The sequence below is a fragment of the Herbaspirillum sp. GW821-FHT09A12 genome, assembly GCF_059418325.1.
Window position 1 is genome coordinate 56,786 of record NZ_JBWKPR010000001.1, and the last position, 115,343, is coordinate 172,128.

Annotated in this window: 99 protein-coding genes, 2 tRNA genes and 2 pseudogenes (1 of these 103 cut by a window edge); 61 read left to right on the forward strand and 42 right to left on the reverse strand. The window is 62.0% G+C overall.

Features of this window, described 5'->3' with window-relative positions; genetic code table 11:
- The 4 genes from AC07N6_RS00250 to AC07N6_RS00265 all read right to left on the reverse strand — a co-directional run.
- Window positions 1-595: the 5' end (the start) of an MFS transporter gene (locus tag AC07N6_RS00250; protein WP_494780329.1), read on the reverse strand. Its footprint begins 713 nt before the window's first position; only the first 595 of its 1,308 coding nucleotides appear in the window; its start codon is at window positions 593-595; the stop codon falls past the left edge of the window.
- A gap of 69 nt (window positions 596-664) precedes the next feature.
- Window positions 665-1,507, reverse strand: coding sequence for an NAD(P)-dependent oxidoreductase (locus tag AC07N6_RS00255; protein WP_494780330.1), 843 nt, complete (start codon window positions 1,505-1,507; stop codon window positions 665-667).
- Window positions 1,508-1,525: 18 nt separating this feature from the next.
- Window positions 1,526-2,527 (reverse strand): transketolase family protein, encoded by a 1,002-nt coding sequence (locus tag AC07N6_RS00260; RefSeq protein ID WP_494780331.1) that lies wholly within the window; start codon window positions 2,525-2,527, stop codon window positions 1,526-1,528.
- On the reverse strand, window positions 2,527-3,399 hold the full coding sequence (locus tag AC07N6_RS00265; protein ID WP_494780332.1) for a transketolase: 873 nt from the start codon (window positions 3,397-3,399) through the stop codon (window positions 2,527-2,529). The genes AC07N6_RS00260 and AC07N6_RS00265 overlap by 1 nt, the downstream gene beginning before the upstream one ends.
- 89 nt (window positions 3,400-3,488) lie before the next feature.
- On the opposite strand from AC07N6_RS00265, the gene AC07N6_RS00270 reads away from it, so the two are divergent.
- Window positions 3,489-4,457: a LysR substrate-binding domain-containing protein gene (locus tag AC07N6_RS00270; RefSeq protein ID WP_494781253.1), complete on the forward strand. Its 969-nt coding sequence runs from the start codon at window positions 3,489-3,491 to the stop codon at window positions 4,455-4,457.
- Here the strand turns inward: AC07N6_RS00270 and AC07N6_RS00275 are convergent.
- Entirely contained in the window at window positions 4,451-6,529 is a 2,079-nt protein-coding gene (locus AC07N6_RS00275) for a TonB-dependent siderophore receptor (RefSeq protein ID WP_494780333.1), read from the reverse strand. The genes AC07N6_RS00270 and AC07N6_RS00275 overlap by 7 nt on opposite strands.
- A gap of 361 nt (window positions 6,530-6,890) precedes the next feature.
- Here AC07N6_RS00275 and AC07N6_RS00280 point away from each other — a divergent pair, with 361 nt between their 5' ends.
- From AC07N6_RS00280 to AC07N6_RS00335, 12 genes are all read left to right on the forward strand, one after another.
- Entirely contained in the window at window positions 6,891-7,952 is a 1,062-nt protein-coding gene (locus AC07N6_RS00280; protein WP_494780334.1) for a LacI family DNA-binding transcriptional regulator, read from the forward strand.
- Between the two features lie 155 nt (window positions 7,953-8,107).
- Window positions 8,108-8,911 carry a transporter substrate-binding domain-containing protein gene (locus AC07N6_RS00285; RefSeq protein WP_494780335.1) on the forward strand — a complete coding sequence of 268 codons (804 nt, stop codon included), beginning with the start codon at window positions 8,108-8,110 and terminating at the stop codon, window positions 8,909-8,911.
- 109 nt (window positions 8,912-9,020) lie between these two features.
- The gene (locus AC07N6_RS00290; RefSeq protein WP_494780336.1) at window positions 9,021-9,833 is read left to right on the forward strand and encodes a transporter substrate-binding domain-containing protein; all 813 of its coding nucleotides are present in this window, start codon (window positions 9,021-9,023) and stop codon (window positions 9,831-9,833) included.
- A 149-nt stretch (window positions 9,834-9,982) separates the two neighbouring features.
- On the forward strand, window positions 9,983-10,678 hold the full coding sequence (locus AC07N6_RS00295) for an amino acid ABC transporter permease (protein WP_494780337.1): 696 nt from the start codon (window positions 9,983-9,985) through the stop codon (window positions 10,676-10,678).
- Window positions 10,678-11,328 carry an amino acid ABC transporter permease gene (locus AC07N6_RS00300; RefSeq protein ID WP_141912555.1) on the forward strand — a complete coding sequence of 217 codons (651 nt, stop codon included), beginning with the start codon at window positions 10,678-10,680 and terminating at the stop codon, window positions 11,326-11,328. The genes AC07N6_RS00295 and AC07N6_RS00300 overlap by 1 nt, the downstream gene beginning before the upstream one ends.
- Window positions 11,315-12,049 (forward strand): amino acid ABC transporter ATP-binding protein, encoded by a 735-nt coding sequence (locus tag AC07N6_RS00305; RefSeq protein ID WP_494780338.1) that lies wholly within the window; start codon window positions 11,315-11,317, stop codon window positions 12,047-12,049. Before AC07N6_RS00300 ends, AC07N6_RS00305 begins: the two co-directional genes overlap by 14 nt.
- Complete coding sequence (locus tag AC07N6_RS00310) at window positions 12,046-12,789, forward strand: sugar phosphate isomerase/epimerase family protein (protein ID WP_494780339.1); 744 nt, start codon at window positions 12,046-12,048, stop codon at window positions 12,787-12,789. The genes AC07N6_RS00305 and AC07N6_RS00310 overlap by 4 nt, the downstream gene beginning before the upstream one ends.
- Before the next feature lie 13 nt (window positions 12,790-12,802).
- On the forward strand, window positions 12,803-13,753 hold the full coding sequence (locus AC07N6_RS00315; protein ID WP_494780340.1) for a sugar kinase: 951 nt from the start codon (window positions 12,803-12,805) through the stop codon (window positions 13,751-13,753).
- Between the two features lie 43 nt (window positions 13,754-13,796).
- Window positions 13,797-14,756, forward strand: a complete 960-nt coding sequence (locus tag AC07N6_RS00320; RefSeq protein WP_494780341.1) for a 2-hydroxyacid dehydrogenase — start codon at window positions 13,797-13,799, stop codon at window positions 14,754-14,756.
- Between the two features lie 361 nt (window positions 14,757-15,117).
- Window positions 15,118-15,873 carry an electron transfer flavoprotein subunit beta/FixA family protein gene (locus AC07N6_RS00325; protein ID WP_494780342.1) on the forward strand — a complete coding sequence of 252 codons (756 nt, stop codon included), beginning with the start codon at window positions 15,118-15,120 and terminating at the stop codon, window positions 15,871-15,873.
- A gap of 2 nt (window positions 15,874-15,875) precedes the next feature.
- A complete protein-coding gene (locus AC07N6_RS00330; RefSeq protein ID WP_494780343.1) occupies window positions 15,876-16,805 on the forward strand; it encodes an electron transfer flavoprotein subunit alpha/FixB family protein in 930 nt (309 codons plus the stop codon).
- 145 nt (window positions 16,806-16,950) lie between these two features.
- Window positions 16,951-18,735, forward strand: a complete 1,785-nt coding sequence (locus AC07N6_RS00335) for an acyl-CoA dehydrogenase (protein WP_494780344.1) — start codon at window positions 16,951-16,953, stop codon at window positions 18,733-18,735.
- A gap of 92 nt (window positions 18,736-18,827) precedes the next feature.
- On the opposite strand, the gene AC07N6_RS00340 is transcribed toward AC07N6_RS00335, so the two are convergent.
- A complete protein-coding gene (locus tag AC07N6_RS00340) occupies window positions 18,828-19,250 on the reverse strand; it encodes an NINE protein (RefSeq protein WP_494780345.1) in 423 nt (140 codons plus the stop codon).
- A 313-nt stretch (window positions 19,251-19,563) separates the two neighbouring features.
- Here AC07N6_RS00340 and rpsP point away from each other — a divergent pair, with 313 nt between their 5' ends.
- From rpsP to AC07N6_RS00390, 10 genes are all read left to right on the forward strand, one after another.
- Window positions 19,564-19,818, forward strand: coding sequence for a 30S ribosomal protein S16 (gene rpsP / locus AC07N6_RS00345; RefSeq protein WP_008116712.1), 255 nt, complete (start codon window positions 19,564-19,566; stop codon window positions 19,816-19,818).
- Window positions 19,819-19,885: 67 nt separating this feature from the next.
- A complete protein-coding gene (rimM, locus tag AC07N6_RS00350; protein ID WP_494780346.1) occupies window positions 19,886-20,464 on the forward strand; it encodes a ribosome maturation factor RimM in 579 nt (192 codons plus the stop codon).
- Between the two features lie 71 nt (window positions 20,465-20,535).
- Complete coding sequence (trmD, locus tag AC07N6_RS00355) at window positions 20,536-21,285, forward strand: tRNA (guanosine(37)-N1)-methyltransferase TrmD (protein ID WP_494780347.1); 750 nt, start codon at window positions 20,536-20,538, stop codon at window positions 21,283-21,285.
- Window positions 21,286-21,528: 243 nt separating this feature from the next.
- On the forward strand, window positions 21,529-21,909 hold the full coding sequence (rplS, locus tag AC07N6_RS00360) for a 50S ribosomal protein L19 (protein WP_494780348.1): 381 nt from the start codon (window positions 21,529-21,531) through the stop codon (window positions 21,907-21,909).
- 97 nt (window positions 21,910-22,006) lie between these two features.
- Window positions 22,007-22,678 (forward strand): CoA pyrophosphatase, encoded by a 672-nt coding sequence (locus tag AC07N6_RS00365; protein ID WP_494780349.1) that lies wholly within the window; start codon window positions 22,007-22,009, stop codon window positions 22,676-22,678.
- 115 nt (window positions 22,679-22,793) lie between these two features.
- Entirely contained in the window at window positions 22,794-23,753 is a 960-nt protein-coding gene (locus AC07N6_RS00370; protein WP_494780350.1) for a CobD/CbiB family protein, read from the forward strand.
- A gap of 355 nt (window positions 23,754-24,108) precedes the next feature.
- Window positions 24,109-24,462 carry a DUF3579 domain-containing protein gene (locus AC07N6_RS00375; protein WP_494780351.1) on the forward strand — a complete coding sequence of 118 codons (354 nt, stop codon included), beginning with the start codon at window positions 24,109-24,111 and terminating at the stop codon, window positions 24,460-24,462.
- Window positions 24,463-24,773: 311 nt separating this feature from the next.
- Window positions 24,774-26,162 (forward strand): class II fumarate hydratase, encoded by a 1,389-nt coding sequence (gene fumC, locus AC07N6_RS00380; protein WP_494780352.1) that lies wholly within the window; start codon window positions 24,774-24,776, stop codon window positions 26,160-26,162.
- A 377-nt stretch (window positions 26,163-26,539) separates the two neighbouring features.
- Complete coding sequence (locus AC07N6_RS00385) at window positions 26,540-26,863, forward strand: hypothetical protein (protein WP_494780353.1); 324 nt, start codon at window positions 26,540-26,542, stop codon at window positions 26,861-26,863.
- Window positions 26,864-26,946: 83 nt separating this feature from the next.
- A complete protein-coding gene (locus AC07N6_RS00390) occupies window positions 26,947-27,507 on the forward strand; it encodes a glycine zipper family protein (RefSeq protein ID WP_494780354.1) in 561 nt (186 codons plus the stop codon).
- 71 nt (window positions 27,508-27,578) lie between these two features.
- Here the strand turns inward: AC07N6_RS00390 and AC07N6_RS00395 are convergent, their stop codons facing one another.
- On the reverse strand, window positions 27,579-28,481 hold the full coding sequence (locus tag AC07N6_RS00395) for a LysR family transcriptional regulator (RefSeq protein ID WP_494780355.1): 903 nt from the start codon (window positions 28,479-28,481) through the stop codon (window positions 27,579-27,581).
- Window positions 28,482-28,602: 121 nt separating this feature from the next.
- Between AC07N6_RS00395 and AC07N6_RS00400 the strand changes: the two genes are divergently transcribed.
- From AC07N6_RS00400 to trpS, 3 genes are all read left to right on the forward strand, one after another.
- Window positions 28,603-29,508, forward strand: coding sequence for a pirin family protein (locus AC07N6_RS00400; protein WP_494780356.1), 906 nt, complete (start codon window positions 28,603-28,605; stop codon window positions 29,506-29,508).
- Window positions 29,509-29,584: 76 nt separating this feature from the next.
- On the forward strand, window positions 29,585-30,274 hold the full coding sequence (locus AC07N6_RS00405; RefSeq protein ID WP_494780358.1) for an isochorismatase family protein: 690 nt from the start codon (window positions 29,585-29,587) through the stop codon (window positions 30,272-30,274).
- Between the two features lie 301 nt (window positions 30,275-30,575).
- Window positions 30,576-31,613, forward strand: coding sequence for a tryptophan--tRNA ligase (trpS, locus tag AC07N6_RS00410; protein ID WP_494780359.1), 1,038 nt, complete (start codon window positions 30,576-30,578; stop codon window positions 31,611-31,613).
- Window positions 31,614-31,707: 94 nt separating this feature from the next.
- On the opposite strand, the gene AC07N6_RS00415 is transcribed toward trpS, so the two are convergent.
- Together AC07N6_RS00415 and AC07N6_RS00420 are read right to left on the reverse strand one after the other, a co-directional pair.
- Window positions 31,708-33,096 carry an ATP-binding protein gene (locus AC07N6_RS00415; RefSeq protein WP_494781254.1) on the reverse strand — a complete coding sequence of 463 codons (1,389 nt, stop codon included), beginning with the start codon at window positions 33,094-33,096 and terminating at the stop codon, window positions 31,708-31,710.
- Window positions 33,097-33,101: 5 nt separating this feature from the next.
- Entirely contained in the window at window positions 33,102-33,839 is a 738-nt protein-coding gene (locus AC07N6_RS00420) for a response regulator (RefSeq protein WP_494780360.1), read from the reverse strand.
- A 209-nt stretch (window positions 33,840-34,048) separates the two neighbouring features.
- Between AC07N6_RS00420 and AC07N6_RS00425 the strand changes: the two genes are divergently transcribed.
- From AC07N6_RS00425 to AC07N6_RS00445, 5 genes are all read left to right on the forward strand, one after another.
- On the forward strand, window positions 34,049-34,597 hold the full coding sequence (locus AC07N6_RS00425; RefSeq protein ID WP_494780361.1) for a Spy/CpxP family protein refolding chaperone: 549 nt from the start codon (window positions 34,049-34,051) through the stop codon (window positions 34,595-34,597).
- A gap of 462 nt (window positions 34,598-35,059) precedes the next feature.
- Complete coding sequence (locus AC07N6_RS00430; protein ID WP_494780362.1) at window positions 35,060-36,685, forward strand: MdtA/MuxA family multidrug efflux RND transporter periplasmic adaptor subunit; 1,626 nt, start codon at window positions 35,060-35,062, stop codon at window positions 36,683-36,685.
- 9 nt (window positions 36,686-36,694) lie between these two features.
- Window positions 36,695-39,838 carry an MdtB/MuxB family multidrug efflux RND transporter permease subunit gene (locus AC07N6_RS00435; protein WP_494780363.1) on the forward strand — a complete coding sequence of 1,048 codons (3,144 nt, stop codon included), beginning with the start codon at window positions 36,695-36,697 and terminating at the stop codon, window positions 39,836-39,838.
- 12 nt (window positions 39,839-39,850) lie between these two features.
- The gene (locus AC07N6_RS00440) at window positions 39,851-43,090 is read left to right on the forward strand and encodes an efflux RND transporter permease subunit (RefSeq protein WP_494780364.1); all 3,240 of its coding nucleotides are present in this window, start codon (window positions 39,851-39,853) and stop codon (window positions 43,088-43,090) included.
- Window positions 43,091-43,113: 23 nt separating this feature from the next.
- Complete coding sequence (locus AC07N6_RS00445; protein ID WP_494780366.1) at window positions 43,114-44,646, forward strand: efflux transporter outer membrane subunit; 1,533 nt, start codon at window positions 43,114-43,116, stop codon at window positions 44,644-44,646.
- Between the two features lie 2 nt (window positions 44,647-44,648).
- On the opposite strand, the gene pabB is transcribed toward AC07N6_RS00445, so the two are convergent.
- On the reverse strand, window positions 44,649-46,490 hold the full coding sequence (pabB, locus tag AC07N6_RS00450; RefSeq protein ID WP_494780368.1) for an aminodeoxychorismate synthase component I: 1,842 nt from the start codon (window positions 46,488-46,490) through the stop codon (window positions 44,649-44,651).
- A 139-nt stretch (window positions 46,491-46,629) separates the two neighbouring features.
- Between pabB and AC07N6_RS00455 the strand changes: the two genes are divergently transcribed.
- The 5 genes from AC07N6_RS00455 to AC07N6_RS00475 all read left to right on the forward strand — a co-directional run bounded on the left by AC07N6_RS00455 (window position 46,630) and on the right by AC07N6_RS00475 (window position 50,639).
- A complete protein-coding gene (locus AC07N6_RS00455) occupies window positions 46,630-48,033 on the forward strand; it encodes a DHA2 family efflux MFS transporter permease subunit (protein ID WP_494780370.1) in 1,404 nt (467 codons plus the stop codon).
- A gap of 23 nt (window positions 48,034-48,056) precedes the next feature.
- Window positions 48,057-48,953 (forward strand): DMT family transporter, encoded by an 897-nt coding sequence (locus tag AC07N6_RS00460; RefSeq protein WP_494780371.1) that lies wholly within the window; start codon window positions 48,057-48,059, stop codon window positions 48,951-48,953.
- A 74-nt stretch (window positions 48,954-49,027) separates the two neighbouring features.
- Window positions 49,028-50,014: a magnesium and cobalt transport protein CorA gene (locus AC07N6_RS00465; protein WP_494780372.1), complete on the forward strand. Its 987-nt coding sequence runs from the start codon at window positions 49,028-49,030 to the stop codon at window positions 50,012-50,014.
- A gap of 78 nt (window positions 50,015-50,092) precedes the next feature.
- Window positions 50,093-50,362, forward strand: a complete 270-nt coding sequence (locus AC07N6_RS00470) for a BrnT family toxin (protein ID WP_494780374.1) — start codon at window positions 50,093-50,095, stop codon at window positions 50,360-50,362.
- On the forward strand, window positions 50,349-50,639 hold the full coding sequence (locus tag AC07N6_RS00475; protein ID WP_494780375.1) for a BrnA antitoxin family protein: 291 nt from the start codon (window positions 50,349-50,351) through the stop codon (window positions 50,637-50,639). Before AC07N6_RS00470 ends, AC07N6_RS00475 begins: the two co-directional genes overlap by 14 nt.
- A gap of 9 nt (window positions 50,640-50,648) precedes the next feature.
- Here AC07N6_RS00475 and AC07N6_RS00480 read toward each other — a convergent pair whose 3' ends face one another.
- Together AC07N6_RS00480 and AC07N6_RS00485 are read right to left on the reverse strand one after the other, a co-directional pair.
- Window positions 50,649-54,671 carry a translocation/assembly module TamB domain-containing protein gene (locus AC07N6_RS00480; RefSeq protein ID WP_494780376.1) on the reverse strand — a complete coding sequence of 1,341 codons (4,023 nt, stop codon included), beginning with the start codon at window positions 54,669-54,671 and terminating at the stop codon, window positions 50,649-50,651.
- A gap of 49 nt (window positions 54,672-54,720) precedes the next feature.
- On the reverse strand, window positions 54,721-56,496 hold the full coding sequence (locus AC07N6_RS00485; protein ID WP_494780377.1) for an autotransporter assembly complex protein TamA: 1,776 nt from the start codon (window positions 56,494-56,496) through the stop codon (window positions 54,721-54,723).
- Between the two features lie 292 nt (window positions 56,497-56,788).
- On the opposite strand from AC07N6_RS00485, the gene AC07N6_RS00490 reads away from it, so the two are divergent.
- Complete coding sequence (locus AC07N6_RS00490) at window positions 56,789-57,571, forward strand: ferredoxin--NADP reductase (protein WP_494780378.1); 783 nt, start codon at window positions 56,789-56,791, stop codon at window positions 57,569-57,571.
- Between the two features lie 114 nt (window positions 57,572-57,685).
- Here the strand turns inward: AC07N6_RS00490 and AC07N6_RS00495 are convergent, their stop codons facing one another.
- Entirely contained in the window at window positions 57,686-58,198 is a 513-nt protein-coding gene (locus AC07N6_RS00495) for a fimbrial protein (protein ID WP_494780379.1), read from the reverse strand.
- Window positions 58,199-58,582: 384 nt separating this feature from the next.
- On the opposite strand from AC07N6_RS00495, the gene AC07N6_RS00500 reads away from it, so the two are divergent.
- The 4 genes from AC07N6_RS00500 (at window position 58,583) to AC07N6_RS00515 (ending at window position 63,702) form a co-directional block, all read left to right on the forward strand.
- A complete protein-coding gene (locus AC07N6_RS00500) occupies window positions 58,583-59,245 on the forward strand; it encodes a response regulator (RefSeq protein ID WP_494780380.1) in 663 nt (220 codons plus the stop codon).
- Window positions 59,246-59,534: 289 nt separating this feature from the next.
- The gene (locus tag AC07N6_RS00505; RefSeq protein WP_494780381.1) at window positions 59,535-60,071 is read left to right on the forward strand and encodes a fimbrial protein; all 537 of its coding nucleotides are present in this window, start codon (window positions 59,535-59,537) and stop codon (window positions 60,069-60,071) included.
- 117 nt (window positions 60,072-60,188) lie between these two features.
- Window positions 60,189-60,941 carry a fimbrial biogenesis chaperone gene (locus tag AC07N6_RS00510; RefSeq protein WP_494780382.1) on the forward strand — a complete coding sequence of 251 codons (753 nt, stop codon included), beginning with the start codon at window positions 60,189-60,191 and terminating at the stop codon, window positions 60,939-60,941.
- Window positions 60,942-61,056: 115 nt separating this feature from the next.
- Entirely contained in the window at window positions 61,057-63,702 is a 2,646-nt protein-coding gene (locus AC07N6_RS00515) for a fimbria/pilus outer membrane usher protein (protein ID WP_494780383.1), read from the forward strand.
- Between the two features lie 120 nt (window positions 63,703-63,822).
- On the opposite strand, the gene AC07N6_RS00520 is transcribed toward AC07N6_RS00515, so the two are convergent.
- The 4 genes from AC07N6_RS00520 to AC07N6_RS00535 form a co-directional block, all read right to left on the reverse strand.
- Window positions 63,823-63,898: transfer RNA gene (locus tag AC07N6_RS00520), tRNA-His, on the reverse strand.
- 166 nt (window positions 63,899-64,064) lie between these two features.
- A complete protein-coding gene (gene murI, locus AC07N6_RS00525) occupies window positions 64,065-64,889 on the reverse strand; it encodes a glutamate racemase (RefSeq protein WP_494780384.1) in 825 nt (274 codons plus the stop codon).
- Window positions 64,890-65,006: 117 nt separating this feature from the next.
- A complete protein-coding gene (locus AC07N6_RS00530) occupies window positions 65,007-66,548 on the reverse strand; it encodes a fumarate hydratase (protein ID WP_494780385.1) in 1,542 nt (513 codons plus the stop codon).
- Between the two features lie 35 nt (window positions 66,549-66,583).
- Entirely contained in the window at window positions 66,584-67,207 is a 624-nt protein-coding gene (locus tag AC07N6_RS00535; RefSeq protein ID WP_494780386.1) for a YqhA family protein, read from the reverse strand.
- A gap of 404 nt (window positions 67,208-67,611) precedes the next feature.
- Between AC07N6_RS00535 and acs the strand changes: the two genes are divergently transcribed.
- Both acs and AC07N6_RS00545 read left to right on the forward strand, forming a co-directional pair.
- Entirely contained in the window at window positions 67,612-69,594 is a 1,983-nt protein-coding gene (gene acs, locus AC07N6_RS00540; protein ID WP_494780387.1) for an acetate--CoA ligase, read from the forward strand.
- Between the two features lie 165 nt (window positions 69,595-69,759).
- Window positions 69,760-69,850 (forward strand) — tRNA-Ser (locus AC07N6_RS00545).
- An 80-nt stretch (window positions 69,851-69,930) separates the two neighbouring features.
- On the opposite strand, the gene AC07N6_RS00550 is transcribed toward AC07N6_RS00545, so the two are convergent.
- Entirely contained in the window at window positions 69,931-70,845 is a 915-nt protein-coding gene (locus tag AC07N6_RS00550) for a LysR family transcriptional regulator (protein WP_494780388.1), read from the reverse strand.
- Between the two features lie 117 nt (window positions 70,846-70,962).
- On the opposite strand from AC07N6_RS00550, the gene AC07N6_RS00555 reads away from it, so the two are divergent.
- The 5 genes from AC07N6_RS00555 to AC07N6_RS00575 all read left to right on the forward strand — a co-directional run bounded on the left by AC07N6_RS00555 (window position 70,963) and on the right by AC07N6_RS00575 (window position 76,284).
- Window positions 70,963-72,252: a serine hydrolase domain-containing protein gene (locus tag AC07N6_RS00555; RefSeq protein ID WP_494780389.1), complete on the forward strand. Its 1,290-nt coding sequence runs from the start codon at window positions 70,963-70,965 to the stop codon at window positions 72,250-72,252.
- 14 nt (window positions 72,253-72,266) lie between these two features.
- Window positions 72,267-73,286 carry a zinc-dependent alcohol dehydrogenase family protein gene (locus AC07N6_RS00560; protein WP_494780390.1) on the forward strand — a complete coding sequence of 340 codons (1,020 nt, stop codon included), beginning with the start codon at window positions 72,267-72,269 and terminating at the stop codon, window positions 73,284-73,286.
- 30 nt (window positions 73,287-73,316) lie between these two features.
- Complete coding sequence (locus tag AC07N6_RS00565; protein ID WP_494780391.1) at window positions 73,317-74,456, forward strand: ABC transporter substrate-binding protein; 1,140 nt, start codon at window positions 73,317-73,319, stop codon at window positions 74,454-74,456.
- 302 nt (window positions 74,457-74,758) lie between these two features.
- On the forward strand, window positions 74,759-75,394 hold the full coding sequence (locus AC07N6_RS00570; protein ID WP_494780392.1) for a YbhB/YbcL family Raf kinase inhibitor-like protein: 636 nt from the start codon (window positions 74,759-74,761) through the stop codon (window positions 75,392-75,394).
- Window positions 75,395-75,414: 20 nt separating this feature from the next.
- Window positions 75,415-76,284, forward strand: a complete 870-nt coding sequence (locus AC07N6_RS00575) for a helix-turn-helix transcriptional regulator (protein WP_494780393.1) — start codon at window positions 75,415-75,417, stop codon at window positions 76,282-76,284.
- Between the two features lie 240 nt (window positions 76,285-76,524).
- Here AC07N6_RS00575 and AC07N6_RS00580 read toward each other — a convergent pair whose 3' ends face one another.
- From AC07N6_RS00580 to AC07N6_RS00595, 4 genes are all read right to left on the reverse strand, one after another.
- Window positions 76,525-76,962, reverse strand: a complete 438-nt coding sequence (locus AC07N6_RS00580) for a cyclic nucleotide-binding domain-containing protein (RefSeq protein WP_494780394.1) — start codon at window positions 76,960-76,962, stop codon at window positions 76,525-76,527.
- Window positions 76,963-77,055: 93 nt separating this feature from the next.
- A complete protein-coding gene (locus AC07N6_RS00585; RefSeq protein ID WP_494780395.1) occupies window positions 77,056-77,961 on the reverse strand; it encodes an SDR family oxidoreductase in 906 nt (301 codons plus the stop codon).
- Window positions 77,962-78,042: 81 nt separating this feature from the next.
- Window positions 78,043-78,534 carry a DUF1097 domain-containing protein gene (locus AC07N6_RS00590; RefSeq protein WP_494780396.1) on the reverse strand — a complete coding sequence of 164 codons (492 nt, stop codon included), beginning with the start codon at window positions 78,532-78,534 and terminating at the stop codon, window positions 78,043-78,045.
- 17 nt (window positions 78,535-78,551) lie between these two features.
- Entirely contained in the window at window positions 78,552-79,292 is a 741-nt protein-coding gene (locus tag AC07N6_RS00595; RefSeq protein ID WP_494780397.1) for an SDR family oxidoreductase, read from the reverse strand.
- Between the two features lie 130 nt (window positions 79,293-79,422).
- Here AC07N6_RS00595 and AC07N6_RS00600 point away from each other — a divergent pair, with 130 nt between their 5' ends.
- The 10 genes and pseudogenes from AC07N6_RS00600 to AC07N6_RS00645 all read left to right on the forward strand — a co-directional run.
- Window positions 79,423-80,364, forward strand: coding sequence for a LysR family transcriptional regulator (locus AC07N6_RS00600; protein ID WP_494780398.1), 942 nt, complete (start codon window positions 79,423-79,425; stop codon window positions 80,362-80,364).
- A gap of 645 nt (window positions 80,365-81,009) precedes the next feature.
- The gene (gene dapA / locus AC07N6_RS00605; RefSeq protein WP_494780399.1) at window positions 81,010-81,897 is read left to right on the forward strand and encodes a 4-hydroxy-tetrahydrodipicolinate synthase; all 888 of its coding nucleotides are present in this window, start codon (window positions 81,010-81,012) and stop codon (window positions 81,895-81,897) included.
- 50 nt (window positions 81,898-81,947) lie between these two features.
- Window positions 81,948-83,117 (forward strand): iron-containing alcohol dehydrogenase, encoded by a 1,170-nt coding sequence (locus tag AC07N6_RS00610; RefSeq protein ID WP_494780400.1) that lies wholly within the window; start codon window positions 81,948-81,950, stop codon window positions 83,115-83,117.
- Complete coding sequence (gene pdxA, locus AC07N6_RS00615; protein ID WP_494780401.1) at window positions 83,114-85,441, forward strand: 4-hydroxythreonine-4-phosphate dehydrogenase PdxA; 2,328 nt, start codon at window positions 83,114-83,116, stop codon at window positions 85,439-85,441. The genes AC07N6_RS00610 and pdxA overlap by 4 nt, the downstream gene beginning before the upstream one ends.
- A 103-nt stretch (window positions 85,442-85,544) precedes the next feature.
- Window positions 85,545-86,987 carry a sodium:solute symporter family protein gene (locus AC07N6_RS00620; protein WP_494780402.1) on the forward strand — a complete coding sequence of 481 codons (1,443 nt, stop codon included), beginning with the start codon at window positions 85,545-85,547 and terminating at the stop codon, window positions 86,985-86,987.
- Between the two features lie 28 nt (window positions 86,988-87,015).
- Window positions 87,016-88,233 carry a sialidase family protein gene (locus AC07N6_RS00625; RefSeq protein WP_494780403.1) on the forward strand — a complete coding sequence of 406 codons (1,218 nt, stop codon included), beginning with the start codon at window positions 87,016-87,018 and terminating at the stop codon, window positions 88,231-88,233.
- A 26-nt stretch (window positions 88,234-88,259) separates the two neighbouring features.
- Complete coding sequence (locus AC07N6_RS00630) at window positions 88,260-88,712, forward strand: nuclear transport factor 2 family protein (protein ID WP_494780404.1); 453 nt, start codon at window positions 88,260-88,262, stop codon at window positions 88,710-88,712.
- 136 nt (window positions 88,713-88,848) lie between these two features.
- The gene (locus AC07N6_RS00635; protein WP_494780405.1) at window positions 88,849-89,631 is read left to right on the forward strand and encodes a DeoR/GlpR family DNA-binding transcription regulator; all 783 of its coding nucleotides are present in this window, start codon (window positions 88,849-88,851) and stop codon (window positions 89,629-89,631) included.
- 242 nt (window positions 89,632-89,873) lie between these two features.
- The gene (locus tag AC07N6_RS00640; RefSeq protein WP_494780406.1) at window positions 89,874-91,493 is read left to right on the forward strand and encodes an eCIS core domain-containing protein; all 1,620 of its coding nucleotides are present in this window, start codon (window positions 89,874-89,876) and stop codon (window positions 91,491-91,493) included.
- Between the two features lie 202 nt (window positions 91,494-91,695).
- Window positions 91,696-91,953 (forward strand): annotated as a pseudogene (locus tag AC07N6_RS00645) (DeoR/GlpR transcriptional regulator); the annotation flags it as partial.
- Window positions 91,954-92,429: 476 nt separating this feature from the next.
- Here the strand turns inward: AC07N6_RS00645 and AC07N6_RS00650 are convergent.
- The 8 genes and pseudogenes from AC07N6_RS00650 to AC07N6_RS00685 all read right to left on the reverse strand — a co-directional run bounded on the left by AC07N6_RS00650 (window position 92,430) and on the right by AC07N6_RS00685 (window position 98,321).
- Complete coding sequence (locus AC07N6_RS00650; RefSeq protein ID WP_494780407.1) at window positions 92,430-92,801, reverse strand: helix-turn-helix domain-containing protein; 372 nt, start codon at window positions 92,799-92,801, stop codon at window positions 92,430-92,432.
- Window positions 92,802-92,812: 11 nt separating this feature from the next.
- A pseudogene (locus AC07N6_RS00655) lies at window positions 92,813-93,025 on the reverse strand (type II toxin-antitoxin system HigB family toxin); the annotation flags it as partial.
- Between the two features lie 280 nt (window positions 93,026-93,305).
- Window positions 93,306-93,941, reverse strand: coding sequence for an ABC-type transport auxiliary lipoprotein family protein (locus tag AC07N6_RS00660; protein WP_494780408.1), 636 nt, complete (start codon window positions 93,939-93,941; stop codon window positions 93,306-93,308).
- Complete coding sequence (locus tag AC07N6_RS00665) at window positions 93,938-94,855, reverse strand: MlaD family protein (RefSeq protein WP_494780409.1); 918 nt, start codon at window positions 94,853-94,855, stop codon at window positions 93,938-93,940. The genes AC07N6_RS00660 and AC07N6_RS00665 overlap by 4 nt, the downstream gene beginning before the upstream one ends.
- 2 nt (window positions 94,856-94,857) lie before the next feature.
- On the reverse strand, window positions 94,858-95,685 hold the full coding sequence (locus AC07N6_RS00670) for an ABC transporter ATP-binding protein (protein WP_494780410.1): 828 nt from the start codon (window positions 95,683-95,685) through the stop codon (window positions 94,858-94,860).
- Entirely contained in the window at window positions 95,679-96,815 is a 1,137-nt protein-coding gene (locus AC07N6_RS00675) for an MlaE family ABC transporter permease (protein WP_494780411.1), read from the reverse strand. The genes AC07N6_RS00670 and AC07N6_RS00675 overlap by 7 nt, the downstream gene beginning before the upstream one ends.
- Window positions 96,816-97,129: 314 nt before the next feature.
- Window positions 97,130-97,780 (reverse strand): diguanylate cyclase domain-containing protein, encoded by a 651-nt coding sequence (locus tag AC07N6_RS00680; protein WP_494780412.1) that lies wholly within the window; start codon window positions 97,778-97,780, stop codon window positions 97,130-97,132.
- Window positions 97,773-98,321, reverse strand: a complete 549-nt coding sequence (locus tag AC07N6_RS00685; protein WP_494780413.1) for a response regulator transcription factor — start codon at window positions 98,319-98,321, stop codon at window positions 97,773-97,775. Before AC07N6_RS00685 ends, AC07N6_RS00680 begins: the two co-directional genes overlap by 8 nt.
- 531 nt (window positions 98,322-98,852) lie before the next feature.
- Between AC07N6_RS00685 and AC07N6_RS00690 the strand changes: the two genes are divergently transcribed.
- Complete coding sequence (locus AC07N6_RS00690; RefSeq protein WP_494780414.1) at window positions 98,853-99,815, forward strand: Dyp-type peroxidase; 963 nt, start codon at window positions 98,853-98,855, stop codon at window positions 99,813-99,815.
- Window positions 99,816-99,902: 87 nt separating this feature from the next.
- On the forward strand, window positions 99,903-102,182 hold the full coding sequence (locus tag AC07N6_RS00695; protein WP_494780415.1) for an FdhF/YdeP family oxidoreductase: 2,280 nt from the start codon (window positions 99,903-99,905) through the stop codon (window positions 102,180-102,182).
- A gap of 2 nt (window positions 102,183-102,184) precedes the next feature.
- Here the strand turns inward: AC07N6_RS00695 and AC07N6_RS00700 are convergent, their stop codons facing one another.
- Together AC07N6_RS00700 and AC07N6_RS00705 are read right to left on the reverse strand one after the other, a co-directional pair.
- The gene (locus AC07N6_RS00700) at window positions 102,185-103,087 is read right to left on the reverse strand and encodes an alpha/beta fold hydrolase (RefSeq protein ID WP_494780416.1); all 903 of its coding nucleotides are present in this window, start codon (window positions 103,085-103,087) and stop codon (window positions 102,185-102,187) included.
- A 180-nt stretch (window positions 103,088-103,267) separates the two neighbouring features.
- On the reverse strand, window positions 103,268-103,687 hold the full coding sequence (locus tag AC07N6_RS00705; RefSeq protein WP_494780417.1) for an RrF2 family transcriptional regulator: 420 nt from the start codon (window positions 103,685-103,687) through the stop codon (window positions 103,268-103,270).
- Between the two features lie 93 nt (window positions 103,688-103,780).
- On the opposite strand from AC07N6_RS00705, the gene AC07N6_RS00710 reads away from it, so the two are divergent.
- Window positions 103,781-104,761: an alpha/beta fold hydrolase gene (locus AC07N6_RS00710; RefSeq protein WP_494780418.1), complete on the forward strand. Its 981-nt coding sequence runs from the start codon at window positions 103,781-103,783 to the stop codon at window positions 104,759-104,761.
- 113 nt (window positions 104,762-104,874) lie between these two features.
- Here AC07N6_RS00710 and AC07N6_RS00715 read toward each other — a convergent pair whose 3' ends face one another.
- The 10 genes from AC07N6_RS00715 to AC07N6_RS00760 form a co-directional block, all read right to left on the reverse strand.
- Entirely contained in the window at window positions 104,875-105,783 is a 909-nt protein-coding gene (locus AC07N6_RS00715) for a bestrophin family protein (RefSeq protein ID WP_494780419.1), read from the reverse strand.
- 159 nt (window positions 105,784-105,942) lie between these two features.
- Window positions 105,943-107,577 carry a methyl-accepting chemotaxis protein gene (locus AC07N6_RS00720; protein ID WP_494781255.1) on the reverse strand — a complete coding sequence of 545 codons (1,635 nt, stop codon included), beginning with the start codon at window positions 107,575-107,577 and terminating at the stop codon, window positions 105,943-105,945.
- Window positions 107,507-107,692: a hypothetical protein gene (locus AC07N6_RS00725; protein WP_494781289.1), complete on the reverse strand. Its 186-nt coding sequence runs from the start codon at window positions 107,690-107,692 to the stop codon at window positions 107,507-107,509. The genes AC07N6_RS00720 and AC07N6_RS00725 overlap by 71 nt, the downstream gene beginning before the upstream one ends.
- A gap of 288 nt (window positions 107,693-107,980) precedes the next feature.
- Window positions 107,981-109,861 (reverse strand): family 2A encapsulin nanocompartment cargo protein cysteine desulfurase, encoded by a 1,881-nt coding sequence (locus AC07N6_RS00730; protein ID WP_494781256.1) that lies wholly within the window; start codon window positions 109,859-109,861, stop codon window positions 107,981-107,983.
- A gap of 18 nt (window positions 109,862-109,879) precedes the next feature.
- Window positions 109,880-110,812, reverse strand: coding sequence for a family 2A encapsulin nanocompartment shell protein (locus tag AC07N6_RS00735; protein ID WP_494780420.1), 933 nt, complete (start codon window positions 110,810-110,812; stop codon window positions 109,880-109,882).
- Between the two features lie 79 nt (window positions 110,813-110,891).
- Window positions 110,892-111,212 carry a helix-turn-helix domain-containing protein gene (locus AC07N6_RS00740; protein ID WP_494780421.1) on the reverse strand — a complete coding sequence of 107 codons (321 nt, stop codon included), beginning with the start codon at window positions 111,210-111,212 and terminating at the stop codon, window positions 110,892-110,894.
- Between the two features lie 11 nt (window positions 111,213-111,223).
- Entirely contained in the window at window positions 111,224-112,150 is a 927-nt protein-coding gene (gene epsC / locus AC07N6_RS00745; RefSeq protein WP_494780422.1) for a serine O-acetyltransferase EpsC, read from the reverse strand.
- Between the two features lie 44 nt (window positions 112,151-112,194).
- Window positions 112,195-112,695 (reverse strand): rhodanese-like domain-containing protein, encoded by a 501-nt coding sequence (locus AC07N6_RS00750; protein WP_494780423.1) that lies wholly within the window; start codon window positions 112,693-112,695, stop codon window positions 112,195-112,197.
- A gap of 540 nt (window positions 112,696-113,235) precedes the next feature.
- Window positions 113,236-114,219, reverse strand: coding sequence for a porin (locus tag AC07N6_RS00755; protein WP_494780424.1), 984 nt, complete (start codon window positions 114,217-114,219; stop codon window positions 113,236-113,238).
- Between the two features lie 527 nt (window positions 114,220-114,746).
- The gene (locus AC07N6_RS00760) at window positions 114,747-115,313 is read right to left on the reverse strand and encodes a hypothetical protein (RefSeq protein WP_494780425.1); all 567 of its coding nucleotides are present in this window, start codon (window positions 115,311-115,313) and stop codon (window positions 114,747-114,749) included.
- Window positions 115,314-115,343 lie beyond the last annotated feature (30 nt).

Below are 115,343 nucleotides of genomic sequence, written 5' to 3' on the forward strand. Positions count from 1 at the left end.
CGACCGCCACCATCACGAAGGACACCAGGAAAGGGGCGCGCCATACCCAGTCGCCCTCGAACAGCTCGCCCGACAGCAGGAACGCGCCATTGGCCAGCAGCAGCCCCATCGGGATGCCGATCTGCGGCACAGCGCCGAAATAACCGCGCCGTTCCGGCGGCGCATGCTCGCACGCCATCAGTACCGCGCCGCCCCATTCCGCGCCGAAGCCGATGCCTTGCACCATGCGCAGGATAATCAGCAGGATCGGTGCAATCACGCCGGCCTGTTCATACGTCGGCAACGCCCCGATCAGGACTGTGGCCATGCCCATCGCCACCAGCGACCACAGCAACACCGCCTTGCGGCCGACGCGATCGCCATAGTGTCCGGCCAGATAGCCGCCCAGCGGGCGCATCAGGAAGCCGATGGCCAGCGTGGCGAAGGAGGCCAGGATGCCGATCAGCGGTTCCTTGGTGTGGAAGAACACCTTGCCGAAATAGGCGGCGGCAGCCGTGCCGTAGATGAAGAAGTCGTAGCTCTCTACGGCCGAGCCGATCATGGAGGCAAAGGCGACCTTGTTCGCCTTGCCCCCGCGTGCCTGGGGATTGCTCATTGTCTTGTCTCTCTGGTTGATTGTTCTGTTGCAAGGGGCGGGGCCGCATGACGGCCCCGGAATTGCTGCCTACTTCCAGGTCTCGATGACCCGGCTGTCGTCGCGCTGTCCCAAGCCGTTCTCGGCCGCCTGGCGGTATTTGGCATTGGCGATGGACAGCAGCGGCACCTGGGCGCCGCACTCCTTTGCCGCGGCGGCGACCAGGTCGCTGTCCTTGACGAAGATGTTGATGGAGCTGGTCACTTCGACATCGGTGCCGGCCAGCATGCGCGGGCCGCGGTCCGACAGCATCCAGGAACCGCCGGCGCCGTTCTCGACCAGTTCCAGCACGGCCGCCTGGTCCAGGCCCAGCGAACGCGCCAGGTTCAGGGCTTCGGCGGCGGCGACGATATGCACCGAACACAGGTGCTGGTTGACCACCTTGATGGCCTGGCCGTCGCCCAGGTTGGGGCCGGTCACGCGTACGCTGCCCATGGCGTCGAGCACCGGCCGCACGGCATCGATATCCGGTTGCGCGCCGGAAGCGAAGATCACCAGCTTGCCGGTTTTGGCGCGGGCGACGCCGCCGGTCACCGGCGCATCCACCACCTGCGCCCCGGCCGCGCGCAGGCGTTCGCCTTGTTCGCGCACGCTGGCCGGGCCGACGGTGGACATGACGATCCAGATTTGTCCGGCCACGTCCTTGGCGTTGTCGACCACAGTGGCCAACTGCTGCGGGGTGGCGACCATCACCACCACCGCTTGCGCCCTGGGAGCGTCAGCGAAGGAGGCGACCGCGTTGATGCCGCTTTCGGCGGCGCGCGCGCGGTTGGATTCAACTACCTCGACGCCGGTCACATTGTGTCCGGCTTGTTTGATCTGCAACGCCATGGGCAGGCCGATGGCGCCTACGCCGATGAAGGTAACGTCCATGATGTGTTTTCCTTGTCCTTATTTCAGCCAGGTCTTGATGTTCCCGACCAGTACCGAGGTCGAGATGCCGTAGCGGTCGTGCAGCGTGGGCAGTGCGCCCGCATCCAGGAACTGGTCGGGCAAGGCCACATGGCGGAACTCCGGCATCACGCGCGCCATCACCAGCGCGCGGGTGACGGCCTCGCCCAGGCCGCCGATGACGCTGTGGTTCTCGGCGACGATCACCAGGCGGCCCGGACGGCGGCACTGCTCAATGATGGTAGCTTCGTCCAGCGGCTTGATGGTCGGCACGTGCAGCACGCCCACGCTGGCTGAACCGTCGTCCAGCGCCTTGGCCGCTTCCAGCGCGCGCATGGTCATCAGGCCGGAGGAAATGATCAGCACATCCTTGCCGTCGCGCAGCATCTTGGCCTTGCCCAGCTCGAACTTGTAGTCGTATTCGTCCAGCACGGCCGGCACCTTGCCGCGCAGCAGGCGCATGTAGACCGGGCCGTTGTGCGCGGCGATGGCGGGCACCGCTTGCTCGATCTCCAGCGCGTCGCAGGGATCGATCACGGTCATGTTGGGAATGGCGCGCATCATCGCCAGGTCTTCGGTGGCCTGGTGGCTGGGGCCGTAGCCGGTGGTCAGGCCGGGCAGCGCGGCGCAGATCTTCACGTTCAGGTTTTCTTCGGCGATCACCTGGTGGATGAAGTCGTAAGCGCGGCGCGTGGCGAACACCGCATAGGTGGTCGCGAACGGGATGAAGCCTTCCTTGGCCATGCCGCCGGCGGCGCCCATCAGCAGTTGCTCGGCCATGCCCATCTGGAAATAGCGCTTGGGGAAGGCCTGCGCGAAGATGTGCAGGTCGGTGTACTTGGATAGATCCGCGGTCATGCCCACGATGTTCTGGCGGCGCTCGGCTTCTGCGACCAAGGCATGGCCAAACGGCGCCGGGCGGGTCGGCTGGTCGTCGCCGGCGATCGAGGCGATCATCGCCGAGGTCGTCAGGCGCGGCTTCTTTTCAGTAACGGCGTTCATCAACGCTCTCCCTTCGCATGGTGTTCATCGAGCACCGCAATGGCCTGTTGCCATTCCTGCGGATCCACCCGGATAAAGTGGTTCTTCTCGCGCGTCTCAAGGAAGGGCACGCCCTTGCCCATCAGCGTGTCGCACAGGATCACGCGCGGCTTGGCTTCGGCCAGAGCGCGGCAGCGATCGAAGGCGTCGACCACGGCCTGCAGGTCATTGCCATTCACGCGCTCCACGTGCCAGCCAAACGATAGCCACTTGTCGGCCAACGGTTCGAAACCGAGGATCTCGTTGGAATTGCCGTCGGCCTGCTGGCGGTTGATGTCCACCAGGTTGATCAGGTTGGACAGGCCGTGGTGCGAGGCCGACAGCGCGGCTTCCCATACCGCGCCTTCATCCAGCTCGCCGTCGGACATCGAGTTGTAGACGAAGGCGGGGTTGTTCTTCAGTTGCAGGCCCAGCGCCATGCCGACCGCGATGGTCAGTCCCTGGCCCAGCGAGCCGCCGGAAATTTCCATGCCGGGCGTGTAGGTCGCCATGCCGGACATGGGCAGCCGGCTGTCATCGGAGCCGTAGGTTTCCAGTTCTTCTTCAGGGATGATGCCGGCTTCGATCAGCGCGGCGTAGCAGGCGATCGCATAGTGGCCGTGGGAGAGGAGAAAACGATCGCGGCCTTCCCATTCCGGTTGTTCCGGACGGTAGGTCATCGCATGGCAAAAAGCGGTGGCCAGGACGTCGGACCAGCCGAGCGCCTGGCCGATGTAGCCCTGGCCCTGGACTTCGCCCATGCGCAAGGCGAAGCGGCGGATGCGATAAGCGCGGTGTGCAAGTTTTGCCAACACCGAGTCGTGCGTTGGCCCGGCGATCGCCGAGGTCATCATAAAGGTCTCCTGTAGGAAGCGGGTTAGATCCCTGCTGGCCCAACGTTCTTATGTTTGTAATTCACCAATCGATGAGCCCATGGGAATTGGTGCTACTCTATCGAGGGATTTTTGCCGAGACAAAAGAAAAAAACTCAGTATTTAATGAGCTGGATTCACTAATGAATGCTTTCCGTAAAGTACCTTTGCCGTTCGTGCGGGTGTTCGAGGCCGCCGGTCGTTCGCTTTCGTTCGCGGCCGCCGCCCAGGAGTTGAACCTGACCCCCAGCGCGGTCAGCCATTCCATTCGCAAGCTCGAAGAAATGATTGCGGTCAAGCTGTTCCAGCGCAGCACAAGGGAAGTCAGGCTGACGCGGGAAGGCTTGCAGTTGCTGGAGCATGTGCAGCGCGGCATCGATGAAATGCAACGCGGCTTTGCCATCGTGACCAATGAGGCGCGCAGTCCCTTACGCTTGCATTCGGCTCCCAGCTTTGCAACGCAATGGCTATTGCCTCGCTTGGCCAGCTTTGTGCGCGAGCATCCCGATATTGATCTGCAGGTATCGGCCAGCACGGAATATGCGCGTTTCGATGACGACTTTGATCTGGATATCGTCTACGGCGATCCGCGCTCGTCGCCGCACGAATCAATTTCCCTGGCAGTTGAAGGCCTGACTCCGCTTTGTTCGCCGGAACTGGCAGAGCAGATCGGGACGCCGCACGACTTATACCGTCTTCCGCTTATCCAGTGCGCAGTACAGCGGTTTCAATGGAAAGGGTGGTTCGAGGCCAATGACCTGGTAGCGCCGGCCCACTACGGCTTGCGATTCGATCGCAGTTCAATGGCCATCGCCGCCGCGGTGGACGGGCTTGGCGTAGTGCTTGAGTCGACCTTGATGGCCGAACGTGAGCTTGCCGCCGGCAAGCTTGTCAGGCCGTTGTCGGGGACGCGCGAAGTGAAATACATCGGCCACTATCTGGCCTATCCGCGCCGCCAGCATCACCACGAAGGCTTCGATACTTTCAGAGGATGGCTGCTCGACCAGTTGGGCCTGGCGGACAGGCCGCAGCCTCAATAACGATACCCCAGCGTCAGCATGACGGTACGGTCATCTCCCAGCGCTACCGCGCGCGCCAGGCCGCCGGTGTAGTACGCGGTATTGAACAGGTTCTTCACGTTCAGCGCCGCGCGCCAGCGTTCGGCGTTGTAGGCCGCGCCGATGTCGGCCAGCACGTAGCCGGGCAGGGTGTAGCCGTTGGTGCGTACCATGCTCTGGCCGTGTACGCCGCCGTTGAGCTCCCAGCCGCTGAGCGCGCCCTTGAAGCGGTAGCGGCCGCTGGCGTTGAAGGTGTGGCGCGGCACGTTGTCGATCCATTGCCCGGTGGCGATGGAGGCGTTGCCCAGATTGTCGGCGGTGATCGCGGCGGTGTAGGAGTAGCCGGCCATCACGCTCAAGCCGTTGCTCAAATCGCTGGCGAGGCTGATTTCGCCGCCTTGCGAGCGCTGGTTGCTGGCGATCTTGAAATTGGTATTGGCGGGATCGCTGCTGAGCACGTTGTTGCGGCGCAGGTCGAATACGGCGACGTTGAGGCTGGTGCGTCCCTGGTCGAGGTCGAACTTGACGCCGGCTTCCCATTGCTTGCCGCTTTCAGGCTGGAAGGTGGCGCCGGCCGACGAGGTGCCGGTGTTGGGGTTGAACGAGGTGGTATAGCTGAGGTAGGGTCGCACGCCGGGCAGCACTTCGACCATCAGCGCCGCCGAGCCGGTGGTGGCCGACGCCGGGGTGTCGGTGTGGACTCGGGTCAGCAGGTTGTCGGAATAGGTCGAGATGATGTCGTGGCGCAGGCCGGCCAGCAATTGCCAGCGCTGGCCGAAGGTGACCGTGTCGCGCAGGTAGAGGCCGGTGTCGCGCACCGAGGTCGAGGTTTTGGTGTTGGGCGTGGCGGGGCAGGTGACGCGGGTGTACACCGGGTTGTACAGGTTCAGCGCGGGCACCGAACAGTTGTAGGAAGTGGCGTCTTCGCGGGTGTTCATGTAGTCGGTGCCGAAGGTCAGCGCATGCTTGCCGAAGCCGGTGCTGAAGGTCTTCTGCAGGTTGGTGTCCATGACGAAGGTCTGGCCTTCGAAGGTCTGGTCGGTGGCGGTGCGGGTTTCGGTAGCGCCGGTGGCGGTGGAGACGTTATTGACCACGAACTGGCCGTTCATGCTGAACTGCTGCCAGCGCAGGTTGTGGTGCAGGCTCCAGCCGTCGTCGAAGCGGTGGGTCAGGGTATAGCCCAGGCGCGTTTCGGTGGCGTTGTAGGGGCGGGCCGAGGGTTCGCCGGTAAACAACGAACGCGGCAGGCTGCCGTTCCTGTTGCTGTAGATCGAACCGTACAGCGGCAGGCCTTGCTGGCGCACGTAGCTGCGCTCCTGGAAGCTGGTCAGGATGGTGAAATCGGTACGCGGGCCCAGGTCCAGCGACAGCGATGGCGCGATGTAACGGCTTTTGGACCAGACATGGTCGGTCGCATCGTTGCTGTTGGCGATGAGGCCGTTGATGCGGAAGGCCTGCTTGCCGTTTTCGGACAGCGATTTGTTCAGGTCCACCGTGGCCTGGCGGAAATCATGGCTGCCCACGGTCACGTCGGCATTGGCGAAATCTTCGCCCTGGGGGCGTTTGCTGACCATGTTGACCAGCCCGCCCGGCAGGACTTGTCCATACAGCAGCGACCCCGGTCCCTTGAGCACTTCCAGTTGCTCCAGGCCGGACAGTTGCTCGGCGACGCGGCTGGATGTGGTGGTGCGCAAGCCGTCGAGATAGAGCGAATCGGATGCGACCTGGCCCCGGATGATGAAGTCGTCCCAGCCGCGCCGGCCGTATTGGCCCGATACCACGCCGGGCACGTTCTTGAGGGCGTCGGCGATGGTCACCGCCTGCTGGCTGTCCAGCAGTGCGCGGGTGACGACCGTGATCGATTGCGGCGTTTGCGCCAGCGGCGTGTCGGACTTGTTGACCTGGGCGCGCTTGGCCTTGAAGCCGCTGGGGTTGTCGCCGTCGGCGCTCACGTTGACGGTGGGCAATTGCGTATCGGTTGTTTGGGCTGCGGCGAGCAAGGGCGGAAATGCGAGCGAAATGGCCAGGGCGCCGCGGGAAAGCGAGGAGAGCATATTTTATTGAATAAGAATTGTTCTTATTTATGTTAACGCATTAATATGCGGCGCAACAAATATTTACAAATTTCTGACATCGGCTGAGCTTGATGCGCCAGTCGCGCGGAGCTGCGTTGCAGCATTCTTGCGGGGAAGCCGTCGCTTTCCGGACGAATATCCCGACAGCGCCTGTCCTATCCATCTCCGAAGTGATGACGCTTCATCATTTCGCATCAAACTTTTCATCTCAAATTGGTTTGCCAAACGATTTTTTCGCTGCTACCTTGGAACCGGTTCCAAAAGATTCAAATAAATGAGCAGCCCGGAACCCAGGAAGCACAAATCGACCGATAACGATCCTCTGATTTGGCGGGCAATAGTGAGACAAAGCATAAAGACCGGCACCAACCGGGTCACCATCGCGCAGGTTGCGCGTGAGGCCGGCGTGTCGAAAACCAGCGTATCAAGATTTCTCGGCGGCGAGTTCGACGCGCTGTCGGTGCGCCTGCGCGACCAGATCGGCAAGACCATCGCCCGCCTGGGCTATCAGCCCAGCCAGATGGCGCGCGGCTTGAAGGGCGGGCGCACCCGGCTGATCGGCATGCTGGTGGCCGACATTCTTAATCCGTATTCGGTGGCGGTGCTGCACGGCGCCGAAGCCGCGTGCCAGAAGTATGGCTACACGTTGATGCTGTGCAATACCGGCAACGACGAGCAGCGCGAGAAGCAATCGCTGGCGGCGTTGCACTCCTACAGCGTGGAAGGCCTGCTGTTCAATACGCAAGGCCGCAATGTGACGCCGCTCAAGGAGCTGGGGCAGGCCGCGTTTCCGGTGGTGCTGCTGGATCGCCGGGTCGAAGGCTGCGATTTCGACCTGGTCGGCCTGGACAACGTCAGTGCCGCGCAATTGGCGACAGCTCATTTGCTGGAACAGGGTTACACCGATATCGCCCTGGTAGTGCAGCCGCTGTATGGCGTGAGTTCGCGCCAGGGGCGGCAGGCGGGTTTTTTGCAGGCCATGAGCATGCGGCCGGATTGCCATGGCGAGACGCTGGAAGTGCATATTGACCAGCCGGGGCATACGGCGACGGTGTTGCATGAGTTTTTCCAGCGCCGCGGCAGCAGTGGCGGCCGCATCGCTATCCTGGCCGGCAACGGCATGGTGTCGCTGCAGATCGCGCTGGCGCTGCAGAGCATGAAATTGCGTTTCCCGGATGACGTCGGCTTGCTGTGCTTCGATGAACTGGCATGGTCGCCCTTGGTGGGGGCCGGCATCAGCACCATCGAGCAGCCTACTTATGAAATCGGTTTCACGGCCATCGAGCGGCTGCTGATCCGCATCAATGGCGAACGTTCGGGACGCAGGGAGATCCTGCTGGACGGGCGGCTGGTCAGGCGCGGTTCGACTGCGCCGGTCGCGGTCGGCCAGGCGGCGGGATAAGTGCGCAGGTTTTCTGGAACCGATACCGAAAGGGAGCGGCGCCGGAATGTTGGGAGTAGTTTGAATAGAAGAAATGCCGCAGTCGTCCGGACTGCAGGATTTTGACAAAAATACTGCCGCCACAGCAGAGCAGTGACTACCAGGAGACAAGCACCATGCGTATCAAAGGATTGATGCACGCCAAATTCCTCGCGGTAATGTTGGCGGGTTGCGCCGCGCTGGCATCGGCGCAGGCGAGTGCGCAGAGCATTGCCGAGCTGACCAAGAAAGGCAAGATCACTATCGGCGTGGTCAGCGGTACGCCGCCGTTCGGCAGCGTTGATGCCAAGGGCACCCCGATCGGCTACGACATCGATGTCGCCAACCTGATCGGCCGCTACATCGGCCTGCCGGTGGAAATCGTGCCGCTGACGCCGCCGGCCCGTATCCCGGCGCTGGAGTCGGGCAAGGTCGACATGCTGGCCGCGACGTTGGCGCCGACGCCCGAACGCGCCAAGGCGGTGCTGTTCACCATTCCTTACAGCGCCTTCGAACTGGCGGTGGTGGCGCCGGTCGGTTCCAAGTTCAAGTCGCTGTCCGACCTGGACAAGAAAAAAATCGCCGTCAACCGCGGCGGCACCAGCGATACCGCGCTGACCCGCCTGGCGCCCCCGGGCACCGTGCTGGTCCGTTTCGAAGACGATTCGACCGTGACCCAGGCCCTGCTCAGCAACCAGGTGGATTCGATCTCGATCCCCAGCACGATGGCGCATGAAATCATCAAGACGCGCGGCGCCGGCAAGATCGAGCTCAAGTTCGCCTATTCGGTGCAACCCAATTCGATGACCGTGCGCAAGGGGTCTTATGAACTGCACGAATGGCTCAACAATTTCATCTATTACGTGAAAGTCAACGGCGAGCTGGACGCCATTGCCAAGAAATGGACCGGCGCTCCCTTGCCTGAGCTGCCGGTTTTCTGAGGGATGTTTTCGATGCAGTAAAAAAGTGGGCGCAAGCCTTTGTTGATGAGGAGCGCCGCCGGCATTGCCTGCCTACGGATGGCAAGCGGCGGCGATAAGGAGATGAGTCATGAGTATGATTAAAAAATTACTGAATGCGAAATTCATCGCGCTGACCCTGGCCGCGACCTGCGCGGTCGCCGGCGCGGCCAGCGCCAGCGCCAGCGCGCAGAGCATCGCCGAGCTGACCAAGAAGGGCAAGATCACCATCGGCGTGGTGAGCGGCACCCCGCCGTTCGGCAGCGTCGATGCCAAGGGCACGCCGATCGGCTACGACGTCGATGTGGCCAACCTGATCGGCAAGTACCTCGGCCTGCCGGTGGAAATCGTACCGCTGGTGCCGCCGGCCCGCATTCCGGCGCTGGAGTCGGGCAAGGTCGACATGCTGGCCGCGACCCTGGCGCCGACGCCGGAACGCGCCAAGGCGGTCTTGTTCACCATTCCCTACAGCGGTTTCGAACTGTCCATCGTCGGTCCGGTCGGTTCCAGCTACAAGAAGCTGGATGACCTGGTGAAGAAGAAGGTCGGCGTCTCGCGCGGCAGCACCAACGACACCGCGCTGACCCGCCTGGCGCCTCCGGGCACCGTGCTGGTCCGCTTCGAGGATGACTCCACCGTGACCCAGGCATTGCTGTCCAACCAGGTCGACGCGATCTCGATCCCCAATACCATGGCCACCGAAATCGTGAAGACCCGCGGCCAGGGCAAGATCGAAGTCAAGTTCCCGTACTCGGTGCAGCCGAATTCGATGACCGTGCGCAAGGGTTCCTATGAACTGCAGCAATGGCTCAACAATTTCATCTACTACGTCAAGCTGAACGGCGAGCTGGATGCGATCTCGCGCAAGTGGTCCGGCCCGCTGCCGAACCTGCCAGTGTTCTAAATCAAGGTATCCGGTTCCAAAGAAGTATCGTCCCTGCGAAGGCAGGGACTTAGTCTCTTTAGTCTCTTTATTACGGTTGCCGAAGCATCCAACGTCGCTGGGCCCCTGCCTTCGCAGGGGCGGCAACGGCGCAAGGCAAGGAGCACACAATGCATTATGAATTTCAGTTCGCGTTCATCTTTCAGCATCTCGACCAGTTGCTGATGGGCGCGCTGCTCACCATCCGGTTGAGCGCGCTGTCGATGATCTGCGGTTTGGCGGTGGGGATCTTCGGGGCGATCGTGAGCATTCACGGTTCGGCGCCGGCCCGCTTCGCGGTGACCTCCTATGTGGAGCTGATCCGCAGCACGCCGTTCCTGGTCCAGCTGTTCATCATTTTCTTCGGCTTGCCTTCCATCGGGGTGCAGGTCGACGCCAACATCGCCGCGCTGGTGGCGATGACGGTCAACCTCGGCGCCTATTCCACCGAGATCGTGCGCGCCGGCATGATGGCGATCCATCCCTCGCAGATCGAGGCGGCGCAGGCGCTGGCCATGACGCGCGCCCAGGTGATCCGGCATGTGGTGCTGACGCCGGCGCTGGAAAAGGTCTATCCGGCGCTGGCCAGCCAGTTCACGCTGATGATGCTGGCCTCCAGCATCGTGTCGGCGATCTCGGCCGAGGAGCTGACCGCCACCGCCAACCTGCTTGATGCCGAGACCTTCCGCAGCTTCGAGATCTACCTGGTGGTGATGTTCCTCTACATCGCACTGGCGCTGCTGTTCCGCCTGGCTTTCTGGCTGATCGGCCTGGTTGTGTTCAAACGTCGCCGCCGTCTGGGCGTTCCCCGTCCGAGGAGGATGTAATGCTTTCAGAATTTTCCTTCGACCAGTTCCTGTTCCTGCTGGAAGCGGCGCAGTGGACCTTGCTGCTGTCCGCGCTGGCCTTCGTCGGCGGCGGCATCGCCGGCTTCATCGTGGCCCTGATGCGCACCTCGCACATCCAGGCGTTGCGTTTCATTTCGGCGGTCTACATCCAGATCATCCAGGGCACGCCGGTGCTGATCATCCTGTTTCTGTCGTTCTACGGGCTGGCGATCTTCGGCTACAAGCTGCCGCCGATGGTGGCGGCGACCATCGCCATGACGATCTATGCCAGCGCCTACCTGGGCGAGATCTGGCGCGGTTGCATCGAGGCGGTGCCGGTGCCGCAGTGGGAGGCCTCGACCGCGCTGGCCATGACGCGCTGGCAGCAGTTGCGCTACGTGATCCTGCCGCAGGCCATGCGCATCTCGCTGCCGCCCACCGTGGGCTTCCTGGTGCAGATCGTCAAGAACACCTCGATCGCATCCATCATCGGCCTGGTGGAACTGGCCCAGGCCGGCAAGCTGGTCAGCAACGCGACCTTCCAGCCGTTCCTGGTGTTCCCTGTGGTCGCCGCCATTTATTTCGTATTCTGCTATCCGCTGTCGCGCTTCAGCTTCGCCTTAGAGAGGAAATTACATGCCCATCGTTGAGATTGACAACATCACCAAGAGCTTCGGCAGCAACCAGGTTCTCAACGGCATCTCGCTGTCGGTCGAACGCGGCCAGGTGGTGGCGATCATCGGCCGCAGCGGCTCCGGCAAGAGCACCATGCTCCGTTGCATCAACGGCCTGGAAAGCATCGACGGCGGCAGCATCTCCGTGGCCGGGCACAAGCTGACCAACAAGCATGAGCACCTGATCGAGTTGCGCAAGGACGTGGGCATGGTGTTCCAGCACTACAACCTGTTCCCGCACCTGACGGTGGAAGAAAACATCATGCTCTCGCCGCGCATCGTCAAGAAGGTGGCCACCGAGGCCAGCCGCGAGACCGCGCTCAAGGTGTTGAAGCAGGTCGGGCTGGAGCACAAGCGCGACGCTTATCCCGAGCAGCTTTCCGGCGGCCAGCAGCAGCGCGTGGCGATCGCGCGTTCGCTGGCGATGGAGCCGCAGGTGATGCTGTTCGACGAAGTGACGTCGGCACTGGACCCGGAATTGACGGTCGAAGTGCTGAAGGTGATGGAAGAGCTGGCGCGCGGCGGCATGACCATGCTGCTGGTCACGCACGAAATGGAATTCGCCCGCCGCGTGGCCGACCTGACCGTCTTCATGCATCAGGGACGGGTATGGGAGGCGCGGCCGTCGAAGGAGTTCTTCGCCGATCCGCAGACGCCTGAAGCCCGGCAGTTCATCGGCGCGGGTTCGGTCAAATGACTCCCGTCCTGGTGGCCGCCTCCGCTTACGGGGCCGACCTGGTGCGCCGCGTCGGCCATGCCGACCTGGTGCCGATGGTGGCCGGGGCCGGCGCGGCCGGACTGGAAATCCGGCGCGAGCTGTTCGACGGCCCGCAGGATTTGCCGGCCTTGCGCGCGCTGATCGCGCAGCGCAAGCTGTTTTCAGTCTACTCGGCGCCGTTCGAGCTGTTCGGCGCGGACGGCAAGTTCGACCGGGCGACGATCGATCTCGCCATGGCCGAAGCGGAAGAGGTGGGCGCGCGTTACCTGAAGGTTTCGCTCGGCCATTTTTCGGCGGCCAGCGACTTGCAGGCATTGTTGCGTTACCTGTCAAAGGCGCCGGTCGAGGTGCTGCTGGAAAACGACCAGACCGCGCAGGGCGGCAGGCTGGAGCCTATCGTCAGCTTCCTCTCGCTGTGCACCGGCAACGGTTATGCCTTCGGCATGACTTTCGACATGGGCAACTGGCGCTGGCACGGCATCGATCCCGACCTGGCGGCGCGCACGCTGGCGCCGCATGTGCGCTACGTGCATTGCAAGGGCGTGCGCGAAGACCAGGGTAAGCTGAAAGCGGTGCCGCTGGAGGCGCAGGACGCGCATTGGCCGCAATTGCTGTCGCACTTCCCCAAGGGAATACAGCGGGCCATCGAGTTTCCGCTGGTCGGCAGCGATCTGGAGGAAGTCACGCGGCGTTATGTGGCGCTGCTGGCTTCGGTTTGACGGGAAGGGAATAATGAGTACGGATGCAGTGCAGCTGGATGTGGTGACCTATGGCGAGGCGCTGGCCTTGCTGGTGGCCGATGAGGTCGGGGCCTTCGAGGATGTGGAGAAATACACGCGGCGCCTGGCCGGCGCCGAGACCAACGTCGCCATCGGCCTGGCGCGGCTGGGATTGAAGGTGGGCTGGGCCAGCCGCGTGGGCAACGACTCGTTCGGGCGCTTCATCAGGAAACGGGTGGCGCAGGAAAACGTGGATGTCAGCCGCGTGATTACCGATATGGAATTCCGCACGGCGATCCAGTTGAAGGCCAAGGCGGTGGATGGGGCTGACCCGGCGATCGAGTATTACCGCAAGGGTTCGGCCGCCAGCCACTTGTCGGTGGCCGACTTCGACCAGCGGTATTTCGGCAATGCGCGCCACCTGCATGCGACCGGCATCGCGCCGGCATTGTCGGCAACCACCATGCAATTCGCCCACCATGCGCTGGACTTCATGCGCGCGCGCGGCAAGACGATTTCCTTCGATCCCAACCTGCGCCCCATGCTGTGGCCTTCGCAAGAGGCAATGGCGCAGAAGCTGAACGAACTGGCCTTCAAGGCCGACTGGGTCTTGCCGGGGCTGTCTGAAGGAAAAATCCTGACGGGGTACACTGAAGCCCGCGATATTGCCGCCTTCTACCTGGAGCGCGGCGTATCGATGGTGGTCATCAAGCTCGGCGCCGAGGGCGCGTACTGGCGCAATGCCCGCGATGAAGGCACGGTTGCCGGCGTCAAGGTCAAGCAAGTGGTCGATACGGTGGGCGCCGGCGACGGTTTCGCGGTCGGCGTCATCAGCGGCATGCTGGAAGGTTTGCCGGTCGAACAGGCGGTGATGCGCGGCAACCGCATCGGCGCCTTCGCCATCCAGGTGGTGGGCGACATGGAAGGCCTGCCGACCCGTGCGGAGCTGGAGGCCGCGGGCTAATCCGGCCCAATCAATTCAACAGGACAACAGGACAGGAAGATCGATGAAACAGCGTGTGGTGGTGTACAAGAAATTGCCGGGGCATCTGGCGGAGCAACTGCAAGCTGAATTCGATGTGACCCTGTTCGATCGCGTCAATGACGGCAACCGTGCCGCTTTCCTGGAGGCGCTCAAGCGTGCGCATGGCATCATCGGCGCCAGCCTGGCGATCACCAACGAGATGCTGGACGGCGCGCCGGAATTGAAGATCGCCTCGACCGTCTCGGTCGGTGTCGACAATTTCGACCTGGACTATTTCAAGCAGCGCGGCCTGATGCTGGCGCATACGCCCGGCGTACTCACCGAAGCTACCGCAGACACCATCTTTTCCCTGATCCTGGCCAGCGCGCGCCGCGTGGTGGAGCTGGCCGAGTTCGTCAAGGCCGGCCACTGGAAGGGCAGCATCGGCGAAGCGCAATACGGAGTCAACGTGCACGGCAAGACGCTGGGCCTGATTGGCATGGGCCGTATCGGCAGCGCAGTGGCGCGGCGCGCCCATCATGGTTTCGGCATGAAGATCCTGTACAACAATACGCGTCCCAATCCCGAGGTCGAGCGCGAGCTGGACGCTAGCTTCGTCAGCAAGGAGGCCTTGCTGGCGCAATCCGACTTCGTCTGCCTGATGCTGCCGTTGACGCCGGAGACAGAAAAGATGTTCGGCGCGCGCGAGTTCGGGTTGATGAAGCGCAGCGCCATTTTCATCAATGCCTCGCGCGGGCGCATCGTCGATGAGGCCGCGCTGATCCAGGCCTTGCAGGACAAGACCATCCATGCCGCCGGTCTCGACGTGTTCGAAGTCGAGCCATTGCCAGCCGATTCGCCGTTGTTGAAACTGTCCAACGTAGTGGCCTTGCCGCATATCGGTTCGGCCACGCACGAAACGCGCATGGCGATGGCCGAGTTGGCCGTGGCCAACCTGGTTGCCGGTTTGCGTGGCGAGAAGGTGCCGCATCTGGCGGCCTGATTCCGATCCGTGCAGCGGAACGCCTGAAGGGTTCTTGTGGTTTATCCTGCGACGGGCAGGAATTGCCGGCCGATTCCACCGGCCGATTCCACCGACCGCTTCTGTGGACGTCCCATGCGGTGGGGCAGGATATTGCATCGCAACATCGATGCGCCGCCATCGCTGAAATCACGGCAGCTGCTTTCTCTTGAGGTTTTTTTGTTTGCGGCGGCAATTCCTCTTCCGCTTCAATAAATTAATGTGTATGCTTCGATTATTAAAAAGAACGATCGTGCTAAATTTCGGTGGGCGCTTCGTTTTGCTTTTATAATTCGGCAAAAGTTTACGTTTACGTCAATTCGATTTTTTCAAGGGCCATGCGATGAAAGTATTAGTACCAGTCAAGCGCGTAGTGGATTACAACGTGAAAGTGCGCGTCAAGAGCGACGGCACGGGCGTGGATATTGCGAACGTCAAGATGTCGATGAACCCGTTTGACGAAATCGCGGTGGAAGAAGCGGTGCGCCTCAAGGAAGGCGGCAAGATCACCGAGGTGATCGCGGTGTCGGCCGGTGTCACGCAATGCCAGGAAACCCTGCGCACCGCGATGGCCATCGGCGCCGACCGCGGCATCCTGGCCGAAGTCGGCGCGGACGTGGAACTGCAGCCGCTGGCCGTGGCCAAGATCCTCAAGGCGCTGGCCGAGAAGGAGCAGCCGCAACTGATCATCCTGGGCAAGCAGGCCATCGACGACGACTGCAACCAGACCGGCCAGATGCTGGCCGCCTTGCTGGGCTGGCCGCAAGCCACCTTCGCTTCCAAGGTGGTGCTGGAAGAGGGCAAGGTGACGGTCACCCGCGAAGTGGACGGCGGCCTGGAAACCCTGTCCCTGGCCTTGCCGGCCATCATCACCACCGACTTGCGCCTGAACGAGCCGCGTTACGTGACGCTGCCCAATATCATGAAGGCCAAGAAGAAACAGCTGGATATCGTCAAGCCCGATGAATTGGGCGTGGACGTGGCGCCGCGCGTGAAGACGCTGAAGGTCGCCGAGCCGCCCAAGCGCAGCGCCGGCGTGAAGGTGCCGGACGTGGCCACGCTGGTGGCCAAACTGAAAAATGAAGCAAAGGTGATCTGATCATGACCGCACTCGTTATTGCCGAACACGACAACGCCAGCCTGAAAGGCAGCACCCTCAACACCATCACCGCCGCCGTGCAGGCTGGCGGCGATGTCCACGTCCTGGTCGCAGGATCGAATGCCAAGGCCGTGGCCGATGCCGCTGCGCAAGTGGCGGGTGTAGCCAAGGTGCTGCTGGCTGATGCCGCGCAATTCGCCGACGGCCTGGCCGAGAACGTCGCGGAACAAGTCCTGGCGATCGCAAAGGATTACAGCCACATCCTGGCGCCGGCCACCGCCTACGGCAAGAACATCCTGCCGCGCGTGGCCGCCAGGCTGGATGTGGGACAGATATCCGACATCACCAAGGTCGATTCGCCCGACACCTTCGAACGTCCGATCTATGCCGGCAACGCGATTGCCACCGTGCAGTCGCTTGACCCGATCAAGGTCATCACCGTGCGCACCACCGGTTTCGACCAGGCTGCGCAAGGCGGTTCGGCGGCGGTGGAAAGCATCCCGGCGGTAGCCGACTCGGGCAAGTCCAGCTTCGTCGGCCGCGAGGTGGCCAAGTCGGATCGTCCGGAACTGACCGCGGCCAAGATCATCGTCTCGGGCGGGCGCGGCATGGGCTCGTCGGAAAGCTTCAAGATCCTGGAGCCGCTGGCCGACAAGTTGAACGCGGCCATGGGCGCTTCGCGCGCGGCAGTGGACGCGGGCTACGTGCCCAACGACTGGCAGGTTGGCCAGACCGGCAAGATCGTGGCGCCCAACCTGTACATCGCGGTCGGCATCTCGGGCGCGATCCAGCATTTGGCGGGCATGAAGGATTCGAAGGTGATCGTGGCGATCAACAAGGATGAAGAGGCGCCGATCTTTTCGGTGGCCGACTACGGCATCGTCGGCGACCTGTTCGAGGTCGTGCCCGAATTGGTCAAGCAACTGGGCTGACCCCCGACTGCATCCACGGTAGTTTTTGCCCCGGCTTTCGCCGGGGTATTTCCATCCGGCGCCGCTTTGTTTTTATTTCTTGTCGCCGGAGGCATTTTTCGCAAGCAAGGGACGACGGCAGATCGTTCCCAAGAGGAGGTTGGAGATGAGTTACACCGCGCCATTGAAGGATATGTTGTTCGTCATGAACGAGCTGGCAGGGCTGGCCGAAGTCAACGCCATGCCCGGCTGCGAGGATGCCACGCCGGAGACGGCCGAGGCCATCCTGGAAGAAAACGCCAAGTTCTGCAGCGAAGTGGTGGCGCCGCTGAACCATTCCGGCGACCAGCAGCCCAGCTACTGGACTGACGGTAAAGTCACCACCAGCGCCGGCTTCAAGGAAGCCTTCAAGCAGTTCGGCGAAGCCGGCTGGCAAGGCGTGCAGCATCCGGTCGAATTCGGCGGCCAGGGCTTGCCCAAGTTGCTGGCCACGCCCTGTATCGAGATGCTGAACTCGGCCAACCTGTCCTTCGCGCTGTGCCCGTTGTTGACCGACGGCACCATCGAGGCGCTGATGACCGCCGGCACCAAGGAGCAGCAGGACACCTTCATCGCCAACTTCATTTCCGGCAAGTGGACCGGCACCATGAACCTGACAGAGCCGCAGGCCGGTTCCGACCTGGCGCTGGTACGCACGCGCGCGGTGCCGCAGGGCGACGGCAGCTTCAAGTTGTCCGGCACCAAGATCTTCATCACCTATGGCGAGCACGATATGGCGGAGAACATCGTGCACCTGGTGCTGGCGCGCACGCCGAATGCGCCGGAGGGCGTCAAGGGCATTTCACTGTTCGTCGTGCCCAAGTTCCTGGTCAATGCCGACGGCTCGCTGGGCGAACGCAACGACGTGCATTGCGTCTCGATCGAACACAAGCTCGGCATCAAGGCCAGCCCGACCGCGGTGCTGCAATTCGGCGACCACGGCGGCGCTATCGGCACGCTGGTGGGCGAAGAGAACCGTGGCCTGGAATATATGTTCATCATGATGAACGCGGCACGCTTCGCGGTCGGCATCCAGGGCCTGGCGGTGTCCGAGCGCGCTTACCAGAAGGCCGTCGCTTACGCCAAGGATCGCGTGCAGTCGCGTGACCTGGCCGGTTCCGCCGGCGCCGTCAGCATCATCCACCAGCCGGACGTGCGCCGCATGCTGATGTCGATGCGCGCCCAGATCGAAGGCGCGCGCGCACTGGCCTATGTCGCCGCCGCCACGTCGGACGCCGCCCACTTCCATCCGGACGAGGCCACGCGCAAGGCCAACCAGGCCTTCTATGAATACCTGGTGCCCATCGTCAAGGGCTGGTCGACCGAGCTGGCGATCGATGTCACCTCAACCGGCGTGCAGGTGCATGGCGGTATGGGCTTCATTGAAGAGACCGGCGCCGCGCAGTACTACCGCGACGCGCGCATCCTGTCGATTTACGAAGGCACTACCGCGATCCAGGCCAATGACCTGGTCGGGCGCAAGACCGCGCGCGATGGCGGCGCTGTCGCCAAGGGCATCATCGCCCAGGTGCGCAAGACCGCGGCCGAGCTGGAGGGCGACGCCGGCTTGAAGTCCATCGGCTTGCGCCTGAACGAGGCGGCCGGCGCGCTGGAGGAAGTGGTCGACTACGTGGTGGCCAACATCAAGGGCGACATCAAGTCGGTGTTCGCCGGCAGCGTGACCTATCTGAAGATGGCCGGCGTGGTGCTGGGCGGCTGGCAGATGGCGCGCGCCGCAGCCATTTCCGCCGCCAGGCTGAAGGCGGGCGAAGGCGATGCCAGCTTCCATGAGGCCAAGCTGGCCACCGCGCGCTTTTTTGCCGACCAGATCCTGCCGCAGGCGCTGGCTTACCGTACTGCCATCATCGAAGGCGCGCAATCGGTGCTGGCGTTGAGCGAAGAGCAGTTCTGAGAGAGGCCCGATTCCTGGTCGGGAGGGAAGTTGTAAAAAAGCCCGGAAGGCCGTAGTAGGCCTTCCGGGCTTTGTCTTTGGAGCGGCGGGTCTCAGCCGAACGCGCCGCCGGTAAACAGCAGGTCGAAGCTGCGCGCCAGCAGGGCGATCAGTCCCATCGCGCCTACGCCGACTGTCAAGACGATGATCACGGCCAGAATCCAGTGCGATTTCGATTGCCGGCCGCTGGCGGGGTTATGCCTGAGGTCCCATTTGTCATCGGGGGTGAGGCCGAGCACCAGCGCCTCCAGGCAGCCGCACAGGATGGACAGCACCAAGGGCAGGGCGGTGAACAATGGCGACACTTGTGGGTAGGCGGCCATCAGCGCCAGCGAAAGCGGAACCGAGAGGACGTGCAGCCAGCCGAAGCGGTCGCGCATGCCATGCAGGTAAAAACGGTGGAGGCCGATGCCGCCCAGCACGGCGGCGATCAGGGTGGCCAGGGTTTTGTTCTTGTGCGTGCTTGGATTGCTCATGCCTGGTCTCATTGTGCGCGCGGCGATGCGGCCGGCGGCGATGTTGTCGTAAGGGTATCGGGCAAGTATAGCCGAACGGCGCGCGCATCTTACTTGCAGGAAAGGCTGGGTTCATCTTGTTGTTTTGGCATCGTTGGGTGCGCGATGGGCTTGTGCAGCCCTTGCCCTGATGTAATTTGGCGTCAGAATCGGCGGTTTTTGCCGCCTTTCTGCGTTGGTTAAGCACACAAAAGCGGTAATCAGGTTGCCGTGCGGTGTGGAAGTCCGTTATAATTTGCGGCTTTTCCGTGTCCGTATTCTTACTGGAACCATTATGGTCGTTATTCGTTTAGCTCGTGGCGGCGCCAAGAAGCGCCCCTTCTACAACATCGTTGCAACCGACTCGCGCAATCGCCGCGACGGCCGTTTCATCGAACGTATCGGCTTCTACAACCCGGTTGCATCGGGCAAGGAAGAAATCGTGCGTATCGCCGCCGACCGTCTGGCCCACTGGCAAGGCGTTGGCGCGCAACTGTCGCCGACCGTTGCCCGTCTGGTTGCCGACGCTGGCAAGAAGGCTGCTGCTTAATTAAGTTTGTCCGGCCTGTTTTCGCGCCCGTCGCGGCGCATGGAAGCAGGCCAGATGTGGCGTATCAGTGAATAATCCAGTCCAGGCAGGCATCGAAGCACCCGACGATCTCGTGACCGTCGGCCATGTGACGGGAGCCTACGGCATTCAGGGCTGGATTCGCGTGCGTCCGTATTCGGCGCAGGCTGATGCCTTGCTGAATGCGAAAACCTGGTGGCTGGAGAAATCCGGCCTGCCCAAGCAGGATATCGAAGTCATGCAGTCCAAGGGGCATAGCGGCGATGTTGTCGCCCGCCTGACCGGCGTGGCTGATCGCAATGCCGCCGAAGCGCTCAAGGGCAATGCGGTTCATATCTCCCGCAAGCACTTCCCGGCGTTGGATGACGATGAGTTCTACTGGGTCGACCTGATCGGCGCCTCGGTGGAAAACCTGCAGGGCGAACAGCTGGGCGTGGTGGCCGACATGATGGACAACGGCGCCCATCCCATCCTGCGCGTGGCCATGCCGGTGCAGGAAGCTGAACAGGGCGCCACAGGGAAACCGGCCGGCGCACCTGAGTTGCTGATCCCGTTTGTCGGCCAGTTCGTCAAGACGGTGCAGCAGGCAGAAAAGAAGATCATCGTCGACTGGGGACTGGATTACTGACTGCGGTCAGTTTTTTCATTTCCATTCATTGCCGGCGATATCAAACAAGGTTTCATGGAAATGGAGGCGTGATGCAGTTCGATGTCGTCACTCTGTTTCCCGAGATGTTCGCGGCGCTGACGCAGTCGGGCATTACCCGCCGGGCGCTGGAGCAGAAACGCTGGGAGTTGTCGCTGTGGAATCCGCGCGATTTCACCACCGATAACCACCGTACCGTGGATGACCGCCCTTACGGCGGCGGCCCCGGGATGGTGATGCTGGCCAAGCCGTTGCAGGCAGCCATTGGCGCCGCCAAGCAGCGCCAGCAGGACTTGGGCCTGGTTGCGCCGCGCGTGGTGTACCTGTCGCCGCAAGGCGCGCCGCTTACCCACGAGCGTGTGGTCAGGCTGTCGCAGGATGCGGGTGTGGTGCTGCTGTGCGGACGCTATGAAGCGATCGACCAGCGCCTGCTCGACAAGCATGTGGATGAAGAGATCAGCATCGGCGATTTTGTGCTCTCCGGCGGCGAGCTGCCGGCGATGGCGCTGATGGATGCGGTGATCCGCCTGCTGCCGGGCGCCCTCAACGATGGCGCATCGGCGGTGGAAGACAGTTTCGTCAACGGCCTGCTCGATTGTCCGCACTATACGCGGCCGGAAGAGTACGAAGGCGAGGCGGTGCCGGCCATCCTGCTCGGCGGCCACCACGCCGAGATCCAGAAATGGCGTCGCCAGCGGGCCTTGGAGGCGACCCAGGCCAAGCGTCCCGACCTGATCGCCAGGGCGCGCGAAAACGGCCTGTTGAGCAGTGCCGATGAAAAGTTTTTGAGCGGTTTGCAGTAAGCAGCAGTAAGCGCTGCTGACAGCAGGCCGTGACGATGCCGCAGAAGAAATGCGATGCATCGCGTAAAGAAGTAGTAGAAGTAGTAGATGCGGCAGCACCGGCGGCTTTTGCCGCCAAGGGCTGCAACATGCAGTAACGTGCAGCGGTTTTTCGCCGTTGTCATTGAAACCCCATCCTCTACTGGGCAACAAGGCAGGCCGCAAGGCGCCGGGCGCCAGCAAGATGGTTACAGGAGCAAAAAAATGGATCTGATCCAGCAACTCGAGCAAGAAGAGATCGCGCGTCTCGCCAAGAACATCCCCGACTTCGCACCCGGCGACACCGTCATCGTGAGCGTCAACGTGGTTGAAGGCACCCGCAAGCGCGCCCAGGCCTACGAAGGCGTCGTGATTTCGCGTCGCAACCGCGGCCTGAATTCCAACTTCATCGTCCGCAAGATTTCGTCCGGTGAAGGCGTGGAGCGTACTTTCCAGCTGTACTCGCCGCTGATCGCTTCGATCGAAGTCAAGCGCCGTGGCGATGTCCGTCGCGCCAAGCTGTACTACCTGCGTGAGCGTTCGGGCAAGTCGGCTCGCATCAAGGAAAAGCTGCCAAGCCGCCGCGCTGCAAAGGCTGCAGAGTAATTCCGGCATGCCGATGCGTCAGGAAAAGGGGTGTCTCGCGACGCCCCTTTTTCATTTCCGCCCGATCTTGAGTTTCAAACACTAAGCCGATCACATCGTGGCCAGTTTCGATCCAGTCACCCTTCCCGTGGATGCCGTCGCCGGCGAGAACGCGCTGGAGATAGCGCGCCTGAACGCCGACTGGTTGCGCCGGCGTTTCGCCGATCCGCCGCGTTGGGAGCCGGAACACAGCGGCGACCAGTTGGCCCGCATGGCCGACGCCAAGGGGCGCTTCCGGCTGGCCTCGGTGCTCATTCCCATCGTGTTGCGTCCGGAAGGCCTGACCGTGCTGTTTACCCAGCGCACTGCCGACCTGAAGGACCACGCCGGCCAGATCAGTTTCCCGGGCGGGCGCCGTGAAGACTACGACAGTTCGGCCATCGATACCGCGCTGCGCGAAACCGAAGAGGAAATCGGGTTGCCGCGCAGCCATGTCGAAGTGATCGGCTCCCTGCCGGATTACCTGACCGGCACCGGCTATCGGGTCACCCCCGTGGCCGGCCTGATCCAGCCGCCGTTCGACACCGTCGCCGACCCGCGCGAGGTGGACGAGATCTTCGAAGTGCCGCTGGCGTTCCTGATGGACGGCCTCAACCACCAGCGCCGTTCGGTCGACCTGCCGCTGCCGGTAGGCCGCCGCAGCTTCTACACTATGCCTTACCAGCGCTATTTCATCTGGGGCGCCACGGCCGGCATGCTGCGCAATCTTTTCCATTTTCTGCGCAGTTGAAGCACAGGCGCGGGCAGCGCTGGCCATGCATTCAATCCCGCTAGTGAATCAATTGTTTGATTCCCATCATGCACTGCGCTATCGTACTGGCTATAGAGACACCTAAGGCCGCTTGATGACATTCCTCTCCATTCTCTTTGCGCTGTTAATCGAACAACTCAAACCACTGCGTGCGGATAATCCGATTTATGCATCGATCAAGTCTTTCGCCGGCAGCATAGAGGGCTGGTTCAATGCCGGCCACGCGCACCATGGCCGGCTCGGCTGGGCGGTGATGGTCGGCGCCTTGACCGTCCCTGCCGCGCTCATCTATTGGCTGTGCCTGCACATCAGCCCGATTGCCGCTTTCGCCTGGAACGTGCTGATCGTCTACCTGACGCTGGGTTTTCGCCACTACAGCCATTACTTCACCTCGATCCAGCTGGCATTGAACGGCGGCGATGAAATGACCGCGCGCGCGCTGCTGGCCGAATGGACCAAGCAAGACACCGCCGGCATGGATGTGAGCGAAATCTCCCGCATCGCCGCCGAACGCGCGCTGATCACCACGCACCGCCATGTGTTCGGCGTGTTCTTCTGGTTCCTGATGCCGGCCGGCCCCGCGCTGGCGGTGATGTACCGCGTGTCCGAGTACCTGTCGCGCGCCTGGAACGAGCCCGATCATATGAAATACGAGGCCTTCGGCCGTTTCGCCGCGCGCGCCTTCTATTGGATCGACTGGATCCCGGCGCGCCTGACCGCGGCCGCATTCGCCGTGGTGGGCAACTTCGAGGACGCGATCTACGCCTGGCGCAACTTCGCCAGCCGCTGGGACGATGAGGCGGCCGGCATCATCCTGGCCGCAGGCGGCGGTGCGATGGGCGTGCGTTTCGGCACCGGCAAGGAGGCCGCGGCCGGCATCGTCCTGCCGGTCGACGCCGCCACGGTCGACACCTTGCCGGAAGAAACCGATGGCCTGCCCGGCGATACGCCGTCCCCGCGCACGCTGCAAAGTACGGTGGGCCTGGTCTGGCGCGCCTTGCTGCTGTGGATGTTCCTGCTGCTGCTGCTGTCGGTGGCGGTGTGGATGGGCTGACGCCGCCGGATGAACAACCAAGCGGGCCCAGGCCCGCTTGTTTTTTGAAGCAGGGCATTGCGCATCCCGGTATACTTCGGCTGCTGAGCATGCAGGGGAAACTTGCCAGCGGGCATCGGATGCCGGCTGGACCAAAGCTGCGGCCCGGCAACAGGAAGGGCGGCAAGCAATAAGCGGTAAGCGGCGGGGAGGCCGGGCAGGGCAGAAGACCGGTAGAAACCAGGTCTTATATAAGATATAATACATACAGCCGCAGGCACCCACGCATCGATTGCGAAGGCACCTCGGAACTCAGGGCTCCAGTCCCAACAGGACAAGGGCATTCGGTTGCAAGCGCTTTAGAAGAACTGCACGTATGGCTGATCCCATCAAACCCTCCAACGCGCCGGCTCAAGAATTCATCATTCTCGGGCAAACTTCGGATGGCAGGCAGTTTCGTCCCAGCGACTGGGCGGAACGGCTGTGCGGCGTGATGTCGTGTTTCCGCCCTGAAGGTTCGGGCGGGCGCAATGCCCACCTGAAATATTCTCCCTACGTGTTGCCGACGATGATCAACGGCATCCGTTCCGTGGCGGTCAACCAGGCGCTGCGCGATCTCGATCCGCTGGCCTACCACTTCGTCGTCAACTTCGCCAAGGACAATGACCTGCAGGTGCTCGACGCCTGTGTCCTGCCCGATCCTCCCGCGGGCGACAAACAGGGCGGATAAGCCCGCCCGCATGGCAATGGCGCCGGGGCGCGCCGCGCCAGCAGCAAAACCGCCAGCACTTCCCGCCGCTGCCTCCTGCAGACGGCCCCGCCAGCAGCTAAACTAAGAACGTTTGAATATCCCGCCCGGCCATGCCGCGCGGTGTCGGTTTCAGCATCTCATATTGCTCAGCCGGTGCTTAGCTAGTGCTTAGCCAGAGCCGTACGGGGTTATCGGGCCGTTCCCGGCCTTCGGAAGCTGTTTCGGGAAGAGGCGCGCCCGCTTGCGCCTCCTGCCCGGGCGGTTTCCCATACTTACGGAGAAGAAGCATCATGAAACACCGCATGGAGCGCGATACCTTTGGCCTGATCGAAGTCCCGGACGACAGGCTGTGGGGCGCACAGACCGAACGCTCGCTGCACCACTTCCGCATTTCCACCGAACGCATGCCGGCCGAGCTGATCGTGGCGCTGGCGGCGGTCAAGCGCGCCTGCGCCAGCGTCAACCGCGACCTGGGCAAGCTCGATGGCAAGAAGGCGGACGCCATCATCGCCGCCGCCGACGAAGTCATCGCCGGCAAGCATCCGCTGGAGTTCCCGCTGTCGGTCTGGCAGACCGGTTCCGGCACCCAGAGCAACATGAACATGAACGAAGTGCTGGCCAACCGCGCTTCGGAAATCCTGGGCGGCGTGCGCGGCGAAGAACGCCTGATCCACCCCAACGACGATGTCAACCGCGGCCAGTCCTCCAACGACATCTTCCCGACGGCCATGCATGTGGCCGCCTGCATGGCGGTGGCGGCGCACCTGGTTCCCTCGCTGCACAAGCTGCGCGCCACCCTGGAAGAAAAATCCGCCAAGTTCGCCGACGTGGTCAAGATCGGCCGCACCCACTTGCAGGATGCCACCCCGCTGACTCTGGGACAGGAATTCTCCGGTTACGTCGCCCAACTGGCGCATGCCGAAGCGGCCATCATCGCCACGCTCAACGGCGTGTCCGAGCTGGCCGCCGGCGGCACCGCGGTGGGCACCGGCCTGAACGCCCACCCCGAATTCGGCGCGCGCGTGGCGGCGGAACTGGCCAGGCATTTCGGCTTCCCGTTCAAGACCGCGCCCAACAAGTTCGCGGCGCTGGCCGGGCATGATGCGCTGGTGGCGGCCCACGGCGGCCTGAAAACATTGGCGGCGGCGTTGATGAAGATCTCCAACGACGTACGCTGGCTGGCTTCCGGCCCGCGCTCGGGCCTGGGCGAAATCACCATCCCGGAAAACGAGCCGGGCAGCTCCATCATGCCGGGCAAGGTCAACCCGACCCAATGCGAAGCGCTGACCATGCTGTGCGCCCAGGTGTTCGGCAATGATGTCGCGCTCAATATCGGCGGCGCATCCGGCAACTTCGAGCTCAACGTCTTCAAGCCGGTGATCATCCATAACTTCCTGCAAAGCGTGCGCCTGCTGGCCGACGGCATGGCCAGCTTCGAGGAGCACTGCGCGCGCGGCATCGAAGCCAACCGCGAACGCATCGCCGACCTGATGGAGCGTTCGCTGATGCTGGTAACCGCGCTGGCGCCGCACATCGGCTACGACAAGGCCGCCAAGATCGCCAAGCAGGCTCACCACGACGGCACTACCCTCAAGCAAGCCGCCCTGGCGCTGGGCTATGTGACCGAGCAGCAATTCGCCGAGTGGATCAAGCCGGAAGAGATGACCCGACCGGGCTGATCTTCCTGGTCGGCAAGCATGGCATCGGCGGGGCATGGACGGCGGCGTCCATGCCCTGCTTCCTTTTTTGGGAGTCCGTGCGCCCCCGATCTTTGTCATCCTTTTTTCATCCGCGCATCGGCAATCTGGGGCCCTGATTGCAAAGGCCTTGCAGCCTTATGTATAGCAATATTTATTTGGGTTACGAATTGAAACAACTCAGGTTTTCCGGCGGGGCGCGGCGTATATTGCTTTCATGCGCCCGATGCGCTTGCAGCCAGGCCTGGCGTGGGATTGCCGGGATTGAGAAAAAAGCTGCAGGCAGGAAAGGCAGGCAAGGCGCGACAGGAGACCGGCCGCAAGCGCGACCGGATGTGGGTAATTCGCAGAGGCGAACAATGAAAAAGTTAGCGGCAATCGGAATTTGCGGCGCGCTTGCCGTGGCCGGCCTGATGGCCAGCGCGGCGACTTATGCGCATCCCCGTTTTTATGGCGGCGTGGTGATCGGCGGGCCGATATGGGTGCCGCCGCCGGTTTACTATCCTCCGCCGGTCTACATCGAGCGCGCGCCGCCGCCGGTCTATATCGAGCAGCCGCGCCAGGATTTCTGGTACTACTGCCCGGAATCGAAGGCCTACTACCCCTACGTCCAGAGTTGTCCCAGCAACTGGATGAGAGTGGTGCCCAACACGCCAGGCACCCCGGGAGCGCCACCGCAATAACCGCGACGCGTATCCAGGCTGAAGATTGAAATACCATGCCGCCGGCGGCATAGGAAACATCGAGGAAACATCGAGGACATATCGTGAAACCCATCTACAAGACAGCTACAGCGGTTACCGCCATCGGCGCCTTGCTGGCGCTCGGCGGTTGCGTCAGCGTGCCGACCGGCCCGTCGGTCATGGCCATGCCCGGCAAGGACAAGAGCTATGAACAGTTCCGTGCCGACCAGATGCAGTGCCAGCAATACGCGCAGGAAGCCATTGGCGGCCAGGCGCAGCAGACCCAGAACAATGCGGTCAACAGCGCCGCCGTAGGCACCGCGATCGGCGCCGTGGCCGGCGCATTGGTGGGCGCGGCGTCGGGCAATGCCGGCGCCGGTGCGGCCATCGGCGCCGGCGGCGGGTTGCTGGTGGGCAGCGCCGCGGGCAGCAATGCGGCCGCCGGCGGCAACTATTCGATGCAGCAGCGCTACGACATGACCTATACCCAGTGCATGTACAGCAAGGGCAACCAGGTCGAGAGCCAGCGCCAGGCTACCGTCTATACCTATCACCCGCGCCGCTACTATTACGCGCCGCCACCGCCTCCGGGATATTACGGCCCGCCGCCGGTGTACTACGGACCGCCGCCGGGAGCGTATTGAGCCTTGTCCCTGTAATGAAAAACCGCATCCATTGGATGCGGTTTTTTATGGCCGTGCCAGAGCCCGCCGGCTCAATCCTCATCCAGCGCCTGGAATTGCGCCGCCAGAAAATCCACCAGCGCCCGCACCGCCGGTAACAATCCTCGACGCGAGGCGAACACCGCATGGATGATCTCGCGCCGCGGCGCCCATCCCGGAATCACATGCACCAGCTCGCCGCGCGCGATCTGTTCCCGCACCATCATCGAAGGCAGTTGCACTACGCCCACGCCAGCCACGGCAGCCGTGCGCAAAGCCAGCATGCCGCGCGTGATCAGGCGCGGATGGTGGCGCACGGCCGCTGTGGCGCCGTCGGGACCGATCAGGTTCCAGACATGTTCTTGCTGGGGCAGCCCCAGGCCCATGCTCGGCAGCGCGGCGAGGTCGGCCGGCACCGTCGGGATGCCATCGGCCAGCAGGCGCGGACAAGCCACCAGGCATTGCCCGCGTTCGGCCAGCACGCGCATCACCAGGTCGCTGTCTTCGATCGGCCCCGGGCGCACCCGGATGGCGACATCGATGCCTTCGCCCACCACATCCACACGCCGGTTGGTTTCTTCCAGGTGGATCTCCACGCGCGGGTAGGCCACCATGAAGGCCGCCACCATGTCGGCGATACGCGCGTCCAGCAGCGCCACCGGGCAGGTCATGCGCACGATGCCGCGCGGTTCGGCATGGATCAGCGCCACCGATTCATCCGCCGCCTCGGCCTCCACCAGCATCGCCTTGCAATGGCTGTAGTAGGTCTGGCCGATTTCAGTGACGGCGAAGCGTCGCGTCGAACGCTGGATCAGGCGCGTCCCGAGGCGCTCCTCCAGCAAGGCGACGCGTCGGCTCAGCTTGGACTTCGGCATGCCCAGGGCGCGTCCCGCCGGGGAGAAGCCGCCATGTTCCACCACTTGCACGTAGTAGTAGAGGTCATTGAGATCGCGCATGATTCTATCGTTCTTTAAATAGGACGCTGATGCCAAATATTAGCATCTACCGCCATCATCGTTTCAATCCTATTCTCTCCATAACGCCACTGCATGTTGCATGGCCCATCAGGAGATGAGCATGAAGAAGATCCTCGGCATCTACAGCGCCCCCCGCCAACACTGGGTCGGCGACGGATTTCCGGTGCGTTCGCTGTTCGGTTACGACGGCCTGGGCCGGCACCTGAGCCCGTTCCTGCTGCTCGACCATGCCGCCCCGACTCGTTTCGAGCCCGCAGCGCGTCCGCGCGGCGTCGGCCAGCATCCGCACCGGGGTTTTGAAACGGTAACCATCGTTTACCAAGGCGAACTGGAACATCGCGACTCCACCGGCGCAGGCGGCCGCATTGGCCCCGGCGACGTGCAATGGATGACCGCCGGCGGCGGCATCTTGCATGAAGAGTTCCACTCGAAGGCGTTCACCGAACGCGGCGGCACCATCGAAATGGTGCAACTGTGGGTGAACCTGCCGGCCAGCGACAAGATGGCGGCGCCGCGCTACCAGACCCTGCTGGATGGCCAGATTCCGTCGGTGGAGCTGCCTGAGGGGGCAGGCCGGGTCCGGGTGATCGCCGGCGAGTTCGACGGCCGGCGCGGCCCGGCGCAAACCTTCACACCGATGGATGTGTGGGACGTGCGCATCCGCCAGGGCGGCATTGACCGCTTCGCCGCAAAGGCCGGCCATTCGCTGGCGATGGTCGTGCTGCACGGGACGGTGCTGGTCACCGGCAATGAAGTCGCCCGCGAAGGCCAACTGGTGCATTTCGACCGCGCCGGCAGCGAGGTCGAGATCGAAGCCAACAGCGACGCCACGCTGCTGTGGCTGTCCGGCGAACCGATCGATGAGCCGGTGGTGGGTTACGGCCCGTTCGTCATGAACAGCGAAGCCGAGATCCGCCAGGCGATCGACGATTTCAACGGCGGCCAATTCGGACGCATCGCACCTGCAACACCTGCCGCGGAACATCGGCAGGAAGCCGTCGAGTGAGAAGCCGGCAGGCCCATTGCCGCATCGGGCCTGCCGTCACTGAGGAGCATTTTTCCCATTTCCAAAGGAGCACACCATGAACACATCCAACACCCCGGCCAATTTCAACGGCGCACGCCCCATCATCAATCCGGACGATGCGGCGATGCTGCTGATCGACCACCAGAGCGGCCTGTTCCAGACCGTCAAGGACATGCCGATGACCGAGCTGCGCGCCAACGCCACCACCCTGGCCAAGATCGCGACGCTGGCGAAGATGCCGGTCATCACCACGGCCTCGGTGCCGCAAGGCCCGAACGGCCCGCTCATTCCCGAAATCCATCAATACGCCCCGCATGCGCAGTACGTGGCGCGCAAGGGCGAGATCAACGCCTGGGACAACCCCGAATTCGTGGCCGCGGTCAAGGCCACCGGCCGCAAGCAACTTATCATCGCCGGCACTATCACCAGCGTGTGCATGGCGTTTCCGAGCATCGCCGCCGTGCATGCGGGCTACCAGGTGTTTGCCGTGATCGATGCCTCCGGCACCTACTCCAAGATGGCGCAGGAGATCACCCTCGCGCGCGTGGTGCAGGCCGGCGTGGTGCCGATGGATACGGCCGCCGTCTGTTCCGAGGTGCAAAAGACCTGGAACCGTGAAGACGCGCTGCAATGGGCCGAAGCCTACAGTTCGGTGTTCCCGCCGTACCAACTGCTGATCGAAAGCTATGCCAAGGCCCAGGAAGTGGCCCGCAACGACGAGCAACTGGATTCGCAGCGCGCGTGAGACAAGCATAAGCGCGGGGCAGGGGATAAGCCTAAGCCTGCCTCGCCGCTCCAGTTGCCGCCGAGGCCGGATTTTTTCGGCGTCGGCGGGCGGTGCGGCGCAACATCGGCGGCCGGCAATGCTATACTCGCAGCCATGTTTTTCCGAATCCAGCTTGCGAAAATCCAGCATTGGTGGCGCGCCTGACCCAGGCGGCCCGTTTTCACACAGTTTGACAATGTGATGCCGCCGGTTCCGGCGGCATTGTTTTTACGCTTCGGACCGGCGGCATTCCAGATAATCGATTTGATCAGGAATGTCCATGTCTTCGAACGCCCCCGCATCCAACGCTCCAGCCGCACGCCCCACCGTCCTCACCGGCGACCGTCCCACCGGCCCGCTGCACCTCGGCCATTACATCGGCTCGCTCAAGTCGCGCGTGGCGCTGCAGGAAACCGCCAACCAGTTCCTGCTGCTGGCCGACACCCAGGCCATGACCGACAACGTCGGCCGCCACCAGAAGGTCACCGACAACGTGCTGGAAGTGGCGCTGGATTACCTGGCCGTGGGCATCGACCCGGAAAAGTCGACCATCTTCATCCAGTCGCAGGTGCGCGAACTGTATGAACTGTCGATGGTGCTGCTGAACCTGGTGACGGTGTCGCGCCTGGAGCGCAACCCCACCATCAAGGAAGAGATCCGCCTGCGCGGTTTCGAGCGCGACATCCCGGCCGGCTTCCTGACCTATCCGGTCAGCCAGGCCGCCGACATCACCGCCTTCAAGGGGCAACTGGTGCCGGTGGGCGGCGACCAGTTGCCCATGATCGAGCAGACCAACGAGCTGGTGCGCAAATTCAACGCCACCGTCGAGCGCGAAGTGCTGGTGGAGTGCAAGGAAGTGCTGTCGGAAACGGCGCGCCTGCCGGGTATCGACGGCAAGGCCAAGATGAGCAAGTCGCTGGGCAACGCCATCGCGCTGGGCGCCACACCGGCCGAGATCAAGCAGGCCGTGCACCGCATGTACACCGACCCCAACCACCTGCGGGTGGACGATCCGGGCCAGGTCGAGGGCAACGTGGTGTTTTCCTTCCTGGATGCCTTCGATCCCGACCGCGCCGCGGTGGAAGAACTGAAGGCGCACTACACCCGCGGCGGCCTGGGCGACAGCGTGGTCAAGCGCCGCCTGGAAGGCATCCTGCAAGAAATGCTGGAGCCGATCCGCACCCGCCGCGAACATTTCGCCAAGGACCGCGGCGAAGCGCTGGCCATGTTGAAGCGCGGCACCGAGCGCGCCAGCGCGGTGGCGGCGCAGACCATGTCGGAAGTCAATGCGGCGTTGGGCCTGAACTACTTCGGCTGATATCGGCAGGATTGGCCGCTGCCATTGAAAAAGGCGCATCCCCTTGCAAGGGATGCGCCTTTTGCGTTTTTCCTTTGTTTGCTGGCTGGCGGCCTCAGCTGGCGCGGGGTTTCCCGGCCGGCATCACCGGCAGTTCCAGCAACACCTCCAGCCCGCCCTCGGCCAGATTGCGCAGCTTCAGCGAACCATGATGGTTCTCGGCGATGTTGAGCGCAATTGTCAGTCCCAGCCCGGTGCCCCCGGTGTCGCGCGAGCGCGAGACCTCCAGGCGGTAAAAGGGATCGAACACCGATTCCAGTTCCGCCTCCGGAATGCCGGGACCCTGGTCGCGGATGCGGATGGCGATCTTCTGCTGTTCCAGCGAAACCGATACCCGCGCCAACTGGCCGTATTTGCAGGCATTGTCGAGCAGGTTGGTCAGGCAGCGGCGCAGGGCGCCCGGTTGCGCCATGACGAAGGCGCGGGTGCTGCCTTGCAGCGTCACGTCCTGTCCGGCATCGGCGGCGTCGGCGCAGACGCTGTCGAGCAGCGAATCGATATCCAGCGCCTGTATCTTTTCCGACGAGTCCATGCTGCGCGCCAGGTCCAGGCCCTCGCGCACCATGCCGTGCATGACCGCAAGATCGTCGATCAGGCGTTGCTGCAGTTCGGGGTCGGCCACCTTTTCCAGCCGCAGGCGCAGGCGCGTCAGCGGCGTTTGCAGGTCATGCGTGATGGCGGCCAGCATGTGGGTGCGGTGCTGGATCTGGCGCCGGATGCGCGCCTGCATCGCATTGAAGGCATGCGCCGCCTGGCGGATCTCGCTGGGGCCGGTTTCCGGCAACGGCGGGTGGTCGATGTCGCGCCCCAGTTCGGCCGCCGCCTGCGCCAGCTTGCGGATCGGGCGGGTCGCCATGCGCGCCACCAGGTAGGCCAGGAGGGCGATCAGGATCAGGAACAGCGCGATGTATTGCAATCCATACGGGCCGCCCTGGCCGCCGCGGCCGCGCATGATCGGCGGTTCGCCCGGCTGGTGCAGGCGCAGCCGCATCAGCGACTGGTCGTGCAGGCTGACGTAGACCACGCGGCAGGTTTCCCGGCGCGGCGCTTCGGCCCGGCCATCTGCGCGGCGCGGGGCGGCGCATTCGGTCTCGCGCTGCACGGCGATCTTGCGCTCGCTGCCCAGCCGCGTCTGCAGGATGTCGATCAGGGGGCTGGTGCTGGCATTGGCGCCGACCGCGTCATTCATGTCGTCCACCATTTTCGCTTCGAAACCGAAATTGGCGGCGGCTTGCAGCACGATGGGGCGCTGCTCGGCCGGAATGTCGTCGACCGCCTGCACGATCTGCTCGATGCGTTCGGCCAGGTGCTGGAAGCGCAGCTCGCGCAGCGAACTCTTGCGCTCGTTGGAGGCCAGCCAGGTGGTGGCGACGATGGCCACCACGATGCCGGCCAGCAGCAGCACGAAGATGCGGTTACCGATGGAGCCGGCGAAATCCTTCAACTCCTTCATGGCGCGCGGCCCGCGCTTTCCGCCGTCACGGCAACGGCCAGCACGTAGCCTTCGTTGCGCACGGTCTTGATGATCGCCGGCGTGCGGGCGTCGTCGCCCAGTTTCTGGCGCAGGCGGCTGATCTGGATATCCACCGAGCGGTCGAACGGATCGGACTCGCGGCCCTGGGTCAGCTCCAGCAACTGGTCGCGGTTGAGCACGCGGTTGGGATGGTCGAGGAATACCTTGAGCAGGCGGAACTCGGCGCCCGACAGCGCCACCACCACGCCATCCCGGTTCACCAGATGGCGCGCGGTCAGGTCCAGCGTCCAGTGGGCAAAGCGCATGGCCGCCGCGTCCGGCTGCGCCATGTTGGGCGGCAGCGCCTGCGTGCGGCGCAGCACGCTGCGTATGCGGGCGAACAGTTCGCGCGGCTCGAAGGGTTTGGCCAGGTAGTCGTCAGCGCCCATCTCCAGCCCCAGGATGCGGTCCAGCGGCTCGCCGCGCGCGGTCAGCATGATTACCGGCACGTTCGACGTGGCGCGCAGGTTGCGGCACAGGGTCAGCCCGTCCTCGCCGGGCAGGGTCAGGTCGAGCACGATCAGGTCGACCCGGGACTCTTCCAGCGTCTTGCGCATCTCGGCGCCATTGGTGGCGGTCAGCGTGCGCAGGCCGTTGCTGTCCAGGTATTCGGCCAGCAGGGTGCGGATGTCGCGGTCGTCGTCGACGATGAGAATGTGAGTATTTGTATCCATGGATGGGATTATGCCGAACTTGCCAGGCCGTGGAGCGGCGATTTGTATCGCCTCTTAACAAGGGTAGGCGCCGACATAAAACGATACTTCAGCGGCTTGCCGATATACAAAACGATACAAATGACGCCACAGGGGAAAAATTGGCGATACACGCGGCCGGTTTAATGGGAACCGTGCAAAGACAGCACGACATCACAAAGGAGTAAATCATGTCGAATTTCAAGACCCGCATCCTGGCCGGCATCGCCGCAGTGAGCATCAGCGCAGTGACCGTGGCGGCATTCGCCCAGGTCCCGCCGCCGGGAGGCCCGCACGGTCGCGCTCCCAGCGCCGAGCAAATCGCCAGGTTCGAGCAGATGCGCGCCAAGCGCCAGGCCGAGCTGCACGACAAGCTGAAGATCACCGCTTCCCAGGAAGCCGCCTGGAAGCTGTTCCTGGACAAGACCAAGCCGGCTCCGTTCGACCCGGCCGCGCGTCCGAACAAGGGAGAGTTCGCCAAGCTGACCACGCCTGAGCGCCTGGACAAGAAGCTGGAGTTCATGCGCAAGCGCGAAGCCTTCGCCGAACAGCGCGTCGCGGCCACCAAGGAGTTCTACGCCGCCCTGGCGCCGGAACAGCAAAAGACCTTCGATACCGAGTTCGCCAAGATGGAGCGTCATCGTTTCGAGCGCATGCAGCATGAGCGCAAGGGACCGTCGCATCGCGGCGACCACGGCGGCAAGCCGGCGCCTGACGCAACCGCACCGGCAGCCAAGTGAGGTGTGAAGTGAGGTGAGGCGAGCCGTGCCGTGCCGTGCGGCAGGGACGCCTGAAGCCAGGTAGCCGGGCCCGCGATGTGCGCCGGGCCGGGTATCCCAGCAAAAGCCTTGCGGCGCCAACCGCAAGGCTTTTGCATGTCGGGCCCCAGCCACGCATTTGACGGGTATTTTGGCGTCTGTTATCCATGGCGCGCCGGCCGTTTGCTGGGTACACTGCGAGCCACCCGCAATGGCTGTGCACGACAGGCGGGTGGTATGCTGGCGCATTGCCTTAAATGCAATATTCTTGTCCGTTTCATGGCGCCGCATGCGCCGTGGCGGAGTACACCGGATGAGGGCCCGGCCGGCCATGGCCAGGTCCAGGCCCTCATCCCGTGTCCTTTGCGACTTTCAAGCCGGGGCGCCCGCACGGGCGCTCCGGCCGGGACTTTCCTCCGCGATCAGTAGGTTGGTTTTCATCACATGACAAACACAGCAAATTCCGGGCAGCCATCCCCTTCCAATCCAACTCCGCCGCAAGGCAGCCGGCCGCCGTCCCGGGGCAGCATCCTGCGGCGCTGGTGGTTCTGGGTCATCGTGCTGGCGATCGTCGCCGGCGCCGGCTACAAGTACTGGGCCAAGAAGAAGGCCGATACGGCGCAGATGGCCGCCATGGGGATGAGTCCCGGCGCCCGTCCGGGCCCGGGCGGGCCGCGCGGCGGCGGCCCCGGCTCCGGCGGCCAGACCATGCCGGTGGGGGTGGCCAAGGCCAAGGTGCAGAACGTGGACATCTACCTCAATGGCCTGGGTTCGGTGACGCCGACAGCCACCGCGACCGTGCGCGCCCGCGTGGACGGCCAACTGCTGAAGCTGCATTACAAGGAAGGCCAACTGGTCAAGGCCGGCGACCTGCTGGCTGAGATCGACCCGCGCACGTTCCAGGTGGCGGTGACCCAGGCCGAAGGCCAGCTGGCGCGCGACCGCGCCTTGCTCAATTCGGCCCGGCTCGACCTGAAGCGCTACCAGACCCTGCTGGCGCAGGACTCCATCGCCAGCCAGCAGGTCGATACGCAAGCCTCGCTGGTCAAGCAATACGAAGGCGCGGTCAAGACCGATGAGGGCGCGCTGGCCAGCGCCAGGCTGCAATTGTCGTTCGCGCGCGTGACGGCGCCCATCAGCGGCCGCCTCGGCCTGAGGCAGGCCGATGTCGGCAACAACATCACCACCAGCGATACCAACGGCCTGGTGATCATTACCCAGTTGCAGCCGATCACCGCCATCTTCAGCATTCCGGAAGACAATATCCCCAGCGTGCTGCGCCAGCTGCAAAGCGGGCGCAAGCTGCCCACCGAGGCCTGGGACCGCGAGCAAAAGAAAAAGCTCGCCGACGGCGTGCTGCTGACCATCGATAACCAGGTCGACGCCACCACCGGCACGGTCAAGCTGAAGGCGCAGTTCCCCAACACCGACTACGCGCTGTTCCCCAGCCAGTTCGTCAATATCCGCTTGCTGCTCAGCACCGAAGACGGCGCTACCGTGATCCCCAGCGCGGCGATCCAGCGCGGTTCCAAGGGCCTGTTCGTCTATGTGGTCAAGGACGACAATACCGTCACCGTGCGCAACATCAAGACCGGCGCGGTGCAGGGCGACGTGACCGCGGTCACCGATGGCGTGGTCGCCGGCGAGACCGTGGTGATCGACGGTATCGACCGCCTGCGCGAAGGCGCCAAGGTGGAAGCCGTGATGCGCGGCAGCGCCGACGATCCGAGCAACAAGCTGACCGCCGAAAACCCGAACGCGCGCCGCCACGGCAAGCGTAACCAGGGCCAGGGCGCCCAGCCGGGGCAAGCCGCGCCGGGACAAACCGCGCCGGGACAAACCGCGCCGGCGCCGGGCCAGCAGGGCGGGCAAGGCGACATGTCGGCAGAAGAGCGCCAGAAGCGCTGGGCCGAGATCGACAAGCGCATCGACGCCGGCGAATTCGGTGAAGAGATCAAGAAGCTGCCCGAAGACCAGCGTCGCCAGAAAATGATGGAGTTGCGCCGCCAGCGCGAAGCCGCCGGCGGTAACGGCAGCAATGCCGGCAATGGCAATAACGGCAGCAAATAAGGCGCGCGCATGAATCCATCCCGCCAGTTCATCCTGCGGCCGGTCGCCACATCGCTGTTGATGCTGGCGATCCTGCTGGTGGGCATCGTCGCCTACCGGCAATTGCCGGTGTCGGCCTTGCCTGAAGTCGATTACCCGACCATCCAGGTCACCACGCTCTATCCCGGCGCCAGCCCGGACGTGATGACGTCTTCGGTCACCGCGCCGCTGGAACGCCAGTTCGGCCAGATGCCCGGCTTGAAACAGATGTCCTCCACCAGCTCGGGCGGGGCGTCAGTCATCACGCTGCAGTTCAACCTCGACCTCAGCCTCGACATCGCCGAGCAGGAAGTGCAGGCGGCGATCAATGCCGGCGGCAACCTGCTGCCGTCCGACCTGCCGATGCCGCCGGTCTACAGCAAGGTCAATCCGGCCGACACGCCCATCCTGACGCTGGCGGTCACCTCCAAGACCATGCCGCTGCCCAAGGTGCAGGACCTGATCGACACCCGCCTGGCGCAAAAGATCTCGCAGCTTTCCGGGGTCGGCCTGGTCAGCCTGTCGGGCGGCCAGCGCCCGGCGGTGCGCCTGCAGCTGAACCCGCGCGCCGTTGCCGCGCTGGGCCTGAACCTGGACGACATGCGTACCGCCATCGGCAACGCCAACGTCAACCAGGCCAAGGGCAGCTTCGACGGCCCCACGCGCGCCTCCACCATCGACGCCAACGACCAGTTGCGCTCGGCCGACGAGTACCGCAACCTGATCATCGCCTACAAGAACGGCGCGCCGATCCGCGTCTCCGACGTGGCCGACGTGGTCGACGGCGCCGAGAACGTGCGCCTGGGCGCCTGGGCCAACGCGCAGCCGGCGGTGATCGTCAACATCCAGCGCCAGCCCGGCGCCAACGTGATCTCGGTGGTCGACAGCATCAAGAAGATCCTGCCGCAGCTGCAAGCCAGCCTGCCCGGCGCGATCGACGTGCACATCCTGACCGACCGCACCACCACCATCCGCGCCTCGGTGGCGGACGTGAAGTTCGAGCTGATGCTGTCGGTGATGCTGGTGGTGATGGTGATTTTCGTGTTCCTGCGCAATGTCCCGGCCACCATCATTCCCAGCGTGGCGGTGCCGCTGTCGCTGGTGGGCACATTCGCGGTGATGTACATCGCCGGCTTCTCGATCAACAACCTGACGCTGATGGCGCTCACCATCGCCACCGGCTTCGTGGTCGACGACGCCATCGTGATGATCGAGAACATCTCGCGCTACATCGAAGAGGGCATGAAGCCCATGCAGGCGGCCCTGAAGGGCGCCGAGCAAATCGGCTTCACCATCATCTCCCTGACCTTCTCGCTGATCGCGGTGCTGATCCCGCTGCTGTTCATGGGCGACGTGGTGGGGCGGCTGTTCCATGAGTTCGCCGTCACGCTGGCGGTGTCCATCCTGATCTCGGCGGTGGTGTCGCTCACGCTCACGCCCATGATGTGCGCGCGCCTGTTGCGCCACGTGCCGGAACAGGAGCAGGGCTGGTTCTATCACAAGAGCCAGCTGTTCTTCGACCGCGTGATCGCGCGCTACGGCGTGATGCTGGAGTGGGTGCTGAACCGCCAGCGCCTGACGCTGCTGGTCGCCATCGGCACGCTGGCATTGACGGTGCTGCTGTATGTGTTCATCCCCAAGGGCTTTTTCCCGCTGCAGGACACCGGGGTGATCCAGGGCATTTCCGAAGCCTCGCAATCGGTGTCGTTCGGCGCCATGGGCGAGAAGCAGCAAGCCCTGGCCAAGGTGGTGCTGGAAGACCCGGCGGTGGAAAGCCTGTCGTCCTTCATCGGCGTGGATGGCACCAATGCCACCCTGAACAGCGGCCGCATGCTGATCAACCTGAAGCCGCACGAGGAGCGCGACGTTTCCGCCGCCGACGTGATCCGTCGCCTGCAGCCCACGCTGGCCAAGCAGGTGCCGGGCGTGACGCTCTACATGCAGCCGGTGCAGGACCTGACCATTGAAGACAGCGTCTCGCGCACGCAATACCAGTTCACGCTGGAAGACGCCGACCCCGACACGCTCAGCACCTGGGTGCCCAAGCTGATCGAACGCCTGCAACAGGCGCCCGAACTGGCCGATGTCGCCACCAACCTGCAGGACAAGGGCTTGCAAGCCTACGTCGAGATCGACCGCGACGCGGCGTCGCGCCTGGGCATCACTACCGCCGCCATCGACAATGCCCTGTACAACGCGTTCGGCCAGCGCCTCATTTCCACCATCTACACGCAATCCAACCAGTACCGCGTGGTGATGGAGGTCAAGCCGGAGTTCCAACTCGGCCCGGCGGCGCTGGACAGCATCTATCTGGTGACGTCGGCCGGCAACCAGGTGCCGCTGTCCTCGATCGCCACCGTCACCGAGCGCACCGCGCCGCTGGTGGTCAACCATATCGGCCAGTTCCCGGCCGCGACCATCTCGTTCAACCTGGCGCCGGGCGCCGCGCTGGGCGAGGCGGTCAAGGCCATCAAGGCGGCCGAGGCCGAAATCGGCATGCCGGACTCCACCGTGACCAATTTCCAGGGCGCGGCGCTGGCGTTCCAGGCCTCGTTGTCCAATACGCTGTGGCTGATCCTGGCGGCGGTGGTGACCATGTACATCGTGCTGGGCGTGCTGTATGAAAGCTACATCCACCCGATCACCATCCTCTCGACGCTGCCCTCGGCCGGGGTGGGGGCGCTGCTGTCGCTGATGATTTCCCGCACCGACCTGGGCATCATCGGCATCATCGGCATCATCCTGCTGATCGGCATCGTCAAGAAAAACGCCATCATGATGATCGACTTCGCGCTGGAGGCCGAGCGGCACGAAGGCAAGTGCCCGCGCGAGGCGATCTACCAGGCTTGCCTGCTGCGTTTCCGGCCGATCCTGATGACTACCATGGCGGCCTTGCTGGGCGCGTTGCCGCTGATGCTGGGCACCGGCGTCGGCTCCGAGCTGCGCCAGCCGCTGGGCATCACCATGGTCGGCGGCTTGCTGGTGTCGCAGGTGCTGACGCTGTTCACCACGCCGGTGATCTACCTCGCTTTCGACCGCCTGGCGCGCCGCCTGCGCAAGCGTTTCGGCCAGCAGGAGCCCGGCCATGACGACGACCATGACGGCAAGGCGCCATCGCTGCCGCCGGCCGTGTAGATCCGGGACGCCATGAACATCTCGCTCCCTTTCATCCAGCGGCCCATCGCCACCACCTTGCTGACGATCGGCATCGCGCTGTCGGGCATGGTGGCGTTCCGCCTGTTGCCGGTGTCGCCGTTGCCGCAGGTGGATTACCCGACCATCTCGATCTCGGCCTCGATGCCCGGCGCCAGCCCGGAAACCATGGCCGCCACCGTGGCCACGCCGCTGGAGCGGTCCATGGGCGCGATCGCGGGCGTGACCGAGATGACCTCCACCAGCTCGCAGAACTCGACCCGCATCACGCTGCAGTTCGACCTCAGCCGCGATATCGACGGCGCCGCGCGCGACGTGCAGGCGGCGCTCAACGCGGCGCGCAACCTGCTGCCTACCGGCATGCCGAGCAATCCGACCTACCGCAAGGTGAACCCGGCCGACGCCCCGATCATGATCCTGGCGATGACCTCGGACACCATGACCCAGGGCCAGATGTACGACGCCGCCGACAGCATCGTGGCGCAGAAATTGTCGCAGGTGCGCGGAGTGGGGCAGGTCAGCGTGGGCGGCAGTTCGCAGCCGGCGGTGCGCATCGAGCTGAACCCGACGGCGTTGAACAAGTACGGCATCGGCAGCGCCGACGTGCGCACCGCGGTGGCCGCCACCAACGCCAACCGGCCCAAGGGCATCCTGGAAGATGGCGAACGCAACTGGCAGATCTACGCCAACGACCAGGCCAAGACCGCCGCGGAATATGCGCCGCTGATCGTGTCCTACCGCAACGGCACGCCGGTGCGGGTGCGCGACGTGGCCGAGGTGCGCGACTCGGTGGCCGATGTGCGCAACGCCGGATCCTCCAACGGCAAGCCGTCGGTGCTGGTGATTGTCAACCGCCAGCCCGGCGCCAACATCATCGATACCGTCGACAGCGTCAAGGCACTGTTGCCGCAATTGCAGGCGTCGATTCCCGCCGCCATCGACATGAAGGTGGTGATGGACCGCACGCCCACCATCCGCGCCTCGCTCAAGGAGACCGAGTTCACCCTGATCCTGTCGGTGGCGCTGGTGATCATGGTGGTGTTCCTGTTCCTGCGCAATGTGCGCGCCACGCTGATCCCGGCCGTCGCCGTTCCCGTGTCGCTGATCGGCACCTTCGGCATCATGTACCTGGCCGGTTTTAGCCTGGACAACCTGTCGCTGATGGCGCTGACGATTGCCACCGGTTTCGTGGTGGACGACGCCATCGTGGTGCTGGAAAACATTTCGCGTCACATCGAAGCCGGCATGAAACCGGTCAAGGCCGCCATGCTGGGGGCGAGGGAAGTCGGTTTCACGGTGCTGTCGATGAGCATCTCGCTGATCGCCGTGTTCATTCCGATCCTGCTGATGGAAGGCATCGTCGGCCGCCTGTTCCGCGAGTTCGCCATCACGCTGTCGGTGGCCATCCTGGTGTCGCTGGTGGTGTCGCTGACCACTACGCCGATGATGTGCGCGGCGCTGTTGCGCCATGACCCACGGCAGGACGAAGAACGGCGCCGGCGCCGCCATCCGCTGCTGCAGAAGATCGTTAGCCAGACCGAGCATATCTTCAACGACATGCTGCTGGGCTATGAACGTTCGCTGGCCTGGGCGCTGCGCGCGGCGCCCCTGATGATGCTGATTTTGCTGGCCACCATCGCCCTGAACGTCTATCTCTACAAGGCCATTCCCAAGGGCTTCTTCCCGCAGCAGGATACCGGCCGCCTGGTGGGCGGCATCCGCGGCGACCAGGCGATTTCCTTCCAGGCGATGAAGGTCAAGTTGAACGAGTTCATCGAGATCGTCAAGGAAGACCCGGCCGTGGCCGACGTGGTGGCCTTCACCGGCGGCCAGCGGCGCAACGGCGGCAATATGTTCGTGACCCTGAAACCGCTGTCCGAGCGCAAGATCTCGGCCGATCGCGTGATCGGGCGGCTGCGCATGAAGCTGGCCCATGTGGCCGGCGCCAGCCTGTTCCTGGTGCCGGTGCAGGATATCCGCGTCGGCGCGCGCCAGAGCGATTCGCAGTACGAATACACCCTGAAGTCCGACGACCTCAACCTGCTGCGCATCTGGGAGCCCAAGATCCGCCTGGCCTTTTCCAACCTGAAGGAGCTGGAAGACGTCAGCACCGACCAGCAGGACAAGGGATTGCAGACCACGCTGACCATCGACCGCGAAACCGCCATGCGCGCCGGCGTGACGCCGCAACTGATCGACTCGACGCTGTCGGACCTGTTCGGCCAGCGCCAGATCTCGACCATCTACAGCGGCATGAACCAGTATCACGTAGTGATGGAGGCGGCGCCGCAGTACTGGCAAAGCCCGGAAATCCTGAAGAACACCTACGTCAGCCTGGCCGGATCGAGCAACCTGTCGCCGACCACCTCGACCCTGTCGACGCCGCCGGCGCTGTCGGCTGCGGGCAAGCTCAACGCCAATACCGGCCTGGCGCAGACCATCTCGACCGCGGCTTCCACCCAGATCCCGCTGGCGGCGTTCGCCAGCTTCGCGCCGACCAACACGGCGCTGGCGGTCAACCATGAAGGGCAGTTCGTCGCCTCCACGCTGTCGTTCAACCTGGCCGAGGGCGTTTCGCTGTCGCAGGCCACCGATGCCATCGAGCGCGCCATGGCCACGCTGGGCGTGCCGACCGATGTGCACGGGGCTTTCTCCGGCACCGCCAATGCCTTCCAGTCTTCGATGTCGAGCCAGCCCATCCTGATCCTGACGGCCTTGCTGGCGGTATATATCGTGCTGGGCATCCTGTATGAAAGCCTGATCCATCCGATCACCATCCTCTCCACCTTGCCGTCGGCCGGCGTGGGCGCCTTGCTGGCGCTGATGTTCACCGGCACCGATTTCAGCCTGATCGCGCTGATCGGCGTGATCCTGTTGATCGGCATCGTCAAGAAGAACGCGATCATGATGATCGACTTTGCGCTGGATGCCGAACGCAACCGGGGCATGTCTCCGCGCGATGCCATCTTCGAGGCCTGCAAGCTGCGCTTCCGGCCGATCATGATGACCACCATGGCCGCGCTCCTGGGGGCGATCCCGCTGGCCATCGGCCATGGCGACGGCGCCGAGCTGCGCCAGCCGCTGGGCATTTCCATCGTCGGCGGCCTGGTGGTGAGCCAGTTGCTCACGCTCTACACCACGCCGGTGGTCTACCTGTACATGGAACGCCTGCGCGCCTGGGGCGAGCGCCGCTTCGGCCGCAACAAGAACCAGACCGAAACCTCGGCGGCATGAACGCTGCCGCCATGGAGAAACGCATGAAACCGCAACAACGCAACGCCGCCCGCCAACTGCCTCCGGCCATCAAGCCGCTGCTGCTGGCGCTGGCCGCTTCCTTCTCGCTGGCCGCCTGCTCGGTCGGCCCCGACTATGTGCGCCCGCAAATGGAGGAGGCGCCGGCCGTCTTCAAGGAAGGCCAGAACTGGAAGCCGGCCCAGCCGCGCGAGCTGACGGCCGACGGCAAGTGGTGGGAAATGTTCGGCGATGCGCAACTCAACGCGCTGGTGGTGCAGGTCGATATCTCCAACCAGAACCTGGCGCTGGCCGAGGCCAATTTCCGCAGCGCCCTGGCGCTGGTGCAGAGTTCGCGCGCCGCCTATTCGCCGACGCTGGATGCATCGGCCTCGGCCACGCGTTCGCGTTCCGGCAGTTCGTCCACGTCCTCCTCTTCGTCCGGCAGCGCCGGTGTGCGCAATTCGTATGCCTTCGCGCTCAACGCCTCATGGGAGGCCGATATCTGGGGCAAGCTGCGGCGCGATGTCGAAGCCAGCCAGGCCAGCGCCCAGGCCAGCGCGGCCGATCTCGCCGCGGCGCGCCTGTCGGCCCAGGCGGCGTTGGCCCAGAATTACCTGCAACTGCGCGTGCTGGATGCCCAGCAAAAGCTGTTGGACGATACCGTCGAGGCTTACCAGCGCTCCTACCAGCTCACGCTCAACCAGTATGCCGCCGGCGTGGCCGCCAAGTCGGACGTGATCCAGGCCCAGAGCCAGTTGAAGTCGGCCCAGGCGCAGGCCCTGGACAACGGCGTGTCGCGCGCGCAGCTGGAGCACGCCATCGCGCTGCTGGTGGGCAAGACGCCATCCACCTTCTCGTTGCCCAAGGCGCCGCTGACGGCTGTGGCGCCGCCGATTCCGCAGGGCGTGCCGTCGATGCTGCTGGAGCGCCGGCCCGACGTGGCCGCCGCCGAGCGGCGCGTGGCCGCGGCCAATGCCAATATCGGCGTGGCCAAGGCGGCGTATTTCCCCAGCCTGACGCTGTCGGCTTCCGGCGGTTACCAAAGCTCCAGCTTCGCCGACTGGTTCTCGCTGCCGGGGCGCGTATGGTCGCTCGGCCCGCAACTGGCACAGAGCATCTTCGACGGCGGCGCGCGCCGCGCCGCCACCGACCAGGCCATCGCTGCGTATGACGGCACGGTGGCCCAATACAAGCAGACCGTGCTGACCGCCTTCCAGGGCGTCGAAGACAACCTGGCCGCGCTGCGCATTCTTGAGCAAGAGGCGGCGGTGCAGGACGAAGCCGTGCAATCGGCGCGCCAGGCGGTGACGCTGGTCCTCAACCAGTACAAGGCCGGTACCGTCAGCTATGTGAACGTGATCACCGCGCAGGCCACGGCATTGTCGGCCGAGCGCTCCGCGCTGGACATCCTGAACCGCCGCATGGCGGCCAGCGTATTGCTGGCCACCGCCCTGGGCGGTGGCTGGGATGAAAACAGCCTGGCCGATCTGGCGCCGCTGGCGGAGCAGAGCGAGGCCAAGGCGAAGGGATTGAAGGAGAACGCGGCGCTGCGTTGAGGCTAAAGCTCAAGCGTTGCCTTGATCGCTCCGCGCAGCGCATTGCACACCACGATTGCCTCGGCCCGCATTAACTCCCCACGGCTGACCGGACGTTCGACGGCATCCCACGCCGGATCGGCCAGCAGCACTGAACGCATCACGCCCGGCAGCAAGCCCGCTCCCAACGGCGGCGTTATCCAGCGCCCATCCAGTTGCACGAACACATTGCTGCGTCCGCCCTCGGTCAGTTCATCCTTTTCATTGAAGAACAGCAGGTCGAAGCCGCCGCGTTGTTCGGCTTCTTTCCACGCTGCGTCGTAGGCGGCGCGGTGGGTGCTCTTGTGGCACAGGAAGAAATCGCTGCTATCGGTGGCATGTGGGGCAAGGAATATTTTCACGCTGTCGCCCAGCGGCGCCAGCGGCGCGTGCTGGATAGTGATGCCGCCTTGCGCATCCAGCGCCAGCCGCAGGCGGTATGTGGCCGCGCTGCCGAACCCGGCGCAGGCCTTTGCCAGCGCGGCATGGATTGCCGCTTGATCGAAGCTGAAGCCGAAGGCTGCCGCGGAGCTGCGCAGGCGTTGCAGGTGCAGGTCGAGATGCCGGCATCCTTCGCGCGTGGCGTGCATGGTTTCGAACAGGCTGAATGCATGGCCGAGGCCGGTCAAAAAGCCGGCCTTCAACCGGCATTCGGCGTATTCGGAGGCGGCATCGCTGTCATGGACGATGCCCGCGCCCACGCCCAGCACGCCGCGGCGCAATCCGCCTTCCGGCGCTTGCAGTTGCAGCGTGCGGATCGGCACCGACAGGCAAAAGTCGCCGAGCGCATGCCCGCCGGCGCGCGGCGCGTCGAACCAGCCGATGGCGCCGGTATAGAGCCCGCGCGGCGTGCTTTCCAGTTCGTCGATGATTTCCATGGTGCGGCGCTTGGGCGCGCCGGTGATCGAGCCGCAGGGATAGAGCGCGGCGATGGCGCCGGCCAGCGTGATGTCCGCGCGCAGGCGGGCGCGGATGGTCGAGGTCATCTGCAGCACCTGGCCGTAGCGCCGCACGTCGAACAGGTGCGGCACCTGCACCGAGCCGGGCATGGCGATGCGGCCGAGGTCATTGCGCAGGAGGTCGACGATCATCAGGTTTTCGGCGCGGTTCTTTTCATCGCCGGCCAGCGCCAGCGCACGGCGCGCATTGATGGCGTCGGCATCCGCATCGGCGGCGGGCGCGGCCGGCGCCGTGCCCTTCATCGGCTTGGCCTTGAGCATGCCGCCGGCATGGGCGACGAACAGTTCGGGCGAGAACGACAGCACGGCGCTGCCGTCTTCGCAACATACCAGCGCGCCATACGGCACCGGCTGGCGTGCGCGCAGCCGGCGGTAGAGCGCCAGCGGGTCGCCGTAGGCATCGAAGCGCAGGCGATAGGTGTAGTTGACCTGGTAGGTGTGGCCGGCGGCGATGTAGTCGTGGATGCGGGCGATGGCGGCGCTGAATTCGGTTTCGCTGACGCTGGCGGCCGCGTTGGCGATGCCGGCCGGTGCCGGTGCAATTTGCTCTTGTTGCGCCAGCCATTGGTCGGCTGCGGCGGCGCTGAGGCGCTCGCAGCGTTGGAACAGCATCACTTTGGCCAGGGGGCCGCCGGCATGCTTGTGCGGCAGTCCCTGCATGGCGGCGCCCAGTTCGTAATCCCACAGGGCCAGGGCGTGTTGCCCGGCGGCCAGCGCCTGCTGCATTTCATCCAGCAGCACCGGGAAGCCGGCGGCGTCAGCGCAGGCCAGCGTACGCAGGTGGCCGGTATATAGGCGCGAGCGGGGCTCGGCCGGGGTGGCCAGGTGGTCGTCGAGCAGGGCGAAACAGGCGGGACAGGCGGTCATAGGTGCAATCGGATGGAGCGGGCAGGCCCGCCGCGCATGGAGGCGGCGTCCGGCAGCATCATAGCGTAAAAGGTATACTTGCCAACTTGCCCGGCGAGCCGCTGCCGGGCCTCTTCATATCAAATTGCCAATATCGCCGATGGCCATCCCTCGTACCTTCGTTGTGCCCCTGATTGTCGCCTGCGCGCTGTTCATGGAGCAGATGGATTCCACCGTGATCTCCACCTCGCTGCCCGCGCTGGCGCTGGACATGGCGGTCGATCCCATCTCGCTGAAGCTGGCCCTGACTTCCTACCTGGTAAGCCTGGCGGTGTTCATCCCGATTTCCGGCTGGATGGCCGACCGTTTCGGTTCGCGCACCATTTTCCGTTCGGCGATTTGCGTCTTCATGCTGGGTTCCATCCTGTGCGGCGTGTCGTCCACATTGCCGCAGTTCGTCGCGGCGCGCTTTTTCCAGGGTATCGGCGGCGCCATGATGGTGCCGGTGGGGCGCCTGGTGATCCTGCGCAGCGTGGAAAAGGTGAACCTGGTCAAGGCCTTGTCCTACCTGACCATTCCGGCGCTGTTCGGGCCGGTGCTGGGGCCGCCGCTGGGCGGTTTCATCACCACCTATTTCCACTGGCGCTGGATTTTCTTCATCAACATTCCCATCAGCATCCTGGGCCTGTACCTGGCCACGCGCTTCATCCCCGACCTCAAGGCCGAGCAGGTGCCGCCGCTGGACTGGCCCGGTTTCGTGCTGTCGGCGTTGGGCTGCTCGCTGCTGATGATGGGCTTGTCCACTGCAGGCCGCCATCTGGTGTCGGGTGAAGTCTCGCTGGCTTGTGTGGTATTGGGCGTCTTGTTCCTGATCGCCTATGTGTGGCATGCGCGTCGCGCCGCCGCGCCGCTGATCGACCTGACGCTGCTGAAGATCCCGACCCTGCAGGCGGGGGTGTTCGGCGGTTCGCTCTACCGCATCGGTATCGGCGCGATTCCCTTTTTGCTGCCGCTGATGCTGCAGCTCGGCTTCGGCTATACGCCTTTCCATTCGGGGCTGCTGACTTGCGCCGCGGCGGCCGGCGCCATGTTCATGAAGACCATCGCATCGCGTTTCTTGCAGCGCTATGGCTTTCGCACCGTGCTGGTGGTGAACGGTTCGCTGGGCGTGCTCAGCCTGTGGGCGATTGCCTTGTTCACGCCGCAAACGCCTTATATCGTGATGATGCTGGTGCTGCTCATCGGCGGTTGCTTCCGCTCGCTGCAATTCACCAGCCTGAACGCGATCTCTTATGCCGATGTCGATAGCCCGCGCCTGAGCCAGGCCACCAGCATGGCCAGCGTGGCGCAACAGCTGTCGATCGGCATGGGGGTGGTGCTGGCCGGTTTCGCGCTGCAGGTTTCCAATGACGTACAGGGCCACGCCACGCTGGTGGCCGCCGATTTCTGGCCGGCCTTCCTGGTGGTGGGGGCGGTGGCGTCGCTGTCGATCCTGATGCTGCGCCGCCTGTCGCCCAATGCCGGATCGGAAATGTCGGGCCGGGCAAACACCAAGTCGGCTTGAGCCGTTCGTTTTAGAAAGTGTCCATGCAACTCAAATATGTCTGGTTCCCGTTGGGCGCCGTCCTGATCTGGGCCGGCAATACCGTCATCAGCAAGATGTCGGCCGGGGTGATCGCGCCGGAAGATATTTCCTTTTACCGCTGGGTGCTGGCCGCCGCGCTGATGTCGCCGTTCCTGGCCAGGTCGACCTGGCATGCGCGCGCGCAGATCAAGCCTCATCTGGGCAAGATCCTGGTGCTGGCGCTGCTGGGCATGGTGCTGTTCCAGAGCCTGGCGTATTTCGCCGCCGCCACTTCCTCGGCTACCAGCATGGGCATCATCGCGTCGCTGATGCCGCTGCTGACCTTGTTGCTGAGCATCCAGCTGCTGTCGGAACCGCCCACCGTGGGCACGGTGGGCGGCGGCGTCTTGTCGCTGTTCGGCCTGGCGGTGCTGATCGGCCGCGGCCATCCGCTGGCGCTGTTCGACCAGGGCGTGGTCATGGGCGACCTGCTGATGCTGCTGGCCACCATCTCTTACGGTTTGTACGGCGTGATGCTGCGCCGCTGGGCCTTGCCGCTGCGCACCTGGCAATTGCTGTACATGCAGGTGCTGATGGCAGTGCTGCTGCTGTTTCCCGGTTTCGTCTTCGGCCACCATTCGCCGTTGACTGCCGATAACCTGCCGCTTCTGCTGTATGCCGGCATCGCCGCTTCCATCGTTTCGCAGTTCCTGTGGATGAAGGGCGTGAGCCATCTGGGCGCCAGCCATTGCTCCGTGTTTGTCAACCTGATGCCCGTTTTCACCGTCGCCATCGCGATGCTGGCATTGGGCGAGGAATTGCACGGTTACCATGCCATCGGCGGCGGCATCACGCTGGCGGGCGTGCTGATGGCGCAGGTGTTGCGGCAACGCCTGCCCGGCCGCGCCAAGGTCGGCTGAGGCGCGGCCGTTGCACATAACGATGAATACGTGGCACCCTGCGGGGCGACAACAATGAAAACAGGAGCCAGGACATGATCGACGCCGACATGATCGTCAACTGCACGGTCTACAAGAAGGGCAAGAAGCTGCGCGAGATCGCCCTCGACGACATCAGCGATGTGCTGCAAGAAGAGGGTACCTTTGTCTGGCTCGGATTGCTCGAACCCAATGTCGAGCTGATGAACAAGATCAAGGAAGAATTCTGCCTGCATGAGCTGGCGGTGGAAGACGCCTACGCCGCGCACCAGCGCCCCAAGATCGAGGAATACGGCGACACGCTGTTCGTGGTGTTGCACACCGCGCAGCTCTCCGGCGGCGAGGTGCAATTCGGCGAGACCCACATCATGACCGGCCCGCGCTTCGTGATCACGGTGCGCCACGGGGCTTCGCGCAGTTATGCCAAGGTGCGCGAGCATTGCGAGATGCTGCCCGAGCGCCTGGTGCGCGGCCCCAGTTTCGTGCTGTATTCGATCATGGACTTCGTGGTCGATAACTATCGGCCCATCATGGATGACCTGGAAGCCAAGTTCAGCCAGTACGAGGCCCAGTTGTTCGATCCCTCGGCCAAGACCGGCAAGGCTTACCTGCAGGAGCTGTACCAGTTGAAGCGGCAGCTGATCCGCCTGCGCTCGGCGGCCTCGCCGCTGCTGGACGTGTGCACCCAGTTGCTGCGGTTCCATGAAAGCCTGATCACCAAGGACGGCAAGGCCTATTTCCGCGACATCTACGACCACGTGGTGCGCTTCATCGACACCGGCGACCGCCTGCGCGAAATGGTGGAGTCCGCGGTCCAGATCAACCTGGCCCAGATCACCATCCACCAGAACGAAATCGTGCAGACCCTGGCCGGCTGGGGCGCGATCCTGGCCATCCCGACCATGGTGTTCAGCCTGTACGGCATGAACTTCGCCAACATGCCGGGCCTGAGCTGGCAGTGGAGCTTTCCGTTGGTGCTGGGCGGTATCGTTACCGGCTGTTCATTGCTGTGGCGCAGGTTGCGCAGGGCGGGGTGGTTGTAACCGGCGATTGGTGATGAATTTGTTGTGCATACATAAAATCATTGAAAAATAGACTTTTTTGTGCATACAATAAGAATCATGGAAATCGCATTCGACCTCGCCAAAGATGCCGAAAATATAAAGAAGCATGATGGCGTGTCACTTGCCGATGCAAAGGCATTTGAATGGAATGACGCCGTGATCTGGCCTGACAAGCGCAAAGAATATGGCGAGGACCGCATGATCGGTTTGGGTTATATCGGTAACCGCCTGTTCAACGTGGTGTTTGTCGACCGCGATGGAATCCGTCGAATTATCAGTTTACGGAAAGCTAATTTCAGGGAGGTGAAACGATATGCCGAAACTTAAGCCGGGAACCATTATCCCTACCGAGCAAGAAGATGCGGCCATCACTGCCGCAGCCATGAGCGACGTCGATGCCATGCCGTTGACCGATCAAGAATGGGAAGCAGCCAAGAAGACGGCTCGCATCGGCCGTCCCAAAGCCGAGGTCACCAAGGAACGGATCACCATTCGCTTGTCGCGCGATGTCGTGACGCAATTCCGTTCCACGGGCGAAGGATGGCAGACGCGGATTGACAGCGCCCTGCGCCAATTCATCGAAGAGCACCCATTGTCCCGTTGAAAATCGGAATCAGTCGTAACGCAGGTTGAACAGCACGTTCAAGCCAGTGATCGTCCCCGCCCGCACCACCACCGACCAGCGGCGCGACAGCTGCCAGGTGGCTTTGGCGATGCTGGCCGCGCCTTGCAGGCTCTGCTCGTAGCCCAGCGTGATCTTCTCGGTGATGGCCTTGCCCAGGTTGACCACCTGGTCGTCGGTGAGGCCCGATTCGCTGGCGCCGATGGAGAACTGGTCCAGGCCGAAGTCCTTGGCGATGCGCTTGCCGCCGAGGTTGCCCACCAGCGCCAGCGCCTGGCTGCTGGCGCTGCGCTGGCCGATGCTGGAGCTATCGGTGCCGTGGCCGAACATCATCCACGACAGCTTTTCATCGTCGGGCACATTGGGTTCTGACACCAGCTGCACGCGCGGCCGGTTGGCGGTGCCGGTCACCGATACGCCGGCTTCGACATCCTGGTTGCGGCGCATGGCGAGGATATTGATGTTGGGATTGCTGATCGGCCCCTGGAAGTTGATGATGCCGCGCTCGATGTTGAGCTTGGTGCCGAAGGCTTCATAGGTGCCTTCGGCCACGTTGATGGTGCCGGTGGCGCGCAGCGGCGAGAGCGGTTCGCTGCGCACGTTCATGTCGCCGCGCAGCAGCAGGTCGGCGCCGGTGCCGCGGAAGCGGAAGTCGTGGCCGAGGTCGACCGCGATATTCATCACCGGCGCGAACTTGCCGGCCGGCTTCTCGGTGGCGGCTTCCAGTTTCTGCTGCGAGCTGGCGTTGGCGCCGGCCTTGGTCTTGCCGTCGCGGCGCACGATCACCACGTCGTCGCCCAGCCTGGGCGCGCTGCTCTTGGGCAGGTCGAACAGGGCGCGGTCGACGATGAACTTGCCGTCGATGTGCAACTGCTCGTTGACGTTGGCGATCTTGCCCTGGCCCGACAGCATGAGCTGGCGGTCCGGGCTGGCGAACAGTTCCAGCCGGTCGGCGGTGATGGTGGCATTCAGGTCCGGATTCTCCGCGCCCAGTTGCACCTTGCCCTGGGCGCGCAGCGTTCCCTTGCCGCCGTGGAATTCGATCTGGCGCAGGTCGATCACGTTGTTGTCCATGACGATGCGCACGACGCCGTCCTTGAGCTGTATGCCTTGGTCGAACTGCGTCACCGCCAGGTCATCGCCATTGATGGCGCCCGACAGCTTCGGCTGGCCGAGCGTGCCGCCGGCGTTGAACTCGGCGCCGAGCTTGCCGTTGAAGCTCACCTGCGGGCCGATCAGGTCGCCCACGCGCTTGAGTTCCGGCACATCCAGTTTCGCCTTGAGGTTCAGCGGCGAGGCATCGGCCAGCGCCAGCAGGCCGTCGATGCGCTGCAGGCCCAGCGTACCGCCAAGGTCGATGGTGCCGATCCGCGCGGCGTTCACGCGGCCGTCCACGCGCACCTGTTGTCCTTGCAGGTCGGCGCGCAGGCGCAGCTCCGACAGGCCGAGCGAGGCTTCGCCGTTGCTGGCGGTCACGCGCACGTCGCCCGATTTGCGCGCCAGCTGGAAATAGCCGCTGGCGCTCTCGGCCAGCGAAAAATCCCAGTCGCTGTCGAGCACCAGGTCGGACTTGACCGGCGGCGGCGTGCCGGTGAATTCCTGCACGATCTGCAGCAGGCGGCCGAGATCCAGCGCGCGTACCTGGCCGGCCGAGGCGATGCGGCCCTGGCGCCATGAGAGCCGCTTGAGGTCGAGCGCCATGCGGTCGATTTCCAGCCGGGTAGCGCCGGCCTCGACCGCATCGGCCGAGGCTTCCAGCGCCAGCGGGCTGGCCAGCGCGACTTGTGGGAAACCCTTGTTCTGCAGCTTGTCGATGCTGCCGGCCCAGCCGTATTTGCCGCGGGTCTTTTCGGTCACCTTGCCGTGCGCGGCAAAGTCCAGGTCCAGGGTCTGGTCCAGCACCTTGCCGGCGCCGCGCAGGTTCAGCGTATGGTTGCCCCAGGTGCCGTCCAGGTTCAGGTCCAGCCTGGACAATTCCGCCTGCGGGCCGCGATAGCCTTCGCCTTCCACCCGCAGGGCCAGTTTGTTGTTGGGCGAGGCGACGCCGGCGGCGAGATCGGTGCGCAGGTCGGTTGCGCCGGACAGTCGTGCCAGGTGGTGCGGCCCGAACGCCAGTTTTTCGGCTTGATAGGTGGCGTGCAGGTTGGGGCGTTGCTGTGTGCCGGTGAGCTGGCCATCCAGGCGCAACAGGCCGGACAGGCCATAGCCCAGGCGCTCCAGGTGTGGGGCGTCGACCTTGAGCGTCAGGGCATCCTTGCCGGCGCCGAAGCTGCCGTTGAGGTCCAGCGTATTGCCGGCCACCAGCAGGTTGGCCTTGCTCGGCAACAGCCGCATGCCGGCCAGGTTGATGTTGCCCTGGCCGCTCATGGGCAAGTCGCCGTAGCTGCTGTCGTGGATGCCGAAGGCCAGCTTGAGCTTCAGTTCCGGCGAGATGGCGCCGCTGGCGTTGAAGTCCATGTTGATCCTGGCCTGCACCGGCTTGGAGGCGGCGCTGGCGCCGGGATTTTTCTTGCCGCCGGCGGCCGGCGCGGGGGCGACCGCATGCAACCAGGCTGTCGGGTCGAAATCCACCAGCTTGCCTTTGACGGCGTAATCCATCGCACCTGTCGTTTTAAGTGTGCCGGCCGCTTCCACGCGCGACTTGCCGGCGGCCAGCTGGGCCTGGTGCAGTTCCACTTCTTCCGCGCGGATGGTGCTGTCCACGCGCAGCTTGAGTTCGCGGTCGTCCAGCGCCAGCTTGATCTGCTGGGCGCCCGGCGCCAGCGTCACGTCCAGCGGGCCGCCCAGTTGCGTGGGTTTGAGCTGGCGGTGGATCTGGTTCAGGTCCAGTGCGCTGATGCGGAAGTTGAAGTTGCCGCCCATCTCTTGCTGCTGGCCGGCGACATCGCTGCCGGGGCGGAATTCGCCGCCGCCGGCGATGCGCGCGTTCCTGGGCAGGCGCAGTTCGAGCGAGGTGATTTTTTGGCGTTGCAGGTCGAGGTCGACATCGGCGCTGGCCGAGAGCAGCGGCAGCAATTGCTGGTCGAGGCTGCCGGGCTTGGCGTTGTCGATGGCGACCTTGCCGGCCACGCGCAAGGCATCGCCGCTGGTGCCGGCCACCGGCGCCAGGTCGGCGCGCACGCGCAGGTCGGCTTGCGGGGCGCCGGCGCTGAAGGCTTGCGGATTGATGTGCTGCAGGTCGACCTTGGCGCTTTTGAGCGGCACCGGGGCGAACGGCGTGGCTTGCACATCGGCGGTGCCGTTGAGCCTGTCGCCGCTGGCTTTGAGCGCGATGCCCAGATCCTGCAGCGAGCCCGACAGTTGTGCCGCCAACTGGTATTTCTCCTGCAAGCTGGCGTTCTGGTACTCGCCGGACAGCTCCAGCCCGCCGCTGATGGCGAACGGTGCGCGGCCGTTCAGGTGCAGCAGCGCGGCGGCGGCGCCGAACGGCGTGCTCAGGCTGTCGAGCACCAGCGTGTGCTGGGTGCCGTCGGAGTCGCCGTGCAGGCGCAACTTGGACAGCTCGGTGGTGGAGGCGCCCTGGGTGAAGCTGAGCCGCTCCAGCGAGATTTCATGGATGTCCAATGCCAGCGGAATCTCCAGCGAGGCCGGCATGGCGCTGGGTTCGGAGGGGGACGGTTGCTGCTTGAGGGTGACCGTGCCCACGCGCAGGTAACGCACGCTGAATTTGCGCTGCAGCGGCGCGAGCTGCCAGTCGGCGTCGATGCGGTCGATATCGAGGATGCGCTGCTCGTCCTGGTAATGCAGGTCGCGCAGGCGCAGGCCGTCGGCGATGGTGCCGCCCAGCAGTTGGCCCGATAGCTTGCCGCCCAGTGCCTGTACCGCGCCGTTCCAGACCAGGCGCGCGCCGCTTTCGGTCTTGACGGCATACAGGCCGGCGCCGGCTACCACCAGCAGCGTTGCGGCCAGCGTGGCGCCGCTCCACAGGGCGATCTTGCGGGCGCGTTGAGGCTTCCGCTTGGGCGGTGTGGCGTGCTGGTCCGGGGCGGAAGGAGATGCTTGCTGGTCGCTCATGCGTTCTTGCCGTTCAAGTCTTGTCTGTCGTGTTCATGTGCGGGCCGCCTCAGAAAGCGATGCCCAGCGAGACGTGCGGGCGGATCTGGCGTTTCTGCACGCCATAGGCCAGGTCCAGGTTGAGGGTGCCGACCGGGCTGCGCCAGCGCGCGCCGGCGCCCACGCCGTTATAGAAAGTCTTGTTGCTCCAGCTGTCGGCGGCCGCGCCGATGTCGTAGAACACCGCCGCGCCCCAGTTTTCGGTCAGCCAGTGCTGGTATTCGGTGCTGCCCACCGCCAGGTACTTGGTCGGGTAGACGGTGCCGTTTTGTTCGTTGCCGATGCTCTGGTAGCTGTAGCCGCGCACCGAATCGTTGCCGCCGGTGCGAAACAGCAGCGAGGCCGGCACTTCGGAGGCGCGCCCGGCGGTGAATACGCCGCCCAGCTCGGCCCGCAATACCACCAGGTCGCGGCGGCCGACCGGCACGAATTGCTTGAAGCGGCCGTACAGCCGGGTGAAGGTCTGGTCGGTCAGCGCGCCCTTGATGGCGAAGCCGGCTTCCAGCGTCAGCAGGTTGCCGTGGCGCGGGAAGATGGGGTTGTCGACGTCGCGCCGCGCCCAGGCGAAGCCCGGCACCAGCGCCTGGTGCTTGCCGGGGGTGACCACGGTATTGGCCGGCGGGGTGGCGCCGTTTTCCTGGGTCAGCTGGTCGCGGTAATAGATGAGCGAATAGGTGGTGTCATACAGCTCGCCGGTGCGCGAACGCTTGATGCCGGTCTGCAGGCTGCGCAGGTCGATGCCTTCCAGCGTGGTGCGCTCGTAGGAGCTGTTGACGCTGTTGACGAAGGCTTTTTCATCCGGCGGCATGGCCAGGCTGAGCAGGCCGTACTGGCGCTTTTGCTCCAGCCGCAACTGGCTGTCGAAGGCATAGGCGCGGTTGAACACGTTGTAGTGCGAATACCGGCCTTCGACCTGGGCGCCGGTATCGGTGCCGTAGCCTACGCCGGTGCGCACGCGCTGGGTCGGGAACTCGGTGACCTGTACCTTGACCGGAGCCATGTCCGGATGCTCCGGATCGTCGTCGATGCCGACGATGGCGTTGGAGAAATAAGGCGTGTTCTGGATCTGGCGCTGCAGCGAAAGCAGGCGCTCGGCATCGTAAGGCTCGCCGACATTGAGCGGGTTGACGTTGTGGATGATGCTTTCCGGATAGCGCTTGGCGCCGGTGATTTGCAACGGGCCCAGGGTGAAGGCCGGGCCGCTGTCGTACTGCACCGAGAGATCGGCGCGATGGTTGTCGGGATCGACCTCGGCGCGCGACTGGGCAATGCGCGCGGCCGCGTATTTCTTTTGTTGCAGCGCTTGTAGCCCGGCGTCCTTGGCCTTGTCCCAATCTTCCTGGCGGAACGGCTTGCCGGGCGGCAGCAGCCAGTCGCGCCGGATCGCTTCCACCCGCGGCAGGTCCTGCTGCGCCACCGCGCCGGTGGCCTGGATGTCGGCCTGGCCGATGTCGGTACGTTGGCCCGGTTCGACATGCACGATCACGCGTTTGATGTCTTCCTTGCCGTCGGCGCTGCGTTCGCTGCTGACTTCGACCTTGGTTTGCGGCGAGAAATAACCCTCGGTGGAAGTCAAGTCGCGCACCTGGTCGCCGACGGTGTCGATCATGAACTTCAACTGGTCGTCGCTGATATCGTCGCGTTCCTGGTAGCGCGACAGGTCGAGGAAGTCCTTGAGCAGCGATTGCACCGGCTTGGGTGCATCGATCTCCACCTTGTAGGCGGCGTTGGCGGTCTCAGCGGCGCAGCATAGGCATGCGATGGCCAGGCGGCAGGTCCAGTTCATCAGGTCACTTCATATTCTGTTAATGCGGGCAGGGCGCGCTGTCTGCTGCGGGACCGGTGCAAAGTCGGGTACGATGACAGCCTGTACCGGCGCCTAGACCGGGCGGCAGCGCGGATAGTTCCGGCTGCAGGCCCGTAGGGCGTCGTCGTGTCGGCACAGGCCGCATCGTTTTGTCTCAGCACGCATTGTAATGCGGCTCCCCGCGAATTAGCGTTGATCAAACCGATTTCGAGCTGCGCCGGCCTAATTTGAGAGTTTTCTTGGTTGCCAAGGCAAGTGGAAGGAGAAGCAGGTGAGTGTCGACGTCTATTCGGAAAAAGCCAGTTGCGAACGCCTGCTGTCGGTGCATCGCTGGACCGGCAAGCTGCTGACTTTCCGCACTACGCGTCCGGCCGGCTACCGTTTCAGCGCCGGCCAGTTCGCGCGGCTTGGGCTGGAGATCGATGGCGAGATCGTCTCGCGCGCCTATTCGATCACCTCGGCCGAGTCCGAGGATGAGCTGGAGTATTACGCCATCATCGTGCCCGGCGGTAAATTCACTACCCGCCTCGATGCCATGCGGCCCGGCGATCCGGTATGGGTGGAAAAACTCAGCTACGGCTTCATGACCGCCGATCGCTTCACCGACGGCAAGCAACTGTGGATGCTGGCTACCGGCACCGGGCTCGGACCTTATCTCTCGATCCTGCAGCAGCAGGACGTGTGGGCGAAATTCCAGGACCTGGTGCTGGTGCATTGCGTGCGCAACCGCGAGGAACTGGCCTATGCCGACAAGTTCGCAGCCCTGCGCGCGCAGGCCCTGGCCGACGGTTTGCCGGCCAGGTTGCATTACCTGCAGTCGGTGACGCGCGAACCTGGCGACGGCGCGGTGCTGGCCGGGCGCATCACCGCGCTGCTGCGCGACGGCGGCCTGGAGCGGGCCACCGGCCTGGCGATCGACGCGGCGCATTCGCGCTTCATGGCTTGCGGCAATCCGGAGATGGTCACCGAGGTGCGCGAGATCCTGCGCGAACGCGGCATGGCGCCGTTGCGGCGCGCCGGCGGCGGACAGTTCGTGACAGAGGATTATTGGTGATCCGGTTGCATCGGTACATTGCGCCGGCGCCTATTGTGCGGGCGGCACATTCTGCGGACCGAGGCTGGTTGCGCTTGCCTGGCTGAGTGGCTTGGGCGTCGGCTACGAGCCGGATCAGCGGTAGTTCATCGAAATCAGGATGGCGCCATCGATCTTGCCGCCATTCGTGGCGCCGGGAGCGCCCGCGACGCGGCGCAGGGCGGTGGCGATGTCGATGTGCCTTTCCTTTTTGCCGGTCAGCGCGATCGGGATGGCCTTGCCGGGATCCAATTGCTGGCCGGCGCTGCTGAGCAGCATTTCCACACCCGCTATGCCTGCGTCGAAACCGCTCCGGTTTTCCGAGGGCCGGCCTTCAAACGACAATTGCAACGCCTGGTTGCTGTTGCAGTTCATTTTCAGTTGCACGGAACCGCCTGCGACCCCGGCTGCGCCGTGGCCGTTGTTTTGCGTCACGCGCTCGACAACATCTTGATTGAACCCGGCCTGGGCGACGCTGACCGAGCAGCCAGCTTCGACAACGGCGCCGCGGATCTGCAGCGTGCCGTCTGCGGCATGGCTGGTAGCAGGAATGGAAAGGGCCAGGCCGAAAGCGAGCCCGACGATACGATAAATGGATGGATTGCGCATGGAATTACTCCCCGTGGATAGCCCTCCCTGGGCTCAAGATGTCAACACTCTGCGGTGCGATACCCCCACATGAGAAGACCCGCATCACCCCTGATGCTGTCTTGAATTCTCAAATAATTCCGAAATTATATGCGAATGTATTCGTTTTTATTGTTGCTTTTTGTCATCATCGTGATGATATATCGATTTTTTTAAAAGATTTTTTTGACGAGGTTTTTCATAGGGCGATTCCAGTAATTGCGGATGTCGCCAGAAAAAATGTCGGGAACCAAGCTTCATTTCGTCCGGTCGAGGACACGTGTTTGTTGCGCGATGGGTCAAGGGGTGACGCCGCCGCGGTCAGTAAGCATTCAAGCTCGATTAATCATTCGAAATGGGGGTAGTATGAATTTGAACAAAGTCCTGCACGTAGCCATCGCCGACGATCATCCGGTCGTATTGGGGGCGCTCAAGAGCGAACTGAGGCGCTTGCCCGAAGTGCGCATCGACCTCGAAGTGGAAACTGGCGAAGCGCTGCTCACCGCGCTCAAGCGTTCTCCCTGCGAGATCGTCATCACCGACTTCACCATGCCCAACGATGAGAAGGAAGATGCCGACGGCTTTTCGCTGATCAAGCGCATCAAGGCCGACCATCCGTCGAGCAAGGTCATCGTCTACACCGCCATGGGCAACAGCGCCGTGGTCAAGCGCCTGTACCGCATGGGCGTGTTCTCGGTCATCAACAAGCGCGAGAAACCGGAAGAGTTGATCAACGCATGCCTGGCCACGCAAAGCAGCAAGCAGGTGTATTTCCCGGTTTCGCTGCGCGGCGAGCTGGAGGTGAACTGGGCCCAGGGCGATGTCTTCTCGCAGGCCAAGGAGCTGACGCTGTCGGAGCTGGAGGTGGTGCGCTTGTTCGTCGAAGGCAATTCGCTGAGCGACATTTGCGACCGCCTGTCGCGTACGCCCAGCACGGTCAGCACGCACAAGAACAATGCCATGCGCAAGCTGGGGCTGTCGACCGATGCCGACCTGATCAAGTATGCCTATTCGACCGGCATGATCTGACGCGTGGCAATAGCAGCATCGAAAAACAGCGGATTTTTCCGCTGTTTTTTTTTGCGTCGACACCACAGTTTCGATGGAATTTCCATTTAAGAATTTTCTTATATCAACGAAAACGCTTGCTCAATACCATTCATCCTGTTTGTGGAAGCTTGTCTGCAAATGGGTGCTCTCCGCTTGCTTGACTGGTTCGTGTATGGAAATGTGGGGAGCTGTAATGGGTATGCCGACGTGGTTGCGCCAATCCTTGCATGCGCCAGTCGGAACAACTATTGATCTATCCGGAGTAACAATGAAAAAGACGATTATCGCTTCCCTTTTTGCCGTCGCCATTTCGCCGGCGCTGGCCCAGGCCGCCGACGGCACGATTGCCTTCACCGGCAATGTGGCGGCTACCACCTGCACGCTGACCAGCGGCACTAGCGGCACCCAGACCGTGACGATGCCGAGCGTGAATGTCGCCAGCTTGTCACAGGCCAACGATGTCGCGGGCCTGACGACCTTCAATGTGGTGCTGGGCAACTGCGGCGACACGACCAAGTCGGTACGCCTGGAGTTCGGTAACGCAGTCGCCAACGTCGATACGACGACCGGCCGTCTGGTCAATACAGCCCGCGACAACAGTAACGTCCAGATCGCTCTGCTCGACGGCCATAATGCCGCTACCCCGATGCAGTTGGGCACGCCTTCCGCGAGGACCGCCGCTGCAACCTCGACTACTGCCGGTGTCGCCACCATTCCGCTGTCGGCACAGTACGTAGCCACTGGCGGCGCCGCGACCGCCGGAGCGGTAGCTTCCTCGATCCAGTTCACGATCGCTTATCCGTAAGTCTGTTCCCGGCGTCAGCCCTTGGCGGGCGCGCCACTCTCCATCAGGTATTGCTTGCATGAACCGCCCCGTCAGGGGCGGTTGGTGGAGAATTTTTCTTTTTATCGGGAGGGGGGAATGAAAAAAATAGCGAATAAGTTCGTTTGCCTGTTGCTGCTGCTGGGGAGCGCGGCGAGCGCGCAAGCCTCGGTGGTCATCAGCGGAACCCGTATCGTGTTTCCGTCCAACGAGCGGGAAGTGACGGTGCGCCTGAGCAATGATGGAAAAGAGCCGGGGCTGATCCAGGTATGGATGGACGATGGCGATCCCAACGCCTCGCCCGACAAGATCCGTACGCCGTTTGTCCTCACGCCGCCGATGTTTCGCATCGATCCGGCCAAGGGGCAGACCGTGCGCATGCTCTATAACGGCGACTCCTTGCCGCAAGACCGCGAGACGCTGTTCTGGTTCAACCTGCTGGAAGTCGCGCCCAAGCCCAGCGGCGATGCCGACGTGAATTACATGCAGATGGCTTTCCGTACCCGCATCAAGGTGTTCTTCCGTCCCAAGGAGCTCAACTCCGCGCAACGGGTTGAAGACGCATTTTCCCATTTGCGCTGGCGCCTCAAACGCGATGCCGATGGCGCATATGCGGTGAGCCTGGACAACCCTACGCCCTATCACATCAACCTGATTGGCCTGGTGCTGGTGGGCGACGGCGACAAGCCCCTGTTTGAAAGCGAAGAAGGCGGCATGGCCGAGCCGGGCAAGAGCGCGGACTTCAAGATCAAGTCCATGCAGGCGGCACCCGCGGGCAGGCTCGCCGTGCGCTACACCTACCTGAACGATTATGGCGGCCCTGTGGAAAAGAGCGCCGAGTTGCGCGACTGACCCACACAAGCCCGGCGGCAACAGATGTTCCTGCGCATCAGGATTGCCGAGCCATCACTTGAACAATCACTTGCACAGAACAAAAGCGATGAAGGAGCGACCTGTTAGCAGCCGGATGAAGGCATTGAACCTTGCCATGATGGGCGTGGCGGCCATGTTGCCAGCCGTTTCCGCGCAGGCGGAGAAAAAGACCCAGCTGGCCCAGGTGGAATTCGGCTCGGATTTCTTTCGCGGCAGCGGCGATGCGCCTATCGACGTCAGCCGGTTCAGCAAGGCCAACCCGTTGCCGGCCGGTTCCTATCGCGTCGACCTGTACGTCAACGATGGCTGGATAGGCCGCCAGGATGTGGTGTTCGTCGCCGTGGGCGATGACGGTTCCGCCAAACCGTGCTTCACGCGTAGCCTGTTGGAAGCGATGGGGATCGATCTCGACAAGCTGTCCGAGCAGGCGCGCTCGGCAGTGCTGGCGGCCGGCAAGGACAGCTGTTTGCAGCTCGACGATGTGGTGCAGGATGCGACCGTGGAATTCGATAGCGGCGACCTGCGCATCAATGCCTCCATTCCGCAGATTGCATTGCGCCGTTTTGCGCGCGGCTACGTCAGCCCTGAATTGTGGGACAAGGGCGTCAATGCCGCCATGCTGAGTTACCACTACAACGCCTTTAGCACCGCCGGCGATGGACGGAGCAGCACTTCCCACTTCCTCAACCTCAATAGCGGCCTCAACCTGGGGGAGTGGCGCTTCCGCAATAATTCCACCATCACGCGCCAGACCCATGGCCAGACCCGGGTCCAGACCATCGCCAGTTACGCCCAGCGCAGCATCGTTCCGCTCAGCGGCATGCTGACGGCAGGCGACTTCGCGACATCGGGGCGGCTGTTCGACAGTTTTTCGTATCGCGGCGTGCAACTGGCTTCCGATCCGCGCATGCTGCCCGATTCGCAGAACGGCTATGCCCCGGTGGTGCGGGGCATCGCCCGCACCAATGCCAAGGTGCAGATCCGCCAGAACGGCAACATCATTTATGAGACCACCGTGGCTCCGGGGCGCTTCGAAATCGATGACCTGTATCCCACCGGTTTTGGCGGCAACCTGCGCGTGATCGTGACCGAGGCCGATGGCAGTTCCTCCAGCTTCGATGTGCCTTACGCTTCCGTGGAGCAACTGCTGCGCCCGGGTACCTATCGCTACAGTTTCACGGCGGGCCGGACCCGCAGTCAGGGTTCCGGCATCGCAGCCGCCAATTTCATGCAGGGCACGTATGAGCATGGCGTGGACAATTGGCTGACCCTGGCCGGTGGCCTGACCGTGGCCCAGAACTACATGGCCGTTGTCGGCGGTGGCGCGGTGAGTACGCCGCTGGGCGCAGTGGCGCTGAACCTGAGCCGTTCGCATGCGCGCGTCACCGAGGGCGAGACGCGCACGGGCGAAAGCCTGAAGCTGGATTACAACAAGAACCTGGAACAGACCGGCACCAACATCGCGCTGGCCGCCTTGCGCTACTCGAGCAGCGGCTACCTGCGCCTGCAGGAACTGCAGGCAATCAGGACGCTGGCCGAACGCGGCGGCGACCCCAGCCAGGTGGAACGCACGCGTAACCAATTGCAGCTTTCCGTCTCGCAATTCCTGGGCGAGCAGCGAGGGTCATTCTATGCGAGCGGTTCTTCGCAGAACTACTGGGGGCGCCGCGGCATGGGCACGACCTTCAGCCTTGGCTACAGCAACCGCTGGGGCATCGTCTCCTACAGTATTTCAGCGCAGCGCCAGCGCGATCTGTCCAGCGGCAGCACCGGGACACAATACCTGTTTTCCATGTCGATGCCATTGGGCAGGGAAATCAATTCGCCCTCGATGAGCATGAACGTGACGCGCGACCAGCACAACGGCAGCACGGTCCAGAGCTCCCTGTACGGCACCGCGGGCGAGAGCCGCAACTTCTCTTACGGCGTGTCGGCGAGCCGGAACCCGGGCAGTTCGGCGGCTTCCGTCAACGGCCAGTATCGCGCACCGTTTGCCGATGTCGGCGGCAGTTACAGTTACGCCGGCGGCGGCAACCGCCAAATGTCGGCAACAGTATCGGGAGGCATCGTGGCCCATTCGGATGGCATCCTGCTGTCCCAGAACCTGGGCGACACCATCGCCATCGTGCAGGCCGATGGCGCCGGCGGCGCCACCGTCAATTCCGCCGGCGTGCGCCTCAATGGGGCCGGCCAAGCCGTGGTGCCGTACATGACGCCTTTCCGCAACAACGAAGTGGTGCTCGATCCCAAGGGAACCTCAACCGATGTGGAGATGACGACCACCAGCTTGCGCGTGGCGCCGATGGCCGGCGCCGTGGTGCTGATGAAATATGAGACGGTGCATGGCCGTTCCGTGCTGATCAATGCCTACCGCAGCAATGGCGAAGCCCTGCCGTTCGGCGCCGACGTGCTCGATGAACAGGATAATGTACTGGGCGTGGTGGGGCAGGGCGGCATGGTGTTCATCCGTACCCAAAGCGACAACGGCCGCCTGACCATACGCTGGGGCAGCGAGCGCAATGCGCAATGCCAGATCCAATACGCCCTGAGCCCGCGCGACGCGAAGCAGCAGGAAACCAGCTTCGACCAGTTGCGCGCCACTTGCGAAACGCCGGCCGACATCGTCCACCAGAAAGCCGACCCGGGATTGTTGGGGCAGGCCGGGGGCAATGGGGATAATGGGAACAATGGAGACAAGCTGGAGACGGCAGGCGCAATGCGCGAGCCCCGGCTGCCATGAAACAGGCGCCGGCGGCGCACTGCATGAAAAGCCAGGAAGCAGGAAACCTGAGGGCGAAAAAAAAGAGCCGTATGGCTCATTTTTTGCCCGGCCGATTCGATTCGTGCGCCGGAATAAATCTGGGGTGGCTGACGGGACTCGAACCCGCGACAACAGGAATCACAATCCTGGACTCTACCAACTGAGCTACAGCCACCACTGATGCATTGATATGAAGGCAAAACTGCTGCGATCCATCAGCGAAGCTCACGATTATACAAAGCCTCGGGGCGGATGGCAACTATATTCCCATTTCTTGGCGAAAACGCCATCGGGCGGGCACAGCCCGTCCGGCGCGCCGTTGCGGCAGCTTCCGCCCGGATTCAGGCTTGCCGGCCCAATGCATGCACCTCCGGACGCAGGTCCAGCAGCGTAGCGAAGGCATGTTCCAACGTCGAACGGCTGGCGCTGGTGTAGCCGGTCAATGCGCCGGGGCCGATATCCAGGCGCAAGCCTTGCGCCTGCAGCAGGCGCAGCAGTTGCCGGGTGACGGCTTCGCCGGTATCGATGACCGCGCATGGCCGGCCGGCCAGCCGGCGGCATGCGCCTTCGATGGCTTCCCTGACGAAAGGATAATGGGTGCAGCCCAGCACCAGGGTATCGGCGCCTTGTTCCAGCAGCGGCGCCAGATAGCGTTCCAGCAGCGACACCGTCGCGGGCGAATACAGTTCGCCTTTCTCGATCAGGTCCACCAGGCCGACGCAGGCCTGCGGCAAGAAGCGCACCCGATATTGCTTTTCCATCTGCTCCCGCAGCGTGGCGAAGCGCTGGCTGGCCAGCGTGCTGCGCGTGGCCAGCACGCCCACGGCGCCGCTTTCGGTTTGCTGGGCTGCGGGTTTGAGCCCCGGTTCGATGCCTACCACTACCAAGTCCGGCCAACGTTGGCGTATCGCCTGGATGGCTGCGGCTGTGGCGGTATTGCAGGCAACCACCAGGGCCTTGATGCCTTGCGTAATGAGGAAGGAGGCGATCGCCAGCGAACGTTCGACGATCTCGCCCTCGGTCTTGTCGCCATAAGGCGCATAGCCTGAGTCGGCGAAGTACAGCAGCGTCTCGTGGGGCAGGGCAGCGTGGATGTGGCGCAGCACCGACAGGCCGCCGATGCCGGAATCGAAAATGCCGATGGCAGCGTCGGCTGTCATCGGCATCGATGGAACTGCGGGCGTCATCGCGGAGGAAGCTTCAGAACTAGGTTGCGGCATGTCGCTTCGTTTGCTCCTGCGATGACGGGCGGTTCGCGTTGGTGTTATCGGGTGTCAGTCCGATCAGGCGGTGGTGACGGGGATCTTGGAGAGCGAAACGCTCTGCGCGATCTTTTCCTTCCACTCGGCGGGGCCGGTGTTGTGCACCGAAATGCCATTGGCATCGACCGCCACCGTCACCGGCATGTCCTTGACGTCGAACTCATAGATCGCTTCCATGCCCAGGTCGGCGAAGCCCAGCACCTTGGCCGACTTGATCGCCTTGGACACCAGGTAAGCCGAGCCGCCCACCGCCATCAGGTAGGCCGACTTGTGCTTCTTGATCGCCTCGATCGCGGTCGGGCCGCGCTCGGACTTGCCGATCATGGAGATCAGGCCGGTCTGCTCCAGCATCATGTCGGTGAACTTGTCCATGCGGGTGGCGGTGGTCGGGCCGGCCGGGCCGACCACTTCATCGCGCACCGGATCGACCGGGCCGACGTAGTAGATCACGCGGTTGGTGAAATCCACCGGCAGCTTCTCGCCCTTGGCCAGCATGTCCTGGATGCGCTTGTGCGCGGCGTCGCGGCCGGTCAGCATCTTGCCGTTCAGGAGCAGGGTCTGGCCCGGCTTCCAGGAGGCGACTTCTTCCTTGGTCAGCGTATCGAGGTCGACGCGCTTGGACTTCTCGGTATCCGGCACCCAGTGCACTTCCGGCCATTCCGACAGCGACGGCGGTTCCATGTAGGCCGGGCCCGAGCCGTCCAGCACGAAGTGGCCGTGGCGGGTGGCGGCACAGTTGGGGATCATGGCGACCGGCTTGGACGCGGCGTGCGTCGGGTGCATTATGATCTTCACGTCCAGCACCGTGGTCAGGCCGCCCAGGCCTTGCGCGCCGATACCCAGCGCGTTGACCTTGTCGCACAGCTCGATGCGCAGTTCTTCGGTCTTGTTGTTCGGGCCGCGCTTCTTCAGCTCATACATGTCGATGTCGTCCATCAGCACTTCCTTGGCCATCAGCATGGCCTTCTCGGCGGTGCCGCCGATGCCGATGCCCAGCATGCCTGGCGGGCACCAGCCGGCGCCCATGGTCGGCACGGTCTTGAGCACCCAGTCCACCAGGTTGTCGGACGGGTTGAGCATGACGAACTTGGTCTTGTTCTCGGAGCCGCCGCCCTTGGCGGCGATGCGCACGTCCACGGTATTGCCCGGCACCAGCTCCATGTGGATCACGGCCGGGGTATTGTCCTTGGTGTTCTTGCGCTCGAACTGCGGGTCGGCCACGATCGATGCGCGCAGCACGTTGTCCGGATGCATGTAGCCCTGGCGCACGCCTTGGTTGACGGCATCGGCGATGGAACCGGAAAAACCTTCGAAGCGCACGCCCATGCCCACCTTCAGGAACACGTTGACGATGCCGGTGTCCTGGCAGATCGGGCGCTTGCCCTCGGCGCACATGCGCGAGTTGGTCAGGATCTGGGCGATCGCATCCTTGGCAGCCGGGTTCTGCTCGGCCTCATAGGCGCGCGCCAGGTGCTGGATGTAGTCCACCGGGTGGTAGTAGCTGATGTACTGCAGCGCGGCGGCTACGGATTCGATGAGATCGTCTTGCTTGATGATGGTCATGGCTGGTTCTCTCAGGGTTTGGAATAGGGAGGCGGTCAGTGCGGCGCGTCGGGTGAATCGGGCGGCTGTGGCACGGGATGCGACATCAGCTTGTCGCAATACGCGATCGCCATGGCCGAAACCAGGAAGGTCAGGTGGATGCCGGTTTGCGCCAGCAGGGTCTTGGCGTCGTACAGGTTGGCGTTGATGAAGGTCTTCAACAGGTGGATCGAGGAGATGCCGATGATGGCCGTGGCCAGCTTCACCTTCAGCACCGACGCATTGACGTGCGACAGCCACTCCGGCTGGTCGGGATGGCTTTCCAGGTTCATGCGCGAGACGAATGTCTCATAGCCGCCCACGATCACCATGATCAGCAGGTTGGAAATCATTACCACGTCGATCAGGGCCAGCACCACCAGCATGATGGTCTGCTCATTGAGCTTGTCCGGGCGCGGCGTGCCGGCGATGGCCACGGCATCGAGGATGTGCTCCAGCGAGGAGGCGTTGCCCATGGCCGCGCCGATCAGGTCCGACAGTTCGACCCAGAAGTGATAGACGTAGACGCACTGCGCCAGGATCAGGCCCAGGTAGAGCGGCAACTGCAGCCAGCGGCTCATGAAAATCAGGTTGGGCAGGATGCCGATCTTGCGGGGGGATTTTTGTTGCGAATCTTTCATGGAGGTCGATTGGCGCGTGAGATCTGGCGAGGTATGGCTGGCTTCGATTATCGGGTTCGAATTGGGGCCGTATTCTACACTCCCTTGGGCATAGTCTCCTGCGGCCGCGCAACAGAAAGTGCCGCCAAACGCGAGCCGCGCAGTACCTGCGGGAAACATGCGGCTATGCCACAATGGGCGGATCGTGGACATATCGACATGATTCCAGTCTCCTTGGATGGACGCGCTTGCCGAGTCCGTGCCTTTGAGCATTCTTTTCAGCATTTCGCAAAAACGCTGGCGGTCGCCCGCAAAGCCTTGCGCACAGGCGTTCCCGTCCGGGAACATTGCCGTTTGTGTAAGGACTGAGTAAGTGAAACGGCCTATGTTTTGCGGAAAGCAAAAACTACCTAGTGGAGACTACCGTGGCTGACATTGAAACTTTCAAGCAAGAGAACCGTGTATTTGCACCACCGGCCGAACTGGTCAAGCATGCCGCCATTTCAGGCATGGCCGCCTACCATGCCCTGAACGCCGAATTCGAACGCGACTATGAAGGCACCTGGGCCAAACTGGCCAAGGACAACCTGAAATGGCAAAAACCCTTCAGCAAGACCCTGGACGAATCCAACGCGCCGTTCTACAAATGGTTTGAAGACGGCCAGCTCAACGTTTCCTACAACTGCCTGGACGTCAATCTTGAGAACGGCAACGCCGACAAGGTCGCCATCATCTTCGAGTCCGACGACGCCAAGGTCACCCGCGTCACCTACCGCGAACTGCACAGCAAGGTCTGCCAATTCGCCAACGGCCTCAAATCGCTGGGCGTGAAGAAGGGCGACCGCGTGGTCATCTACATGCCGATGTCGGTCGAAGGCGTGGCCGCCATGCAGGCCTGCGCGCGCATCGGCGCCACCCACTCGGTGGTGTTCGGCGGCTTCTCCGCCAAGTCGCTGCAAGAGCGCGTGATCGACGCCGGCGCCGTGGCCGTCATCACCGCCGACTACCAGGTGCGCGGCGGCAAGCAACTGCCGCTCAAATCCATCGTCGACGAAGCGCTCGCCATGGGCGGCTGCGACACCATCAAAAACGTGGTCGTCTACAAGCGCGCCGGCGCCGAGATCAACTGGGTGCAAGGGCGCGACCTCTGGCTGCACGACGTGGTGGCCAACCAGCCCGACGCCTGCGAACCGGAATGGGTGGGCGCTGAGCATCCACTGTTCATCCTCTACACCTCCGGCTCCACCGGCAAGCCCAAGGGCGTGCAGCACGCCTCCGGCGGCTACCTGCTGTGGGCCGCGCTGACGATGAAGTGGACTTTCGACATCAAGCCCGACGACATCTACTGGTGTACCGCCGACATCGGCTGGATCACCGGCCACACCTACATCGCCTACGGCCCACTGGCCGTGGGCGCCACCCAGATCGTGTTCGAAGGCGTGCCGACCTACCCCAACGCCGGACGCTTCTGGGACATGGTCGCGCGCCACAAGGCCACCATCTTCTACACCGCGCCGACCGCGATCCGCTCGCTGATCAAGGCCGCCGACGCCGACGAAAAGGTGCACCCCAGGCAATACGACCTGTCCACGCTGCGCATCCTCGGCTCGGTGGGCGAGCCGATCAATCCGGAAGCCTGGATGTGGTACTACAAGAACATCGGCCGCGAGAAATGCCCGATCGTCGACACCTTCTGGCAGACCGAAACCGGCGGCCACATGATCTCGCCGCTGCCGGGCGCCACGCCGCAAGTGCCGGGCTCCTGCACCTTGCCGCTGCCGGGCATCACCACCGCCATCGTCGACGAGACCGGCAACGACCTGCCCAACGGCAATGGCGGCATCCTGGTCGTCAAGCGCCCCTGGCCGTCGATGATCCGCACCATCTGGAACGACCCCGAGCGCTTCAAGAAGAGCTACTTCCCCGAGGAACTGGGCGGCAAGACCTACCTCGCCGGCGACGGCGCCGTGCGCAACAAGGAGACCGGCTACTTCACCATCACCGGCCGCATCGACGATGTACTGAACGTCTCCGGCCACCGCATGGGCACGATGGAAATCGAATCGGCGCTGGTCGCCAACAGCATGGTGGCCGAGGCCGCAGTCGTGGGCAAGCCGGACGAAACCACCGGCGAATCGATCTGCGCCTTTGTCGTCTTGAAACGCCCGCGCCCCACCGGCGACGAAGCCAAGGCCATCGCCAAGGAATTGCGCGACTGGGTCGCCAAGGAAATCGGCCCGATCGCCAAGCCCAAGGAAATCCGCTTCGGCGACAACCTGCCCAAGACCCGCTCCGGCAAGATCATGCGCCGCTTGCTGCGCGTGCTGGCTAAAGGCGAAGCGATTACCCAGGACATCTCCACCCTGGAAAACCCGGCCATCCTGGATCAGTTGAAGGAAGCGCAATAAGGCCGTTGGCCGCGGAACCGGCTTGTAAAAAGGCCGGCGGAGCAGGGCGCCAGTAATGGCTACCCGGTTTCGCCGGCTTTTTCATGATCCGCGGGAGCGAAAAAGCTTTAATTTGAAGAAAATCTTGCTATAATCTGCGGCTTCGCTAAACGCGACCCAAATCCAGGAGAGATGGATGAGTGGTTGAAGTCGCACGCCTGGAAAGCGTGTATAGGTTAATAGCCTATCGGGGGTTCGAATCCCCCTCTCTCCGCCAGAATAAGATAAGCCCTTGATTTTTCAAGGGCTTTTTTATTTTCAAGAGCGCCGGTTATCAACGCAAATCCGATGATGCGTTTAGTCGAACGCCCAAGGGGCCTTGGGGCCAAATTCCTGCAAAAGAAAATCGATCATGACACGTACTTTTGCAGGCGGTTCACGATTGGCCGAGCGCACCATATGAATACCGCCGAGATCGGCCGCCTCCGCACCTAACCGGAGTGCAACGAGGTCGCCTCGACGAATGGCGTCGGCAACAATGAATTGCGGCTCATAAAGTATGCCCAGTCCAGAGACCCCGGCGGCAACCAGCGCATCCCCGTTATTGACGCGCAAACTTCCCTGAACCTTCACGCTATGCTCGCCATTTTTTCCGAAGCGCCATTCGGTCGGCCTGGAAATATTTGACAAGGAAAAACTCAGGCAATTGTGTCCGGACAGATCGGCCCAGCTTGTCGGACGGCCGTGACCTGCTAAATATTCCGGAGACGCGCACACGATCATCGCCGCATCTGCCAGCTTGCGCGCCACCAACTGCGTGTCCTTGAGCTTGCCGACCCGCAGCGTCAGATCCCATCCTTCTTCCATCAGGTCAACGACGCGGTCATTCAATCCCAGATCAATCGAGACCAGCGGATGCAGCCGATTGAACTCCTTGAGCAACGGCACGATGTATCGGATGCCAAAAGAGAGCGGGGTATTGAGTCGAAGAAGGCCTTGCGCCAAGACCCGTTGAGATGCGATCGCCGCCTCGACCTCTTCCAGTTCAGGAAGCAGTTTGACGCATGCCTCCAGATACTGCTGGCCTGCTTCGGTCAATGTCAGTTTGCGCGTGCTGCGATGAAACAGCTTGACGCCCAGGCGCTCCTCAAGGGCATCCACATGCTTGGCCGCCATCGCGGGGGACAGATCGAGCTGACGTGCCGCTGCAGACAGGCTTCCAGCGGCGGCGGATCGCGTAAATATTTGCATTCCGGTGATTCTATCCAGCATTTTATTTCTCACTGTCAGTAAAAACTAAACTTGTTGATTTGAATATTATCACTTGGCAGGGAGAAGCCTATAGTTTCACCATCCTCAAAGCACGCTATTGGTACATAAGGACCAGCAATGAATCATCAGTTTCCGAACGAGGCAGCGCCGCTGGCCTCTCCCAAGCGCCGTCGCCTGCTCACTGCGGCCTCGCTGGGTAGTCTGACTGCGGCGTTGCCCGGACACGCATTCAGCTTTGCCACCGTCCAGTCAAGCGATGGCGCCTATTGGAACAACGGTTCCAGTCTGGATGCCGTCATCGATGCGGCGGTTGCAAGCGGTCATATCGTGGGACTGTCTGTTGCCGTTGCTCACCGTGGCCGTACTGTCTACCAAAGAGCTGCCGGTTTGGCAGACCGCGAAACCAGACGCCCGGTGGCCGACGATGAGCTGTTCCGCCTGGCCTCGATGACCAAACAAATTGTGTGCGTGGCAGCGCTTGCCCTGGTTGATCAGGGACTTCTGGATCTGGATGGTGCGGTCACCCGATGGCTGCCTGAATTTCAGCCCAAGCTCCCGGACGGCAGAACACCGGTCATTACGCTGCGGCACCTGATGACGCATACCGCGGGCCTGGGATATGGCTTTCTCGAGGCGCCTGATGGCCCCTATCATCAGCTTGGGGTCTCCGACGGGCTCGATCATTCAGGACTGACATTGCAACAGAATCTGCAACGCATTGCTGCGGCGCCTTTGCTGTTCGAACCTGGCTCCGGCTGGCATTACTCGGTTGCCATCGATGTGCTTGGTGCGGTAATCGAGCGTGCGACCGGTCAATCGCTTCCGCAAGCGGTGCGTCGCCTCGTTACACAACCGCTGGGTCTGAAACACACCGATTTCGTTGCGGCGAAGGGAACTGTGCTGGCCACGCCCTATGGCGACGCCTCGCCGATCCCGGCCAGGATGAGCGATCCCCATTTTCTCAAGTTCGGCGGCAGCGCCATTGCTTACTCGCCGTCGCGGGTTTTCGATACAACCGCGTTTCCTTCCGGCGGCACGGGCATGTTCGGCACGGCAAGCGACTATTTGCGATTTGTCGAGGCGATGCGGACTGGAGGCCAGGGTGTGATTCGTCCTGAAACCGCGAAGCTGATGGTCGTCAACGCCATTGGAAACCTTGCTGTCACGGCGGCTGGGCCCGGCTATGGATGGGGCTTGGGGGCGGCAGTTCTTACCGATCCGGGGAAGGCGAATCTGCCCCTGCCGGCGGGCTCCTGGAATTGGTCCGGAGTATACGGGACCGGATTTTGGGTGGACCCCGTCAATCAACTTTCCGTCGTTGCGCTCACCAATACCGCTGTTGCTGGAATGACCGGAGATTTTCCCGCTGCCCTGCGTAAAGCAGCGTATATCGATCACTCTATTTGATAGGGAGAATTCACATGAATGCATACGTACTCCAATCCGGCGCCGGAATTGTCGGTCTTCAAAAAGTCAGCCTGCCAAGTCGCAATCCCGATGCGCATGAGATTCGCGTCCAGATCAAATCCGTTTCGTTGAACAGTCGAGATCTCAGTTTCGCGCGCGGTCAATTTCCCAATCCGGCAGCGGGGCCCATCGTTCCGCTGGTCGATGGTTGCGGAATAGTTACTGCCGTGGGCAGCGATGTGAAACGTTTTAAGGCGGGAGATCGCGTTATCACCAACTACTATCCGTTCTGGACTGATGGCGCCATTTCCAAAGAAAAAACTGCCGGATCCTTCGGCACTCAGTTCAACGGCACGCTGGCAGAGGAAGTGGTATCCGATGCAGAGCATTTCGTCATGGCGCCGAAAGGGGTGACATCCACCGCCGCAGCCACGTTAAGCTGCGCCGGACTGACCGCCTGGAATGCACTCTTCGTTGCCGGCAACGCACGACCTGGCGCAAGCGTGCTGCTTCTTGGAACCGGAGGTGTTTCCACATGGGCGTTGCAACTCGCCAAGGCGGCCGGCATGCAGGTCATCGTGACCTCGTCGCAAGATGAAAAGCTGGAGCGTTCACGAATCCTGGGCGCCTCCGCCACGATCAACTACCGTACTCATCCGGAATGGCAAAACGAGGTACTGCGCATTACCGAGGGTGCAGGCGTGAATCTCGTTGTTGAAGTCGGCGGCGAAGGTACGCTGACACGCTCCCTGAAATCCGCCGCGGTCGGCGGAACCGTCGTCGTCGTCGGTCGTGTGACCGGCGGCGGGCCTGTCGCCATCGAACCAGGGATGCTCATCGGCGGCGCAAAGCAACTGACCGGCATTACAGCGGGCAGCCGGAAAATGCTGGAAGACCTGGTGCATTTTGTGGAGATCAACCATGTGAGTCCGATCGTTGACAAGGTTTTCCCGTTTGATCAGGCGCAGTCTGCCTATGAATATATGGCTACCGGCAAGCATTTCGGCAAAGTCGTCATTTCGGTCGATGCATAAAGCAAGTTTTTCCACATGAAGGAGATTGGCATGCGATTTCCCATTTATCTGCTGGCCGCGGCGGCGGCCGCCGCCACCTTGATGGCACAGGCGCAGACGCTTCCCATCAAGATAGGGGTAACAACCATACTCAGCGGACCAACGGCCGATCGGGGACAGAGCGAACAATACGGTATAGAACTCGCGCTGCAACAGATCAATCAGGCGGGCGGCGTACTGAATCGTCCTGTCCAGGCGCACTACATCGACAATGCGGCGAACGCCGATACCGGCGTCCAGGCGGTCGGAAATCTGATTGAGAAAGAACACGTTTCGGTCGTCATCGGTGCATTGGCAACACCTGTTACGCGCGCCATCATGCCAATAGCAGAGGCCAGGCGCGTCCCGTTGGTCATTGATATTTCCGCAGGGGATGAGTTCGTCAATGCCGCCGGCACAGGCGGTTATCGCTACACGTTCAAGACCAGTCCGTCCAACTCGGATGTGGCGTTGACCTTGATGACTTGGTTAAAGGATCACGGCGCAAAAAGCGTCGGCATCATCGGCGACGATATTGCGTTCAACCAGGAAAATGCCATTGCGATGAAGGACGCTGCCGTTGCGTTGAACATCGCAGTAAAGACAAACCAGACCGTAGCGGCTGCATCGCCTGATTTCTCCGGATTCCTGAAGGAAGTGAAAGAAGGGAGGCCTGATCAGATCGTCGTCTTGCTCGGTCCGTCAAGCGACGCATTTTTCCATGCCTACGAAAATGCCGGGCTGGATATCCCGCTGACAGGGCGCTTGGACTATGCCGCCACACAACGTAGTTTTTCGCGGGATTTCATTGCTGGCGGGAAGCTCGACAAATCCAGTAGCGCGGCGCCGTTTTTTGCGGGCAGTCAACATGCCGAAATACGAAAGTTTGTCTCCGCCTACAGGAGCAAATATGGTCTGATGCCGACGCAGCGCGCTGCGTTTGCATTCGAAGCGACCTATTTGATTGCCGATGCCATCCGAAGAGCCGGCGATGATGCGCTGTCGGCTGTTCGGTCGGCATTGCAATCGTCCAGCATGCCCTCGATGCTCGGCCAAACCTTTGCCATGGATGAGCATAACCATTCCCATGTCGCCGTCGCTATCGTCGGCTTGAGGCGCGGAGCAGTCGAACAATTGAACGCTTCAAATTGAGCTTCTTTTATTCTCAATTTGCCAGCGTTTTCAATCAGCGGGAAACACCAAACTACGTAGAATTCAAAAATCGACCAGCAGGTCGTGGATCGAGCATCAGCATGCTGCTTTTGCCGCATTCGAATAACTCAGGCGTCGACTATTATTTGAATGCAAACGAGGGAAAATAATATTGACTAGATTAGGGTGGAAATTGATTGGCGTTGATCACATCGACAGGTCCTGCTTCTCTTAGAATTTCGTCACCACGCAAGGTATAACCGCGTGGTACCTTCCCATACGCGCACAGGACGAAATCAACAATGAGAGTTACCAGCCAGAGTTTTCAGGACGGCCAGGCCATTCCTGGTCAATTTGCCTTCGCGGTACCCGACGCAGGCACGCATGTCGCACTGTCTTCCAACCGCAATCCACATCTTGCCTGGCACGATGTCCCTGAAGGCACGCAATCCTTCGTGCTGATCTGCCATGACCCCGATGTGCCAAGCAGCGCCGACGACGTGAACCAGGAGGGGCGCGAAGTGCCTGCGGCCTTGCCGCGTATCGACTTCTATCACTGGCTGCTGCTCGACATTCCGGCAGGAACCCGTGAGCTTCAAGCCGGCGCGTATTCGGACGGCATCACGCCTCGCGGCAAGAGCGGCCCCGCCGCGCCGCACGGGCTGCGTCATGGCATCAACGATTACACCGGCTGGTTCGCGAACGATGAACAGATGCAGGGCGAGTATTACGGCTACGACGGCCCTTGTCCGCCGTGGAACGATCCGCTGCTGCATCACTATATCTTCACCGTGTATGCGCTCGCGACGCCCACGCTGGCGGTGCCGGGGGCGTTGACCGGCGCCAATGTAAAGGCAGCGCTGGCATCGGCCCAGGTGCTCGGCAAGGCCAGCCTGACGGGCATCTATAGCCTCAATCCGGCGGTTTCGTTCGAATAGGCGAAGGAACTACAGTGACGATGGCGGCATTGCAACCGGTGATTCCGCTACCGGTACAACAAAACGACGGCGACTGCTGGCGGTTACCGTCGGCAGAGCGGGTGCTGCGACGCAATCTGTGCAGTCTGGCGCAGCCTTGCCTGAAGCAAGTACGATTTACACCGAAGTTTCTCTTTCATAATGCGGCGCTGGTGTTGATCGCCTCGGGCCGGATCGAACTCGATGACGGCGTTGACCAATTGGCGGTCGCTGGCTTCCGTTCGCTGCTGCTCGTCGACGCCGATACACGTGCCGATTTGCTGAAGTCTCCTGGTCTCCCGGAGCAACAGTTTCGTTCCGTGTTCTTGACATTGGCGCCGGAGCAGCTCGATGCCTTCCGTCGGAACCATCCCTCCGCGCCGGCTGAAGAAGTCCGGCAGGCGCCGTTCCGGGAGGTCGCGCTGGATAGCGATCTGGCCTCGACCTTCCGGCGGGTCTGTGAAAGCGTGGGCGCCGGACGCATCAGCGACGATCGGTTGCATTACCGCGTGATGGAGTTGCTATCCGCCCTCGCCGAACGCGGCCACAGGTTCAGGCGAACCAAGCCGCCGGCTACGGCGGACCGTCTGCGCACACTGATCGGAGAAGCGCCGGAGCGTCATTGGACGGCCAATGACGCCGCGCGGGAATTGGCGATGAGCGAAGCCACACTGCGTCGTCGCCTCGCCGTTGACGCCGTGCGTTTCGAGGAACTGTTGACGGATATTCGCATGCACCACGCCATGATGTTGCTGCAGACCACCTCCTGGAGCATCCCGCATGTCGCGCAGGCATGTGGATACCGGTCGCGCGCCCGCTTTTCGGAGCGCTTCCGGACACGTTTCGGCTATCTGCCGTCAAACGTACGCTGAGTTCTTCCTCCGGCCAGTTTAGCGGCCAAGCAAAGCCGGGGTATCAGGTCGACGTCTTTTATTGCAGTGCCGGGTTCGCGAGTACAAACTATCGGCGTAGAGCCGCGACTGTGCGAAGGCAACCACAATACCTTCTGCGTTGAGCCAAGCTGCAGATATGACTCAGATCAAGTCTGCCGTCTACTCATTTCTCAACTTGATCGGGCCGTGGAGGCCTCCAATTCAGGGCGATTGCATCGCTCAACCGCCAGTCGGTTCTGACCGGAACAAGTGACGATAATAGGTCTTGCCGGCTTCCAGATGCGGGCCGAAGGCGAAACCCCGGTCCAGCATGGTCTCCAGTTCGGCCCGTTCGATCTTCATCACATAGCTGTTTTCGGTGACGAGCAGCTTGCATGGATGCGCGGCGTCCACCGCGCTGAACCACTTGCCAGGATCGGCATACCCGGCGGGGTGTTGCTTACCGTTAGCCTCGACCCGCCATTCGCCGTCGAGCAGAATCCAAAGGTCGTCCAATGCGGGTTCACCCGCAGTGTAGCTAGCCAGGACTGTGTCAGGGCGGGCTTCCCATTCGCGCGAGTGGTCGATGACCCACTGCAGTTGCGGTCGGCTCAACGCGGTGAAAAATGGGGTCCCCTTGAGCAGGTTCAGATGAGTAATTTGAGGAATCATGGTCATGTCTTTGTTTCACTTCGTCGCCCGCGTACAGCGACTGGGATGTACGCGCCGCCAGCATCGCCAGTGCTGCCGGCGCCAGACGTCGCGCACCATTCAAATGCGCTTTTCCTCAGCGTGGCTGATGGTCAGCAGGTCGTCGATACCGATGCGTCGGGCGAACTCGATGCGTACGCGTTCGGCCACCGCCAGCACTTCCTCGGCCCCGTCGCCGACGAAGTCGACCACTGAGCGCGCCGGCCGGCTGCCCACGGGTAGGCCCACGATACGCACCACTTCATCTGCGACTGCCTGCGGATCGGCGTTGGCAGGTGTCAGCGCGGTCAGACGTTCGCTCACCTTGTCCATCACACCATCGTAGCGCGCATACGCTGCGACACGTTCGGTATCGCCGGGCTTGCCTGCGCTCGGGAAATGTTCGGTGCCGTGGGTGAAGGCGCCAGGCACCAAGATTGAGGTCTCTATGCCAAACCGCGTCAGTTCATACGAGAGGCTAACAGCAAGCGAATCCATGGCCGCCTTGGCTGCGCCGTAGGGGCCCAGGAACGGCGGGAAACCGCCCTTGGTGGTCGTGCTGCTGATCCAAAGCATCAGTCCGGATTGCTGGCGGCGCAATTGCGGCAATGCCGCGCGGTTGACGCGTTGGGCGCCGTAGAAGTTGGTATCGAAGGCCTTGTGCATCTCCTCGGCGGTGAAGGCCTCGGTCGGGCCGATAACCAAGTGGCCAGCGTTTTGCATGACGACATCCAGATGGCCCTGTGCTTCGACGATAGCGGCCACGGCAGCATCAGCCGAGTCCTGGGATAGCACATCCAGTTCCAGAGGATGCAATTGCACGCCTTGGGCGAGGGCCCAGTCGCGCAGGGCTTGGGCGCGGGCGGCATTGCGACCATTCACGTCGCGCATCGTTGCATAGACGACGTGGCCAGCGCGGGCGAGTGCTTCGGCGGAGAGCTTGCCGATGCCGCTGCCGGCGCCGGTGATAAGAATGACGGAAGACATAGTGTTACCTCGTAAAGTAGAAAAAGTGAAAGGGGGGGGGAGCTTGCCGCTCGACGCGAACATCGGCGGCAAGCGGGACGGTCAGGCCGGCTTGAGCAACCGCGGCGGCAGGAAGTGGGAGATCCAACCGGCGATCGAGCCGATGGCACTGGCGCTCATCAAAAGCGTCAGGCTTTCCAGCGATGGTTCCAGATGGCCGGCGAACCAGGCCACGAGTCCGAGGAAGTAACCCAGCAGGTTGTTCAGGACCGGCAGACCGCGCAGGGCTACCACCACCAGGGCGACGGAGAACACCACCGCCGGCAATGCCAGGCCAAGACCCAACGACGGCGCCAGTGTCGAGATGCCAAACGCAGCTAGCGCACCAATGCCCAGGCCCAGCCAGACGCAGCCCAGATTCTCGAAGGTGGAACGGGTAGTCAGGCCGCGACTGAAGAACGCGATCCAGCCGACGAACATGGCCCAGACCGGCAACGCCAGCGCCAGGGCGGCGGCAGCGGCAAGCGAGGCGGCCACTGCGGCGATCACGGTGACGGTGACGAAGGTGCGGGGGGCTTGTTGAGGGAGGTTCATGATCGGTTTTCCAGTGATCAGGCGATGCCGCCGTTGGCACGCAGCACCTGACCGTTGACCCAAGCACCATCCGGACCGGCCAAGAAGGCGACGGCACGGGCGATGTCTTCGGGCTGGCCCAGGCGTTCCAAGGGGGACATCTTGGCGAAGGTCAGGATTTGCTCCTCGGTCTTGCCGTTGAGGAACAAGTCGGTGGCTACCGGCCCGGGCGCGACGGCGTTCACGGTGATGCGGCGCCCGCGTAATTCCTTGGCGAACACGCGGGTGAAGGCTTCGACCGCTGCCTTGGTGCCGTTGTAAACGGCGTAGCCCGGTAGGTTCAGCGCCAGCGTTGTGCTGGACAGGTTGATGATGCGTCCCCCCTCAGTCATGCGGGCGGCCGCTTCTCGCAGCGTGTTGAAGACGCCGCGTGCGTTAATGGCGAAGCTCTGCTCAAACAGCTCGTCGCTACTTTGCGCCAGCGGCATGGTCTTGAGGATGCCGGCGTTGTTGACCAGCACGTCGATCTTGCCAAGCAGTCGTTCGACAGTCTCGAAGATGCGTCGCACGTCGTCGACCTTGGACACGTCGCCCTGGACGGCACAGGCCGAGGCACCGCTCTGCTGGAGTTCAGCGACTAGCGCATCGGCTTCGGTGCTGCTGGTTGCGTAGTTGATGGCGACGGCGAAGCCATCGTGAGCCAGGCGGCGGGCGATGGTTGCGCCGATGCCGCGGGAAGCGCCCGTCACCAGGGCGATTTTTGGATTTGGATTCAACATGACTAACTCCTTGTGGTTGGGTTGGGGATAGGGCAAGACGAATGATGAACTGTTTATAAAAAATTATAAATACTATAATATTGGCAACATAATTCCATTTACTTTAACTATGAGGCGATAGAGGCCCACCATGGATCGATTTCAGGAGATGCAAGTGTTTGTACGCATCGCTGACCGCAGCAGCTTCTCGCTGGCCGCCGAAGATCTTCAGATCCCGCGCGCCACGGTCACCAACCTGATCAAGCGGCTGGAGCAGCGGCTGGGCGTGCGCCTGCTCGAGCGCACCACCCGGCAGGTATGCTTGACGCATGACGGCGAGGCGTTCTATCACCGCTGTACGCGCCTGCTGGCCGACCTGGAGGAAACCGAAGGCTCGTTCCGCGACGTTCCGCCCAAGGGCCTGCTTCGGGTAAACCTGCAGGGCACCCTGGCCAAGCATTTCGTGATGCCGACGCTTGGTGATTTCCTGGCGCAATATCCAGAGATCACGCTTCGCTTGAGCGAGGACGACAGACTGGTCGATCTTGTCCGGGAGGGGGTGGACTGCGTGCTGCGCGCAGGTACCCTGCAGGATTCATCGATGATCGGCCGGCAGGTGGCGTTGATGGAGCAGGTCACAGTCGCCAGCCCGGCCTACCTGGCGCGCCATGGCGAACCAGCCGATCTCGATGCCCTTCGAACGCATGCGGCGGTGGACTACGTTTCCAGCGCCACAGGCCGGTCTGTGGCGCTGGACTTCACCGTCAACGGCGAAGTCGTCGAGATCAAGTTAGGCGCGACCGTCTCGGTGAGTGGCGCCGATCTCTACACCGGGGCAGCGCTGACGGGCCTGGGCCTGGTGCAAGTCCCTCGTTATCGCATCGAGGCCGAATTGGCGGAAGGTAGGCTGGTGATCGTGTTGCCCCGCTTCCCGCCGCCACCGATGCCGGTGTCGGTGCTGTACCCTCAAAACCGGCAACTTTCCGCGCGCGTACGCGTCTTTGCGCAGTGGCTGGGTCAGTGCTTCGAGGGCGTGCCTGGCGCGGTGCGCAGGCAGGCTCCAGGACGCAACTCTCTATCCGGAAAACGTTGAGGCGATAATCGTAGCTTGGCGGGCGCTCGATGGTTGCCAGATAGGTCATGCTCATTTCTTCAATGACAGCTTTTTGCCTGCATTTCAAAGGAGTCCTCGTCGCTACTGGACATAGCGTTAATTCGACTCCTCCCTCTCTCCGCCAAGATTTACTAAGCCCTTGATTACTCAAGGGCTTTTTTATTTTCAATTCACTACTGGCGTCACTCCTCCAAGCGGCCAAGCCACGCAAGCAATCTCGCACGTTAACGCAGCGCCATTCAGCGCTGCGAGCGTTGGCTTGTGAGAGGCCCGCCATCCTGAGGAGGTATGTTCGCTATTGGTCGATTCGATTGTGAATATTGCCTGAGGAAATTGTTCGGTGTTATCAGTTAAACGATCGAATTGATCAATATATTTTAAATGCAGCGCTTGAATTTCTCTTTTCTTCGTTGTAAAGTGATCGAAATAATCGATAAATTAGAGATTAAAATAGAATATGCGATTTAATTGATCGAATTGATCGAATTAATCATTTCGAATTAATCGTTATTGGATTCAGGGTGATATTAAGCATGGGCATTACATGGGCATTAACCCGCCCCCGAGCTTGTGCTGATAGCTTGACCTGAATCCGGTCCTAAAAATATTGGAGACAATCGATATATGTCTATCGTGTTCAAGGGCATCGTCCCTGCGCTTATTACCCCGATGACCCGGGACGAGGAAATCGACGAGGCCGGTCTTCGCGTTCTTGTCGATCGCCTGATCGATGCCGGCGTCCATGGTTTGTTCGTGCTCGGTACCAATGGCGAATTTATTTCGCTTTCCGAAAAAGAGAAACTGCGCGTTGCTCGCATCGCCGTAGAGCAATCGCGCGGGCGGGTGCCGGTCATCGCCGGCACCGGCGCTTATGCCACGCGCGAGGTCATCGAACTTAATCACAAGATGCAGGAGCAGGGCGTCGATGCCGTCTCCGTGATCACGCCGTATTTCAACGGCGCCACGCAGCCGGAACTGTATCAGCACTACGAGCGTATCGCCCGGTCCACCCCGCTGCCGGTGATGTTGTACACCATCCCGGCCAAGACCGGCATCACGCTCAATATTGATACGGTGCGCCGCCTGTCCGACATTCCGAACATCCGCGGCATCAAGGACAGCGGCGGGGATTTCGATCGCCTGCTGCAGTTGATTAATCTGCGCCGCGATGACTTCGCCGTATTTACCGGCACCGATTCCATGATCCTGTGGACGCTCATCGCCGGCGGCGATGGCGCGGTTGCCGCGACCACCAACGCAGTGCCCAGCGTCGTGATGTCGATCTGGAACAACTTCCAGAAAGGCGACATCGCCGCCGCCCGCAAGGCCCAGGAAGCATTGCGTCCGCTGCGCGACGCCTTTGCGCTGGGCACCTTGCCGGTCGTGCTCAAGACGGCGGCCGATATGCTGGGCATGCCGGCCGGACCGGCGCGCTCGCCGGCCCAACCGCTTGACGATGCCTCGCGTGAACGCCTGCTCAAGGCGCTCGCGGCGTATCCGCGCGTGTCCTGATTTACGCGGATTGGGCCGCAGTCTTTCCGATTACCACAACAGATCCAGGCATGAGTTCCCTCTATCACTTTCAAACCGTCAGGCACATTGTCCACGGCCCCAATAGTCTCGACCAACTGACGGACAAGTTGGCGCTGCTCGACCGGCCGGTGCGCCGCATCGCCCTGATCACCCAGCCAGTCATGGAGAGAACCGGGGTGGTGGCGCGGGTGGTCGCCGCGCTAAGAGAAAAGGATGTGCAAGCCCTGGTCGTGCGCGACGTGCAACCGGAACCGACCATCGAGAACGTGGAGAGCGTCTTTCGGGAACAAATAGAGCCGTTTGCGCCTGATGCGGTGCTGTCCATCGGCGGCGGCAGCGTCCTCGATGCCGCCAAGCTCTTCGCCGTGCGCATGACCAACCGCCAGCCCCTGCGTGAATGGCTGGGCGTGGACCTGATCGCATTGCCCGGCGTGCCGCTGATTCTGGTGCCGACCACCTCCGGCACGGGTTCCGAAGTCACGCCCAACGCCATCGTCACCTTGCCCGACGAAGAGTTGAAGGTCGGCATCGTCAGCCGCCATCTGCTGCCGCAACTGGTGATACTTGACGCTGCGTTGACGCTCGATCTGCCCAAGCCGATTACGGCGGCGACCGGCATGGATGCGTTCATTCATGCCCTGGAATCGTATATCTCAACCAAAGCCAATCCGATCAGCGACATGTTCGCCATGGAGTCCATGCGCCTGATCGGTGCCAACCTCATCGAAGCATACGAGAACGGCCGCTCGCTGCCTGCGCGCGAAGCCATGCTGATCGGATCGATGTACGGCGGGCTGGCGCTGACCGCCGCCGGAACCGCTGCCGTGCATGCGCTGGCTTATCCGCTGGGCGGCATGTTCAACATCACCCATGGCGTGGCCAATTCGATGCTGCTGCCGCATGTCATGGCCTTCAATCTGGATGCCATCGTCGGTCGTCTGGCCAACGTGGCGCATGCGCTCGACATCGCCCGCCATGACGACAGCGATCAGGCCGCCGCCGAAAAGCTGCTGGCGCGGCTGCGCCAATGGACCGCGGCCCTCGACATCCCGCAGGACCTGCGTGCATTCGGCGTAGCGGAAGAACACCTGGACGCATTGGCGCTGGCGGCGTCGAAAGTCAAACGCCTGCTCGGCAACAACCCGAAGCCGCTGAGCCTGGCCGACATCAGGTCGATCTACCAGAGACTGCTGCCATGAATGCCCGTACGGCCCACCGCGCGCGCCTTCTGATCATTGGCGACGATTTGTCCGGCACTGCCGACTGCGCGGTCACCTGCGTTAATTTCGGCCTGGACAGCACGGTGCTGCTGGGCACGCGTAGCGACAAACCGGCCGTCGATATCGACGTGCTGGCGCTGGATACCGATTCGCGCCAGCACACCGGCACGGAGGCCGCGCATCTGAACCTACAGGCCTGGCGCGCGCATGCCGGCGACCGAAAACTGTACAAGAAGATCGACTCGACGCTGCGCGGCAATGTCGCCGCCGAGATAGCCGCGCTCTCAGACGCCGGCATGGCCATCGTCGCACCGGCTTTTCCGCAGGCTGGGCGCACCACGAAGGATGGGCGGCAGTTTGTTTTCGGTGTGCAGGTCGAAGAGTCGGAGGTTTGGCGCAATGAACGGATTGCGGGCAAGGCCGACATCGTCGCCATACTGTCAGATGCAGGGCTGAAGGTCGCGCTGATCCGCCTGAATACCGTGCGTGAGGGTGGTGAACGTTTGCGCGACGAGCTGGCCGCGTGTCTCGCCGCCCAATGTCAGGCAGTGGTTTGCGACAGTGAAACGGAGGCCGACCTCGAATGCGTCGCCGCCGCTTCGGCTGCCTTGCCGGGGGTGTTCTGGGTCGGCTCCGCGGGCTTGGCGACGCCGCTCATCCGGATGCTCAATGGCGCTGCGTCGCTACGGCTTGTCGACGGTAAAAAGAAACACGCCATGCCGGATTCGGCGGCGGCATCCTCGCAAGGAATTCTGGCCATCGTCGGTAGCATGTCCAGCGTTTCCCACGGCCAGGCCCTCATCCTCAAGGAGCGCGGCGCCGATGCCATCGACATGTTTCAGTGCGATGCGCCGGCCTTGCTGGACCCGGCATCGACCAAGGCGCACGAGCTTGCTGCGCGCGTGTCGGAGGTGTTGCAGTGCGGTCGCAGCGCGCTGGTGGTGCTCAGCCAATCGGAGCGGGCCAGCGTGAGCGACGGCGCGCGCCTGGCGCGCGAGCTGGCCAGGCATCTCGGCCCCATTACCCGCTACGCCGCCGGACTGATCGCCACGGGCGGAGAGACCGCCCGCGCCATGCTCTCGAATATGGGCGTGGATACGTTGAACATTGTGGCCGAGATCGATACCGGCGTTCCTTTGATGATCGCCGATCACCTGGGCCGCGTATTGCCGGTCGTGACAAAGGCCGGCGGCTTCGGCCAGCCGGACACGCTCTATCGCGCATGGGAAAAACTCAAGACCATGCATCAAGCGGACGCGCAAGCGCCGCATCTATCCAGCAGAGAGGAAAATATGACATATCGTCCGGTTATTGGCATCACGATGGGTGATGCCGCCGGCGTAGGGCCGGAAATCATCATGAAGAGCCTGGCGCAACGCTCGGTCTACCAGGGGTGCCGGCCTCTCGTCATCGGCGATGCCAGTCGTCTCATCAACGCCGGCCGCATCGCGGGGGTGTCTCTGAGCGTGCGCGCCATCTCCAGTCCCGCCGAAGCCCGTTTCACCTACGGCGAAATCGATTGCATCGACCTCGGCTTGATTCCCGCGGATCTGCCTTACGGAAAATTGTCGGCGCTGGCCGGCAATGCCGCCTATCAATACATTGCCCGCACGGTCGAACTGACCTCGGCGGGCGAACTGGATGCAATTTGCACGGCCCCCTTGAATAAGGAAGCGCTGCATGCCGGCGGCCACATTTTCCCCGGTCACACCGAAATCCTGGCGCATCTGACCGGCATTCCCGAAGTCTCGATGATGCTGGTCGCGCCCAAGCTGCGCGTGATCCACGTCACTACCCACATCGGCCTGATCGATGCGATCAACCGGATCGAACCAGGGCTCGTGCAGCGCACGATAGAGCGCGCGCATGCGACCCTGGTGCGCGCGGGCATCAGTTCGCCGCGCATCGGCGTGTGCGGCATCAATCCGCATGCCGGCGAGAACGGCCTGTTCGGTTACGGCGAGGAAGAACAAAAAATCATCCCGGCCATCAAGCTCCTGTGCGAGCGCGGCTGGGATGTGGAAGGCCCGCTGCCGGCCGATACCTTGTTCTACCGGGCCGGCCGCGGCGACTTCGACGTGGTGGTCGCCATGTATCACGACCAGGGACACGGCCCGGTGAAGGTGATGGGACTGGAAGCGGGAGTCAATGTCACGGTCGGCCTTCCCGTCATCCGGACTTCGGTTGACCACGGCACCGCATTCGACATCGCAGGAAAAGGAATCGCAGACGAAGGAAGCATGTTGGAAGCGCTCAAGCAGGCACAAGACCTCGCTACGCGCCACGCTGCCCTGGCAGCTTGACGGTATCCCGGCCGTCGTCGCGGAGTCGATCCGGACGGCGGCAGGGATGCGCAATATAACCTAAAACAGTTTTCCGATCTTCGAGGATCGGGAGGAGAACGCAATGAACCAGTTCGGTATGCTGGATACGGCCATTATCGTCGCCATGGTTGTTATCTATATCGTGGCGACGTCGTGGATGAGCATACGGCTGCGCGGCAAGACCACGGAGCAATTCATGGTCGCCGGCCGTTCGGCGCCGGCTGTGGTGATCGCCATCTTGCTGATGTCTGAATTCATCGGCGCCAAGTCCACCATCGGCACGTCCCAGGAAGCATTCAATGTCGGCATCGCGGCATCGTGGTCCGTGCTCGCCGCGTCAATCGGCTTCCTGCTGTTCGGTCTGTTTATGGCCAAGCGCCTTTACAAATCGGGGGAGTTCACCATCTCCGGTTTTATCGCGCAGAAATACGGAAAGACGGCCAAGCTGGTCGTGTCTGCCGTCATGATCTACGCGCTGTTCATCGTCAACGTCGGCAACTACGTCAGCGGCGCGGCGGCGATTTCAACGGTGCTCAAGATCAATTTGCCGACCGCGGCCGTGATCACCGCCATCGTCAGCACCATCTACTTCGCCTATGGCGGACTCAAGAGCGTGCTCTACGTCACCATTCTCCACAGCGGGGTCAAGATTCTCGGCATCGGCATCCTGGTATGGGTGGCGCTGTCGATGACCGGCGGCATCTCGCCGATGATTGAGACCATGCCGCAACATTATTTCACCTGGAATGGGGCGCTTGGCGGCGGCACCATCGGCGCCTGGATCATCGGCACCGCAGGAGCGATCTTCTCCACGCAGTTCATCATTCAGGCTATCTCCGGCGCCCGTTCGGCCGAAGATGCGCGCAAGTCCACCCTGATCGCCGCCGCCTTGTGCGTGCCCATCGCACTGGCCCTGGGTCTGCTGGGCGTGTCTGCCAAATTCCTGTTCCCGGAAATCAAGGGTCTGTATGCCTTGCCCATCTTCCTGCAGCACATGCATCCGCTGTTGTCGGGCATCGTGACGGTGTCGCTGGTGGCGTCGATATTTGTGAGTGTGAGCACCGTCGCGCTGGCCATCGCATCCCTGATCGTCAAGGACTTCTATGTGCCGCGCTACCACCCCACGCCGGAACGCGAACTGCGCACGACGCGGCTCATCTCCCTGGTGGTGGGTTTCGTGCCGCTGATCTTTGTGCTGTTCGTGCCGCAGATCCTCGCGCTCTCCTTCTTCACCCGCGCCTTGCGCCTGACCGTTACCGTGGTCGCCCTGATGGGGATCTATCTGCCGCTGTTCAACAGCAATCGTGGCGCGATCTCGGCACTGGTGCTGGCGACCGTCGCCACCACCGCCTGGTATCTGCTGGACAACCCGTGGGGCATCGACAATATGTACGTCGCGCTTATCGCGCCGGCGATTGTCATGGTGCTCGAGAAGTTGATTTTCCCAGGCAAGCCGACCGCTGGCGCCGACAGCGAGCAAGTCGCTTCCATCGACTTGCAGGGGCAACCCCGACAGCAAAACTGAAGTACGTGACAACCTCCAGGATGACAAAATGACGAATTCCGCTACTCAATCCCTGGCCCCGTCCGCGCCCGAAGCCGGCGTGTCGGGACAGCTCCGTCGCGCGGCAGGAGACGCCGCCCGGCTCGATGCGCACTTGCCCGCGCTTACCGTGCAAAATCACGCCGCGAATCTGGCCGCGCTATCCAACGGCGATCTGTTGTGTGCATGGTTTGGCGGCACCCAGGAAGGTATCCCCGATATTTCCATCTACATGTCGCGACTGCGCGCGGGCAGCGATGTCTGGTCGCCGCCGGTGCGCCTGTCGGACGACGCCACCCGCTCGGAGCAAAATCCGGTGCTGTTCGAAACGCCGGACGGCGCGCTCTGGCTGATCTATACCGCACAATTGTCCGGCCACCAGAATACGTCCATCGTCCGTCGCCGCATTTCGCAGGACAAGGGCCAGACCTGGGGGCCGATAGAAACATTGTTCGACAAGCCCGGCACCTTCGTCCGTCAGCCTATCGTGGTAGCGCGCGACGGCGCCTGGCTGTGCCCGGTATTCATGTGCCGTACGGCCGACGGCGAACGCTGGTCGGGCAATGACGACATCAGCCTTGTCATGCGTTCGACCGATCAGGGTCGCACCTGGTCCGGGCATGAAGTCCCCGGCAGCGTAGGTTGCGTGCATATGAACATTCAAGCGCTGAAGGATGGCGGTTTCCTGGCCTTGTACCGCAGCCGCTGGGCTGATCATATCTATTCCAGCCGTTCTGATGACGGCGTGATCTGGAGCGAGCCGCGTCCGTTGGCATTGCCGAACAATAATTCCTCGATCCAGTTTCTGGCGTTGGCCAACGGCCATTTGGGCCTGGTATTCAATAACAGCAGTGCCGCGCAGAGCACCGAGCGCCGCGCGTCCCTGTATGACGATATCGAGGATTCGGAAGACAGCGGCGAACTGGCGGCGCAGTCGGCATCGCATCGCGGCATCGCCTTCTGGGGGGCTCCGCGCGCGCCGATGACGCTGGCTATTTCCTACGACGGCGGCCATACCTGGCCGGCGATGCGCAACCTGGAAGTCGGCGACGGCTACTGCATGACCAACAATTCGGCCGACAAGCGCAACCGCGAGTTTTCGTATCCCTCGATTGTGCAATCGGGTGACGGCAAGTTGCACATCGCCTATACCTACTTCCGGCAGAACATCAAATACGTGTGCGTGGAAGAGAGCTGGGTGACACAAAGCATGGCAGCGGCCGCCTGAATCAAGACAAGCAAACTGGAGACGATATGGAAAAAACAAAAATCACCCGCAGGGAGGCCATTGTGGCGCTGAGCACCGGAATCGCTGCCGCCGGATTTGCAACGCCGGCCGCCGCTGCCGAAGCCGGCTCACTGGACGCGGCTGTCGAGATGTTGCGGCGCGCACTGGAAGACGGCGACGGATCGATCCTCAATCACATCTTGCATGACCATCTGACGTACTCGCACTCCGACGGACGTGTGTGGAGCAAAGAAGTCTTGCTGGGCAATATCGCCGGCAAGAAGCGCTATCTGTCTATCGCCACCTCCGAACAGACCGTCGATGTGCTTGGGCCGGTCGGCATCGTGCGGCACACCTACGATGTCGTGAACAATGACGAAAAAAAGAGCACCAGCCACATCAAGGTATTGATGTGCTGGACCAGGTCGGACAAATCCTGGCAGTTGCTGGCGCGCAGCGGCACCACAGCTCCCGTCTGAAAGCGCCTGCGCCTTGGCGATGCCGCCGAAGGGCTGCTGTCGGAGGCGGAAAATGGGTATACTCGGCGAGCATCGGAATGCCGTGTGCACCCGCAGGCGATGCGGGCGGCGTTGATAACCATTTTCCCTTCAAACTATGAAAGTTTCCCGTCGTCGCGAGGCCATGGTGCAGGCAGTTCTGTCCGGCATGACCGAAGTGGGCGCCTTGTGCGATCATTTCGGCATCTCGGAAGTCACCGTACGCCGCGACTTGCGCGCCTTGGCGGATGACGGACTCATTTTGCGCACCTACGGCGGCGCCGCCTCGGTCAGTGTGCATGCTCCGGAAGAATCGCTCGAACAGCGCAGCCACAGTTTCCAGGCGGAGAAAGATGCTATCGGCCGGGCAGCTGCAGCGCATGTCGCCGCGGGCGATACCGTCTTCCTCGATGCCGGCACCACCACGGCGGCCCTGGCCAAGGTATTGGCGGGACGGCAAGACGTCAAAGTCATCACCAACAATCTGCTGGTGGTGCAGGCCCTGGCGGGAAGCCAGGTCGGCGTGACGCTGATCGGCGGCGATGTCCGCGAATCCAGCATGAGCACCTTTGGTCCCATCGCGCAACTGGCGCTGAGCCGGGTTACCTTCGACAAAGCGTTTCTGGGAGCCGATGGCGTGGTGGCCGGCCGCGGACTATGCGAAGCGACCGTCGATCAGGCCTTCTTGAAAGAGTGCATCATGCGTCAGGCCGCCAACGTGTTTGTGCTGGTCACTTCAGACAAGTTAAACCGGGATAGCCAGCAGCATTGGACGCCTGTCGAGAAACCCTGGACGCTCATCACGAACGCTGTGGCTGGACACGCTGGATTGCATACGTTTGAGAAAATCCCGGGCGTGCATATAGAATCGGTCGATCTTTCTACCCAACCGCGCAACTAGCCTGCTTGTGTGATTAATTCGCATAAGAATTTTCGTGTTTTTCACCTTGTGGGAAGTGACCGATGAATGTGCAGGCGGAACAGAAGTCGGAGAACGACTCACGGCGGGACTATGCTCAAAGGGAGGCGGAGGGGGAGGGGCGATCAGGGATCGTACCTGCGTCGTTCGTAGATAACCGTCCTAGCGCTTTACTTCAGCGGAAACTCCAGAACATCGCCCACACAAGCCCTCGTTCGCAACACTTGGCGCAACTGCAATCCGTCATTCAAATGAAAGAAAACAAGACGGGTTTGCCAGACGACCTCAAGTCCGGAATGGAATCGTTATCTGGCATGAGCTTGGATCATGTCAAGGTTCACTACAACTCGTCTCAGCCCGCACAGCTAAGCGCGCATGCCTATGCGCAAGGAAGTGATATTCATTTGGGGCCAGGCCAAGAACGCCATCTGCCGCATGAGGCATGGCATGTGGTGCAACAGGCGCAGGGACGAGCTGCACCGATGAGGCAATTGAAAGGCGATGGGCATCTCAATGAGGATGTTAACTTGGAGCGAGAGGCCGACATGATGGGGCAGCGCGCCTTCACTCTGCAGGCATCATCCAAAACGTCAGAACAGCCACCAACTGCCAGGCAACATCAGGGCTTTGCAGGAGGTAGCGTCATCCAGCGCAAGGTTATTAGCTATGTCGGGTGGGCATCGAATTTCGCGCCCACACCGGGACTGGTGGAAAGCGCATTTGCCGGGGAAGACCTTTCAACGGCGAAGAGGTTTCCTACAAATATAGAACGAGGAAATGCGGCGCACGAAACTATCCAGAAAGATGAGTTGCGCAACAGGGCAAAACCGGAATTTGGTATTCCGGGTGCGTCAAAGAACAGAAAAGGCGAGATAGGATTCGTTGACTTTATGCGTGGTAACGCATTCTACGAAATAAAGCCAGCTGGTCATGAAGCCGAGGCAAAAACGGAAGCCCAGGGATATGTAGGTAAGGCGGCTGAAGCCGGCCGTAACTTTTATGCACTGGGTGGCGATTACGTATCCAGGGACATTCCCGTATCAAGCCGCGCACTGCCGTCAGGGGCCGGTGCAGGCTTTGTTGTTTTCTCTAAGCCTCGTGATGCAGTGCTGTACTTGAGAACATTCGGTGCAGGGGACGGAGCCGTCACATATCAATGGGAGGTTCGCCACGTTTGGCGTCCCTCCGTTGCAGCTGCTGCACCTTCCACTGCCGCAGCTTCTATCGGGGCATCCTCCGCGCATGGTGCTGCAGCTGTTTCTTCGTCGTCTGCAGAAAGAAATGTTTCTTCGAAGCGAAAAGGGCATGACGATGAGAAAAAGTTCAATGGAACGGACGATGATGATTCAGACGACGGTGAGCGCGTAGACGCCAAGAAGGCCAAAATACGGCGGGCAAACGCAGAGGCTGAGCCTGGTGTAATTGAGACACTTATCCGACGTCAGGCGAGAGAGGCGGCGGAGAGGGCGAAAGAGCGGGAGCGGCAGAGGCTTTTGCTAGAGCGGGAAGAAGCGGCCGAGCGGGAGAGGCATGAGTTGGATGCTGCCGATGAGAAGGAAAGGGCGGAGGAAAAGGAAAGAGGGCGGGAGGCGGCGTCGCTTGCGCGGGCTAAAGCAGCAACGCTTCCTGGATTGTGGGGCCTTCCGGCTAAAAGCGCTCCAGCAAGTAATGACGCGGTATCGACGAAGAAAAAAAAGAAATCAGCTGCAAAAAAGAAATCAGCAGGTAAAAAGAAATCAGCAGGTAAAAAGAAATCAGCAGGTAAAAAGAAAGCAGCTGGCAAAAAGAAAGCAGATAGCAAAAAAGCAGGCGCCGACAAGAAGAAAGCAACTGCAAAAACATAGATAGAAATCCGGATGCCTAGTTGCAAAAGTTCGCCTTTGCTGACGAAACTTGGTCGCTTCAGTGCTCAGCCGGGTCGCTCCAGCGCGCGCCTTGATAAGACTGGATCAGGTTGCCTTCAGGCAGGAGCAGGATCCGTTCACTGTCGATGGCGCGGCCGCCATATGGCGTGATTATCTTCAGCGAACGCTGGCTGGCCGGGGCGCCGGCCGCGGACTATGCGAAGCGACCGTCGATCAGGCCTTCTTGAAAGAATGCATCATTCGTCAGGCTGCCAACGTGTTTGTGCTGGTCACTTCAGACAAGTTAAACCGGGATAGCCAGCAGCATTGGACGCCTGTCGAAAAACCCTGGACGCTCATCACGAACGCTGTGGCTGGACACGCCGGACTGCATACGTTTGAGAAAATCCCGGGCGTGCATATAGAATCGGTCGATCTTTCTACCCAACCGCGCAACTAGCCTGCTTGTGTGATCGCGTCGGACACCGCTGTCCTCCATTTGTATTTTTTCATCGCTCGTCGGAGGGGCTGATTGGGGTGGCATTTTATTTGACGTCCGCCCCTATTTCCCCATACTCCAGATACGTAGTCTAGGAATATCAAGTTCTGAGGGGGAATTCGAAGAAAGCTGATCTGCCAGGTAAGAGTGACACTCTTTCTGTGATCTTTTACTTTTTATGTATGCATGTTTGCCATTTCTGATCGGGTATTTTGATAAATCCGACGGAGAACAACATGATGATCCAGAAATGGGTCGAGTTCCTAATCAGGATTGTCGAACTGGTAATCGCTGTTTTGCAGCTGTTACGAGATTCGAATATCTTTGGTTAGGATGCTCTCGGCAGGCCGCTTTCGGGCGGCTTTCTTAAAGAAATTTTTGGGGTGAGTTTGACCAAGCTATCATTGGAATTACCGCGCTTCCAATAGAACGCTTCATTAAGTAGCAATCGTTTTAGGAGGCTTTATCAAGCTCTCTGCGGGAATACCCAACCCTCTATTGAGCTTCCAAATCATCCCGAGAGTGAGAGGGCGCTTTCTATTAAGGACTTCATAGACGCGATTGGATCGGCCAATATACGGTTCCAGATCTTTAACGGTAAGCCCGGCTTGTTCCATTCTGAATTTGATCGCCTCGACAGGATCAGGCAGATCGATCGGATAGTGCTTGGCTTCGTAGGCTTCGACAAGCGTGACAAGGACATCCAGGCGATCACCTTCCGGTGTATTGAGCTTGGCCATCATAAGTCCCTCGATTTCTGTCAGCGCGGCACGGTAGTCGGCATCAGTTTTGATAGGTTTGATATCCATGATCTGCTCCATTAAATCGTCTGGGCATCAATTTTGTCGTACTGGGCATGGGTTCCAATAAAACGGACATAAACGATGCGGTAGTCATAGTTGATCCAAACAATGAGTCGATATTTGTTTCCGGCAATATTGAAAACGACACGGCCATCTTTCAGGATGCTGGCATTGCCAAACGTTGCTTTAACTTCATCGGGTTTACTCCAGTCTGCTTTCAAGGTGACCCGGTACCACGCTAAACCGGGATCTTCGGCATCTTGGGACTAAGTCAACAGCGAGACTCGAGTCCTGGCACGTATCAGTCTTCGATAGGTGTTAGCGACCGCTGAAAATTGCCAGCAGTATGCATTCAGAGATGTAGTCGACGCGCCGGCACCGAGGCAGATGCTTTGTATCGAAAAGCCCGATCCTTATTAGTCAAGGCTGGCGTTGATTCTGGAAACTACCGACGACAGATCATCAGCATCTTGCAAGCCTCGGTCGCTTCAGCGCTCAGCCAGACTCGCATCAGGACTTGGCATGCATGCCCGGCGCTCCCGTCACCCAATCGAGAATTTCCGCCGCCAACGTACCGCTGGCAGCGCCAAAGGCATTGACGACTTCCGGCACCTTGGTTCCCGCAACCGGCTGGCTGACATTGAAACTGCGCACGGCAATGATCCGGCGGCTGGCGGTATCGACCAGGCGCGCATTGAATTGGATGATGACGACCGGCGCCCCGTTGCGGTATTCAGTCTGGAAGGCAATCAGGTCGCCGCCGAGTTCCAGGTCGGCCGCCACGTTGTTGTCGTCGGTCGACAGGTTGCGGATGCGGCCATCGGCGGAAAACGCCAGCAACAGCCGGTTGCGCAACAGGACCGGCGCCGGGTCGCTCCAGCGCGCGCCTTGATAAGACTGGATCAGGTTGCCTTCAGGCAGGACCAGGATCCGTTCACTGTCGATGGCGCGACCGCCATATGGCGTGATTATCTTCAGCGAACGCTGGCTGGCCGGCGCAGCCGGGGTACTGGCTGCGGCTTGGCCGGCGGCCAGCGTCGGCAAGCGGTAGATGGCGACCGGCTCGGACTTGGGCAGGATCGAGCAGGCGGCGGTCAGGCTGAGCAGCCATGCCGCCGACAGGGTGCGAAAGGAGAGGAGGTTCATGGCTGGAATTCCTGGATTTTTTCTTGCCCCAGCAGATAGCCGCCGGGATTGCTGTCGAGTTTGCGGCTGATGGCCCGGACCGATGCCAGCGTGTTGCGCAGTTCGGCGACGGCCGGGCCGATCTCGGCAAGGCCTTGCGCGCCGCTGTTGAGCGCGCCCTGGTTCTGGCTGAGCAACTGTTCGATCTGTTTGCTGCTGGCCGCCAGCGATGCCATGGCTTGCTGCATGTTGTTCATGGCGTCGGTGCCTTGATGCGACAGCAGGCGGTTGGCCTGCAGCATGGCGGCATTGGCTTGCTGCGACGCGTCGCCGATTTGCTGGACCAGTTGGCCCAGGCCATTGCTCTGGGCCGCCAGGCTGCTGGTCGCCTGCTCCAGGTGCTGCAGCGTTTCGCCGAAACGGCGGGCGTTGTCCGGGGCCAGGAACTGCTTGGCGTTGAGCAGCACGTCATTGACGTTGGTCATGACATCTTCGCCATTGGCCAGCAGCGCGCTCAGCGGCGAGGGCGTGGCGATGATGACCGGATCGCTGTCGCCCTTGCCCTCCAGTTTGGGACTTTGCGGGGAGCCGTTGGTGAGCTGGATCAGGGAAGTCCCGGTGATGCCGGCAAGGGCGAGCTTGGCGCCGGTATCCTGCCTGATGGGGACGTTGCCGACGATGCGGATGCGCGCCAGCACTTTGCGCGGGTCTTGCGGATCGAGGGTCAGCGAGGAAACATCGCCGACCTTGATGCCGCTGTACTGCACCGGGCTGCCTTTGGACAGGCCGCTGACGGCTTCGTTGAAGACGATCGTGTAATAGCTGATGTCCTTGTCGCCGCTGGACTTGTTGAGCCACAGGCAGAACAGCAAGGCCGCCGCGGCGACCAGGACGGTGAAGAGTCCGATGAGGACATGATGGGCACGTGTTTCCATGGTCAGTGTGGTTCCTGCTGTGAAAGTGCGGCGTTGCCAAGTGCGGCCTGACTGGCTGCGCGGCCGCGCGGCCCTTGAAAATAGTCGTGTACCCAGGGATCCGGCGTTGCCGCCACCGTGTCGATATCGGCCACGACCAGTACCCGCTTGGCTGACAGCACCGCTACCCGGTCGCAGATTGCGTACAGTGTATCCAGATCGTGGGTCACCAGGAAGACCGTCAGTCCCAGCGCGTCGCGCAGGGTGACGATCAGGTTGTCGAAGGCGGCGGCGCCGATCGGGTCCAGGCCGGCAGTGGGTTCGTCGAGGAACAGGATGTCGGGATCGAGCGCGAGGGCGCGGGCCAGCGCGGCCCGCTTGACCATGCCGCCCGACAGCGAGGCCGGATACTTGTCGCCAGCTCCCGGAGGGAGCCCGGCCAGCGCCAGTTTGACGGCGGCCAGGTGCTGCGCTTCCCCGGCCGCCAGGCCGCCGTATTCGACGAGCGGCAAGGCGACGTTTTCCAATACCGTGAGTGAAGAGAACAGGGCGCCGCGCTGAAACAGTACGCCGAAGCGGCGTTCGTAGCGGGAGCGTTCCTGCGGCGCCAGCGCGGACAGGTTCTGGCCGAAGACGTGGACGTTGCCGGCGGCCGGTTTTTGCAGGCCGACGATGCTGCGCAGGAGAACCGACTTGCCGGTGCCGGAGCCGCCGACGACACCCAGGATTTCTCCCTTCATCACTTGCAGGTCAAGCTTGTCATGTACCGTCTGCTTGCCGAAGCGGTTGGTGAGTCCTTCCACATCGATCACCACTTCAGATGCCGTCCGGCCGTTATCCGGGGTCACCATCCCATCTCCATATAGAACAATGCCGCAACGGCGTCGAGCAGGATGACCAGGAAGATCGACTGCACCACGCTTGAAGTCGTATGCTGGCCGACCGATTGCGCGCTGCCGCTGACCTTGAAACCTTCCAGGCAACCGATAAGCGCGATGACGAAAGCGAACAGCGGCGCCTTGCACATACCTAGCCAGAAATGCCGGATGCCGACATCCTGCTGCAGCAAGGTCATGAACATGGTCGGGCTGATATCGAGCGTCAGTGCGCACACCACGGCGCCGCCGAGCATGCCCGACATCATGGCGATGAAGGTCAATGCCGGCATGGCCACCAGCAAGGCCAGCACGCGGGGCAGCACCAGCATCTGCAGCGGATCCAGGCCCAATGCGCGGATCGCGTCGATTTCTTCATTGGCCTTCATCGAGCCGATCTGCGCGGTAAAGGCGCTGGCCGTGCGCCCCGCCATCAGGATGGCGGTCAGCAGCACGGCGAATTCACGCAGGAACGAGAAGGCCACCAGGTCGACCGTATAGATGCTGGCGCCGAAATTGGCCAGCACCGTGGCGCCAAGAAAGGCAATCACCGCGCCCACCATGAAGGTGAGCAGGGCCACGATCGGCACCGCGTCCAGGCCGGTCTGTTCAATCTGGGCGACGGTCGCCGTCACTCGCCAGCGGGAAGGGCGCAACAGGCTGCCGGCCAGGGTTTGCAGCGTGAGGCCGGTAAAGCCCAGCAAGGCCACCGTGTTGGCGCGCAGGCCGACCATGGCAACCCCGATGCGCGCCAGCAGGTCGGAGATCCAGCCATGTTTGGCCGGCGGCGGCGCGGCCGACGTTTGCTCCAGCGCTTGGGCTACCGTGGCCAGCAAAGAACGCCATGCGGCGGGCAGGCCGCTGCCGTCTTGCGCCAGTTCGCGCGTGCGCGGGGCGCCCAGCAGTTCGGCCAGCAGGACGGCGCCGGAGGTATCGAGCGCGGTGAGTTGTGCAACGCTGATGTTCAGGGGCGCCGCCGGCGGCAGGCGTATCGCGGCAATTTGGTTCTGCAGCTTGCCGTAGTGAGGCAGGGTCCAGTCGCCGCCCGCATGCAGATGCGGCGGATTCGATGTGGTGTCCAGATGCAGGGTGGCGGCTGTGTCCAATGTGTCACCCACGATAGAACGCACGCTTTTGTCGTCGTGGCCGGTTGTCGGGCACGTTAAGGTTCATCGAAGCTAACGCAAGATAGGTCGCCATGCTAAAAACGGTGTGATGGGGCAATGCAGATGATTGCGGGCAAGTTCGGGCCTATATTAAGTCATTCTCCTGTTTGCCGTAAGGGCGTTGTACGCTGCTTTGTCGCTACCCGGCCCGAACCGGCGCCATCTTCCCGCTGCAAATGAAAATGCCGTTCAGGTATTCACTGAACGGCATTGCCGCCTTCGGGCGGTTTCCCCTCACGGCCATTGGCGACGCATCACCCCATGATGTAATTCACATCGAAACGCTTGCCATTTTTCAGGTTGTACATCCCGTCATCCGCTTTCGACAGCAAATCTTCAATGGATTGGCCATCTTCCGGGTATTGCGCGCGACCGATGCTGGCATCGATGGCCAGCGTCTTTCCGGCAATGAGGAACGGGCTGGCAAACGACTCGGCGACCTTGTCGCAGATCGCGGAGATATCCTGCGCTGTCATGACTTCGGCAACGACGACAAATTCATCGCCGCCCATCCGCGCGACGGTGTCGTGATGGCGCAGATTCTCGGAAAGCCGCAAGGCGATCTGATTCAACAGGAGATCGCCGGCCGCGTGGCCGAACTTGTCATTGACCATCTTGAAGCAATCGAGGTCGAGAAAGAGGACGACAAAGCGCCCCTGTTCCCTTTGCGCCTTGGCGATTGCCTGGTTGATGCGGTCTTCCAGCAGCAGCCGATTGGGAAGTCCGGTCAGCCAGTCATAGAGCGCGAGCTTTTTCAGTTCTTCATTGGCCGCCGCCGATTCCGCCAGCCTGGCGGCCAGGTCATTGCGTTGTTTCGCGATACGGGCCAGCCTGGCGCAGGCGATGCCCAGGCATACGGTCACAAGCCCGAGACTGCTCAAGTATGCAATTAGATTGTTATCCATCCCAGACATAAAAGATCGCACTTTCTTTCGTTCCAACGCAGATGAAGCCTTTGCCGTAAATATTCCTGATTTCGAATGTCGAATGACTGAGCTGGTTTAGTTTTTTCCTGATTCGATAGATGATGGTGTCGATTCGATGCGGATCAAAAATATCCGCAGCCATATTGAGCGCATGCAGCAGGCGCTCGGAGCTCACCGGGAAATGCGGACTCAAAAACAAGGTAGTCAATACGGCGCATTCCCTGTCGCTCAATTTAATGCGTTCATTTCCGGGGCTGATCAGGGTGCCGTTGCGCCGATGCAAGCGCCACGACTCTGCCGTGTTGAGGGCGGAGTCGGGCAGGATATGCAGCCGCCGCAAGAACGAACGGATCGTCGCCAGAAAAACCGAATCCTTGAGCGGCTTGTAGAGAAAATAGTCGGCGCCGTCATGCAATGCCTTGGCATGAACCGTTTCGTCAAAATTCTCAGCGATGACCACAATCCCCAGCATGGGAAATTTCTGGCGCAAATTGGCAATCAGCGGCAGATAATCGCCCATGGCTCGGGAAGCCTCAATGACGATGATTGACGGCTTTTTTTTTGAATCTCAACATCCAATTGAGAAACAGAGGAAACAGATCTCATGGGAAGCCCCATGGAATGAAGAGCTTTTCGTATGCTCGCTGATCCCTCGTTCGAGTGCTCTACGATTAAGACGGCCACGTCGATTCACATCCCCCAAATCGAAATACGTAGTTACTGGCGCTCTCACCGGATGAGCTTTAACTATTGGTTACGTTATACATTCTTTTCATCAGAGATATATTCACAGAAAATCTCGATAAGATTTTCTCATGGAAATATTTCGGGAGATACCGGAATGCTCCTATTTCGCCTGCCGGACAATCCATTTGATCTGGCATGAAGCCAATGTGCAATGGGCGCCGCAAGGCTTGTGCCAATCCATTTTGATAATCTGGACAGATAGGCAGCCTATGCCGAGATAAGTTATCTTGTTGTCCTGCCTGAAGAAGGTTTTTCAGGGATAGTGCGTTGACAATCAGGTAGGCGATAAGACGAGGTCAAGAAAATGGCAATTCCGCAAACAATGCTGTCGGTGGTGGCCCGTGATGAGATTCATTTGCAGTTCGCATTAAAGGAAAATACCGATGTCCGCGACCTGTTCAAGGTGCTGGGCAAACTGTGGGAAGCGGAGATAACAGGCATCGCGGATCCGACGCTGGACCGGCATCACCAGCTGGCCGGCGGGACGGCCAATATTGTCCTGGGCGTCAGGCCGGAGCTGTGGCGGGGGATTTTCCCTGAGGATATCCCGGATAACCTGCATTCCTTCGATCAGGATCTGGTCGGCATCAATGGCATGATCGCCCCGGCGACCCAGCAGGATTTCTGGATCTGGATCACGCAATCGAATGCGGCCACGCTCTATGACAGCATGAGCAAGACGGTGGCGCTGCTGCGTCCTTTCGCCACCCTGGTGAGCGAACAGGTCTGCTTTCCCTATCATAACAATGTGACCTTCGATGGGTTCGCCGATGGCGTGGCCAATCCCAATCCGTTTCGCGCCAATGGCGTTGCGATCATTGCCGATGGCGAGAAAGGCGCGGGCGGCTCGACGGTGCTGGTGCAGAAATGGTCCATGGACGTGGAGAAACTGAAAGCCCTTCCCGTGCGCGAAGCCGAAGGCGTCTGGGGGAGAACCAAAGCCGGCAGCCACGAACTGGACCCGCTGCCTGGCAATTCCCATGTCGGCAGAAACCAGTTCCGGAGGAATGGCGAGGAAATGGATATCGTCCGGCGCAATGCCAACTATGGCAATGCGCGGGAGTCGGGCATCATGTTCGTTGGTTTTTGCCGCGACATTTCCGTGACGCTGGGAATGCTTGAGCAGATGTATGGGGTCGGCCCCGACGGGATTGAACAGACCGATCGGTTGCTGGATTTTTCCACGCCCCTTTCTTCTGCGATCTATTTCGTGCCAAGTTTGGATGCCTTGGCGAGCGCAGGGATTGCACCGGAAGATAGCGACTAGGCGCAAGCCCCGCAGGCAGTGCATTGTCATCCGTGATGGTCCATCAGGCCGTCCCTGGCGATCCAGGGCTGGCGCAAGGAGAGGAATATGGCGAATCGACGCGAAGTTCCAGGCATCAGGCAATACGATGCACCTGCCGGCGGATGGGGCGCGCTCAAGGCGACCGCCGAAGCAGTCCGGGAGCAAATGGCCAGCGTGAAGGCGCCCATCACGCTGCTGCGGACCAACCAGCCCGACGGCTTTGACTGTCCCGGTTGCGCCTGGCCGGACAAGGAGCACCGGTCCACCTTCCAGTTCTGCGAGAACGGCGCCAAGGCCGTCACCTGGGAGGCCACAAGCAAGCGGGTGACGCCGGATTTCTTCCAGGAAAACACCGTCTCCCAGCTCCTCAAGAAATCCGATTACGAGCTGGAGGATAAAGGGCGCCTTACCCATCCGCTGGTCTACGACCGCGCAACGGACAAGTTCAAGGCGGTAGCGTGGGAAGACGCATTTGCGCGGATCGGGGAAATCCTCCGGGGATTGTCGCCGGAACAGGTCGATTTCTACACCTCAGGCCGCGCCTCGAACGAGGCCGCATATCTCTTCCAGCTGCTGGCCCGTGAATACGGCACCAACAATTTCCCGGATTGTTCCAACATGTGCCATGAGCCTACCAGCGTAGGCTTGCCGAAATCGATCGGCATCGGCAAAGGCACCGTATCGCTGGACGACTTCGACTGCTGCGAACTCATCATTTCCATCGGCCACAATCCCGGGACCAACCACCCCCGGATGATGGGGACGCTGCATGAGGCCGCTCGCCGCGGCGTTCCCATCATCGTGTTCAATCCCTTGCGCGAGCGCGCCCTCGAACGGTTCGCCGATCCGCAGAACTGGCTGGAAATGGCCAGCTATGGCTCGACGCCAATCGCCTCTACCTATTTCCAGGTCGCGGGAGGCGGCGACGCGGCGGCACTCACCGGCATGATTAAATTGCTCCTTGATATGGAAGACATGCAAGGCAATGTGCTGGACCACGACTTCATCAAGACGCATACGGAAGGCTTCGATGCGTTTGCCGCAGGGATCAAGTCCACCTCCTGGGCCGATATCGAGAAAGCCAGCGGGCTCACGCGGGACGATCTCGGCAAAGTCGCCGCGGCCTATGCGAAATCGAATGCCACCATCATCACTTACGGCATGGGCGTTACCCAGCACAATAAAGGCACCGCCAATGTGCGCCTGATTGCCGACCTGTTGCTGTTGCGGGGGAACATCGGCAAACCGGGAGCCGGCATTTGCCCATTGCGCGGCCACTCCAATGTCCAGGGAAACCGGACGGTCGGGATTACCGAAAAGCCATCGGAATCCTTCCTCCAGGGGATGGAAAATGTGTTCGGCTTCAAGCTCCCTCGCCATCATGGGCGCGATGCGGTGAGGACGATGCAGGCCATGATCGACGGCTCATCGAAAGCGCTGCTTTGCCTGGGCGGGAATTTCGCGGTGGCGCTGCCCGATGCCGGCCAAAGTTTCGCCGCGATGGAAAAGCTCGACCTGAGCGTCCATGTCGGCACCAAGCTCAACCGTTCGCATCTGCTGGTGGCCAAAGAAACCTACCTCTTTCCTTGCCTGGGGCGTACCGAGCTTGACGTCCAGGACAGCGGGACGCAATCGATTACCGTCGAGGACTCCATGTCGATGGTCCATGCATCGGCCGGCAAGCTTGCGCCGGCTTCGGAGCACCTGCGTTCCGAGCCGGCCATCGTTGCCGGTATCGCACAGGCCGCCTTGCCCGGCAGCAAAGTGCCATGGAAGGAGCTGGTGGCGGACTATGACAGGATTCGCGATCTGATCGCCCGCACAGTGCCCGGTTTTGACGACTTCAATAAACGCATCCGGTCGCCGGGCGGGTTCCGCTTGCCGCTGCCGCCGACAGAGCGGAAATGGCCGACCGCGACAGGAAAGGCGCAGTTTTCCGTCTATGGCGAAGTCCAGGAAGATGCCGGCGCGCTGGGCGGGGAGCAGGCTTTTCGCCTGATCACGCTGCGCAGCCACGACCAGTACAACACGACGATCTACGCGCTGGATGACCGTTATCGCGGGGTGTTCGGACGGCGCGATGTCCTGTTCATGCATGAAGACGATCTCGCCGCATGCGGCATCGAACATGGCGATCTGGTCGACATCGAAACCAAGCTGCCCGGAAGAAAGCTTCGGCTGGAGAAGATAACCGCCATCGCCTATAACATCGCGCGCGGTTCGGTCGGCGCCTATTATCCGGAGGCCAATGTCCTGGTTCCGCTGGACTACTTCGACAAAGAGAGCGGTACGCCTTCTTACAAATCGGTTCCGGTTCAGGTGATGCGGAGCCCGGTGGGCGACTGATCCTATACCGGTGCGCGACTCCCGCTACGCGTTACCTGGAGCAGGCTCTTCAAGATGTCGACATACCGCTGCGGGGATTCCTGGGGGATGTTGTGCCCAGCCCCCTGTAGGAGGAATTTATCGTAACGGCCCGTGAAATGCGGACGGTCGAGATCCGTCGATATCGGCCTGTCTACGCCATCGTCAGCGCCCTCAAGCACGATGCTCGGCACGGATATCGACGGCTGTTGCGCCAACAGGGCTTCGATATGGTCGTAAGCAGGATCCCCGGCGGCCAAATTGAAGCGGTGCCGGTAAGAGTGGGCGACGACCTCCGCGAAATCAGGATTCTCAAACGCCGTCGCGCTCGACGCAAAGGTGGCATCGTCGAACGCCCATGTGGGCGACCACTCTTGCCAGAGGTAACGGCACAAACGCATTCTGTCCTTGCAAAGAGCGTTGTATCCACGCTGACTGTGAAAGTAATACTGATACCAGAACCGATGTTCATCTTCCGGCGCTATGGGCTCCTGGGAAGTTTTGAGGCACTGGATGTTGTAGCCATTGCCGCTACTGACGAGACCCATGACCCGCTCTGGCCAAAGAGCGGCGACAATGCATGCGGCACGGCCGCCCCAATCGAAGCCGGCAAGTACCGCACGCGGAATCTCCAGTGCATCCATCAATGCCAACAAGTCGGCGCCAAGAGCGCCTTGCTGCCCCGACCGCGGCGTCTCTTGCGACACAAAGCTCGTCTCCCCGTAGCCGCGCAAAAAAGGCCTGATACAGCGAAACCCGTCGGCTGCGAGTCGTTCTGCTACTTGTCGATACGAATCCGGGCTGTAGGGAAAGCCATGAAGCAAAATGACCGGGATGCCTTCGCCGGGGCCATCTTCCAGATAAGCGATTCTCAAGACATCCGTCATGACATATTTCATAGGTGGCCTATAGAGGTTAAAAGAGATTTTCCTTTTGGGCAGATGGCAGTTTCTGGTCGCCTGCATAGTAAATACGCTCTGCTTGGAATAAGTACCGCTCAGCCAGTAATCCAGAGCTGACTCCGCAGAGTCGAGGCAGAAGCTCAACCGATGGGACCTTATGCGACGTCAGTTATTTTCCTGAAAAGATGAAGCCAGGTCAGCCAACGTGATGCTCTTTAATTCCTTGATAAAACTGTCTTGGGCTTTTTGAAGTGCTCCGCCAATCGTAACATTGACAACTTTCTCTACCGGACATGTTGGATGGTCAGAGGACAGGCCGATTGAAAATATTTGCGTATCACTCAGCGCTGCTTGTACTTCGAGTAAAGAGACATTTTTCGCTGGTTTCGCCAGCACCCATCCGCCGCCTTTACCTCCCTCTGAATGGACGATGCCGTGATTTCGCAGGCATCCCATCGTCCTTCTCACCACCACGGGATTGGTATTGAGCATGAGTGCAATGGTTTCTGAAGTTTCACGACCGCCAAATAAATGCATATGCACCAAAACATGCAGCATGCGAGCCAAACGTGTATCGGTACGCATCTTTACCTTTCTAACTTGAGGGGATGACGAGGTTGACCTTGAAGTATGCGTAACTTATCATGTTGCGAATACTTTGACCCGGGAGGTTTTGGCGTGGACAACATTCAGCACCGCATGATGAGAGTCAATGGCATCAACATGCATATTGCCGAACAAGGCAATGGCCCTTTAATTTTGCTCTGTCATGGCTTTCCTGAAACATCATATTCTTGGCGCCACCAACTAAAAGGGCTGGCGGCTGCAGGATTTCATGTCGTGGCGCCGGACATGCGCGGCTATGGAAAAACGGATAGTCCAGATGATATCGAAGCGTTCGACATTTGCGAAATTGTCGCCGACATCGTTGGGTTGCTCGATGCATTAGGGCAGGAGAACGCAGTCATCGTTGGCAATGATTGGGGAGCCACTGTCGCATGGCAAGCAGCCTTACGACAACCACAGCGCTTCCGTGGCGTAGTCGCGCTAGGTGTTCCCATGATGCCGCGCGCACCGGTAGCTCCGTCCAGCTTCTTTCCAAAGACCGCCGACGAGGAACTCTATGCCTTGTACTTTCAAACACCGGGCGTTGCCGAAGCAGAGCTGGAGGCTAACGTCAAGGAAACGCTTCTCAAGATTCTGTTTGCCGCCTCTGGTGAAGCTGGCCCACGACTACCCAACGATGGAACACCCAATCCATTCGGCATGGTTTCGCGCAAAGAGGGTTTTCTCTCTGCTATTCCAGTACCCGACCAGCTCCCATCCTGGCTAACGCAAGATGACCTGGCTACTTTTGCTGAATCATTTGAGCGCAGTGGATTTCGTGGCGGCTTGAACTACTACCGGAATCTGGACAGAAATTGGAAACTCGATGCGGCCATCGCTGGTATTCCAATATCAATTCCTGCACTTTATCTTGTCGGCGAGCGTGATACCGGACTAAGCATTCCAGGAATGGCGGAAATAATCGCGGCGATGCCGTCTTTGGTCACGGACTTGCGAGGCAGTATCGTTGTGCCTGATTGTGGTCATTGGCTTTCACAGGAGCGACCTGTCTTACTCACTAGCGCCATTATTGATTTTGCGAAGAGCTTGTAAGGCTAACCGTGCCGGATGTTGGCTTTTGGCGGCGATTGCCCCCTTTCACCACCGCAAAATGACGCGATGCAGGACGCAAGGCGACCTGACAGGGTAGAACCGGCCGCTGGAAGCTAACGCAATATATATGCTTCCGCCACAGGGAACGGCGGCAGGTTGTCTTCGCCAAGCGCTTCCCGCAGGTTGAGCTCGATCACTTTGGCCAGGAATGACAGGGGCAAGCCATTGTCGTGCATGGAAAACGGATCTTCCAGTTCGTCACCAACCTTGTCCAGTCCGAAAAACGTATAGGCGATCAGCATGGTGGGAAACGGGGTCGCCCAGCCGAGGGTATGGGCGAAACCGAATGGGATGCACAGGCAGAAAAGAAAGGCCGTACGGTTCAACAACAGCATATAGGGGAACGGTATCGGGGTTGAGCGGATGCGCTCGCATGCGGCCAGGACGCCGGCGATCTCTCCGATTGTCCGGTCCAGCATCTGGTACGGGATATCGCCGATTGTGCCTTGCGTCCTCAATGCGACCAGCTTGCGTCCCATCAGCCGGATAATCAGGTCGGGAGGGAAACGGCTTTTTTTCCAGAGCAAGGTTTCTTCCGGGCTCAGGAAGGCGGAGACATTTTCAGCTTCATTCTGGCCCGGCCGCAGATGGTGCACCAGCGCATGGGAAAAAGCGCAGGCGAGGTTCAGCAGGTGCTTCTGATCTTCCGAAGACAGCATGCAAGTCTGGCGCGCCAGGTTGCGGGAGGCGTGGATGAGCGCTCCCCATTGCTTGCGTCCCTCCCACCATCGGTCGTAACAGGCGCTGTTGCGGAAACTGAGGAATACCGAGATGGCGATGCCGAGCAGTGCGAAAGGCCCGCCGTCATAAATCGGCAAGAAGTGCGGCCAGCGGAAATGCACGAACATCACCAGGGCCGAAAGGACGCCGACGATCAGGATCTGCGGGAGGATCTTGGGGACGATGGATCCCTGGAGAAGAAAGAAGATCTTTAAGAAATTCGGACGTTCACGGATGATCATGATGGTTTCCCATCAAGCGGAACGGCTGGCGAGGGTGGCGGCAGGCTATGCATGATAGGGCACCATAAAAAGCACATGGCGTATTTTGCAAATACTGGTGAATGGATGCAAGCCCGTGATGAACACACCCGCATCAGCGGGTGTGTCTGAGGGAGATCGTTAGAATTGTTCCCAGTCGTCCTTGGCCGCCGTAGCTGCCGGCGCCTGACGGTTTTTCCCGTCGTCACGCGTCAGGGCGGGAGGCTTCGGTGTGATATTGCGGGCGTATTGTTCGGGCGCCGCAGTTGCATCGTGCGCCAGGCGGTTGTCGTCGATCTTGAACACGCCAACGATCTGGGACAGGTTGGACGCCTGATGCTGCAAGGACTGGGCGGCCGCCGCGGCTTCTTCGACCAGCGCCGCATTTTGCTGGGTCACCTGGTCCATTTGGGAAACCGCCTGGTTGACCTGTTCGATCCCTTCTCCTTGCTCGCGGCTGGCGTCGGTAATTTCACCGACGATGTCGGTCACGCGTTTGACGCTGGCCACCACTTCGTTCATGGTCTGGCCTGCCTGCCCGACCAGTTTGCTGCCGGAGTCGACCTTGTCGACCGAGTCGTCGATGAGCGACTTGATTTCCTTGGCGGCGGCGGCGCTGCGTTGCGCCAGCGTGCGCACTTCGCTGGCCACGACCGCGAAACCGCGCCCTTGCTCGCCGGCGCGCGCCGCTTCCACGGCGGCATTGAGCGCCAGGATATTGGTCTGGAAAGCAATGCCGTCGATCACGCCGATGATATCGACAATCTTGCGCGACGATGCATTGATGGCCGTCATCGTGTCGACCACCTGGCCGACGACGCTGCCGCCTTCGACTGCCACGGCCGACGCCGAGATGGCGAGTTGGTTCGCTTCGCGCGCATTCTCGGCATTTTGCTTGACGGTGGCGGTCAGCTGTTCCATGGAAGACGCCGTTTCTTCGAGCGAGCTGGCCTGTTCCTCGGTGCGGCTGGACAGGTCGAGGTTGCCGGCGGCGATCTGGGTCGAGGCGGTGGAAATGGTGTCGGTGCCCAGGCGTACCTGCGTGACAATATTGAGGAGATTGTCATTCATGGTCCGCAAGGCGCGCAGCAGTTGCCCGGTCTCATCCTTGCCGGTGGCGTCGATGTGCGAGGTCAGGTCCCCGGCGGCGACGGTTTGCGCCACCTTGACGGCGCGGTTGAGCGGCGAGGTGATGCTGCGCGTCACCAGCCAGGCCGTCAGCGCGGCGAAAACGATGGCGATCGTGCCCAGGGCGATCATCAGGTTGCGCGCTTCCAGGTACTCGGTCTTGGCATCTTCGCCGGACTCGTGCATCAGCTGGTTCTGGTGCGCGATCAATGTTTCAACCGCGCTCATGTAGCCCAATTGCAAGGGCCGGACCGTTTCCAGCAAGAGGATGGTGGCTTCGTTCCTGGCGCCTTCCTGTACCAGCCGCAGCACCTCGTCGCGCGTGGCATTGTATTGCGTACGCGCCTCCAGGATGCTCTTCATCAGGGCGCGTCCCTTGTCGCCGCTGATCATGCCGTCGAGTTTCTCGATCGCAGCCTGGCTCTTCCGGCTGGCTTCATGGATCACCTGTATTTCCTTGCCGATCTGTTCGGGATCGTTCATCAGCAATATGTTGCGCGAAGCGCGCGCGATCAGGTTGACCTTGTCGATGACCTCGTTGGCCAATACGGTTTTAGGATATTTATCGTTGATGACGTCATCTATCTGTGAATTCAGCATGGATAGCCGTGAGGATCCGAATGTTGCCATCACCATCAACAACACCACCAGAAATCCAAAACCGATGCTCAGACGTGTACCAATTTTCAAGTTTGTTATGCGCATTTTCTTCCCTTTTTACGACGTGAAAAAACTGTTGAAATTGGCTGTCAGGTACGCGCATGGGAGGTCAAGGTCGGCACCATGGATGACAACATCGTAACGGCGCACTCTTTTGGTGCCGATTGTGCGTATTTCTTCATGGTTATGCAATAGCCGCGGCCGCCCGCACGGGGTGCGGGAGGGCGCGCTGCTGGCGGGGGAGCGTTTCAGTCGGAGGAAAGGGCGTGGAAAGGGCGTGGGAAAGGGGCGGATCGACCATCAGGAACGCGATGTCCTGATGGCGGTAATGACAATAGTGCAGCAGATGGCCCTTGCTGCATCCGGGGCCATCTGCGGTATTCCTGCTCCTTCAGTGCTTGCCGCGCTGGGCGGCAAGGCGCCTGACGACAGCCAGCAGGCAGTCGATCTCGTCGAAGGTGTTGTAGAACGCCAGCGACGGACGCACGGTGGTTTCCACGCCGAAGCGGCGCAGGATGGGTTGGGCGCAGTGGTGGCCGGTGCGCACCGCGATGCCTTCCTGGTTGAGCGCCTTGCCGACTTCCTCGGTCGAATAGCCGTCCAGCACGAAGGACATCACGCTGGCCTTGTGCGCGGCCGTGCCGATCAGCCGCAGGCCTTTGATCTCGCCCAGCTTTTGCATGCCGTACTCCAGCAGCGCATGCTCATAGCCGGCGATGTTCTCGATGCCGATGCGGTTGACATAGTCGATCGCCGCGCCCAGGCCGACGGCATCGGCGATGTTGCCGGTGCCGGCTTCAAAGGTGTTGGGCAGCGGCTGGAATATCGTCTTCTCGAAGGTGACATCGGCGATCATGTTGCCGCCGCTTTGCCAGGGCGGCATGTCTTCCAGCACTGCGCGCTTGCCCCAGACCACGCCGATGCCGGTCGGCCCGAATACCTTGTGGCCGGAGAACACGAAAAAGTCCGCCCCCAGCGCCTGCACGTCGGTGCGCATGTGCGACACCGATTGCGCGCCGTCGACCAGCGCTTTGGCGCCGGCGCGATGCGCCAGTTCGACGATCTCCTTGACCGGCGTGACCGTGCCCAGCGCGTTCGAGACCTGCGTGACGGCCACGATTTTGGTGCGCTCGTTGAGCAGCTTGGCGTATTCGTCCAGCAAGACCTGCCCCGAATCATCCACCGGGATCACGCGCAGCCTGGCGCCTTTCTCGGCCGCCAGCTGCTGCCAGGGGACGATGTTGGCGTGGTGTTCCAGGTGCGAGACGATGATCTCGTCGCCGGCGCCGACGTGCTTGGCGCCCCAGCTCTTGGCCACCAGGTTGATGGCCTCGGTGGTGCCGCGCACGAAGATGACCTCGTTCACGTCCGGCGCATTGATGAAGCCGCGCACGCGTTCGCGCGCGCCTTCGTAGGCATCGGTGGCGCGCGCGGCCAGTTCATGCGCGGCGCGGTGGATGTTGGAGTTTTCGCGGCGGTAGAACTCGCTGATGCGGTCGATCACCGATTGCGGCTTGTGCGTGGTGGCGGCGTTGTCGAACCAGATCAGTTGGCGGCCATTGACGCGCTCCTGCAGGATCGGAAAGTCGCGCCGCACCGCATGCACATCGAACGGCGGATGATGCCCGCTGCCGGCCAGCGGCGCCCGGCCGTGCGGATCTTCCTTGGGCGGCGTAACGAAGCCGCTGGGCAATTCCACCGCATGCAGGAAGTAATACTGCGGCGTGGCCGATGCCTGCGGCGGCTGTGCCGCAGGCGCTCCGGCCGCTTGCGGATGGCCGTGGCCGCCGTCGAGGAAGTAATAACCGCTATCGGCCGCAGGCAATCGCGCCGGCGGCGAGACGGCTTGCGGCACGCCGGTGACGGCGCCGCCCAGGCGCGGCTCATAAGCCGGCAGCGCCGACAGCGCCTTGTCGGGCACGCCGTTGCCGGCTTGCGCGGCCGGCGCCAGCGACGGCGCGCGGTTGCCCAGTGACAGCACCTGGTGCGGCGACGACGGGATCAGGTTGACGCCCGGCGCCAGTCCCTGGGGAATGGCGGTGCCCGGCACGCCCTGGCCGAAGCCGGCCGGGCCGGACAGCGGCGAAGCCGGCGGCGCGATGTTGGCCGGCGCCTGCACGCCATGCGGCGCAAATGGAGCTGAACGCGGCGGCGCGGCGAACAGTTCCGTGGCCAGGCGCGCCAGCAGCGCCGGGTCGAACGGCGCCGCCGACACATCCGGCGCGGCGGCCGCCGCAGGCAGGCCCGGCCCGGCGGGAGCGGAAGAGGGGATGCTCACGATTGAGGCCTCTTATTTGTAGGTGTCGGGATAGTCGTGGTACTTGTTGATCTCGACATCGTCCAGCACCGCCAGCGCATCGGTGGTCAGCACCGCCAGCGAGCAATACAGCGAGATCAGGTACGACGAGATCGCATGGTTGTTGATGCCCATGAAGCGTACCGACAGGCCCGGGCTCTGTTCGCCCGGCAGTCCCGGCTGGAACAGGCCGACCACGCCCTGGCGCTTGTCGCCCACGCGCAAGAGCAGGATCTTGCTCTTGCCGTCGGCCACCGGCACCTTGTCCGACGGGATCAGCGGGACGCCGCGCCAGGTGATGAACTGCGAACCGAACAGGCTGATGGTCGGCGGCGGGGTGCCGCGGCGGGTGGCTTCGCGGCCGAAGGCGGCGATCGCCAGCGGATGCGCCAGGAAGAAGGCCGGCTCTTTCCAGACCTTGGTCAGCAGCTCGTCGAGGTCGTCCGGCGTCGGCGCGCCGGTCAGCGGGAAGATGCGCTGCTCGTCCGTCACCTGGGCCAGCAGGCCGTAATCAGGATTGTTGATCAGTTCGCTTTCCTGGTTTTCCTTGATGGTCTCGATGGTCAGGCGCAGCTGTTCCTTGATCTGGTCGTGCGGGCTGCTGTACAGGTCCGAGACGCGGGTATGCACATCGAGGATGGTGGACACCGCATTCAGGAAGTACTCGCGCGGCTGCTCTTCGTAGTCGACGAAGGTGCGCGGCAACTGGTTTTCCTCTTCGCGCGCGGTGCAGGTGACCTTGATCGATTCCGGATTCCTGACCTTGTTCAAGCGATAGATGCCGGCCTCCACCGGAACCCATTGCAACAGATGCGTCAACCAGCGCGGGCTGATGGTTTCGAGTTGAGGCGCGGTTTTGGTGGCGTTGGCTAGTTGCCTTGCTGCGTTATCGCCGAGTGCGGTGGTACCGCCGACTGTTGCCGACATCTGGACTCCAATATGGGTGGGTTAAGGGAAAATACGTGTGAAGCGACGGTTCAAAGTGTCGCGGCTGGGGACGGATGGCTCAACATGCTATAGCCATCAACTTGAGGCCACGCACCAGGTTCTGCTGGCTGATGTTTTCCCCGCGCGTGACCAGTTCGGACGGCGACAAGGTCAGCGCATTGGCCAGTTTTTCCACGGTCACCAGAGATGCGATCGCGGTGCCGCGCTCGATCTCCCCGATGTAGGAGCGGTTCAGGTTCGAGTTTTCGGCCAGGCGCTCCTGCGACCAGCCGCGCGCGCGCCGCAACTGGCGCACGCCGATGCCGAAGCTCTGGACCAGCGCGCTGGACAGCGCATCGTCCTCGGTGCGCAGCGCTTGCCTGTCGGCGACCGGGTTCATGTCGATCTCCGTCATGCCGCGGCGGCGGCCGTGAGCACGGCGCCTTCTTCGCGCGAGGCCGCCTGGGAGATATGCGCCCCGGCCGGCACATCGTGGGTCAGCCAGACATTGCCGCCGATCACCGCGCCGCGCCCCAGGGTGATGCGGCCGAGGATGGTGGCGCCGGCGTAAATGACGACATCGTCCTCGACCACCGGATGGCGCGCATTGCCCTTTTCCAGCTTGCCCTGGGCATCGGTGGGAAAGCGCTTGGCGCCCAGCGTGACAGCCTGGTAGATGCGCACGTTATTGCCGATGATGGCGGTTTCGCCGATCACCACGCCGGTGCCGTGGTCGATGAAGAAACCCGAACCGATGCGGGCGCCGGGGTGGATATCGATGCCGGTCGCGCTGTGCGCCAGCTCCGAGATGATGCGGGCCAGCAGCGGCAGGCCCAACTGGTAGAGGCGATGCGCCAGCCGGTAGTGGATCATCGCCAGCGTGCCGGGGTAGCACAACAGCACTTCGTCGACGCTGCGCGCGGCCGGGTCGCCATGGAAGGCGGCCAGCACATCGCTATCGAGCAGGCTGCGAATATCCGGGAGCGAGGCGCCGAAGGCGCGCGTCACATGCAAGGCGTCGGCATCGAGCTCCGGCACGGCCTTGCCTTGCAGGCTGGCGCTGTACTTCAGTTCCAGCCGGGCCTGCTCGAGCAGGCTGTGCAGGGCGGCGTCGAGCGCGTGGGCGACGTGGAAGTTCTCGCTTTCCTGCCGCAAGTCCGGCGGCCCCAGCCGCATCGGGAACAACACGCCCTTGAGGCTATCGACGATCGTCGCCAGCGCGTCGCGCGAGGGGAATTCGCGGCCATTGGCATCGTTGTTGCGCCGTTGCGAGAGACGCCAGTCCAAACGCGCTTCGTGCAGCGACTGGACGATCTGGTGGATATCGAAATTGGCCACGTGGTCCTCGTGAGATATGTTGTGCCGCCGGATGCGCGCCGGCCTTAGTCTTGCACCCAAGGCAGGCCATGAAAGCGCCAGCCGTCGGCTTTTCCGCGCTGGAGTTGCTGGTCGATCTCGCCTTCGAAACCTTCCAGCACATTGAAAATACAGGTCAGCCCGGCCTTGGCCGCGGCTTCCGCGGCTGCCGTCGAACGCTTGCCGCTGCGGCACAGCAGCAGGGTAGGCACATCCTTGCCGCCGATCTTGCTTTCCAGTTCGCGCACGAAACGGGGATTGCGCGACAGCGAGGTGCCGGTGGCCCAGGCGACATGGGCGCTGCCTGGGACATGGCCGACGAACTTGCGTTCCTCGGCGGTGCGCACGTCTACCAGCAATGCCTTGCCGGCCGAGAACAGCGCCCATGCGGCCTGCGGCGTCACGCCGCCGGCGTAAGGCAGGCCGGCGGCGGCCGCCTGGTCGCGGATGGCGGCCAGTTCCTGCGGCAATTCAAGCGGAGCGGCAAGTTGCGCCGGGACCGCGCTGAGGGGGGAACTTGATGACATCGCGAATTCTCCTGAAGCAAGGGATAGGGATGCAAGCCGTTGGGAAAGCCGCACCCGGAATTTGGTGGTTATAGACGGCAATTCATGGGGCAACTCTAAAACCACGGGAGAAGAAAGCGAACGAATAAAAGGGAGGCTTGAAAGAAGAAAAACGTATAAGCAGTGCAAGCGTCCTGCGTGTTATCAGCAGTGGCGACAAGGCGATACTGGCCCGGTGCGGGCGACCGATCTGGGGGCAAGACGCACCAAATGGGCGCGAGTACAGGAAGTGGGGAGGGCGCGGGAACGACTATTTCCGGCTTTTAATATGCGGAAAAGGTGGTGGGACGAGATTTGCCGCGACCTCATGGAAGCGGCCACAAGCGGCAATAATCGGCCACAAGCGGCAAAAAAGTCCGGCAGTGCTGGCGCACGCCGGACTGAACAGCAGGGACCCATTCGCATTGATCACTGCCGGCACTGCAGCCCGCGACGCAATACGCCGCTGCGGACCCTCAAGACAAAAGCCGGGGGAGGCAGTTGCCCCCCCGGCTCGGGACATCAGAACTTGTGGCGGATGCCGGCGTTGAACAGGTTGTCGGCGGAGCCGTTGCGGTCAACCCTGTAGTTGACGGCGTAGTTGTTCGACAGGCGCGACCAGCTGGTGTACAGGTTGGTGCGCTTGGACAGGTTGTGGGTGTAGCCCAGCGCGATCTGGGTGGCATCGCGGTGGTCGGCGAACTTGTCGTACTTGTGCATCAACGAAGTCATGATGATGTCGTTGGGCGTCAGGTTGATGTTCAGGCCGATCAGGGCGTCGCGCGTATCCAGTGTGCCCAGGCCCTTGTTGATCGCGTAGGCGATGAAGGGCTGCAGCAGGCCGAAGTTGTAGTTACCGCCCAGCAGTGTGGTCTTGGCGGCATCGGAGCCGGTGGCGTTCTTGGTGTTCTGGTGGGTCAGCACCACTGCCAGCGGGCCGGCAGCGTAGCCGATGGCGCCGGCCATGGTGCGGTTGGCGCTGTTGTCGCCAGCCACTTCGCCGAAGCTGTAGGCAACCTGGCCGTTCACGCCGTTGGCAGCGGAGTAGCTGTAGTTGACGGTATTGTCGGTGCGGCTGCCGCCATAGTTGAAGATGCGCGCGGAGTCGCCGGCCAGCGTGTCGCCGAACGGGTCGAATACCGATGCGTTGGAGTAGACCATGGTCTGGGTGCGGCCGAGTTTGACTTCACCGAAACCGCCCGACAGGCTGACGTACGACTGGCGGTTGAACAGCACGCCGGTGGCGCCCATGGCGCCGGTGTCGGCGTTGAAGCCGGACTCCAGCACGAAGTTGGCCTTCAGGCCGCCGCCCAGATCCTCGGTACCCTTGAAGCCGACGCGGCTGCCGCTCTGGTTGCCGCTGTCCATCGAGAGACGGGTGCCGGAACCGGCATTTTCCACTTTCAGGCCCATGTCGACCACGCCATAGATGGTGACGCTGCTTTGTGCCGATACGGTGCCGGCGATGGTGGCGAGTGCGGCAAATGCCAGTACTGATTTCTTCATTGGTTACCCCTGTTGGTTGAACGACGTGTGAAAAAATTGGCTCGTGGCGGCGGCCGTTTTTCTTTCCCGGCTGCTGCTTTGTCGATGTATGGATGGTAGGCAGGGCCGGCGGCGGCAGCGATAGACAGATCCCGGGAAATACGCCGTGGCTGTATTGATCCGGATCCAATACAGCCTCTTGAAACAGGCGCCGGAGGCGGACGGCTCGTTTGTGATCAGATGCGGCGGCAGGCGCGGCGGAGGCAATGGCGGCAAACAGATGCCGGAGCCCGGCCGTACAGACCGGATCTGCGGGAATTGACGGGCGGCGCCGGTGTTGAGGTTTTTTTATGGCGAGTGGTGCTGCAACAACAATGTTATAAAACATTCCGAGCTTATCGCTGGCGTCGGCGGTGTCGCCGGCGGAAATCGTATGCAGGCGCAGGAAAGGGACGGGGGCGTGCGCGGGTGTGCCAATGAAAAAAGCCACGCCCGAAGGCGTGGCAACAGAGGGTGACTTGTAAAAGTCGCCAGGAAAGCGTGGCGGGTCAGCGCGCTTGCGCGGCCTTGCCTATATTGCGGATGATCCAGCGCACCGCGGTGGTCAGCATCGCTTCATCCAGCGTCGGGATGAAACCGATGCTGAAGCGCTGGTCGTGTACGGTCAGCACATAGCAACCCAACAGGATGCCGATGTTGACATCGATGTCATGGTCGAACACCTGTTGCGATCCGATCGCGTAGATAAGCCGCAATGTGAAGTTAGGGCCGTCGAGTTCATCGCCGTCTGCCAGCGAGTGGAAGCGCCCATCCTCGTCGCGCATGCCGATGGCACAGGCTTCGCTGCCGATGTAGAGCTGCTCGGCGATTTTCCGCTGAAGCATTTTCACCAGATACGCGCGCGGAAAACCGAATCGCAGGCGCAGCGGCGCGCGCATGCGGTTCGATACCAGGCGTGCTTGCGGCGCGAGGGTATGTTGATGCATTGACGAAGGTGGCACGCCGTCCTCCACAGATAAGATGGCCGCCGCACAGCTTTGCGGCTGCGGCGCAACGATTGAAATTGAGGTAAGTGTAGGCGCGCGGGCCATGCTTGAAAATAACTCTCTTGGCATAGAGTCCATGCCTCCCAGGCATGGCGTGTT

Excerpts from the sequence above, each read along its gene's own strand:
- AC07N6_RS00255 (WP_494780330.1), bottom strand. The coding sequence starts at position 1,507 with ATGGACGTTACCTTCATCGGCGTAGGCGCCATCGGCCTGCCCATGGCG.
- AC07N6_RS00260 (WP_494780331.1), bottom strand. The coding sequence starts at position 2,527 with ATGAACGCCGTTACTGAAAAGAAGCCGCGCCTGACGACCTCGGCGATG.
- AC07N6_RS00265 (WP_494780332.1), bottom strand. The coding sequence starts at position 3,399 with ATGATGACCTCGGCGATCGCCGGGCCAACGCACGACTCGGTGTTGGCA.
- AC07N6_RS00275 (WP_494780333.1), bottom strand. The coding sequence starts at position 6,529 with ATGCTCTCCTCGCTTTCCCGCGGCGCCCTGGCCATTTCGCTCGCATTT.
- AC07N6_RS00285 (WP_494780335.1), top strand. The coding sequence starts at position 8,108 with ATGCGTATCAAAGGATTGATGCACGCCAAATTCCTCGCGGTAATGTTG.
- AC07N6_RS00290 (WP_494780336.1), top strand. The coding sequence starts at position 9,021 with ATGAGTATGATTAAAAAATTACTGAATGCGAAATTCATCGCGCTGACC.
- AC07N6_RS00295 (WP_494780337.1), top strand. The coding sequence starts at position 9,983 with ATGCATTATGAATTTCAGTTCGCGTTCATCTTTCAGCATCTCGACCAG.
- AC07N6_RS00300 (WP_141912555.1), top strand. The coding sequence starts at position 10,678 with ATGCTTTCAGAATTTTCCTTCGACCAGTTCCTGTTCCTGCTGGAAGCG.
- AC07N6_RS00305 (WP_494780338.1), top strand. The coding sequence starts at position 11,315 with ATGCCCATCGTTGAGATTGACAACATCACCAAGAGCTTCGGCAGCAAC.
- AC07N6_RS00310 (WP_494780339.1), top strand. The coding sequence starts at position 12,046 with ATGACTCCCGTCCTGGTGGCCGCCTCCGCTTACGGGGCCGACCTGGTG.
- AC07N6_RS00315 (WP_494780340.1), top strand. The coding sequence starts at position 12,803 with ATGAGTACGGATGCAGTGCAGCTGGATGTGGTGACCTATGGCGAGGCG.
- AC07N6_RS00320 (WP_494780341.1), top strand. The coding sequence starts at position 13,797 with ATGAAACAGCGTGTGGTGGTGTACAAGAAATTGCCGGGGCATCTGGCG.
- AC07N6_RS00325 (WP_494780342.1), top strand. The coding sequence starts at position 15,118 with ATGAAAGTATTAGTACCAGTCAAGCGCGTAGTGGATTACAACGTGAAA.
- AC07N6_RS00330 (WP_494780343.1), top strand. The coding sequence starts at position 15,876 with ATGACCGCACTCGTTATTGCCGAACACGACAACGCCAGCCTGAAAGGC.
- AC07N6_RS00335 (WP_494780344.1), top strand. The coding sequence starts at position 16,951 with ATGAGTTACACCGCGCCATTGAAGGATATGTTGTTCGTCATGAACGAG.
- AC07N6_RS00340 (WP_494780345.1), bottom strand. The coding sequence starts at position 19,250 with ATGAGCAATCCAAGCACGCACAAGAACAAAACCCTGGCCACCCTGATC.
- rpsP (WP_008116712.1), top strand. The coding sequence starts at position 19,564 with ATGGTCGTTATTCGTTTAGCTCGTGGCGGCGCCAAGAAGCGCCCCTTC.
- trmD (WP_494780347.1), top strand. The coding sequence starts at position 20,536 with ATGCAGTTCGATGTCGTCACTCTGTTTCCCGAGATGTTCGCGGCGCTG.
- rplS (WP_494780348.1), top strand. The coding sequence starts at position 21,529 with ATGGATCTGATCCAGCAACTCGAGCAAGAAGAGATCGCGCGTCTCGCC.
- AC07N6_RS00370 (WP_494780350.1), top strand. The coding sequence starts at position 22,794 with ATGACATTCCTCTCCATTCTCTTTGCGCTGTTAATCGAACAACTCAAA.
- AC07N6_RS00375 (WP_494780351.1), top strand. The coding sequence starts at position 24,109 with ATGGCTGATCCCATCAAACCCTCCAACGCGCCGGCTCAAGAATTCATC.
- fumC (WP_494780352.1), top strand. The coding sequence starts at position 24,774 with ATGAAACACCGCATGGAGCGCGATACCTTTGGCCTGATCGAAGTCCCG.
- AC07N6_RS00385 (WP_494780353.1), top strand. The coding sequence starts at position 26,540 with ATGAAAAAGTTAGCGGCAATCGGAATTTGCGGCGCGCTTGCCGTGGCC.
- AC07N6_RS00395 (WP_494780355.1), bottom strand. The coding sequence starts at position 28,481 with ATGCGCGATCTCAATGACCTCTACTACTACGTGCAAGTGGTGGAACAT.
- AC07N6_RS00400 (WP_494780356.1), top strand. The coding sequence starts at position 28,603 with ATGAAGAAGATCCTCGGCATCTACAGCGCCCCCCGCCAACACTGGGTC.
- AC07N6_RS00405 (WP_494780358.1), top strand. The coding sequence starts at position 29,585 with ATGAACACATCCAACACCCCGGCCAATTTCAACGGCGCACGCCCCATC.
- trpS (WP_494780359.1), top strand. The coding sequence starts at position 30,576 with ATGTCTTCGAACGCCCCCGCATCCAACGCTCCAGCCGCACGCCCCACC.
- AC07N6_RS00420 (WP_494780360.1), bottom strand. The coding sequence starts at position 33,839 with ATGGATACAAATACTCACATTCTCATCGTCGACGACGACCGCGACATC.
- AC07N6_RS00425 (WP_494780361.1), top strand. The coding sequence starts at position 34,049 with ATGTCGAATTTCAAGACCCGCATCCTGGCCGGCATCGCCGCAGTGAGC.
- AC07N6_RS00430 (WP_494780362.1), top strand. The coding sequence starts at position 35,060 with ATGACAAACACAGCAAATTCCGGGCAGCCATCCCCTTCCAATCCAACT.
- AC07N6_RS00435 (WP_494780363.1), top strand. The coding sequence starts at position 36,695 with ATGAATCCATCCCGCCAGTTCATCCTGCGGCCGGTCGCCACATCGCTG.
- AC07N6_RS00440 (WP_494780364.1), top strand. The coding sequence starts at position 39,851 with ATGAACATCTCGCTCCCTTTCATCCAGCGGCCCATCGCCACCACCTTG.
- AC07N6_RS00445 (WP_494780366.1), top strand. The coding sequence starts at position 43,114 with ATGAAACCGCAACAACGCAACGCCGCCCGCCAACTGCCTCCGGCCATC.
- pabB (WP_494780368.1), bottom strand. The coding sequence starts at position 46,490 with ATGACCGCCTGTCCCGCCTGTTTCGCCCTGCTCGACGACCACCTGGCC.
- AC07N6_RS00455 (WP_494780370.1), top strand. The coding sequence starts at position 46,630 with ATGGCCATCCCTCGTACCTTCGTTGTGCCCCTGATTGTCGCCTGCGCG.
- AC07N6_RS00460 (WP_494780371.1), top strand. The coding sequence starts at position 48,057 with ATGCAACTCAAATATGTCTGGTTCCCGTTGGGCGCCGTCCTGATCTGG.
- AC07N6_RS00465 (WP_494780372.1), top strand. The coding sequence starts at position 49,028 with ATGATCGACGCCGACATGATCGTCAACTGCACGGTCTACAAGAAGGGC.
- AC07N6_RS00470 (WP_494780374.1), top strand. The coding sequence starts at position 50,093 with ATGGAAATCGCATTCGACCTCGCCAAAGATGCCGAAAATATAAAGAAG.
- AC07N6_RS00475 (WP_494780375.1), top strand. The coding sequence starts at position 50,349 with ATGCCGAAACTTAAGCCGGGAACCATTATCCCTACCGAGCAAGAAGAT.
- AC07N6_RS00480 (WP_494780376.1), bottom strand. The coding sequence starts at position 54,671 with ATGAGCGACCAGCAAGCATCTCCTTCCGCCCCGGACCAGCACGCCACA.
- AC07N6_RS00485 (WP_494780377.1), bottom strand. The coding sequence starts at position 56,496 with ATGAACTGGACCTGCCGCCTGGCCATCGCATGCCTATGCTGCGCCGCT.
- AC07N6_RS00495 (WP_494780379.1), bottom strand. The coding sequence starts at position 58,198 with ATGCGCAATCCATCCATTTATCGTATCGTCGGGCTCGCTTTCGGCCTG.
- AC07N6_RS00500 (WP_494780380.1), top strand. The coding sequence starts at position 58,583 with ATGAATTTGAACAAAGTCCTGCACGTAGCCATCGCCGACGATCATCCG.
- AC07N6_RS00505 (WP_494780381.1), top strand. The coding sequence starts at position 59,535 with ATGAAAAAGACGATTATCGCTTCCCTTTTTGCCGTCGCCATTTCGCCG.
- AC07N6_RS00510 (WP_494780382.1), top strand. The coding sequence starts at position 60,189 with ATGAAAAAAATAGCGAATAAGTTCGTTTGCCTGTTGCTGCTGCTGGGG.
- AC07N6_RS00515 (WP_494780383.1), top strand. The coding sequence starts at position 61,057 with ATGAAGGCATTGAACCTTGCCATGATGGGCGTGGCGGCCATGTTGCCA.
- murI (WP_494780384.1), bottom strand. The coding sequence starts at position 64,889 with ATGCCGATGACAGCCGACGCTGCCATCGGCATTTTCGATTCCGGCATC.
- AC07N6_RS00530 (WP_494780385.1), bottom strand. The coding sequence starts at position 66,548 with ATGACCATCATCAAGCAAGACGATCTCATCGAATCCGTAGCCGCCGCG.
- AC07N6_RS00535 (WP_494780386.1), bottom strand. The coding sequence starts at position 67,207 with ATGAAAGATTCGCAACAAAAATCCCCCCGCAAGATCGGCATCCTGCCC.
- AC07N6_RS00550 (WP_494780388.1), bottom strand. The coding sequence starts at position 70,845 with ATGCTGGATAGAATCACCGGAATGCAAATATTTACGCGATCCGCCGCC.
- AC07N6_RS00555 (WP_494780389.1), top strand. The coding sequence starts at position 70,963 with ATGAATCATCAGTTTCCGAACGAGGCAGCGCCGCTGGCCTCTCCCAAG.
- AC07N6_RS00560 (WP_494780390.1), top strand. The coding sequence starts at position 72,267 with ATGAATGCATACGTACTCCAATCCGGCGCCGGAATTGTCGGTCTTCAA.
- AC07N6_RS00565 (WP_494780391.1), top strand. The coding sequence starts at position 73,317 with ATGCGATTTCCCATTTATCTGCTGGCCGCGGCGGCGGCCGCCGCCACC.
- AC07N6_RS00570 (WP_494780392.1), top strand. The coding sequence starts at position 74,759 with ATGAGAGTTACCAGCCAGAGTTTTCAGGACGGCCAGGCCATTCCTGGT.
- AC07N6_RS00575 (WP_494780393.1), top strand. The coding sequence starts at position 75,415 with ATGGCGGCATTGCAACCGGTGATTCCGCTACCGGTACAACAAAACGAC.
- AC07N6_RS00580 (WP_494780394.1), bottom strand. The coding sequence starts at position 76,962 with ATGACCATGATTCCTCAAATTACTCATCTGAACCTGCTCAAGGGGACC.
- AC07N6_RS00585 (WP_494780395.1), bottom strand. The coding sequence starts at position 77,961 with ATGTCTTCCGTCATTCTTATCACCGGCGCCGGCAGCGGCATCGGCAAG.
- AC07N6_RS00590 (WP_494780396.1), bottom strand. The coding sequence starts at position 78,534 with ATGAACCTCCCTCAACAAGCCCCCCGCACCTTCGTCACCGTCACCGTG.
- AC07N6_RS00595 (WP_494780397.1), bottom strand. The coding sequence starts at position 79,292 with ATGTTGAATCCAAATCCAAAAATCGCCCTGGTGACGGGCGCTTCCCGC.
- AC07N6_RS00600 (WP_494780398.1), top strand. The coding sequence starts at position 79,423 with ATGGATCGATTTCAGGAGATGCAAGTGTTTGTACGCATCGCTGACCGC.
- dapA (WP_494780399.1), top strand. The coding sequence starts at position 81,010 with ATGTCTATCGTGTTCAAGGGCATCGTCCCTGCGCTTATTACCCCGATG.
- AC07N6_RS00610 (WP_494780400.1), top strand. The coding sequence starts at position 81,948 with ATGAGTTCCCTCTATCACTTTCAAACCGTCAGGCACATTGTCCACGGC.
- pdxA (WP_494780401.1), top strand. The coding sequence starts at position 83,114 with ATGAATGCCCGTACGGCCCACCGCGCGCGCCTTCTGATCATTGGCGAC.
- AC07N6_RS00620 (WP_494780402.1), top strand. The coding sequence starts at position 85,545 with ATGAACCAGTTCGGTATGCTGGATACGGCCATTATCGTCGCCATGGTT.
- AC07N6_RS00625 (WP_494780403.1), top strand. The coding sequence starts at position 87,016 with ATGACGAATTCCGCTACTCAATCCCTGGCCCCGTCCGCGCCCGAAGCC.
- AC07N6_RS00630 (WP_494780404.1), top strand. The coding sequence starts at position 88,260 with ATGGAAAAAACAAAAATCACCCGCAGGGAGGCCATTGTGGCGCTGAGC.
- AC07N6_RS00635 (WP_494780405.1), top strand. The coding sequence starts at position 88,849 with ATGAAAGTTTCCCGTCGTCGCGAGGCCATGGTGCAGGCAGTTCTGTCC.
- AC07N6_RS00650 (WP_494780407.1), bottom strand. The coding sequence starts at position 92,801 with ATGGATATCAAACCTATCAAAACTGATGCCGACTACCGTGCCGCGCTG.
- AC07N6_RS00660 (WP_494780408.1), bottom strand. The coding sequence starts at position 93,941 with ATGAACCTCCTCTCCTTTCGCACCCTGTCGGCGGCATGGCTGCTCAGC.
- AC07N6_RS00665 (WP_494780409.1), bottom strand. The coding sequence starts at position 94,855 with ATGGAAACACGTGCCCATCATGTCCTCATCGGACTCTTCACCGTCCTG.
- AC07N6_RS00670 (WP_494780410.1), bottom strand. The coding sequence starts at position 95,685 with ATGGTGACCCCGGATAACGGCCGGACGGCATCTGAAGTGGTGATCGAT.
- AC07N6_RS00680 (WP_494780412.1), bottom strand. The coding sequence starts at position 97,780 with ATGGATAACAATCTAATTGCATACTTGAGCAGTCTCGGGCTTGTGACC.
- AC07N6_RS00685 (WP_494780413.1), bottom strand. The coding sequence starts at position 98,321 with ATGGGCGATTATCTGCCGCTGATTGCCAATTTGCGCCAGAAATTTCCC.
- AC07N6_RS00690 (WP_494780414.1), top strand. The coding sequence starts at position 98,853 with ATGGCAATTCCGCAAACAATGCTGTCGGTGGTGGCCCGTGATGAGATT.
- AC07N6_RS00695 (WP_494780415.1), top strand. The coding sequence starts at position 99,903 with ATGGCGAATCGACGCGAAGTTCCAGGCATCAGGCAATACGATGCACCT.
- AC07N6_RS00700 (WP_494780416.1), bottom strand. The coding sequence starts at position 103,087 with ATGACGGATGTCTTGAGAATCGCTTATCTGGAAGATGGCCCCGGCGAA.
- AC07N6_RS00705 (WP_494780417.1), bottom strand. The coding sequence starts at position 103,687 with ATGCGTACCGATACACGTTTGGCTCGCATGCTGCATGTTTTGGTGCAT.
- AC07N6_RS00715 (WP_494780419.1), bottom strand. The coding sequence starts at position 105,783 with ATGATCATCCGTGAACGTCCGAATTTCTTAAAGATCTTCTTTCTTCTC.
- AC07N6_RS00725 (WP_494781289.1), bottom strand. The coding sequence starts at position 107,692 with ATGCGCGTACCTGACAGCCAATTTCAACAGTTTTTTCACGTCGTAAAA.
- AC07N6_RS00735 (WP_494780420.1), bottom strand. The coding sequence starts at position 110,812 with ATGTCGGCAACAGTCGGCGGTACCACCGCACTCGGCGATAACGCAGCA.
- AC07N6_RS00740 (WP_494780421.1), bottom strand. The coding sequence starts at position 111,212 with ATGAACCCGGTCGCCGACAGGCAAGCGCTGCGCACCGAGGACGATGCG.
- AC07N6_RS00750 (WP_494780423.1), bottom strand. The coding sequence starts at position 112,695 with ATGTCATCAAGTTCCCCCCTCAGCGCGGTCCCGGCGCAACTTGCCGCT.
- AC07N6_RS00755 (WP_494780424.1), bottom strand. The coding sequence starts at position 114,219 with ATGAAGAAATCAGTACTGGCATTTGCCGCACTCGCCACCATCGCCGGC.
- AC07N6_RS00760 (WP_494780425.1), bottom strand. The coding sequence starts at position 115,313 with ATGCCAAGAGAGTTATTTTCAAGCATGGCCCGCGCGCCTACACTTACC.